General features: G+C 67.6%; 108 protein-coding genes (1 of these 108 running past the window's edge). 75 read left to right on the top strand and 33 right to left on the bottom strand.

All coding sequences use genetic code 11. The annotated features are described in order from the left end of the window. Positions 1-311: the 3' end of a winged helix-turn-helix domain-containing protein gene (locus GOPIP_RS25445; protein ID WP_006372735.1), read on the top strand. The gene continues 376 nt to the left of window position 1, outside the view; only the last 311 of its 687 coding nucleotides appear in the window; the start codon falls outside the window, past its left edge; it ends in the stop codon at positions 309-311. On the opposite strand, the gene GOPIP_RS25440 is transcribed toward GOPIP_RS25445, so the two are convergent. After that, a complete protein-coding gene (locus GOPIP_RS25440) occupies positions 312-1,157 on the bottom strand; it encodes a DUF3109 family protein (RefSeq protein WP_020172282.1) in 846 nt (281 codons plus the stop codon). 114 nt (positions 1,158-1,271) lie between these two features. Between GOPIP_RS25440 and GOPIP_RS25435 the strand changes: the two genes are divergently transcribed. The 12 genes from GOPIP_RS25435 to GOPIP_RS25380 all read left to right on the top strand — a co-directional run bounded on the left by GOPIP_RS25435 (position 1,272) and on the right by GOPIP_RS25380 (position 12,353). Beyond that, a complete protein-coding gene (locus GOPIP_RS25435; protein ID WP_014359006.1) occupies positions 1,272-2,249 on the top strand; it encodes a Ppx/GppA family phosphatase in 978 nt (325 codons plus the stop codon). A 77-nt stretch (positions 2,250-2,326) separates the two neighbouring features. After that, on the top strand, positions 2,327-4,258 hold the full coding sequence (locus GOPIP_RS25430; protein WP_006372732.1) for an Rv0497 family membrane protein: 1,932 nt from the start codon (positions 2,327-2,329) through the stop codon (positions 4,256-4,258). Continuing rightward, a complete protein-coding gene (locus GOPIP_RS25425) occupies positions 4,255-5,166 on the top strand; it encodes a sugar phosphate isomerase/epimerase family protein (RefSeq protein WP_006372731.1) in 912 nt (303 codons plus the stop codon). The genes GOPIP_RS25430 and GOPIP_RS25425 overlap by 4 nt, the downstream gene beginning before the upstream one ends. Before the next feature lies 1 nt (position 5,167). Then, positions 5,168-6,139 (top strand): thioesterase family protein, encoded by a 972-nt coding sequence (locus GOPIP_RS25420; RefSeq protein ID WP_006372730.1) that lies wholly within the window; start codon positions 5,168-5,170, stop codon positions 6,137-6,139. Next, positions 6,136-6,975 carry a pyrroline-5-carboxylate reductase gene (gene proC / locus GOPIP_RS25415; protein WP_006372729.1) on the top strand — a complete coding sequence of 280 codons (840 nt, stop codon included), beginning with the start codon at positions 6,136-6,138 and terminating at the stop codon, positions 6,973-6,975. The genes GOPIP_RS25420 and proC overlap by 4 nt, the downstream gene beginning before the upstream one ends. A 211-nt stretch (positions 6,976-7,186) precedes the next feature. Further along, the gene (locus GOPIP_RS25410) at positions 7,187-7,420 is read left to right on the top strand and encodes a helix-turn-helix domain-containing protein (RefSeq protein ID WP_006372728.1); all 234 of its coding nucleotides are present in this window, start codon (positions 7,187-7,189) and stop codon (positions 7,418-7,420) included. A 226-nt stretch (positions 7,421-7,646) separates the two neighbouring features. Continuing rightward, positions 7,647-7,748, top strand: a complete 102-nt coding sequence (locus GOPIP_RS28515; RefSeq protein WP_003402602.1) for a 30S ribosomal protein bS22 — start codon at positions 7,647-7,649, stop codon at positions 7,746-7,748. 178 nt (positions 7,749-7,926) lie between these two features. Beyond that, complete coding sequence (locus GOPIP_RS25400; RefSeq protein WP_006372726.1) at positions 7,927-8,979, top strand: NAD-dependent epimerase/dehydratase family protein; 1,053 nt, start codon at positions 7,927-7,929, stop codon at positions 8,977-8,979. A 247-nt stretch (positions 8,980-9,226) separates the two neighbouring features. Next, positions 9,227-10,381, top strand: a complete 1,155-nt coding sequence (locus GOPIP_RS25395) for a lysophospholipid acyltransferase family protein (RefSeq protein ID WP_014359011.1) — start codon at positions 9,227-9,229, stop codon at positions 10,379-10,381. A 55-nt stretch (positions 10,382-10,436) separates the two neighbouring features. Continuing rightward, a complete protein-coding gene (locus tag GOPIP_RS25390; protein WP_006372724.1) occupies positions 10,437-10,892 on the top strand; it encodes a hypothetical protein in 456 nt (151 codons plus the stop codon). Position 10,893: 1 nt separating this feature from the next. Further along, positions 10,894-11,190, top strand: a complete 297-nt coding sequence (locus GOPIP_RS25385) for a hypothetical protein (protein WP_006372723.1) — start codon at positions 10,894-10,896, stop codon at positions 11,188-11,190. Next, positions 11,190-12,353 (top strand): zinc-binding dehydrogenase, encoded by a 1,164-nt coding sequence (locus tag GOPIP_RS25380; RefSeq protein WP_006372722.1) that lies wholly within the window; start codon positions 11,190-11,192, stop codon positions 12,351-12,353. Before GOPIP_RS25385 ends, GOPIP_RS25380 begins: the two co-directional genes overlap by 1 nt. Before the next feature lie 52 nt (positions 12,354-12,405). On the opposite strand, the gene GOPIP_RS25375 is transcribed toward GOPIP_RS25380, so the two are convergent. After that, positions 12,406-13,539 (bottom strand): HAD family hydrolase, encoded by a 1,134-nt coding sequence (locus GOPIP_RS25375; protein ID WP_035728847.1) that lies wholly within the window; start codon positions 13,537-13,539, stop codon positions 12,406-12,408. A gap of 166 nt (positions 13,540-13,705) precedes the next feature. Between GOPIP_RS25375 and GOPIP_RS25370 the strand changes: the two genes are divergently transcribed. From GOPIP_RS25370 to hemB, 6 genes are all read left to right on the top strand, one after another. Beyond that, entirely contained in the window at positions 13,706-13,957 is a 252-nt protein-coding gene (locus tag GOPIP_RS25370; RefSeq protein ID WP_006372720.1) for a glutaredoxin family protein, read from the top strand. Positions 13,958-14,084: 127 nt separating this feature from the next. Further along, a complete protein-coding gene (locus GOPIP_RS25365; protein ID WP_006372719.1) occupies positions 14,085-14,783 on the top strand; it encodes a redox-sensing transcriptional repressor Rex in 699 nt (232 codons plus the stop codon). A 22-nt stretch (positions 14,784-14,805) separates the two neighbouring features. Further along, on the top strand, positions 14,806-16,188 hold the full coding sequence (locus GOPIP_RS25360) for a glutamyl-tRNA reductase (protein ID WP_020172274.1): 1,383 nt from the start codon (positions 14,806-14,808) through the stop codon (positions 16,186-16,188). Next, complete coding sequence (gene hemC, locus GOPIP_RS25355; RefSeq protein ID WP_006372717.1) at positions 16,185-17,132, top strand: hydroxymethylbilane synthase; 948 nt, start codon at positions 16,185-16,187, stop codon at positions 17,130-17,132. Before GOPIP_RS25360 ends, hemC begins: the two co-directional genes overlap by 4 nt. Before the next feature lie 54 nt (positions 17,133-17,186). Beyond that, positions 17,187-18,941 carry a bifunctional uroporphyrinogen-III C-methyltransferase/uroporphyrinogen-III synthase gene (locus tag GOPIP_RS25350; RefSeq protein WP_006372716.1) on the top strand — a complete coding sequence of 585 codons (1,755 nt, stop codon included), beginning with the start codon at positions 17,187-17,189 and terminating at the stop codon, positions 18,939-18,941. Between the two features lie 10 nt (positions 18,942-18,951). Then, complete coding sequence (gene hemB, locus GOPIP_RS25345; protein ID WP_006372715.1) at positions 18,952-19,929, top strand: porphobilinogen synthase; 978 nt, start codon at positions 18,952-18,954, stop codon at positions 19,927-19,929. Positions 19,930-19,987: 58 nt separating this feature from the next. Here hemB and GOPIP_RS25340 read toward each other — a convergent pair whose 3' ends face one another. The 5 genes from GOPIP_RS25340 to GOPIP_RS25320 are packed head-to-tail and all read right to left on the bottom strand — an operon-like array spanning position 19,988 to position 24,684. Beyond that, positions 19,988-20,746, bottom strand: a complete 759-nt coding sequence (locus GOPIP_RS25340; RefSeq protein ID WP_006372714.1) for an HpcH/HpaI aldolase family protein — start codon at positions 20,744-20,746, stop codon at positions 19,988-19,990. Continuing rightward, positions 20,743-21,534 carry an SDR family NAD(P)-dependent oxidoreductase gene (locus GOPIP_RS25335; RefSeq protein WP_006372713.1) on the bottom strand — a complete coding sequence of 264 codons (792 nt, stop codon included), beginning with the start codon at positions 21,532-21,534 and terminating at the stop codon, positions 20,743-20,745. Before GOPIP_RS25335 ends, GOPIP_RS25340 begins: the two co-directional genes overlap by 4 nt. Then, positions 21,531-22,850, bottom strand: coding sequence for a histidinol dehydrogenase (gene hisD, locus GOPIP_RS25330; protein WP_006372712.1), 1,320 nt, complete (start codon positions 22,848-22,850; stop codon positions 21,531-21,533). Before hisD (GOPIP_RS25330) ends, GOPIP_RS25335 begins: the two co-directional genes overlap by 4 nt. Continuing rightward, positions 22,850-23,554, bottom strand: coding sequence for an alpha/beta fold hydrolase (locus GOPIP_RS25325; RefSeq protein ID WP_035728845.1), 705 nt, complete (start codon positions 23,552-23,554; stop codon positions 22,850-22,852). The genes hisD (GOPIP_RS25330) and GOPIP_RS25325 overlap by 1 nt, the downstream gene beginning before the upstream one ends. Continuing rightward, on the bottom strand, positions 23,551-24,684 hold the full coding sequence (locus tag GOPIP_RS25320) for a cupin domain-containing protein (protein ID WP_006372710.1): 1,134 nt from the start codon (positions 24,682-24,684) through the stop codon (positions 23,551-23,553). Before GOPIP_RS25320 ends, GOPIP_RS25325 begins: the two co-directional genes overlap by 4 nt. A 314-nt stretch (positions 24,685-24,998) precedes the next feature. Between GOPIP_RS25320 and GOPIP_RS25315 the strand changes: the two genes are divergently transcribed. The 11 genes from GOPIP_RS25315 (at position 24,999) to GOPIP_RS25265 (ending at position 35,344) form a co-directional block, all read left to right on the top strand. After that, positions 24,999-26,006, top strand: coding sequence for a LacI family DNA-binding transcriptional regulator (locus GOPIP_RS25315; RefSeq protein ID WP_006372709.1), 1,008 nt, complete (start codon positions 24,999-25,001; stop codon positions 26,004-26,006). 279 nt (positions 26,007-26,285) lie between these two features. Beyond that, the gene (locus GOPIP_RS25310) at positions 26,286-27,095 is read left to right on the top strand and encodes an ATP-binding cassette domain-containing protein (RefSeq protein WP_006372708.1); all 810 of its coding nucleotides are present in this window, start codon (positions 26,286-26,288) and stop codon (positions 27,093-27,095) included. Next, entirely contained in the window at positions 27,095-28,180 is a 1,086-nt protein-coding gene (locus GOPIP_RS25305; protein ID WP_006372707.1) for an ABC transporter permease, read from the top strand. The genes GOPIP_RS25310 and GOPIP_RS25305 overlap by 1 nt, the downstream gene beginning before the upstream one ends. A 10-nt stretch (positions 28,181-28,190) precedes the next feature. After that, a complete protein-coding gene (locus tag GOPIP_RS25300; protein WP_035728856.1) occupies positions 28,191-29,192 on the top strand; it encodes an ABC transporter substrate-binding protein in 1,002 nt (333 codons plus the stop codon). A gap of 48 nt (positions 29,193-29,240) precedes the next feature. After that, entirely contained in the window at positions 29,241-30,572 is a 1,332-nt protein-coding gene (gene hisD / locus GOPIP_RS25295; RefSeq protein ID WP_006372705.1) for a histidinol dehydrogenase, read from the top strand. Between the two features lie 98 nt (positions 30,573-30,670). Beyond that, positions 30,671-31,783, top strand: a complete 1,113-nt coding sequence (locus GOPIP_RS25290; protein ID WP_240524110.1) for an ester cyclase — start codon at positions 30,671-30,673, stop codon at positions 31,781-31,783. Between the two features lie 14 nt (positions 31,784-31,797). Further along, complete coding sequence (locus GOPIP_RS25285; protein ID WP_240524111.1) at positions 31,798-32,580, top strand: nitrilase-related carbon-nitrogen hydrolase; 783 nt, start codon at positions 31,798-31,800, stop codon at positions 32,578-32,580. A 72-nt stretch (positions 32,581-32,652) separates the two neighbouring features. Continuing rightward, complete coding sequence (locus GOPIP_RS25280) at positions 32,653-33,606, top strand: hypothetical protein (protein ID WP_006372702.1); 954 nt, start codon at positions 32,653-32,655, stop codon at positions 33,604-33,606. Further along, on the top strand, positions 33,593-34,069 hold the full coding sequence (locus GOPIP_RS25275) for a hypothetical protein (RefSeq protein WP_006372701.1): 477 nt from the start codon (positions 33,593-33,595) through the stop codon (positions 34,067-34,069). Before GOPIP_RS25280 ends, GOPIP_RS25275 begins: the two co-directional genes overlap by 14 nt. Continuing rightward, positions 34,066-34,761, top strand: a complete 696-nt coding sequence (mce1N, locus tag GOPIP_RS25270; RefSeq protein WP_006372700.1) for a transport-regulating membrane protein Mce1N — start codon at positions 34,066-34,068, stop codon at positions 34,759-34,761. The genes GOPIP_RS25275 and mce1N overlap by 4 nt, the downstream gene beginning before the upstream one ends. Before the next feature lie 58 nt (positions 34,762-34,819). After that, the gene (locus tag GOPIP_RS25265; protein WP_006372699.1) at positions 34,820-35,344 is read left to right on the top strand and encodes a DUF6328 family protein; all 525 of its coding nucleotides are present in this window, start codon (positions 34,820-34,822) and stop codon (positions 35,342-35,344) included. A 12-nt stretch (positions 35,345-35,356) separates the two neighbouring features. Here the strand turns inward: GOPIP_RS25265 and GOPIP_RS25260 are convergent, their stop codons facing one another. The 3 genes from GOPIP_RS25260 to GOPIP_RS25250 all read right to left on the bottom strand — a co-directional run bounded on the left by GOPIP_RS25260 (position 35,357) and on the right by GOPIP_RS25250 (position 39,976). Beyond that, positions 35,357-37,411: an acyl-CoA dehydrogenase family protein gene (locus tag GOPIP_RS25260; RefSeq protein WP_006372698.1), complete on the bottom strand. Its 2,055-nt coding sequence runs from the start codon at positions 37,409-37,411 to the stop codon at positions 35,357-35,359. A 53-nt stretch (positions 37,412-37,464) separates the two neighbouring features. After that, positions 37,465-38,937, bottom strand: coding sequence for a hypothetical protein (locus GOPIP_RS25255; RefSeq protein ID WP_020172264.1), 1,473 nt, complete (start codon positions 38,935-38,937; stop codon positions 37,465-37,467). Between the two features lie 190 nt (positions 38,938-39,127). Further along, complete coding sequence (locus tag GOPIP_RS25250) at positions 39,128-39,976, bottom strand: LuxR C-terminal-related transcriptional regulator (protein ID WP_006372696.1); 849 nt, start codon at positions 39,974-39,976, stop codon at positions 39,128-39,130. A gap of 189 nt (positions 39,977-40,165) precedes the next feature. Between GOPIP_RS25250 and GOPIP_RS25245 the strand changes: the two genes are divergently transcribed. Then, a complete protein-coding gene (locus GOPIP_RS25245) occupies positions 40,166-41,866 on the top strand; it encodes an AMP-binding protein (protein ID WP_006372695.1) in 1,701 nt (566 codons plus the stop codon). Positions 41,867-41,875: 9 nt separating this feature from the next. Here GOPIP_RS25245 and GOPIP_RS25240 read toward each other — a convergent pair whose 3' ends face one another. Both GOPIP_RS25240 and GOPIP_RS25235 read right to left on the bottom strand, forming a co-directional pair. Then, on the bottom strand, positions 41,876-42,463 hold the full coding sequence (locus GOPIP_RS25240) for a hypothetical protein (protein WP_244421219.1): 588 nt from the start codon (positions 42,461-42,463) through the stop codon (positions 41,876-41,878). 74 nt (positions 42,464-42,537) lie between these two features. Continuing rightward, positions 42,538-43,080 carry a hypothetical protein gene (locus tag GOPIP_RS25235; RefSeq protein WP_006372693.1) on the bottom strand — a complete coding sequence of 181 codons (543 nt, stop codon included), beginning with the start codon at positions 43,078-43,080 and terminating at the stop codon, positions 42,538-42,540. A gap of 80 nt (positions 43,081-43,160) precedes the next feature. On the opposite strand from GOPIP_RS25235, the gene GOPIP_RS25230 reads away from it, so the two are divergent. The 4 genes from GOPIP_RS25230 to GOPIP_RS29945 all read left to right on the top strand — a co-directional run bounded on the left by GOPIP_RS25230 (position 43,161) and on the right by GOPIP_RS29945 (position 46,215). Beyond that, positions 43,161-43,889: a TetR/AcrR family transcriptional regulator gene (locus GOPIP_RS25230; protein ID WP_035728842.1), complete on the top strand. Its 729-nt coding sequence runs from the start codon at positions 43,161-43,163 to the stop codon at positions 43,887-43,889. A 185-nt stretch (positions 43,890-44,074) separates the two neighbouring features. Then, on the top strand, positions 44,075-45,238 hold the full coding sequence (locus tag GOPIP_RS25225) for an acyl-CoA dehydrogenase (RefSeq protein WP_006372691.1): 1,164 nt from the start codon (positions 44,075-44,077) through the stop codon (positions 45,236-45,238). A gap of 274 nt (positions 45,239-45,512) precedes the next feature. Further along, complete coding sequence (locus GOPIP_RS25220; RefSeq protein ID WP_006372690.1) at positions 45,513-46,040, top strand: type IV toxin-antitoxin system AbiEi family antitoxin; 528 nt, start codon at positions 45,513-45,515, stop codon at positions 46,038-46,040. Continuing rightward, positions 46,012-46,215, top strand: coding sequence for an endonuclease domain-containing protein (locus tag GOPIP_RS29945; RefSeq protein WP_081482565.1), 204 nt, complete (start codon positions 46,012-46,014; stop codon positions 46,213-46,215). The genes GOPIP_RS25220 and GOPIP_RS29945 overlap by 29 nt, the downstream gene beginning before the upstream one ends. Positions 46,216-46,300: 85 nt before the next feature. On the opposite strand, the gene GOPIP_RS25210 is transcribed toward GOPIP_RS29945, so the two are convergent. The 4 genes from GOPIP_RS25210 to gabT form a co-directional block, all read right to left on the bottom strand. Further along, complete coding sequence (locus GOPIP_RS25210) at positions 46,301-46,879, bottom strand: YdcF family protein (RefSeq protein WP_035728854.1); 579 nt, start codon at positions 46,877-46,879, stop codon at positions 46,301-46,303. 72 nt (positions 46,880-46,951) lie between these two features. Continuing rightward, entirely contained in the window at positions 46,952-48,421 is a 1,470-nt protein-coding gene (locus GOPIP_RS25205) for an NAD-dependent succinate-semialdehyde dehydrogenase (protein ID WP_035728838.1), read from the bottom strand. Between the two features lie 49 nt (positions 48,422-48,470). Next, on the bottom strand, positions 48,471-50,429 hold the full coding sequence (locus GOPIP_RS25200; RefSeq protein WP_006372687.1) for a primary-amine oxidase: 1,959 nt from the start codon (positions 50,427-50,429) through the stop codon (positions 48,471-48,473). 69 nt (positions 50,430-50,498) lie between these two features. Then, positions 50,499-51,902 carry a 4-aminobutyrate--2-oxoglutarate transaminase gene (gene gabT, locus GOPIP_RS25195; RefSeq protein WP_006372686.1) on the bottom strand — a complete coding sequence of 468 codons (1,404 nt, stop codon included), beginning with the start codon at positions 51,900-51,902 and terminating at the stop codon, positions 50,499-50,501. Between the two features lie 183 nt (positions 51,903-52,085). Between gabT and GOPIP_RS25190 the strand changes: the two genes are divergently transcribed. The 8 genes from GOPIP_RS25190 (at position 52,086) to ccsB (ending at position 60,919) form a co-directional block, all read left to right on the top strand. Further along, positions 52,086-53,612, top strand: a complete 1,527-nt coding sequence (locus GOPIP_RS25190; RefSeq protein ID WP_006372685.1) for a PucR family transcriptional regulator — start codon at positions 52,086-52,088, stop codon at positions 53,610-53,612. After that, the gene (locus GOPIP_RS25185) at positions 53,609-54,505 is read left to right on the top strand and encodes an SGNH/GDSL hydrolase family protein (protein ID WP_006372684.1); all 897 of its coding nucleotides are present in this window, start codon (positions 53,609-53,611) and stop codon (positions 54,503-54,505) included. The genes GOPIP_RS25190 and GOPIP_RS25185 overlap by 4 nt, the downstream gene beginning before the upstream one ends. Positions 54,506-54,574: 69 nt before the next feature. Next, positions 54,575-55,912 carry a glutamate-1-semialdehyde 2,1-aminomutase gene (hemL, locus tag GOPIP_RS25180; RefSeq protein WP_006372683.1) on the top strand — a complete coding sequence of 446 codons (1,338 nt, stop codon included), beginning with the start codon at positions 54,575-54,577 and terminating at the stop codon, positions 55,910-55,912. Further along, positions 55,912-56,538 carry a histidine phosphatase family protein gene (locus tag GOPIP_RS25175; protein WP_006372682.1) on the top strand — a complete coding sequence of 209 codons (627 nt, stop codon included), beginning with the start codon at positions 55,912-55,914 and terminating at the stop codon, positions 56,536-56,538. The genes hemL and GOPIP_RS25175 overlap by 1 nt, the downstream gene beginning before the upstream one ends. A gap of 127 nt (positions 56,539-56,665) precedes the next feature. Beyond that, positions 56,666-57,343: a TlpA family protein disulfide reductase gene (locus GOPIP_RS25170; RefSeq protein ID WP_006372681.1), complete on the top strand. Its 678-nt coding sequence runs from the start codon at positions 56,666-56,668 to the stop codon at positions 57,341-57,343. Continuing rightward, complete coding sequence (locus GOPIP_RS25165; RefSeq protein WP_006372680.1) at positions 57,340-58,128, top strand: cytochrome c biogenesis CcdA family protein; 789 nt, start codon at positions 57,340-57,342, stop codon at positions 58,126-58,128. The genes GOPIP_RS25170 and GOPIP_RS25165 overlap by 4 nt, the downstream gene beginning before the upstream one ends. Next, positions 58,125-59,834, top strand: coding sequence for a cytochrome c biogenesis protein ResB (gene resB, locus GOPIP_RS25160; protein ID WP_006372679.1), 1,710 nt, complete (start codon positions 58,125-58,127; stop codon positions 59,832-59,834). The genes GOPIP_RS25165 and resB overlap by 4 nt, the downstream gene beginning before the upstream one ends. 56 nt (positions 59,835-59,890) lie before the next feature. Then, on the top strand, positions 59,891-60,919 hold the full coding sequence (ccsB, locus tag GOPIP_RS25155) for a c-type cytochrome biogenesis protein CcsB (protein WP_006372678.1): 1,029 nt from the start codon (positions 59,891-59,893) through the stop codon (positions 60,917-60,919). A gap of 123 nt (positions 60,920-61,042) precedes the next feature. On the opposite strand, the gene GOPIP_RS25150 is transcribed toward ccsB, so the two are convergent. Continuing rightward, the gene (locus tag GOPIP_RS25150) at positions 61,043-61,255 is read right to left on the bottom strand and encodes a hypothetical protein (RefSeq protein WP_006372677.1); all 213 of its coding nucleotides are present in this window, start codon (positions 61,253-61,255) and stop codon (positions 61,043-61,045) included. Positions 61,256-61,449: 194 nt separating this feature from the next. Beyond that, positions 61,450-61,671 (bottom strand): BldC family transcriptional regulator, encoded by a 222-nt coding sequence (locus GOPIP_RS25145; RefSeq protein ID WP_006372676.1) that lies wholly within the window; start codon positions 61,669-61,671, stop codon positions 61,450-61,452. Positions 61,672-62,134: 463 nt separating this feature from the next. Here GOPIP_RS25145 and GOPIP_RS29630 point away from each other — a divergent pair, with 463 nt between their 5' ends. The 10 genes from GOPIP_RS29630 to GOPIP_RS25095 all read left to right on the top strand — a co-directional run bounded on the left by GOPIP_RS29630 (position 62,135) and on the right by GOPIP_RS25095 (position 73,422). Then, the gene (locus tag GOPIP_RS29630; protein ID WP_210738916.1) at positions 62,135-62,407 is read left to right on the top strand and encodes a DUF4229 domain-containing protein; all 273 of its coding nucleotides are present in this window, start codon (positions 62,135-62,137) and stop codon (positions 62,405-62,407) included. Between the two features lie 19 nt (positions 62,408-62,426). Then, positions 62,427-63,557 (top strand): L-cysteine desulfhydrase Cds1, encoded by a 1,131-nt coding sequence (cds1, locus tag GOPIP_RS25135; RefSeq protein WP_006372674.1) that lies wholly within the window; start codon positions 62,427-62,429, stop codon positions 63,555-63,557. Between the two features lie 102 nt (positions 63,558-63,659). Next, positions 63,660-64,364, top strand: coding sequence for an ABC transporter ATP-binding protein (locus GOPIP_RS25130; RefSeq protein ID WP_006372673.1), 705 nt, complete (start codon positions 63,660-63,662; stop codon positions 64,362-64,364). Continuing rightward, complete coding sequence (locus GOPIP_RS25125) at positions 64,361-66,925, top strand: FtsX-like permease family protein (protein WP_006372672.1); 2,565 nt, start codon at positions 64,361-64,363, stop codon at positions 66,923-66,925. The genes GOPIP_RS25130 and GOPIP_RS25125 overlap by 4 nt, the downstream gene beginning before the upstream one ends. Positions 66,926-67,032: 107 nt before the next feature. After that, a complete protein-coding gene (locus tag GOPIP_RS25120) occupies positions 67,033-67,275 on the top strand; it encodes a helix-turn-helix domain-containing protein (RefSeq protein WP_006372671.1) in 243 nt (80 codons plus the stop codon). Between the two features lie 31 nt (positions 67,276-67,306). Further along, complete coding sequence (locus GOPIP_RS25115) at positions 67,307-68,254, top strand: Clp protease N-terminal domain-containing protein (protein WP_006372670.1); 948 nt, start codon at positions 67,307-67,309, stop codon at positions 68,252-68,254. Between the two features lie 186 nt (positions 68,255-68,440). Next, a complete protein-coding gene (locus GOPIP_RS25110; protein WP_006372669.1) occupies positions 68,441-70,228 on the top strand; it encodes a siderophore-interacting protein in 1,788 nt (595 codons plus the stop codon). Positions 70,229-70,344: 116 nt separating this feature from the next. Beyond that, a complete protein-coding gene (locus GOPIP_RS25105) occupies positions 70,345-70,977 on the top strand; it encodes a TetR/AcrR family transcriptional regulator (protein ID WP_006372668.1) in 633 nt (210 codons plus the stop codon). A 155-nt stretch (positions 70,978-71,132) separates the two neighbouring features. Then, complete coding sequence (locus GOPIP_RS25100; protein ID WP_006372667.1) at positions 71,133-72,518, top strand: MFS transporter; 1,386 nt, start codon at positions 71,133-71,135, stop codon at positions 72,516-72,518. A 22-nt stretch (positions 72,519-72,540) separates the two neighbouring features. Continuing rightward, positions 72,541-73,422 (top strand): 1,4-dihydroxy-2-naphthoate polyprenyltransferase, encoded by an 882-nt coding sequence (locus GOPIP_RS25095; protein WP_006372666.1) that lies wholly within the window; start codon positions 72,541-72,543, stop codon positions 73,420-73,422. Positions 73,423-73,434: 12 nt separating this feature from the next. Here the strand turns inward: GOPIP_RS25095 and GOPIP_RS25090 are convergent, their stop codons facing one another. The 5 genes from GOPIP_RS25090 to GOPIP_RS25070 form a co-directional block, all read right to left on the bottom strand. Then, positions 73,435-73,833, bottom strand: a complete 399-nt coding sequence (locus tag GOPIP_RS25090) for a hypothetical protein (protein WP_020172240.1) — start codon at positions 73,831-73,833, stop codon at positions 73,435-73,437. A 43-nt stretch (positions 73,834-73,876) separates the two neighbouring features. Next, positions 73,877-74,647 carry a potassium channel family protein gene (locus tag GOPIP_RS25085; protein WP_006372664.1) on the bottom strand — a complete coding sequence of 257 codons (771 nt, stop codon included), beginning with the start codon at positions 74,645-74,647 and terminating at the stop codon, positions 73,877-73,879. A 104-nt stretch (positions 74,648-74,751) separates the two neighbouring features. Next, on the bottom strand, positions 74,752-75,792 hold the full coding sequence (locus tag GOPIP_RS25080) for a cellulase family glycosylhydrolase (protein WP_006372663.1): 1,041 nt from the start codon (positions 75,790-75,792) through the stop codon (positions 74,752-74,754). A 118-nt stretch (positions 75,793-75,910) separates the two neighbouring features. Then, positions 75,911-76,762, bottom strand: a complete 852-nt coding sequence (locus GOPIP_RS25075; RefSeq protein ID WP_006372662.1) for an SGNH/GDSL hydrolase family protein — start codon at positions 76,760-76,762, stop codon at positions 75,911-75,913. 128 nt (positions 76,763-76,890) lie between these two features. Beyond that, complete coding sequence (locus tag GOPIP_RS25070; RefSeq protein ID WP_006372661.1) at positions 76,891-78,054, bottom strand: lipase family protein; 1,164 nt, start codon at positions 78,052-78,054, stop codon at positions 76,891-76,893. A gap of 116 nt (positions 78,055-78,170) precedes the next feature. Here GOPIP_RS25070 and GOPIP_RS25065 point away from each other — a divergent pair, with 116 nt between their 5' ends. From GOPIP_RS25065 to GOPIP_RS25055, 3 genes are read left to right on the top strand one after another with little or no spacing between them, the layout of a single operon-like run. Beyond that, positions 78,171-79,823 carry a glycosyltransferase family 2 protein gene (locus GOPIP_RS25065; protein WP_006372660.1) on the top strand — a complete coding sequence of 551 codons (1,653 nt, stop codon included), beginning with the start codon at positions 78,171-78,173 and terminating at the stop codon, positions 79,821-79,823. Further along, entirely contained in the window at positions 79,820-80,161 is a 342-nt protein-coding gene (locus GOPIP_RS29625; RefSeq protein ID WP_006372659.1) for a hypothetical protein, read from the top strand. The genes GOPIP_RS25065 and GOPIP_RS29625 overlap by 4 nt, the downstream gene beginning before the upstream one ends. Further along, positions 80,158-82,230 carry an acyltransferase family protein gene (locus GOPIP_RS25055; protein WP_006372658.1) on the top strand — a complete coding sequence of 691 codons (2,073 nt, stop codon included), beginning with the start codon at positions 80,158-80,160 and terminating at the stop codon, positions 82,228-82,230. Before GOPIP_RS29625 ends, GOPIP_RS25055 begins: the two co-directional genes overlap by 4 nt. A gap of 27 nt (positions 82,231-82,257) precedes the next feature. Here GOPIP_RS25055 and GOPIP_RS25050 read toward each other — a convergent pair whose 3' ends face one another. Next, positions 82,258-83,247 carry a glycoside hydrolase family 26 protein gene (locus GOPIP_RS25050; protein WP_006372657.1) on the bottom strand — a complete coding sequence of 330 codons (990 nt, stop codon included), beginning with the start codon at positions 83,245-83,247 and terminating at the stop codon, positions 82,258-82,260. Between the two features lie 66 nt (positions 83,248-83,313). Here GOPIP_RS25050 and GOPIP_RS25045 point away from each other — a divergent pair, with 66 nt between their 5' ends. Next, on the top strand, positions 83,314-83,514 hold the full coding sequence (locus tag GOPIP_RS25045) for a hypothetical protein (RefSeq protein ID WP_006372656.1): 201 nt from the start codon (positions 83,314-83,316) through the stop codon (positions 83,512-83,514). On the opposite strand, the gene GOPIP_RS25040 is transcribed toward GOPIP_RS25045, so the two are convergent. Together GOPIP_RS25040 and GOPIP_RS29215 are read right to left on the bottom strand one after the other, a co-directional pair. Then, complete coding sequence (locus GOPIP_RS25040) at positions 83,497-83,781, bottom strand: hypothetical protein (RefSeq protein ID WP_026920320.1); 285 nt, start codon at positions 83,779-83,781, stop codon at positions 83,497-83,499. The genes GOPIP_RS25045 and GOPIP_RS25040 overlap by 18 nt on opposite strands. A gap of 19 nt (positions 83,782-83,800) precedes the next feature. Beyond that, positions 83,801-84,094, bottom strand: a complete 294-nt coding sequence (locus tag GOPIP_RS29215) for a hypothetical protein (protein WP_168436235.1) — start codon at positions 84,092-84,094, stop codon at positions 83,801-83,803. Between the two features lie 324 nt (positions 84,095-84,418). On the opposite strand from GOPIP_RS29215, the gene GOPIP_RS25030 reads away from it, so the two are divergent. Continuing rightward, the gene (locus GOPIP_RS25030; RefSeq protein ID WP_006372653.1) at positions 84,419-85,246 is read left to right on the top strand and encodes a DUF2189 domain-containing protein; all 828 of its coding nucleotides are present in this window, start codon (positions 84,419-84,421) and stop codon (positions 85,244-85,246) included. A 304-nt stretch (positions 85,247-85,550) separates the two neighbouring features. On the opposite strand, the gene GOPIP_RS25025 is transcribed toward GOPIP_RS25030, so the two are convergent. Next, the gene (locus tag GOPIP_RS25025) at positions 85,551-87,104 is read right to left on the bottom strand and encodes a sugar transferase (protein WP_006372652.1); all 1,554 of its coding nucleotides are present in this window, start codon (positions 87,102-87,104) and stop codon (positions 85,551-85,553) included. A 564-nt stretch (positions 87,105-87,668) separates the two neighbouring features. Between GOPIP_RS25025 and GOPIP_RS25020 the strand changes: the two genes are divergently transcribed. Together GOPIP_RS25020 and GOPIP_RS25015 are read left to right on the top strand one after the other, a co-directional pair. After that, entirely contained in the window at positions 87,669-88,685 is a 1,017-nt protein-coding gene (locus tag GOPIP_RS25020) for a hypothetical protein (protein WP_006372650.1), read from the top strand. Between the two features lies 1 nt (position 88,686). Next, complete coding sequence (locus GOPIP_RS25015) at positions 88,687-89,100, top strand: hypothetical protein (RefSeq protein ID WP_006372649.1); 414 nt, start codon at positions 88,687-88,689, stop codon at positions 89,098-89,100. A 33-nt stretch (positions 89,101-89,133) separates the two neighbouring features. Here the strand turns inward: GOPIP_RS25015 and GOPIP_RS25010 are convergent, their stop codons facing one another. The 4 genes from GOPIP_RS25010 to GOPIP_RS24995 form a co-directional block, all read right to left on the bottom strand. Next, on the bottom strand, positions 89,134-90,840 hold the full coding sequence (locus GOPIP_RS25010) for an endo-1,4-beta-xylanase (protein ID WP_006372648.1): 1,707 nt from the start codon (positions 90,838-90,840) through the stop codon (positions 89,134-89,136). A gap of 207 nt (positions 90,841-91,047) precedes the next feature. Next, the gene (locus GOPIP_RS25005) at positions 91,048-92,427 is read right to left on the bottom strand and encodes an alpha/beta hydrolase (protein ID WP_006372647.1); all 1,380 of its coding nucleotides are present in this window, start codon (positions 92,425-92,427) and stop codon (positions 91,048-91,050) included. A gap of 53 nt (positions 92,428-92,480) precedes the next feature. Then, positions 92,481-93,077, bottom strand: a complete 597-nt coding sequence (locus GOPIP_RS25000) for a YdcF family protein (protein WP_006372646.1) — start codon at positions 93,075-93,077, stop codon at positions 92,481-92,483. A gap of 6 nt (positions 93,078-93,083) precedes the next feature. Further along, positions 93,084-94,520, bottom strand: coding sequence for an O-antigen ligase family protein (locus GOPIP_RS24995; RefSeq protein ID WP_244421217.1), 1,437 nt, complete (start codon positions 94,518-94,520; stop codon positions 93,084-93,086). 258 nt (positions 94,521-94,778) lie between these two features. Here GOPIP_RS24995 and GOPIP_RS24990 point away from each other — a divergent pair, with 258 nt between their 5' ends. The 7 genes from GOPIP_RS24990 to GOPIP_RS24960 are packed head-to-tail and all read left to right on the top strand — an operon-like array spanning position 94,779 to position 102,898. After that, complete coding sequence (locus tag GOPIP_RS24990; RefSeq protein WP_006372644.1) at positions 94,779-96,230, top strand: tyrosine-protein kinase domain-containing protein; 1,452 nt, start codon at positions 94,779-94,781, stop codon at positions 96,228-96,230. Positions 96,231-96,283: 53 nt separating this feature from the next. Beyond that, a complete protein-coding gene (locus tag GOPIP_RS24985; protein WP_006372643.1) occupies positions 96,284-97,534 on the top strand; it encodes a lipase family protein in 1,251 nt (416 codons plus the stop codon). Beyond that, positions 97,531-98,223: a YveK family protein gene (locus GOPIP_RS24980; RefSeq protein WP_006372642.1), complete on the top strand. Its 693-nt coding sequence runs from the start codon at positions 97,531-97,533 to the stop codon at positions 98,221-98,223. The genes GOPIP_RS24985 and GOPIP_RS24980 overlap by 4 nt, the downstream gene beginning before the upstream one ends. Then, a complete protein-coding gene (locus GOPIP_RS24975) occupies positions 98,220-99,509 on the top strand; it encodes a lipase family protein (RefSeq protein WP_006372641.1) in 1,290 nt (429 codons plus the stop codon). The genes GOPIP_RS24980 and GOPIP_RS24975 overlap by 4 nt, the downstream gene beginning before the upstream one ends. Beyond that, on the top strand, positions 99,506-100,789 hold the full coding sequence (locus GOPIP_RS24970) for an acyltransferase family protein (RefSeq protein WP_006372640.1): 1,284 nt from the start codon (positions 99,506-99,508) through the stop codon (positions 100,787-100,789). Before GOPIP_RS24975 ends, GOPIP_RS24970 begins: the two co-directional genes overlap by 4 nt. Then, complete coding sequence (locus GOPIP_RS24965) at positions 100,786-102,003, top strand: alpha/beta hydrolase family protein (protein ID WP_006372639.1); 1,218 nt, start codon at positions 100,786-100,788, stop codon at positions 102,001-102,003. Before GOPIP_RS24970 ends, GOPIP_RS24965 begins: the two co-directional genes overlap by 4 nt. Positions 102,004-102,007: 4 nt before the next feature. Next, on the top strand, positions 102,008-102,898 hold the full coding sequence (locus tag GOPIP_RS24960; protein WP_006372638.1) for a sialate O-acetylesterase: 891 nt from the start codon (positions 102,008-102,010) through the stop codon (positions 102,896-102,898). On the opposite strand, the gene GOPIP_RS24955 is transcribed toward GOPIP_RS24960, so the two are convergent. Together GOPIP_RS24955 and GOPIP_RS24950 are read right to left on the bottom strand one after the other, a co-directional pair. Next, positions 102,865-103,875 (bottom strand): GDP-mannose 4,6-dehydratase, encoded by a 1,011-nt coding sequence (locus GOPIP_RS24955; protein WP_006372637.1) that lies wholly within the window; start codon positions 103,873-103,875, stop codon positions 102,865-102,867. The genes GOPIP_RS24960 and GOPIP_RS24955 overlap by 34 nt on opposite strands. Then, positions 103,875-104,870 carry a GDP-mannose 4,6-dehydratase gene (locus tag GOPIP_RS24950; RefSeq protein WP_006372636.1) on the bottom strand — a complete coding sequence of 332 codons (996 nt, stop codon included), beginning with the start codon at positions 104,868-104,870 and terminating at the stop codon, positions 103,875-103,877. The genes GOPIP_RS24955 and GOPIP_RS24950 overlap by 1 nt, the downstream gene beginning before the upstream one ends. Before the next feature lie 213 nt (positions 104,871-105,083). Here GOPIP_RS24950 and GOPIP_RS24945 point away from each other — a divergent pair, with 213 nt between their 5' ends. From GOPIP_RS24945 to GOPIP_RS24910, 8 genes are all read left to right on the top strand, one after another. Continuing rightward, positions 105,084-106,145 (top strand): beta-galactosidase, encoded by a 1,062-nt coding sequence (locus tag GOPIP_RS24945; RefSeq protein ID WP_006372635.1) that lies wholly within the window; start codon positions 105,084-105,086, stop codon positions 106,143-106,145. A 292-nt stretch (positions 106,146-106,437) separates the two neighbouring features. After that, positions 106,438-107,634 carry a glycosyltransferase gene (locus GOPIP_RS24940; protein ID WP_006372634.1) on the top strand — a complete coding sequence of 399 codons (1,197 nt, stop codon included), beginning with the start codon at positions 106,438-106,440 and terminating at the stop codon, positions 107,632-107,634. After that, positions 107,631-108,260, top strand: a complete 630-nt coding sequence (locus GOPIP_RS24935; RefSeq protein ID WP_006372633.1) for an acyltransferase — start codon at positions 107,631-107,633, stop codon at positions 108,258-108,260. Before GOPIP_RS24940 ends, GOPIP_RS24935 begins: the two co-directional genes overlap by 4 nt. A gap of 11 nt (positions 108,261-108,271) precedes the next feature. Continuing rightward, positions 108,272-109,426 (top strand): glycosyltransferase, encoded by a 1,155-nt coding sequence (locus GOPIP_RS24930; RefSeq protein WP_006372632.1) that lies wholly within the window; start codon positions 108,272-108,274, stop codon positions 109,424-109,426. Positions 109,427-109,428: 2 nt separating this feature from the next. Further along, the gene (locus GOPIP_RS24925) at positions 109,429-110,640 is read left to right on the top strand and encodes a lipopolysaccharide biosynthesis protein (protein WP_050955324.1); all 1,212 of its coding nucleotides are present in this window, start codon (positions 109,429-109,431) and stop codon (positions 110,638-110,640) included. Position 110,641: 1 nt separating this feature from the next. Continuing rightward, positions 110,642-111,772 (top strand): glycosyltransferase, encoded by a 1,131-nt coding sequence (locus GOPIP_RS24920; RefSeq protein WP_006372630.1) that lies wholly within the window; start codon positions 110,642-110,644, stop codon positions 111,770-111,772. Positions 111,773-112,317: 545 nt separating this feature from the next. Then, on the top strand, positions 112,318-113,370 hold the full coding sequence (locus tag GOPIP_RS24915) for a hypothetical protein (protein ID WP_006372629.1): 1,053 nt from the start codon (positions 112,318-112,320) through the stop codon (positions 113,368-113,370). A gap of 90 nt (positions 113,371-113,460) precedes the next feature. Next, positions 113,461-115,311 carry an APC family permease gene (locus GOPIP_RS24910; RefSeq protein WP_006372628.1) on the top strand — a complete coding sequence of 617 codons (1,851 nt, stop codon included), beginning with the start codon at positions 113,461-113,463 and terminating at the stop codon, positions 115,309-115,311. The last annotated feature ends 32 nt before the right edge of the window (positions 115,312-115,343 follow it).

The raw sequence follows: 115,343 nt of genomic DNA, 5'->3' as shown, positions 1-115,343 counted from the left end.
ACCTCGCCTTGGCGGTCCTGGAATCCGGACCGGTCCGGATGGACGTCGAACGCCACACCGTCGCGGTCAACGGTGAGTCGATCACGTTGCCGCTCAAGGAGTTCGATCTCCTCGAATACCTACTCCGCAACTCCGGACGGGTACTCACCCGCGGGCAGTTGATCGACCGCGTGTGGGGTGCGGACTACGTCGGGGACACCAAGACCCTCGACGTCCACGTCAAGCGGCTGCGCTCGAAGATCGAACCCGATCCGGCCTCGCCGAAACACCTTGTGACGGTGCGTGGATTGGGCTACAAGTTCGAGCCGTGATCAGCCCGCGGCGTCGGCGTCGGTGTCGAGTAGCTCGTACTTGATGTCGGTGTCGCGGCGGCTGGTCGCGGCCCGGGTCGCCGGGTGGATTGCGATGAGCCCGAGTCCGTTTCGGCGTCGGCACGCATCGGCGAGCGCCTCGTAGGCGGGGCGGCCGATCAGCTCGACCAGTTCGGGCTCGTAGGACTGCCACACCTGGGTCGCCCCGACGTGCGCGTCGGGGGACCCCGAGCAGTACCACTTCAGGTCGTGACCGCCCTCGCCCCAGCCGCGGCGGTCGTACTCGGTGATGGTGGTCTTGAGGATCTGGGTGCCGTCGGGCCGCTCCACCCAGTCCTGCTCGCGACGTACCGGAAGTTGCCAGCACACATCGGGTTTCACGGTCAGCGGTTCGAGACCGCGCCGCAGCGCCATTGCGTGTAGCGCACAGCCGGGACCCCGCTCGAAGTCCGGACGGTTCAAGAAGATGCACGCGCCCTTGTGTTGGCGGGTCTTCAGGGCGGGCTCGTCGTCGAGTTCGTCCTCGACGAGATACCCACGGGGGCCGAGCGGATCCTTGCCCGACCCCTTCTTGTGGAACTGCCAGTCGTCGGCGGTCAGCATCGCCACACCCTTGGCCAGCCGTTTGCGGTCGTCCTTGTCCGACAGATACGCGCCGTGCGTGCAACATCCGTCGGTCTCGCGGCCGTCGACGATGCCCTGGCAGGCGGGCGTGCCGAACACGCACGTCCAGTGCGAACACAACCAGGTGAGGTCGGCGTTGATGACGTGTTCGGGATCGGCCGGATCGGCGAATTCGTACCATTCCCGGGGGAAATCGAGATCGACCTCGGGAGCGGGCGTCATCCGCGGGGCTGCGCTGGGCTTGGGCACATCCCAACGGTAACCGTCACCGCCCGATCGCCGCACCACAGCGACCCGCCGCAGACAACCGAACCCGCGACGCACTACCGTGTATCCGTGCGTTTAGGAGTCCTCGACGTGGGCAGCAACACAGTTCATCTCCTGGTGGTCGATGCCCACCGCGGAGGACATCCGACCCCGATGAGTTCGACGAAGGCGGTGCTGCGGCTCGCCGAGCACATCGATGCCGACGGGCGTCTCACCGCCGGTGCCGCCGAACGGCTCGTCGACTCGATCGAGGAGTTCACCCTCATCGCCAAGAGTTCCGGCTGCGAGCAGATGATGGCGTTCGCGACCTCCGCGGTCCGCGACGCCACCAACTCCGACGGCGTCCTCGCGCGGGTCGCGGCCAAGACCGGCGTCCAGGTGGAGGTTCTGACCGGTCGCGACGAGGCCCGGCTGACGTCGTTGGCCGTGCGCCGCTGGTACGGCTGGAGCGCCGGACGCATCCTGGCGCTCGACATCGGCGGGGGCTCGCTGGAGATGTCGAACGGCGTCGACGAGGAACCCGACGTCGCGCTGTCGCTGCCACTGGGTGCCGGCCGCGTCACCCGCGACTGGCTACCCGACGATCCGCCGGACCGGCGCCGTGTCGGGGTCCTGCGTGATTGGCTCGACGCCGAGATGCGGCCGGCCGCGAAGGAACTCCTCGGACCGGGTAAGCCGGACATCGCGGTCGGCACGTCGAAGACCTTCCGCAGCCTGGCCCGCCTGACCGGCGCCGCCCCGTCGGGGGCCGGTCCCCGCGTCAAGCGGACCCTCACCGCCGGTGGACTGCGGCAGCTCATCGCCTTCATCTCGCGCATGACCCGAGACGACCGGGCCGAACTCGAGGGCGTCAGCGCCGATCGGGCCGGACAGCTCGTCGCCGGGGCACTTGTGGCCGAGGCGGCAATGCGCGGACTCGGGGTCGATACACTGGAAATCTGCCCGTGGGCGTTGCGGGAGGGGGTCATCCTTCGTCGCCTCGATGCGGAGCCGGCCGACACCTCGGATCCGGCTGCATCAGGCATCGGTGCACGCGACGTCCACTGACACGCGAACGACGCGAGTCGCCGTACCGCCACTCCCGGCGGCGCGGCGAGATTGGTGAGGACGGAGAGCGCACTTCGATGGCGAACACACCCGGCGGTAACGAGCCCGGCGGCCGCAACCCCGGTGGCAGCGACCCCGACGGGGCGACCGACTCCCGGCCCATCTCGGTGTCGGAGCTGCTCGCCCGCACGCAGGCCGCCGATGCGGCGGACGCGACAACCGGCTCGCGCCGGGACCGGGGACGTCGGCGCGCGGGGCGTGCCGGTGCCGTCTCGGTGTCCGAGCTGACCGGTGAGATCCCCCGGGTCGAGGGGCCTGCCGCTTCTGACACCCCCGGTACGACTCCCGACACCGCCGGCACCCCAGCTCCGAGCCCTGCTACCCCGAGCCCCGCTACCCCGGCCACCCCCGCCGCGAGTGCGCCCGCACCGAGCGCCCCCACGCCGGACGGCCCGGAGACAGCACCCTGGTCACCGTCACCGACGTCGGGCGCGTTCCCCCGGTCGCAGAATCCCCTCGCCGCACGAGGCCCGGCGACCGGGCCGGTCACCGAGCCCGGCCCGCGGGTCAGTCGTGGCGCGAGTTCGGGAGCGGCGAGTGGCATGCCGAGCTTTGCTCCGCCCCCGACCCGGGACTTCACTTCCGGTGACGTATCGCGTCGATTGCGGGACCAGCCGGCCGATCCCGCCTCGGCCGCCGCCGATACGGCCGCCGCCGGTTCGGACGCCGGTGGCCCCGATCCGACCAGCCACGACCCGGCCACTGCGAACGCGGTCACCGGCATCATCCCGCTCGTCGACGATGCCGACGTGGCCGCCGATGCCGACGCAGCCGCCGACACCGAGGACGCAGCGCCCCGCAGCGGCCGGTTCGAGGAGGTCTTCGACGAGGACTTCGAGGCCTATCGATCGTTCGCCGACGTCGAGCACGCCGAGGAGGAGCCGAAGAAGAAGCGCCGCTGGTTCGGCCGCGGCAAGAAACAGGACACTGCAGCAGCAAGCGCTGCCGCAGCGGGTGCGGCTACCGCGGGTGCGGCCGCGGCAGGTATGGCAGCCGCCGACACCGACGAGTCCGCCGACACCGGGACTCGCGCAGGTATCACCCACCAGCCCGACGACGTCGCCGCCGACGCCGTCACCGGCATCATCCCGATCGTCGACGACAGCGAGGTCGGCGACGATGTGCACATTCTCGACGCCGACGACGTCGAGGGCGCCGACCTGGCCGCGCCCAGCGGGTCATTCGGCGCCGAGCACGGGCCGTTCGATCAGGCCGATCACGAGCCCGCCCCGACCGTCGCCGCGAACGTCCTCGACCCCGACGACGAGCCCGAACCGCACCGCGACGAGTCGCACCACGATGAGTCGCACCACGACGAGTCGCACCGCGATGAGGCGGGCCACGACGACTCGGCTGCCGGCGCCGCAGGCACGGTGGCCGCGGCCGCCGGACTCGGTGGATTGGTCGCCGCGAGCCGTCGGGCCCGGCGCGACACCGACTCCACCGACGAGCCCGCCGAGACCGTCGCCGCGAACGTCCTCGACGATCATGCCGACGCCGACCATGGCAACGCCGACCATGCCGACGCCGACCATGGCAACGCCCACCCCACCGACGCCGACCCCGCCGAGCGTGGACCCGTCGCCGACGCGACCGCCGACCCGGAGACCCGAGATCGCGCCTCGAAGGCGCGCAAGGCGCGAAAAGTCAAGCCCGCCAAGGCTGATGGGCGTGAGTCGTGGGCCGATCGCAAGCCGGTGTTGGCGTGGCTCGCGGTGATCGCCGAGGTCATCGCCGGGCTGGCCATCGGCGTGGGTCTGTTCTGGGGCTTCACCGAGCTGTGGAAGTGGAATCCGTACTTCGCGTTGGTGCTCGCGGTGCTGGTGATCTTCGGCATCGTCACGTTCACCCATCTGGTGCGCCGGACGTCGGATCTGATCACCACCTTGCTCGCGCTCGCCGTCGGGCTGATCGTCACGATCGGCCCGCTCGTGCTGTTGTCGACGTGAGCGAGTCACGCGAAGCCCTCGGTCCCTCGACGGTGGCCGGGGAGATCCCGATCGGACTCTCCACGGCATCGGTCTACCCGCAGAACACCGAGGCGGCCTTCGCCTACGCCGCCGACCTGGGCTTCGACGGGGTGGAGCTGATGGTGTGGGGTGATCCGGTCAGCCAGGACATCCGGCATGTCGAGCACCTCTCCGAGCGGTATCAGGTGCCGGTGCTGTCGATCCACGCGCCGTGCCTGCTCATCACCCAGCGGGTGTGGGGACGCGATCCACTCAAGAAGCTCGCGCGCGCCGCGCACGCCGCCGAGGCGCTCGGTGCCGCCACCGTCGTCGTCCATCCACCGTTTCGCTGGCAGCGTGCCTACGTCGAGGGCTTCGACGATCTGGTGGGGGAGTTGTCGGAATCGGACGTCTCGATCGCGGTCGAGAACATGTTCCCGATGCGCGCCGACCGCGTCTTCGGGGCCGGTGAACGCTCCGCGCGTCGGCTCACCCGCCGCGGCGGTACACCCGGCCCAGCGGTGTCGGCGTTCGGCAAGTCCATCGACCCCACCGACGACGGTTACGACCACTACACCCTCGACCTCTCGCACACCGCGACCGCGGGCACCGACGCAGTCGCCCTGTACGAGCGGATGGGCACCCATCTGACGCACCTGCATCTCGCCGACGGATCCGGGGCGGCCACCGACGAGCACTTGATCCCCGGAGACGGGACCCAGCCGTGTGCGCAGGTGTGTCACCGGATCGCCCGCAGTGATTTCTCCGGCGCGGTGATCCTCGAGGTCACCACCTCCTCGGCGCGGACCAAACCCGAACGGCAGGCGATGCTCGCGCGTTCGTTAGATTTTGCCCGGCAGCACCTCAAGCGTGAGACGAGCCGGACCCGGTGGCTGCCGGAAAGGTGACATGAGCCCGAAGCTGACCGAACTGCTGGACCTCACCGTGACGGGCGGTCCGGTCGCGGCGCCGACGGCCCCGGCGGAACAACAACCGTCGATCACCTACGCCACCTCGATCGATCCGGCGTTCACCATCGGCCCCAAGGTGCACGGCGGCACCATGCAGATGATCATCGCGCGGGCGGCCTCGCGCGCGTTCGACGATCTCGCTCCCAGCAGCCCGGACACCGCGCTGCATGCGGCCGACCTCGTGCCGGTCGCGATCGCCAGCGACTATCTCGCCGCGCCCGATCCGGCGCCGGTGGAGGTCACCGCGACCGTCCGCAAACGCGGCCGCACCGTGACCCTGCTGCACGTCGATCTCGCCCAGAACGGCCTGACCATGGTGTCGTCGTCGGTGACGCTGGCCCGCCCGGACACCGGTCCCTCGCGGCATTCGTCGCCCCACGTGCTCGACGACGTCGCCCCGACACCGGCCGCCGACGCCCTCCGCATCGCGGACTCGCCGATGGCCGACGTCATCCATCTCGGGGCGGCCCTCGACACCGCTCTCGACACGCACAGTTTCCCGGCGGCACGCGGGCAGACCGGCGATCCGGTGGTGCGCGGCTGGTGCCGCCCCAAGGGTGCCGAACCCGACGCGGACTTCGCGGTACTGGTGTGCGACATCTCGCCGCCGGTCGTGATGAACCTCGCGGTGTTCGGATGGGCGCCGACCGTGCAGCTGACCACCTACATCCGTCGCGAGCCCGCCCCGGGTTGGCTGCGTTTCGCCGCGACGAGTCTGGAGGTGGGCCCCGGGATGTTCGAGGAGGACCACCTCGTGGTGGACTCGATGGGTGCGGTCGTGGCCCAGTCACGTCAGCTCGCGCTGATCCCGGCCGGGCGAGTGCCGAAGAGTTCTGACACAGAAGACCCGACCCGCCAGAAGACCCGACCCAGCAGACCCGTGAACGAGAAAGGCGTACCCCACCAGTGACCGAGCGCATCGCGATCGTCGGCGGCGGCAAGATCGGCGAGGCCTTGCTCGCCGGACTGATCGCCGCCGGCAAACAGGCAAAGAACCTCGTCGTCGTCGAACGTGTCCCGGCGCGGGCCACCGAGATCGCCGACGAGTACGGGGTCCTCGTCACCGACGACGTCACCACCGCGGTCAGTTCGGCGCAGTTCGTCTTCCTGGCGGTGAAACCCGACGACGTCGAGGGTGTGCTGCGCAAACTCGCCACCGCCGACGACGACGCCGAGTCCGAACGCGTGACGGTGACCCTCGCCGCGGGCATTCCGCTGGCCCGCTACGAGAAGATGTTGCAGGCGGGTTCGCCGGTCGTGCGCGTCATGCCCAACACCCCGATGCTGGTCAACGAGGCCATGTCGGCGGTCGCGGCCGGACGCCACGTCGACGACGAGCAACTGCGGGCGGTCGTCGAGCTCCTCGAGTCGGTGGGCCGCGTCGCGGTGGTACCCGAGAAGCAGATGGATGCGGTCACCGCGATCTCCGGGTCCGGGCCCGCCTACGTCTTCCTGGTGGCCGAGGCGATGATCGATTCCGCGGTCTCTCTGGGCCTGACCCGTGCACAGGCCACCACCCTGGTGGTGCAGACCATCCGTGGCGCCGGCGTACTGCTCAGCGACTCCGGACTCTCCCCGGTCGATCTCCGTGCGGCGGTCACCTCGCCGGGCGGAACCACCGCCGCAGCCGTGCGCACCCTGGAGACCCAAGGGCTGCGTGGGGCGTTCTACGAGGCGACCGAAGCCGCCGCCGACGCCAGTGCACGCGCTGGACGTCGAGCTGACGTTGAGGGTTCACAACCCTGACACGCCGACCCGTTGGTCCCACGATTAGTGGTTGTTACTCGAGAAACCCCAGTATGTTGTGGTTGAGTACGGCAAAACGGTAATTTCCTGGCCACTCACGTCGCTTTTTTCACATCAGCCACGCTAAGCTCCTTTAAGCACGTGCGTGTCTGGTGTCCGCCGGAGGGGAAGCCGGCGGCCGCGACGCGTGCTCCGGAGGTATGAGAATTTCATGGCACCTGCAGAGACTCCAGGAGACAGGTCGGCATCGGTCGGCAACGCGGCTTCCGGGTCGCAGTTCCTGACCGTCGCCGAGGTCGCATCGCTGATGCGGGTCTCGAAGATGACCGTCTACCGCCTGGTCCACAACGGTGAGCTGCCTGCCGTACGCGTGGGCCGGTCGTTCCGTGTGCACGCCAAGGCCGTGCACGACTACCTGGAGACGTCCTACTTCGACGCGGGCTAGACCCTCGGGCGTGCGGCCCGCTCAACGCCGCGATGGTCGGACTCCGGTGATTTCGGTTTGACGGGGTCCGGCCGGTAAGGTGGGACTTCGGCTACGCCGCACCGGCTCGCCCGTCCGCGTCGGATATCCGTCGGGATTCACCACGACGGCGGTCACGACGCACGGCGACCGTCCCGCAGCACTTGCGGGCTCGATGAACATTGCACGTGAAGTGAGGAAGCACCCCATGGGTTCAGTGATCAAGAAGCGCCGCAAGCGCATGTCGAAGAAGAAGCACCGCAAGCTGCTGCGTCGTACCCGGGTGCAGCGTCGCAAGCTCGGTAAGTGAGCTGATCGCCGGGCCCTCTCGAGGGCTTCGGCGCCGCAACATCCGGCGTGGCCCGGCCACGCACCACAAGAACCCGCCGTCGTGCGGGTTCTTGTCGTTGCGCGACCAGGGTGCCGGCATCGTGCCCGGTGACCTGCTCGCCCGGTGGAGCGGCGCACTCTCGGGTTAGCCTGATGCCATGACCGACGCGACCGATTCGACGCCGCGGACCGTTCTGGTCACCGGCGCCTCGACCTTTCTCGGGGGCTATCTGGTGGCCCGGCTCGCCGCCAACCCCGACATTCGCCGGGTGATCGCCGTCGATTCGCGCGTGCCGCGCAAGGATCTGATGCGACGGATGGGCCGCGCGGAGTTCCTGCGGCTCGATATCCGCAGGCCGGCGATCGCCAAGGCCATCGCCAACTACGACGTCGACACCGTCGTCCATGCCGCGACGTCGATCATGGACACCGCGCCGCACTCGGCCGCGATCAAGGAGTTCAACGTCGTCGGCGCCATGCAGGTGTGCGCGGCGTGCCAGCGCAGCCCGTCGGTCAAGCGTGTGATCCTGCGGTCCACGGCGATGGTCTACGGCGCGAGTGCGAGCGATCCGTCGCACTTCTCCGAGGAGATCCCCGCCAAGCGTGAACCCACCCGCAGCTACGGCCGCGATCTGCTCGACGTCGAGGGATACTTCCGCGGACTCGGGCGCAGGCGCCAGGACATCGAGGTCACCATCATGCGGCTGCAGGCGATGCTGGGGCCGCGGATCAACACCCGGATCAGTTCGTATCTCTCGTTGCCGGTGGTGCCGACGGTCTTCGGGTTCCAGCCGCGGTTGCAGTTCCTGCACGAGGAGGATGCGCTCGCGGCGATGGAACACGCGACCTTGGCGAGCCGGCCGGGCACGTTCAACGTCGCCGGCGACGGCGTGGTCACCCTGACGCAGGCGGTGCGGCGCACCGGGCACCTCGAACTGCCCGTGCCCGGGCGTCTGCTCGCGCCGATCACCGGGGTGCTGCAGGACCTCCGGTCGGCCAAACTCCGTAGCTCACAAACCGAGTTCCTCACCTACGGCCGGGTGCTCGACACCACCCGGATGCGATCGGAACTGGGATTTGCACCGCGCTACACGACCTTGGAGACCCTCGACGACTACATCGCGCGCAGCGGGGTCACCCCGGTCATCAGCGCCGACCGCTGGCGCGGACTCGAACGCAGCGTCGTGCGGACCGCCCTGCAGTTGCGCTGACGCCCGGGTCGGGTTCGCGGCGTACGTGATGGATGTGACGCCGAAAGTCCCGTGTGACAAGCGATGTCCCGGTTCCTTGCGACCCCACCGCGTATGGCATGCAACCCCTCTGCAACCCGAGTACCATGGGTGGTCAGCAGTTCGTCCGGTGTCGAACACGCCGCCCATGGTAGGGCTATCGTTGACGCGTAGACAGTGAAGACAATTTCCGATTGGCACATCGACATCAGGGTTGTGGGGTGAGAGCGTGGCGGGTGGTCCGGTACCTGATACGCGCACCGCGAAGGTCATCCAGCTCTACGCGAGCTCGGCACCCTCGTCCGACCGACAGTCCGGCCTCGACGCCGGCAAGGGCCGTCATCCCAGCCAGCAACCGGGTCCGGTCCGTCCGACCGAGTCGCCCCGTCATGAGCCGCTGGGCCATCCCAACACCGACGGGTTCGGTCGGGAGCCCGCGTCGGTGACACCCATCAGTGACGAGATCACCGTCGACGACAGTCTCGGCGTCGAGCACGGGCGCGTGCGGCCCTCGCCGCTGTTCAGTCTCGGCGGCATCCGCAACGCCGTCGCCGATTCCCTCACCGCCACAGCGGGTTTCATCCGAGAGCGGATGACCGGGGATTATGAGGTCGACGATTTCGGTTTCGATCCGCACTTCACCGAGTCGGTGTGGTTCCCCGCGATCCGGCAGGTCTACGAGAAGTGGTTCCGGGTCGAGGTCACCGGGGTGGAGAACCTGCCCGTCGACGGCGGGGCGTTGCTCGTGGCCAACCACGCCGGGTCGATCCCGATCGACGCGATCATGACCTCGCTGGCCGTCCGCGACAATCATCCGACCGGCCGTTATCTGCGAATCCTGGCCGCCGACATGGCATTCGATTCGCCGGGCGTCAGTGAGGTGGCACGCCGGATCGGCGCCACCCTGGCATGCACCGCCGACGCCGACCGCCTGCTGCGCCAGGGCGAGCTCACCGCGGTGTGGCCGGAGGGGTACAAGGGCATCGGCAAGCTCTACAAGGATCGCTACAAGTTGCAGCGGTTCGGTCGTGGCGGTTTCGTCACCACCGCGCTGCGCAATGCCGCCCCGATCGTCCCGGTGTCGATCGTCGGCTCCGAGGAGATCTACCCGATGATCAGCGACCTCAAGCCGCTCGCACGGGTGCTCGGGTTGCCCTATGTGCCGATCACACCGACCTTTCCGTGGCTCGGCCCGCTGGGCTTGATCCCGCTTCCGTCCAAGTGGCACATCCATTTCGGTCGACCCATCGAGACCGACAGCTACGACGCCTCCTCCGCCGACGACCCGATGGTGGTCTTCGACCTCACCGACCACGTCCGCGAGGAGATCCAACAGACGCTGTTCCGTATGCTCTCGCGGCGCGGCAGCGTCTACTTCGGCTGACGCGGTCCCTCGAAGCCCACATCCGGGCGTATGCGGGCCGGTATAGATTGGGCGCATGTCCTTCGATGCGGAACTGGGTCCGCTCAACTACGTCGTCATCACCTTCGAATCGCTTCCGCTTCCGGCCTCCGGATTCACCTCCCTCGCCGATCTCGCCGACGCCGGACGCATCCGAATCCTCGACGTGGAGTTCGTCCGGCGCGCCGCCGACGGTGCGGTCGCGGTGATCGATGCCGCCGAGGCCGGAATGCCCGACTTTGCCGGTGCCACAACCGGACTCATCGACGCCGACGACGTCGCGACCGCGGCGCAGACCCTGCGACCCGGTGGCGTGGGCGTGGTCGTGGTCTACGAGGACCTGTCCATCGTCGAGCCGGTGCGCCGGTGGGAAGCCGACGGCGGGATCGTCGTCGCCGAGGGTCCCATCGTCGTCGACGAACTCCTCGATGCACTCGACGCCACCGATGCACTCGACGCCACCGAATCGCTCGAGCCCACCGAAGGGAAATGACATGAGTTTGCTCAGGACCGCCGGCCGGGCGGCCGTCGCCAGCTCGGTACACGGCCGCGTGCAGCGCCGCCAGCAGCAGCGTTGGGCTGCCCAGGGAGCCGCAGCTCCGGCCGCGCCGGTACCGGCCGCACCGGCACCCGCACCGGCCGCACCGGCACCCGCACCGGCCGCACCGGCGCCCGCGGAACCGGCCGGCGACGCGCGGTCGGAACTCATGGTGTCGCTGACCGCACTGCGCAACGCCGGGGTCGTCACCGACGCCGAGTTCGCCGCGATCTCCGGAAGGATCTTCGCCTGATGCGCGCCGTCGTCTGTCACCAGGGGCAATTGAGTGTGCAGGATGTGAGTGCGCCCGAACCGGGCGTGGGGGAGGTGTTGCTGCGGGTCCGCCGGGCCGGCATCTGCGGGTCGGATCTCCACGCTCGCTTGCACGGCGACGAGACCGCCGACGTCGCCGCCGCCGTCGGTTACGACGCATTCATGCGGTCCGAGCAGTCGGTGATCATGGGCCACGAGTTCGTCGGCGAGGTCGTCGCCTACGGACCCAAATGCCGCAAGAAGTGGGAGCCGGGTACCGCCGTGGTCTCGTTGCCGATGGTGCGCCACGGCTCTGATCCGCATCTGACGGGCCTGTCCGAACACGCCCCCGGTGCGTACGCCGACTTCGTCATCGTGTCCGAGGACATGACGATGGAGGTCCCCGACAATGTCTCCCTCGACGAGGCGGCCCTGACCGAACCGATGGCCGTCGCCTATCACGCGGTGCGCCGCGGTGAGGTCGGTCGCCGTGACGTCGCGGTTGTGATCGGTTGCGGCCCCATCGGTTTGGCCGTTATCTTGATGCTCAAGGCCACCGGGGTGCGGACCGTCATCGCCAGCGACCTGTCGGCGGGCCGGCGTGATCTCGCGCGACAGGTCGGTGCCGACGTCGTCGTCGACCCGACCGTGGACTCGCCGTGGGACGCCGTCGTCGACAAGGGTCGGTACATGTCGCGGGCGTCGGATCTTTTCGGTGCCGCCTTCGACGGGATGCGCACCCTGCGCCGAATCCCGGTGGTGCCGTGGGCCTCGGTCTTTCATCTCGCCGACAAACTCGGGGCCACCCCGAAGGGACCGGTCGTCTTCGAATGTGTCGGTGTGCCCGGCATGATCGAGCACGTGATGACCGGCGCGCCGCTGCGCTCGCGGATCGTGGTGGTCGGGGTCTGCATGGAATCCGACGCCATCCGCCCGGCGATGGGCATCAACAAGGAACTCGAGCTAAGGTTCGTCTTCGGTTACGACCCGGCCGAGTTCCACGACACGTTGCAGATGATCGCCGGCGGCGACGTCGACGTCACCCCGCTCGTCACCGCGACCATCGGATTGGACGGTGTCGCAGCGGCTTTCGATGCCCTCGGCTCGGCCGAACACCATGCGAAGGTGCTCATCGACCCGGCCAGCGAGGTCGTCACACTCTGACCGCGGGATCGGTGGGCCGGTGGTCGGTCGGTGGGCGCGGGGCCGGGCGAGATCAGCGCCGTCGCCACAGCCGGGTGGCCGCGGCCACCCCACCGCCCGCCGCGCCGAGAGCCAACGCCGTTCCGGCGCCGTACTTCGCGGCCTTGCGGGCGGTGCGGAAGTCGTACATCTCCCAGCCGCGGACCTTGGCGACGTCACGCAGATCGGCATCGGGATTGATGGCGACCGCGGTGCCGACCAGCGAGAGCATCGGGACATCGTTGTGTGAGTCGGAGTAGGCGGTGCACCGTTTGAGATTCAGGCCCTCGCGAATGGCCAACGCGCGCACCGCATGCGCCTTGCCGGGTCCGTGCAGGATGTCGCCGACGAGGCGTCCGGTGAACACCCCGTTGTGGCTCTCGGCGACGGTACCGAGCGCGCCGGTCAGTCCGAGTCGGGTGGCGATGGTCTGGGCGAGTTCGACGGGGGTGGCCGTCACCAGCCACACCTGTTGGCCGGCGTCGAGGTGGCGTTGTGCCAAAGCCTTTGTGCCGGGCCAGATCTTGTCGGCGATGTACTCGTCGTAGATTTCCTCGCCGAGTTCGACGAGTTCGGAGGTGGGGCGCCCGGCGATGAAGCTCAACGCCTTCTCGCGCCCCTCGGCGACGTCGTTGGCGTTCTCCTTGCCGGTGATCCGGAATTTCGCCTGGGTCCAGGCGAAATCGAGGATGTCGCTGTAGGAGAAGTACTTTCGGGCCGCCAGACCGCGTGCGAAATGCACGATGGAGGCGCCCTGTACCAGCGTGTTGTCCACGTCGAAGAATGCGGCCGCGGTGAGATCGCGGGGTGCCTCCGGGCTGCCGTCGGCCGGTGGGCGTGCGCGCAATGAGTCCACGGCGGCCTTCGCGCTGGCCTCGCCGGCGAGTGACTGCCGCAACTCCTGTGCGGTCTGCCGGAAGCGCCCGCCGGCCGCGCTGGCGCGTTCGGTGAGCCACGCGGTGACCCGATGGCTCTCGTCGTCGGCGTCGTGGTCGTCGGGGTCATCGCCGTGATCGTCGTCCTCGGAGTGCACGCCACCGTCGACGAGGTCGGCGTGGGCTTCCCAATCGTCGCCGGAGGGCTCCGCAGGATTTCCCCCGGTACCGGGTACCTCGGCCGGGTTCGTGTCACCGGTTGAATTCGTGTCACCGTCAGAGGTCACACCCACAGTTCACACCTCCGCGACGGCCCGTACGGGCGGTTGGGGCTCGACGGGTACAGCCTAGCGGGGGGTCGAAGTGACCAGACGGCAGACTGGTCCTCATCGACCTCGTCGGGTCGACGAGATGAGGCCGGTCGCCCCTGCGCGGGGCCGGTGTCGAGAGGAGCCCATCATGACGGTCACCCTGCTCAGCCGCGACGGGTGTGCGGCGTGTGCGCGCGCCGCCGACGAACTGGCGCGGATCTGTGCGGAGGAGGGCGTCGATCTCGAGGTCGTCGACGTCGATGCCGCCGCGGCGGACGGCGATGTCGGGTTGCGCGCGGAGTTCGGCGATCGACTGCCGGTGATCCTGCTCGACGGAGAGGAACACGGCTACTGGGAGGTCGACGAGGCCCGGCTGCGTGCCGATCTCGCCCGGCGCTGATCGTGGCCCGGGCGCGGAGATCGGCGGGGTCGTGCCCGGCCGCGACGTGACCCGGGTATACGCTGATCGGCATCGACGCGGGCGACGACGGCCGCCTGCCCGGGTGTGTGGGAGTGGGTGTGCGGCAGTGAGCGTCAGTTCGGAGTCCGGCGACATTCCCGACCCCACCGTCGCCCGTCTCGCGAGTTATCTCTACGTCCTGCGGTCCTTTTCCCGGCGCGGCGTTCTCGTCGCCTCCAGTGGCCAGCTGGCCACCGCTGCGGGCGTGAATCCGGCGATCCTGCGCAAGGATCTGTCGTATGTCGGGGCCAATGGCGTGCGTGGCGTCGGATACGACGTCGGCAAGCTCACCGCCCGCATCTCCATCGCGCTGCACACCGACACCATCGCCACCGTGGTCCTCGCCGGCGCAGGCCGTCTCGGGCGCGCGCTGCTCGCCCACACCGGTGTCGGACGCGGCTTCGTCGTCGCCGCACTGTTCGACGACGACCCCGACACCATCGGACGGCGACTGACCCCCGACACGCCGGTGGTGGCCGCGCTCGACGACATCGAGACCGTGTGCGCCGATCCGTCGCTCGGATCGGTCGACATCGGCGTGGTCGCCACCGCCGATGAGCACGCACAACGCGTCGCCGACGCGTTCGCCGCGGTCGGCGTGCGGCAGCTTCTCAATGTGACGCCGGTCGGGCTCGTCGTCGACTCCGATGTCGTCGTCCGGCAGGTTGATCTAGCCTTGGAATTGCAGGTATTGGCCTTCACGGCGTCGCGCGGCCCGCTCGGTGCCCGCAACGCCGATCAGTTGCGCGCAGTGGCGGACCGGTAGGGGATATGAAAACGGTGACGGCGTGAGTGTCTTGTTGTTCGGTGTTTCGCATCGGAGCGCACCCGTTGAGGTGCTCGAGCGGATCGCGGTCTCCGACCACGACCGGCCCAAACTGGTCGACGAACTGCTCGGTTCGCTGGCCATCTCCGAGGCGATGCTCGTCTCCACCTGCAACCGCGTCGAGATCTACGCCGTCGTCGACGCCTTCCACCCCGCGCTCGAGGCCGTCGGCAAGGTCATCGGCGACCACTCGGGCATGAGCGTCAACGACCTCACCCGCCACGCCTACGTCCGCTATTCCGAGGCCGCCGTCGAGCACCTGTTCACCGTCGCGGCCGGCCTCGACTCGCTCGTCGTCGGCGAACAGCAGATCCTCGGGCAGATTCGTAACGCCTACCTCGACGCCGACGCCAACCGCAGCACCGGCCGCGTGCTGCACGAACTGGCCCAGCAGGCGCTGCGGGTGGGCAAGCGCGTGCACACCGAAACCGGTATCGACCGGGCCGGTGCGTCGGTGGTGTCGGTGGCCCTGCACCGTGCCCAGTCGTTGCTCAACAGCCCCATGACCTCGGCGGTCGTCGTCGGCGCCGGGGCGATGGGCGGACTCGCGACCGCGCAACTCGCCCGCGAGGGCGTCACCCACCTGACCGTGGTGAACCGCACCGTGGCCAATGCCGAGCACCTGGCCGGCAATGTCACCGCCAACCACGGCATCGAGGTGGACGGCGTCGGCTTCGACGATCTGCCCGCGGTGATGGCCGACGCCGATGTCGTCGTCGCCTGTACCGGTTCGGTCGGCTCGGTGATCGGGGTCGGTGACGTGCATTCGGCGCTCGCCGCGCGCGGAGCCGACGCCGACAACCCGCTGGTCATCTGCGATCTGGGACTGCCGCGCAATGTCGATCCGGCCGCCGCGCGTCTGCCCGGCGTGCACGTCGTCGACATCGCCGGGCTCCGCGGGCACGCCGAGGCCAAGGCCGCCGAGGACGACACCCTCGCCGCCCGCTCGATCGTTGCGGGCGAACTCGCCGACTACCTCACCGCACAGCGTCAGGCCGAGGTCACCCCGACCGTTGCGGCGCTGCGGCAGCGGGCCGCCGACGTGGTGGAGGCCGAGATCCTGCGTCTGGAGACCAAACTCCCCGGGCTCGACGATCCGCAGCGCGACGAGGTCGCCAAGGCGGTGCGCCGGGTCGTCGACAAGCTGCTGCACGCGCCGACGGTGCGGGTCAAGCAACTCGCCTCGACGCCCGGTGGCGATCACTACGCCGAGGCGCTGCGTGAGCTGTTCGAGCTCAAACCGGGCTCGGCCGAGGCCGTCAGTGCTCCCGAGACCGGGCTGGGCCAGGCCGGGAGTGCACGTCACACCGGTCTCGATTCCACCCCCGATCAGGGAGAACGTTGAGCGATACGCAGAACCGGGCCGTCATCCGCGTCGGCACCCGGGGGTCGTTGCTGGCCCGCACCCAGACCCAGACCATCATCGACGCCCTCATCGCAGCCGGCCACCCGGCCGAATCGGTGATCATCAAGACCGCGGGCGACGCATCGGCGGCCCCGGTCGCCGAGATCGGCGTCGGCGTGTTCACCACCGCGCTGCGCAACGCCCTGCACGACGGGCGGATCGACGTCGCCGTGCACTCCTACAAGGATCTGCCCACCGCTCCAGATCCGGGGCTGGTCATCGCGGCCGTCCCGCCCCGCGAGGATCCGCGAGATGCCCTGGTCAGCAAGGGTGGACAGGTGCTCGGGGAGCTGCCGCCGGGATCCACGATCGGTACCTCGGCCCCGCGGCGGGCGGCACAGCTTAAAGCATTGGGTCTCGGTTTGGAAATCCGCCCCCTACGAGGCAACCTTGATTCTCGGTTGGGCAAAGTCGCCAGCGGCGAACTCGATGCGGTCGTCGTCGCGCGTGCCGGACTCGTTCGAATCGGAAGGGCCGATGAGGTCACCGAGGCGTTCGACCCGGTGGTCCTGTTGCCGGCACCGGCGCAGGGGGCGCTGGCCGTCGAGTGTCGCTCCGACGATGCCCAACTGGTGAGAACTCTCGCCGAGTTGGACGACGAGTCCACCCGTGCGTCGGTCGACGCCGAACGCGCGGTGCTCGCGGCGCTGGAAGCCGGGTGCACCGCTCCGGTCGGGGCGATCGCCGAGGTGGTCGAGTCGCTCGATGACGACGGGCGCATCTTCGTCGAACTGTCGCTACGGGCGGCGGTGGCGGCCGAGGACGGATCCGATGTGATCCGCGCTTCGGTGGTGGGTCCGGTGGATCGTGCCGACCAACTGGGTAGGGATCTCGCGGCCGAACTGCTGGAACTGGGAGCGGGCGAGCTCGTCGACTCTTCCTAGTTCCGGTGAGGAACACACAGCTCTCAGCGGATGAGGGCAGGAGAGTGCGAACGCATGAGCCGTACGACCAAGAAGGCCAATCCGGGGCGGATCTTTTTCGTGGGATCGGGCCCCGGGGACCCAGACCTGCTGACCGTCCGGGCGCGGAGCGTCATCACCTCCGCGACCACTGCCTACGTCGACCCCGACGTACCGGCCACGGTGGTCGCCATGATCGGTGCCGCGCACCGCGAGGAGCCCGCCGACGACCGGCGTAAACCGGCGAAGCAGACCGCAGAGAAAGCGGGCGCAGAGAAGTCGGGCGCAGAGAAGTCGGGCGCAGAGAAGTCGGGGTCCGACGTGGCCGCCGACGGCGCCGCGACCGAGGCCAAGCCCGCCGACTCCGAGTCGGCCGCCGACCAGCGCGTCGAGGCCGACCACGCCGATACCGATGCCGATCAGGTGGTTCGCCCGGCGCTCGGCGATCCCGGTGAGGTCGCCAAGACCCTCGTCGCGGCCGCCAAGGCCGGTGACGACGTGGTGCGCGTGGTCTCCGGGGACCCACTGACCACCGACTCGGTGCTCACCGAGGTCCATGCCGTGGCGCGCACCTCGGTCACCTTCGAGGTGTTGCCGGGCCTGCCCGCGGCTTCGGTGGTGCCCAGCTACGCCGGTATGCCGCTCGGCTCCAGTCACACCGTGGCCGACGTCCGCGCCGAGGGCGTCGACTGGGCGGCGCTGGCCGCGTCACCGGGACCGCTGGTGCTGCACGCGACGTCGGGGCACCTGGCCGAGACCGCAAGTGCACTGACCGAGCACGGGCTGGCCCCGCAGACACCGGTCGCGATCACCATCAACGGCACCACCTGCGCGCAGCGGACCATCGAGGCCACGCTGGCCACGCTCAACGAGCAGGGCAACGCGCTGACCGGTCCGTTGATCCTCACCGTGGGCAAGGTCGTCAGCCAGCGCGGCAAGCTCTCCTGGTGGGAGTCGCGCGCGCTCTACGGCTGGACGGTTCTGGTGCCGCGCACCAAGGATCAGGCCGCCGACATGAGTGAGCGCCTCGTCGGGCACGGCGCGATCCCGAAGGAAGTACCGACCATCGCGGTCGAGCCGCCGCGCAGTCCGGCTCAGATGGAAAGGGCCGTCAAGGGTTTGGTGGACGGACGCTACCAGTGGGTGGTGTTCACCTCCACCAACGCGGTGCGCGCGGTCTGGGAGAAGTTCGCCGAGTTCGGACTGGATGCGCGAGCGTTCTCCGGGGTCAAGATCGCCTGTGTCGGAGAGGCCACGGCCGAGCGGGTGCGGGCCTTCGGGATCAATCCCGAGCTCGTGCCGTCGGGGGAGCAGTCCTCACTCGGTCTACTCGAGGACTTCCCGCCGTATGACGACGTGTTCGATCCGGTGGACCGAATCCTGTTGCCGCGGGCCGATATCGCCACCGAGACCCTCTCGGAGGGACTGCGTGAGCGTGGCTGGGAGATCGACGACGTCACCGCCTATCGCACGGTGCGTGCGGCCCCGCCGCCCGCCGAGACCCGCGAGATGATCAAGACCGGCGGTTTCGATGCGGTCTGCTTCACCTCGAGCTCGACGGTCCGCAATCTCGTCGGTATCGCCGGAAAGCCGCACGCGCGCACCATCGTTGCGTGCATCGGTCCCAAGACCGCGGAAACGGCAACGGAATTCGGGCTTCGCGTCGACGTGCAGCCGGAGAACGCGTCCATTCCGGACCTCGTGGATGCACTCGCCGAGCACGCCGCCCGACTGCGGGCCGAGGGGGCGTTGCCCCCGCCGCGCAAGAAGTCGCGGCGGTCGCGGTCCTAGGAGGGTGACGATGGCCCCGGTGATCCGTCCCCGCCGACTGCGCACCAGTGCCGCGATGCGTCGTCTCGTCGCCGAGACCACGCTCGCGCCAAGCGATCTCGTGCTGCCGATGTTCGTCGCCGTCGGCATTGACGCCCCGCGTGAGATCACGTCCATGCCGGGCGTGGTCCAACACACCCTCGACTCGCTGCGCAAGGCGGCCGACGAGGCGGTGCGCGCCGGCGTCGGTGGGTTGATGCTGTTCGGGGTGCCCGCGGCCGGTGACAAGGATGCCGTGGGTTCGGGTGCCGACGACCCCGACGGTGTGCTCAACCGCGCGCTGTCGGAGCTGCGGTCGGATCTCGGTGATCGCACCGTGCTGATGGCCGACACGTGTCTCGACGAGTTCACCGACCACGGCCACTGCGGCGTCCTGGACGAGTCGGGTCGGGTCGACAACGACGCCACGCTCGAGCGGTACGTGTCGATGTCGTTGGCGCAGGCCCGATCCGGTGCTCATCTGCTCGGGCCGAGCGGGATGATGGACGGTCAGGTCGCGGCCATCCGTGAGGCGCTCGACGCGGAGGGCTTCACCGACACCGGCATTCTCGCCTACGCCGCCAAGTACGCGTCGGCGTTCTACGGGCCGTTCCGTGAGGCGGTGGGGTCGTCACTGCAGGGTGATCGGCGAACCTATCAGCAGGACGGTGCCAACCGGATCGAGGCGTTGCGCGAGGTGCGACTCGACCTCGACGAGGGCGCCGACATCGTCATGGTGAAGCCGGCGATGAGCTACCTCGACATCGTCCGCGACGTCGCCGAGATATCCGACGTTCCCGTTGCCGCCTACCAGATCTCGGGTGAGTATTCGATGATCACCGCCGCCGCCGAACGCGGCTGGATCGACCGCGATGCCGCGATTCTGGAGTCGCTCACCTCGATCCGACGTGCGGGCGCCAAGATCATCCTGACCTATTGGGCCGCGGAGGTTGCCGCGCGGTTGGGTTGAGCGCGCTCTCCGGTCCTGCCGTGAGTACGCCACGGCAGGACCTGCGGTTCACCCGTGGTTACCGGTCGCGCGGTGCGACGAGGTCGCCGAGTAGAGCCATCAGTGCGTGCGTCAGATTCACCACCACCATGCTTGCGCCTGCTTCCAGTGACGTCCGTACCTGCTCGGCACCGCCGACGATGTCCATCCGCAGACGACCTGCGTCGGCAACCGACCGATGGATCCGGTCGAGTTCAGCGGCGAGCGCCGGATCAGCGCTGGATTCGAGGCCCATCGAGATCGCGAGATCCGCGGGCCCGCAGAGCACACCGTCGATTCCTGCCACCGCCAGGATCTCCGGGGCGCTCGCGCAGCCCGCACGGGATTCGATCATCACGATCGTCAACGTCGTGTCGGCGTCGGCGTGCAGATGCTCGCCTGCGCTGACCGTGCCGAATCGCCCGGCCCGACCGTAGGTGGCGAATCCACGATCACCGACCGGTGGATACCGGGTGGCGGTGACCACCGCGCGCGCGTGCTCCGCCGTGTCGACGTGCGGCACCACCACTCCGGAAGCCCCCAGATCGAGGACGCGTTGGATGAGTGCGGTCTCGTGCTGACCCACCCGGACCAGCACATCGACCCCGTGCACCTGCGCCGCGGTGATGTGGGCTCGCAGCTGTACCTGGTCGGCGGGACCGTGTTCACAATCGATGAGGATGTAATCCATCCCGGCGACAGCAGCCATCTCGACGAGTTCCTCCGAAGGCATGCGGGTGAGCACACCGACGACCTGCTCACCTGCCTGCAGACGACTCTTGAGTGTCGGCCGGCTCATCGGGCCACCATCCCTGCCGACAAATCGATGTCGGCGCCACACAGCCCCGACATCGTGAGCATCGCAATCACCGAAGCGGCGACCTCGTCTTCGGTCACCATGCGCCCCAACGCGGCTCGCGAGACGAAGTTTGCCTGCGCCTCGGCGTAACTCATGCCGGTGCGCTCCGCTTCCCTCGAGAAGTTCCGGTGCATGCGCGGGCCGTCGACGGGACCCGGGGACAGTGAGTTGACGCGGACACCGTAGGGCCCCACCTCCGTGGCCAATGTGCTCGTCAGTCCGATGACCGCCATCTTCGACGCACAGTAGGGGGTGCGTCCGGTCAGGGGTCGCTTCCCCGACACGGATGCGAGATTGATGACGTCCCCATGAGCCCTGGCGATCATCCCCGGCAGGAATTCACGGCACACGAGGTAGGTGCCGCGCACATTCACCGCGAACACCTCGTCCCAGTCGTCGACGGCGACGTCGACGAGATCGGCGACGGGTCCTGCGACGCCGGCGTTGTTGATCAGGATCGACACTTCGGTGTCGGCGAGCTCGGCACCGAGCCGGCTGACCTGCAGTGGATCGGAGACATCGCAGGTCGTGGTGCGCCGGATCAGCGGATGGCGCGTGGTGACCGCATCGAGTGCAGCCGGGTCCCGTCCGGTCACGACGACCTGCGCCCCGTAGGCGGCGAGGGCGCATGCGATGGCCGCCCCGAGGCCGCTCCCGCCGCCGGTGACCAATGCGGTCCGGCCGGCCACCGCGGTCTGCGCCGGCCGATTCTCGGAGGCGACCGTCATCGGGTCGCCGCGCTCAGGGCGTTCGACCAGGGCAGTTCCACGCCGGTGTACTTGGCGGCGCGGACGTCGCCCGAACGAGCATGGCCCTCGAACAGCTCGACGCGCGCCGCGCGCCCGCAGACCTCACCGAGGTGCGCACTCGAGTCGGTGTTGCGCACCTCTGAGTACGTGACGGTCTTGAGGTACTTACCCACCCACAGGCCGCCGGTGTAGCGGGCAGCACCGCGCGTGGGCAGTACGTGATTCGTGCCGATGACTTTGTCGCCGTAAGAGACACACGTCCCCTCGCCGAGGAACAACCCGCCGTAGTTGCGCATGGTTGTCAGGGCCTCGCGCGGTTCGGCGGTGAGTACTTCGACGTGCTCGCTCGCGCGGGCGTCGGCAACGGTGTACGCCTCCGCGAGATCGTCGACGATGATGACCTCGCCGTGGTTGCGCCAGGCGGGCTCGGCGAAGTCCTTGGTGGGCATGTCGACCAATAGCTTGTCGATGTGGTCGACGACCCGGGCACCGAGGTCTGCCGACGTGGTGACGAGTACCGCGGGCGAATCCGGCCCGTGCTCGGCCTGCGACAGCAGATCGACCGCCACGACAAAGGGGTCGGCGGTCTCGTCGGCGATGACGAGGATCTCGGTGGGACCGGCGAACAGGTCGATGCCGATCTCGCCGAACAGCTGGCGCTTTGCCTCGGCCACATAGGCATTGCCCGGTCCGGCGATCAGATCGACCCGCTCGATCGTCTCGGTTCCGGCGGCCAGGGCCCCGACCGCCTGAACTCCACCGAGAAGGTAGATCTCGTCCGCGCCCGCGAGGTGCATCGCTGCTACGGTCGCGGCTGGGATCTCACCACGGATCGGAGGGGTGCATGCGGCGACGCTGGGCACCCCGGCGACCTTGGCGGTGACGATGGTCATGTGCGCCGACGCAGTAAGCGGGTACCGACCGCCGGGAACGTAGGCGCCGACGCGGCCGATGGGGATATGTCGTTGCCCGAGAAACACTCCCGGCAGTGTCTCCATCTCGAACTCGGACATCGACTCGAGCTGCCGCTGGGCAAAGCCGCGGACCTGCGACTGCACGAAACGGATGTCCTCGATCACCTGATCGGGCACCGTGGCGACGATGCGGTCGATGTCGGCGGGCGAGAGCAGAAAGTTCTCCGGGGTCCAGTGATCGAAGGTTGCCGACCATTCACGAACGGCGGCGTCGCCGCGATCACGGATGTCGTCGAGGATCGCGGTGACGCGGCTGCTCACCTCGGTGCGGTCCGCTCGCGGGTTGGGCTGGGCTGTCGGGGATTTCACTATGGTAGGCATCAGATCTCCTGTAGTTCTGGGGAATCGGTGAGGTGACTGCGGATGAGTTGTGCCAGTCGGTCGGGGCGGTCCCAGGTGCACAGATGTCCGGCATCGACGGACGCCAGCCGGGCGCCGGGGATGGCATCGGCGATCCGCTGGTGATACCGCGGAGGGCAGAGCACGTCGTGGGAGGCAGAGATCACCAGGGTGGGACGGTGCACCCTCGTCAGATGTGCGAGTGCGTCGGATCGAGTCGACTGGGCGGCCAGTTGCGCGCGGAACGTTGTCGGTCCGACCCGACGTGCCATCTCGACGAACCGCTCGACCTGTGCACGGCTCGGACGGGCGTCGGCGAACATGGTGGGCGCGATGTCCTCGCGCACGATTGTCTCGAAATCACCTGCGACGGTGCGAGCGGCGTGCGAGCGCCACGCGGACAGTTGGTGGGGTGTCGGTGCGGAGGCGTTGGTGGAGATGGCGCAGAATCCGATGACTCGGTGTGGGGCTCGCCGGAGTATCTCGAATCCGACGATCGCACCGAGGCTCAGCCCAGCGAGGACGAAGGTATTCGGTGCGGTGTCGAGAACCTCGTCTGCCATGCCGGCGATCGTTGGGCGGGTCAGTGGTGGGAGGGAGTGCGCTCCGAGGGCCGGGGCGATGTCGATCCACGTCTCTTCGTCGCACAGCATGCCGGGGATGAGGATGACGGGGGGACCGGTCATGGGGAGGGCACCAGATCTGCCGGAGCCACATACCCATTGGGATCGATGGCCAGTCCCGCGTCCCCGGCGGCCTTGACGACCTCGTCGTCCCACTCGATGCGGACGCGGCCGTCGCCGCTGGTCACCATCAGCAACATGCCGGTGTCCGCACCGACGCTGCGGATCTCCCGAAACGCATTGGGCGGCACCGAGAGCATGTCCCACTCGGCGAGACGAACCGATCGGGTGTCCGGTCCGCGATTGACGGTGACCTCCCATTCGCCGCTGTACACCATCAGGACCGTGCTCTGCGAGTGCCGATGCATCGAGATGCCCTGCCCGCGAACAGCTCTGAGCCATGAAACCGAATGACCGTGAGGATGGACTATTCGCGGAAGCTGATTGCGGTCCTCGGTCATGCCGAATCCGATCACCGATCCCAGTTCGGCGCTGCCACCCGGCAGAGCCGAGTCCAGGAATGCCCGGTTCGACCAGGTGATGTTTTCGGGCGTGGCGATCCGAGCGGCCATCTGATCCACCGAATACTTTGGCAGGGAATCGATCTGGTGCGGGGTCAGCGGGGTGACGAGTTCACTGTCGTCGGGGAGCGGATCGCCTGCGACGGTGTCGACGAGGCGGCCGTCCGCGGTGAGATACAGGCCATGGCCCTTGGCCTCCTCGAGAACCGAGGGGCCCCAGATGATCCCACCGGTGCGGTCCATGCCGAGGACGGTGAACAGAATGCCGTCGTCGGGGCCGATGTTGGTGAAACCCCGGAAGATCCACGTGGGAATCGACGCGATCTGACCTTCGCGGAGGACGAGCTCGCCCTCCGAGCCATCAGCGCCCCATCTCAGGAGGTACTCCCCCCGGAAGCACAGGAAGACCTCGGCGGTGAAGTGCAGGTGCAGATTGTTGGTAACCCCCCGGGGCATGGCGGCCGCGCCGATCTGGAATCCGTGCGGCTCGGTCAGATTCACCACCTGGCCGGCATTCTGGCTCACGCCGCGCCCGATCATCGAGTAGTTGCGCTTCTGGTCGGAGCCGGGAGTGCGGCAGTCGATGAATGCCTGGTTGCAGGAGACGAAATCGGTGCGCAGGATCGTGCGCCGACGCAGCTCCTCGTCACTGACGACGAGTTCGGTGGACATGGTGTGGCTCCCATTCGATCGTGATCGGTTGTGCCCGGAGGTGGACGGAGGCGTCTTGTCGAGCCGGGGGTGAGATTACTCGGCAAGCGATGATTTATACGTATGCATTGTTGCGCTGAGATGGTGCCTGCGTCAACCCCCAAGCCCGGAATCGGTGCGGGGGCGGCCCAAAGAAACTGATGTGCACGAGTTTTGGCTTCGGTCGGAGAAGGGACGGGTCGTAGGCCTGTTGTCGCCGAAGGTGTGGGTAGGCTTGCACCGCATAAGCAATTCATTCGCGTGCACCGACGACAGAGATTGTTTCGAGGAGTGTCATGGCCATCACGAGTCGCGACGTGGCGAGGCTCGCCGGCGTGTCCCAGCCGACGGTGTCACGTGCCCTGCGCGGTGACCCGCGAGTGGCCGAGGCGACCAAGAAGCGGGTGGCCGAGGCGGTCGCGGCCCTGGGATATGTACCCAGTGAAGCGGGTCGGAGTTTGGTCACGCGGACCACGCGACGGATCGGCATCGTCGTCACGGATCTGACCAACCCGTTTTATCCGCAGCTCATCGGACCTCTTCACGACGAACTCGGCGCACTCGGTTATCGCGTCATGGCATTCACCGAGCGGTCCGACAGCTTGTCGGCGGTCGAGCACCTGGTGGATGGGTCGGTCGATGGGGTCGTGTTGCTGACGACGACGATCGGATCACCACTACCGGCCGAGTTGGCCCGACGGGGGGTGCCGTTCGTGTGTTTGAACCGCGAGTCGGGAACGGGTCTCGGTGATGCTGCGGTCGTCGACAATGCCGCAGGTGGCAGGTCTGCCGCGGAGCATCTCGTCACGCTCGGACATCGTCGTATCGCGGGGATCTTCGGGCCGGAGGACACGAGTACCGGTCGCGATCGCGAGCAGGGATTTCGGCTTGCGCTTGCCGATGCAGGCATCGGGATTCCCGCCGGACTCAGTAGTCACGGACCCTTCGATTTCGACACCGGCCATCGGGAGATGCTGCGTCTGCTGTCGATGGAATCGCGGCCCACAGCGGTCTTCTGCGGCAATGATGTGGTCGCCATCGGCGCTCTCAACGCCGCGATCGCGGCGGGGGTCGACGTGCCGGGCGAGATCAGCGTGATCGGCTTCGACGACATCCCGATGGCCTCGTGGGAGGTCTTCGAACTCACGACAATCGGTCATGATCTGGCCGAGATGGCGGCCTCGGCCGCTCGATTGCTCGTCGATCGGCTCACCGCCGACGGACAAGCCGGTCCGCCGCGACGGATTGTGTCGGTGCCAACTCTCGTCGCGCGTCGGACCACCGGGCCTGCTACGCAGCGCTGAGAAGGCAATCTGACACATGCGTATGTGCCTGGCGCACCGCCTGTGAAGGCAAGCCTCTTTCGTTGAGAAGTACAGGTAGATCGCCATTGCTTTGATGTTCGGGGAATTCGTGATCAGCCCTTGCGTGCGTTCGATTCATACGTATACACTCCCTCGTTGAGACGCCCGTCACACCGGCCGTCCGCACTGTGTCCACCGCGGTGCCCGCCGGTTCGCCCACAGTCATCCGGACGTCGGCCGCCGCCTCACGAGGCGCGGCACACTTCGAAAGGTGAGTCCATGATCTCCACACCGCCACCCGCCACACCCCCACCCTCCCCGAGTCCGATCACGAGAACCCCGCTACTCGAGGCCAAGGCCCTCTGCAAGAGCTACGGCCATGTCGAGGTTCTTCGTGGCGTTGACTTCACGGTCTATCCCGGTGAGGTCACCGCGCTGATCGGCGACAACGGCGCCGGTAAGAGCACTCTGGTCAAGACTCTGTCGGGGGTCGTTGCACCCGACAGTGGCGAATTGTTGCTCAACGGTAGGCCGACCACCATCGACTCCCCTTTGCACGCACGGGAACTCGGGATCGAGACGGTTTATCAGGACCTTGCCCTGGCTCCTGAACTCAGTGCCGCGGACAACGCCTTCATCGGACGGGAACTCCTCAAGCCCGGTGTGCTCGGTCGGCTCGGTGTCCTCGACAAGGCCACGATGCGAACGCGTGCCAGGGATGCATTCCGTTCTCTCGGAACCGAACTCAAAGACCTCGACGCACCGATCGCCGCACTGTCGGGTGGGCAGCGTCAATCGGTCGCAATCTGCCGGTCGGCAATGTGGGCGCGGCACTTGGTCTTCATGGACGAACCCACGGCAGCACTGGGCGTTGTGCAGACCCGGAAAGTCTTGCAACTGATCCGACGGGTCGCCGACACCGGGATCGCGGTGGTGTTCATCAGTCACAACATGCCCGAAGTCCTCGAGGTCGCCGACCGCGTACAGGTTCTCCGGCTGGGGCGGCGGGTCGCCGACCTCACCGCGAACGAGTGCAACGTCGATGATCTCGTGGGGGCCATGACCGGCGCACTGGACGGAGTTGCGTGATGAGCACCCAGAACACTGCACCCGCCACGTCGAAGGCCACCACTCCCGCCGGAGTGGGTGAGGCCGTGGTCACCACCGACATCCCGGAGCTCAACGGGACGAACGGCCTTCGCGCACAACGGATTCTCCGGAAACTGAAGACCTCGACGCCCGCGTACATGTTTGGCGTGATGGTACTGCTGTTCATCGCCTTCAGCCTCCTCGCGCCCGATGCCTTCCCGACGTTCATCAACGTGCGCAACATCCTCACCGATGGCTCGACGCTGCTCGTCCTCGCGGTCGGCGTCACCTTCGTCATGGTTGCCGGCGGTATCGACCTGTCCATCGGGTCGGTGTTGGTCTTCGCCAACGTCGCCGCGGCCAAGGTCATGACGGCGATGGGCACCGACAACGCCTTCACGGTGGTCGTGGGAACCGTGGTCGCCCTGGCGTGCGGAATCGGTTGGGGAATCTTCAACGGGTTGTGTATCACCAAACTCCGTGTGCCCGCACTGATCACCACGCTGGGCACCCTCGGGGCCGTCCTGGGGTTGGCCAATCTCCTCGTCGACGGCAACGACATCAGTGATCTTCCGACCTCGATGATCTCGCTGACCACCAGTCGAGTGCTCGGTCTGAGTCCCCTGATCTGGGTTGCGGTCATCGTCGTCGTCCTCGGCGCTGCGGTTCTCGCCTTCACCCGTTTCGGGCGGCACACCTACGTTGTCGGTTCCAATGAGGAGGCTGCTCGCCGCGCCGGTATCCACGTCGATCGGCACCTGATCAAGCTCTATGCGCTGAGCGGGTTGCTCGCCGGTCTCGCCGGGATGCTGTCGCTGATTCGGTTCGACACCACCACCCTGTCCGGCCACACCACCGACTTCCTGGCGGTCATCACCGGTGTCGTCCTCGGCGGTATCAGTCTCTTCGGCGGTATCGGAACGGTCGGCGGCGCAGTCATCGGCATCTTCATCTCGACGATGCTCATCAACGGTTTCACGATCATCAACGTCCAGCCGTTCTGGCAACAGGTCGCGATCGGATTCATCCTCATCGTCGCGGTATACATCGACCAGCTCAAGCGGCGCAGCCGTGAGCGCGGGTAGGGCGATCGGCATGACTCGGCAGACAGCCAGGCGGCGCACGCAGGTCGCCGCTGCGATGATCCTGGCCGGCGCGCTCACCGCTCTGCTCGCCGCCTGCGGGGGTCAGTCCTCGGCAACACCCACCGGTCAGCCCGCAGGCAAACGTGTGGTCTACATCCCCGGCCTGACCGGCAACCCGTTCTACACCAGCGTGTCCTGCGGAGCCGCCCAGCGTGCACAGCAGGTCGGGATCGACTACGCGACCCAAGGGGCAGCAGAATTCTCGGTACCTCTGCAAACCCAGATCGTGGAAGCGGTCTCCGCGAGCAAACCCGCGGCCATCATGATCGCGGTCACGAGTCCGAAGGCCATGATCGCTCCTCTGCTCCAGGCCAAACGCGACGGCATCAAGGTCATCACCATCGACGGAGACCTCACCGACAAGTCGATCGCACTGACCAACATCGAGTCCGACAACTACAAGGGCGGGCAGATGGCCGGCGAGAAGATGGCACAGCTGATCGGCGGTAAGGGCGACGTCGTCGACATCGACAGTGCGTCGGGCTCGGTGGTGGCGGAGGCGCGACGTCAGGGATTCGTCGATGCGATCGCCAAATATCCGGGAATTCACTTCATCGGAGTCCAGTACAGCGAGAACTCACAGGCGAATGCTGCGCAGATCGCAGCGACCCTCGCCAGCTCGAATCCGAATCTCGCAGGCATCTATGCACAATCGACCAACAACACCGCCGGTGCCATCACAGGGCTCCGAGAGGTCGGCAAGACGAACAAGGTCAAGCTCGTCGGATTCGACGTCTCCGATCCCATCATCGACGCCCTGAAAGCCGGTCAGATCGAGGCCACCATCCTGCAGGACCCGATATCGGCCGGACGTCTCGGCATCGATTCGGCTGTGGCCGCGATCGAAGGGCGGCCGGTCCCGCGTGACCAGCGACCGACGTTCGCCGTCGCCACGCCGGACAACCTCACCACGCCGGCCGTCGCCTCCCATTTGTACAAAACCCACTGCTGATCGCCGATCGGCGCTCCCGACCCGACCACCAACGAAGGAACACACCTCATGAAGTTCACTCCGGCCCGCCTCGCCGAACTCGACGGCCGGTTCCGGTTCATCAAGCAACCTGAGCTGGATCGTCCTGCCGCACAGCGTGACCCGAAGGTCATCGAGACCGTCTCGACGATGCTGTCCAGCATCGAGAAGGGAGGAATCGACGCGGTCCGCCGATACGCGGCAGACCTCGACGGTTACGACGCACCCGACTTTCTCGTGTCCGCCGCCGACCTCGCCGCGGCCGGCGAGAGCCTACCGACGGAATTGCGTACCGCGCTCGAGCTGGGCTCGGAACGCACCAAGGCCTTTGCTCGCGAAAGCCGGTCGCATCTGGTCGATTTCGAGATCCAGTTGGCGGAGGGGCTCGTCACCGGGCAGCGATACGTACCGATCTCCCGGGTCGGCGCCTACGTTCCGGCGGGCCGATTCCCGTTGCTGGCCGGCGCCTTCATGACCGTCGGGGTGGCCAAGGTCGCAGACGTGCCGACCGTCGTGGCCTGCACCCCACCACGTCGTGACGGCACCGCCGATCCGGCCGTGCTGTACTCGGCGTATCTGTCCGGTGCCGATCAGGTCTTCGTTCTCGGCGGCGTGCAAGCCCTCGCGGCCATGGCGTTCGGTCTCCTCGGTGATCATCCCGTCGACATGATCGTCGGTGCGGGCAATGCCTATGTCGCCGAGGCAAAGCGACAGTTGTTCGGCACGGTCGCGATCGATCTACTGGCCGGTCCGTCGGAGGTGGCGGTGATCGCCGACGAGACCGCAGACGCGGCGACGGTGGCCGCAGACCTGCTCGGGCAGGCCGAGCACGGCACGGAATCGCCTGCGGCCCTGGTCACCACCTCCGAAGAACTCGCCCACGAGGTGATCGCGCAGGTGCAGGCGCAGCTCGCCGAACTCAAGACAGCCGAGATCGCCGGACCCGCCTGGCGCGATCACGGATCGGTCACCTGGGCGCAGGACCGGGAGACCGCGATTGCGCTGATGGACGATCTTGCCCCCGAACACCTCGAGATCCAGACCGCAGACGACGACTACTACCACGACAATCTACGCAATTACGGGTCGATCTTCCTCGGCCCGTGGAGCACGGTTGCCTACTCCGACAAAGGCATGGCCGGCACCAACCACGTGCTGCCGACCGCGGGCGGAGCCCGTCACAGCGCAGGACTGTCGGTGTCGCGATACCTGAAACCGCTTACTTATCAACGTGTTTCCCGGGAGGCGACCCCGTCCGCTGCAGGTGCTGTGGAGACGATCGCGCACTACGAGGGGATGGCCGCCCACGAGGCCACGGCGACCATCCGACTCAATGCCTGGCGCGGATCGGCGGCCAAGTGAGAATGTCGAAGAACGGAACGAACCCTCTGTCCGACACCGAACAGGACGGCACCACCCTCGTCGAGTCGGCCACGCGACACCTCCCGAAAGGGGACATCATGACCTCGCCGGTCGCCCGGAAGATGCCCGGAGACTTCACCATTGCGCTTCGCCCGGCCAACGGAGCCGACATCGACGGCCATCCGCGCGGAGAGCGCCGACAACCCATGCGGGGTTTCGAGGACACCTATGTCGACATCGTCGACTACATCGTCCGGATCACCCATCGCATCTGGGAGGACCAAGACGTCGGCTACATCTATGACACCTACGCGCCGGGCTGTCGACTGCACACCGACAGCGGCCTGCAGTACGGCGTCGAGGCGCTCGTCGAGGGCACTCTGCACTCGATCAACGCTTTTCCCGATACCCGCCACTACGCCGACGACGTCATCTGGGCCGGAGATGAAGATCAGGGTTTCGTGACCAGCCACCGCGCGATCAACATCGGTCACCACACCGGACCATGGCGGTGGGGCCCGCCGACCGGTCGCAAGGTGCAGACTTGGGTGATTGCGAACTGCTTGGTGCGGGAGAACGAGATCGTCGAGGAGTGGGTGCTCTACAACACGGCCGCACGGTTGGCGGCTTTGGGAATCGACGTCGTGGAAGCCGCCCGGACCTATGCCAACGAGGGCGGACTCGCGCCCCTGAGCGAGCGCGACATCACCGAGGTGGACCGCCTGCGTGGTGGACGTAAGCCGGTGCCCTACCCGAAGCCGAGTGACGATCGTGGCTTCGACGTGGAGCACATGGTCAGGGCACTCTGGCACGACATGTACAACCGGCGTGACCTCAGCGCCGTCGACCGGGCCTACGCGCCAACCGTCTTGTGGAACGGCACAACCAACCGCGTGGGTCGCGGTCGCGGTGATGTCCGCGCCTTCGCGCGCAGCTTGCTGTCGACCTTTCCCGACCTCGGGGTAGCTGTCGACGAGGTGTACTGGATGGGTAACGACGCCGACGGGTACCGGGTGATGCTCCGGTGGGTCGGGGCGGGCACCCATCGCGGGTACGCGTTGTACGGCACGCCGACGGGGCGACGTGCACACCTCTGGGGGATCACACAGCTCTACATCAAGGATCGTCAGATCGTCGAGGAGTGGAACCTCTTCAACGAATTCGACGTTCTGGCCCAACTGGTGCGTGACGATCAGCACGCGGATCTGTGACCCGGATCGTCTGTGTGCCCTTGGCGCCGGACGTCGGGCGGTTCGAGCAGAACTGCGTGCTGATCGAGGACGGGATCGCGACGGCGGTGTCGGCTGGTGCCGACATCGCCGTGCTCCCCGAACTGGCCACATCCGGGTATGTGTTCGAGTCGGGGGACGAGGCCCGAGGCGTTGCCTTGCACGCCGACGCCGACATCCTCACGCGCTGGGCGCTGATGGCCGGCGACACCACCGTGGTGGTCGGGTTCGCCGAAGTGGGAGGCGACGGCTCGCTGCACAACTCGGTCGCGATTCTCGACGGCGGTGAGGTTCGCCGTGTGTACCGCAAGGTGCATCTGTGGAACACCGAGAAGCGGTTTTTCATTGCCGGATCGCTGGCGCCCCCGGTACTCGACACCCGGCACGGCCGGATCGGTGTGATGATCTGCTATGACCTCGAGTTCCCGGAACTGACCCGGAAGACCGTTCTGGCCGGGGCCGATGTGCTGCTGGCTCCGGTGAACTGGCCCTTGGTACAGCGGCCGGTCGGGGAGCGACCGCCCGAGCAGGTGATCGCCATGGCGACCGCCCGCATCAACCGGGTGTTCGTCGCGTGCTGCGATCGGTCGGGTGCCGAGCGCGGCCAGGAGTGGACCGAGGGGACGGTGATCGTGGGCCACGAGGGATGGCCGCTGGCCGGTGGGCGGGGCAGCGAGTTGGTGATCGCCGATGTCGATCTCCGGGAAGCGAGAGACAAGAGGCTGGCCGGTCTGGCGGATGCGCTCGGCGATCGCCGGCCCGACGTCTACGCGACATGATCGGACCCGGCTCTTCTCGGAGTTGATCCTGCGCCACCGCACGGCCCCGAACGGTTAACTACCCTGGTACCCATGTCAGCATCCATCGACCCGGGCCACGGCACCGGGCCGCAGCCCGACTCCCCGGAGGGTGCGAAACCGAAGCTCGTCGAGTCGATCGTGATCGCCTCCGAGCTGTGGCTCGTGGTGATCGTTGCGCACGTCGTCACCGTCATCGCCACCTTCGGGGCCACCCGCGACATGTATCACCAGGTCGCAAAGCAGAGCTACACCCCGGGTTCCGCCGAGTACGACATGATCACCTCCGGCGGTGTGATCGTCGGCGTCGTCGTGGTCACCACGATCATCGAGATCGGCGTCGCGGTGGCGCTGCTGATCCTCACGCGCAAGGGCTACAACTGGGCGCGCTTCATCCTCGGCGCGATCAGCCTGTATCTGGTGATCAGCACGTTCTTCACCCTGTTCGGCGATGTTGCGCCGCGCTGGGCGATGATCCCCAACGTGATCGGTGGCGTGGCCGCCCTGGGTGCTGTGGTGCTGTTGCTGCGTCGCGAGTCCGACACCTACTGCAAGAAGATGGCGCAGTACCGCCGTGCACCCCGGATGGTCGGCACGCCGTATCCACCGGTGCCGGGGTTCGGTCCGTACCCACCGACGCCTGGTTATCCACCCCAGCCGGGCTACCCCCAGCAGGGCTATCCACCGACGCAGGGCTACCCACCGACGCAGGGCTACCCACCGACGCAGGGCTACCCACCGACGCAGGGCTACCCGTCGGGCTGTCCGCCCCCTCAGGGATATGCGCCTCCGGGTTATCCGACGCCGGGCCAGTACCCGCCGTCGAACGGCTGCCCGCCGAACCCCTCGACCCCGAATCCCTCGACCCCGAATCCCTCGCTGCCCGACTCCGCCAAGCGTGGCGTCGATACGCCCGACAACACATCCGACAACCACCGCAACAACGACAACCACCCCGACGACACCGTCTCGCTCGACAAAGGACAGCGCCACCGTGACGAAACCTGATCCCGCCCAACGCCCTCGCGTCGTGGTCTGGGCGTATCGCTGCTGGCTGCTGGCCGGTGCGCTGTTGGTGATCCTGGGCGTCGTCTACGCCGTGCTGGCGGTGATCGTGCCCGGTCCGACTCTGCTGCCGGTCGGTATCGGTGTCCTGATCGCGGCGATCGGCGCCGCCGAGGCATTCATCGGCACCAAGGCCTACACCGGTGACGAGCGCTGGCGCTCGTCGCTGGCCGCGCTGACCCTGGTGGCGGTCATCATGCTGCTCATCCTGAGCTTCCTGGAGTCCCTCCTCGCGTTTGCGCTGCTGGCAGCGGTCATCGGTCTGTTCGGCTCTCTGCTGGCCTACCGCCCCGAAGGCGACGCCTGGTTCACCGGCAAGAACTCGGCCGACATCAAGAAGGGGCAGGCACAGAAAGCTCAGACGTCGAAGTCCGCGGGCAAGAAACGTGGACGGTCGGGACGGTGACCGATCGTTCGCCCGCTCCCGACGACGACCGCGCCGAGACCGAGACCGACGTGCCCGACGCGGGCGCCGATGCACCGGTGGCCGACGCGACCGAGTCGTCCGATGAAGCAGAGTCTCCCGAGCCCGCCACCCCCGAGTCCGAGTCCGCCGAACCCGAGTCCGCCGAACCCGCCGAACCCGATCCCCATCCCATCCCCGAGGATCGCGGCGAGGTGCTCTTCTACGAGCCCGGCGGAAGCTGGTGGGTGGTGGCCATCGGTCCGGTGCTGATCGGGGCGGTCCTCGCGATGGAGATCAGCGGCCCCGGGCAGGTGCACTGGCCGGTGCTGATCATCTTCGGGTTGATCATCATCGGCTTCTCGGTCGTGCAGGTGATCGCCGCGCGCAGGCATGTGTCCGTCGAACTCACCGAACTGACTCTGCGACAAGGTGTTCGGATCATCGCACTCGACGAGATCGATACCATCTACCCCGAGAACAACGGCCCCGACGCCAAGGATTGGGAGAGCGCTCGTGCCCTGGGCGAACTTCACGGTGTCCCTCGTCGTCGGCGCGGTGTCGGACTCAAACTCGCCGACGGTTCGCTCGCCCAGGCGTGGGCGCGGGACGTGCAGAGGTTCCGGCGTGAGCTCACCGAGGCTCACACCGCGGTCGCGCTCGGCCTGCCACCGCGGGGCTCCGCCACGGACTGACCGGCCGCAGGCCGCAATGCAACGCCCGGCCGCAGGCCCCCAATGCGACCATGGATCGGTGAGCCCGCACCCAACCGACGACGAATGGAACCGCGAGCAGCGTTCGGAGACGACGACCGAACGTCTCGACCGCAACTGGTCGGCGCTGCTGCAGGAGTTGCGCGTGGTGCAAACCGGTGTGCAGATCCTCACCGGTTTCCTGCTGACGCTGCCGTTTCAGAGCCGGTTCTCCGAACTCGACGACGGCATGCGGGTTACCTATCTGATCACCGTGTCACTGGCGATGGCGGCCGCGATCGCGTTGGCGGCCCCCGTCGCACTGCACCGGGCGCTGTTCCGCCGCCATCGGCTCGACGTCATCGTCACCAGCGCACATCGCCTGGCCCTGGTCGGTCTCGTCCTGCTCGGACTGGCGTTGGCCGGCGCGATGGTCGTCGTCTTCGGGGCGACCGCCGGTACGGCTCCCGGCATCCTGGCCGGTGCTGCCACCCTGGTGATGTTCGCGTGCCTCTGGCTGGTGTTCCCGTTCGCGCTGCGCGTGCGCGCAGATAACCCCCCATCGGACGCGCGCCACCGACCGTAATGCGCTGCGGTACTACCCGTTCTCGATCATCGGCGCCACCAGGAGGTTCTCCGGGATGCCGAAGGCATCGACGAGAACGTCTGCGTAGGGCCGCAATTCAAGACACAGTTCGTTGACGCCGCGCCGGATCGCCTTGGCGCGCTCCACCGACACGTGCCGGTGCATCAGGAACCATGCCAGGTCGTCCTCGAGCGCCGAGTAGACGAACAGATCGCAGACCTTGCCGAGCAGTTCGGCGGCGGCTTTCGAGTCGCAATCGTTGATCGCCTCGATGAACGATTCGAGCACCACTCGCTCGGTGTGTACCCGGCCGACCTTCAACAGATGATCCTGGGCGTTGTTGAACACCTCGAAGGCGTCGTTGTCGTCGTCGGTGGCCCGCCGTAACCGCTGCGCACAGGTGCGGACGAGGTGGTCCTCACGGTTGCGGAACAAGCGGATCTGCGTGCCGCGATCGGTCAGCGTCGACTTCTCGGTGTCCTCGTCGGAGCTCTCCAACAGGGTTTGGATCACCTGTCGCGCAGCGGTTTTCTCGACGACGACATCGCGCGCCATACCGGCGATGAATCGCACCCACCCGCCGGCCGAGAGACCCTGCACGTCATCGGCGTAGGCGGAGAGCAACTCCTTGGCGACCAGCTGGGTGAGGACGGTGTTGTCACCCTCGAAGGTGGTGAACACGTCGATGTCACCACGCATGATCGAGAGCTGGTTCTCGTCGAGATAGCCTGCGCCGCCACAGGCTTCGCGGCTGACGTTGATCGCGTGCGATGCGTGCCAGGTGCCGTAGGCCTTCAACCCGGCCGCCGAACTCTCGAGCTGGCGCTGACGTCCGGCATCGGAATCGTCGGGTGCGGCCGATTGCACCTCGTGCAGCTCGGCGACCAGCTCGTTCTGTGTGCACGTGATGGCATACGATTTCGCGATGAGCGGCAACAGTTTTCGCTGATGGCCCAGATAGTCGAGCACGGTGATCTCGTCGTCGGCGCCGGGTGCCTCGAACTGTTTGCGGACCGTCCCGTACTTCGTGGCGAGCGCCAGCGCCTTGCGTCCGGCCGCACCTGCGGTCGCCGCCACCGAGACCCGACCTCGGATCAGGGTGCCGAGCATGGTGAAGAACCGCCGATTCGGGTTCTCGATCGGGGAGCGGTAGGTGCCGTCGGCCTCGACGTCGGCATAGCGGTTGAGGAGGTTCTCCGCGGGAATCCGGACGTGGTCGAACAGGATTCGGCCGTTGTCGACGCCGGCCAGTCCGCCCTTGTAACCGCAGTCGCTGGTCGTCACACCCGGCAGGTCATCACCGTTGTCGTCGCGGATCGGCACCACAAAGCAGTGCACCCCATGGCTTTCCGGCTCCTGGCCCGGCCCGGCGGTGATCAGCTGGGCGAAGACCGCGGCCACCCGCGCGTGCCGTGCGGCACCGCCGATGTAGTCCTTGCGCGCCGACGGGGTGGGGGAGTCGATGATGAACTCCTGCGTCTGCGGGTCGTAGGTGGCGGTCGTCTCCAACGCCTGCACGTTCGAGCCGTGGCCGGTCTCGGTCATCGCGAAGCAGCCGAGCAGATCGAGGCTGATGATGTCGGAGACGTACTTGTCGTGGTGGCGCTTGGTGCCGAGGTTCTCCACGGCCCCGCCGAACAGTCCCCATTGCACGCCGGCCTTCACCATCAGCGACAGATCGGCGTAGCCGAGCATCTCGATGGCGGTGATCGACGCGCCCACGTCACCGGTGCCGCCGTGATCACTTGCGAAACCGGCCGCCGCGAATCCCTGCGAGGACAGTTCGCGCATCTCCTCGAGCACGCGGGCACGTGCCTCGTCGAGGGTGCGCGACGGGTCGGGCAGCAGGTCGGAACGGTTGGCGCGTTCGCGCACACTGTCGCGGGTGGCGCGCCAACGGCCGTCGAGCGTGCGTCGCAGGCCATCGACGAGCAACTCGCGGGTCGCCTGATCGAGTTCGGTCGATTCCTCACGGCCCGGGACGTCGACGTCCGTCGACGCCGCGGTGCTGCGACTGCTCGTGGTGTCGTCGGGGTTCGCGGTCGGCGATTGCGTGGGTGTGGACATGGCTCCACGGTACGGACCCCGCGCGGCCGAGATGGGTGGTTTGGTGTGCGATCTCACGCGCCGACGGCGTGCGCCGGTCGCGCGACCGGTTCCGGCATCCGATGCCTGCCGCCTGCGCCACCGGGTGTGGCAGGCGGGCGCAACGCCGCGCGGACGCCGTCGACGACGGTGGTCACCGCCGCCGCGGGCGTCCCGCGGGCGAGGTCGGCGGCCACCTGCCCGGGAATGGTGGCCGGGTCGCTCGCCGCAGGAGTCGGGACAGCCGAAGGCCGGGCGGCGGCCCGGGCGGGTGTGGTCGGGGCACCGGTACCGTGCAGTGCCCGGTCGGCGCTCACCGTGACCTGTGTGGCCGACGTGCGCGCAGGTGGCTGTGGCGCAAACGAATCGGCGATCGAGTCGAGCAGTTGCCGTCCCGACCCCGCGGCCACCGGAAGGGCCTGCTCGAGTCCCTGGATGTTGGCGGCGATGTTCTCCCCGAGCTGGACGCGCACCGCCTGCAGGGTCGCGTCGAACTGCGCGACACTGGCCCGCAACGCCTGCGGAGTGGTGGCCGCGGCGAGGTCGGCACCGATCTGTTGCTGGGACTGTTTGGTCCAGATGTTGTAGGTGACCGCATGATCCGGGCGCGTCGCCTCGTCGTAGTCGGGGCGATTGGTCACCCAGTCGTGCGCGGTGAGCGGCTGCCCGAAGTCGAACAACGTGTAGTACCTGCCGAACAGGTAGATCTTCGGAAGCGAGTCCGGCGCGCCGATCGCGGCGCCGCCGATCTGGCAGGGCAGGCAGTAGGTGCCCGGCACCATCGGGTCGAGCGACTCCCAGGTTGCCGCGCCCAGCGCGGTCAACGCCGTGGCCCATTGGCTACCCGACGGCGCCGCGACGTAGCCGGTCGGGGTCTGGGTGAGGGTCTGCCAGATGGCCTTCCATGGCCCGAACGGATCGAGGCGGTACGTTTTGCCCGACCAGTCCGGTTGGATGTCGACGACCCGGCCGTCTGCGGTCGTGTATGTCTGATCCGTCGGGTCGATGGTGTTGCGGATCGTGGGAAAGGTGTACCCGAGAACCAGCCGCCACGTCGGAACCTGCCCATATTGGGTGAAATAGAAGACGTCCGAGCAGGGGCCCGGAATGCCCGTACAGTCCGGGGTCATCGGCGCGAACGCCGCCAGCGACAGCCACCATTGATCGTAATTCGCCTGTGCCACCAACGGAATCGGCACCATCATCAGGGTCATACCCTTGAGCTTCTCTTTGTCCTGCTCGTCGAATCCGACGACGTTGGTGGGGATGTAGAGCCACCAGTTGCCCGAATCCTCCAGTGCCGCAGTGGTCAGGTTCACGCCCTGATACTCGTAGGCCGCCATGTTGGCGATCGTCTGCGCCAGGTTCGCCGGAATGTTCGCCACCGAATCCGCGGTCAGTCGAATCGCGACGGTCGACGCCTCGGGAGTCGCTTCGGCGGTCGGTGTGGGCGGCGGAACATACGTTGCCGCGGAAGCGATTCCCGCTCCGATCAGTGCTGTCGACACCGCCGCCAGTATGCGCCCGGCCGCCTGCCCCGATCGATCTCCGGCCGCGGATGTGTACCCCACGTGTGCCCCCTCGTGCCTTCCCCGGCCTCCTCGCACCGTAGGCACGTACAGCCGGTTCCGGCCACCCCCGGGGCCACATTGCCAGGAAACCGACAGTCGCCGATGCCGAAGTGCGTCGACGGCTGCCTCAGGGCAGCAAGCCGATTCGCCGCGCCCGCACCACCGCTTCGCGACGATTGTGTACTTCGAGTTTGCGCATCAGATTGCCCACGTACCCCTTGATCGTCTCCGGCCGCAACGACAACCGATCGGCGATCTCGGCATTGCTGCAGCCGAGTGCGAGGTGCGCCAACACGTCGGTCTCGCGGGTCGACAACGAGACCGCCGTGCTCGATTCGGCCCCTGATCCCAGCCCGCGTAGACGCCTCTCGACGCCGCGCAACCGTTCGGCCAGTGCGGGATCGGTGGTGGTGTCCGCGATCTCCCGCAGCGCCAGATAACTTTCGATGATCCCATCGGCCACCGACGCCGGCACCGTCGTCGGATCGCTCTGTGTCTCAATCTGTTTCACGCGACGATCGACGTCGTCACGGACCTCGATCTCGTGTGCGAGTCGGCGAGCGCCCACCGCGACCCGCGCGACGATCCGATCCCCGATGCGCTCGGGTGCGCGCAGCCCGCCGTAGAGAACCGCCCGGGTGCGCCCGCCGACCACCGCGGGAGCGGCCACCAACGATTCGATGCCCTCCCCGGACACCTCGCGGTCGTAGTCGTGGGTGATCTCGGTGGAGTGGAAGTAGTCGGCGACGGCGCCGGGGCGGCGCTCGACGATGGTCCGTCCGCCGAGCCCACGGTCGGAACCGATCAGGAGATCACGCAGCAGCGCGGTGCGGGTCCCGACGAAACCCGACAGCAGCGCGCCCGGACCGTCCACTAGCCCGCCGAACAGCACCGGCAGGCCCGTCGTCCGATGCACCCCGCGCAACTCGGCGCGCACCGCATCGGCGTCGTCGGGACGCCGCGGATCGGTGACCATGGTCCTCTCCTCCTCGCCCCTTGCCTTTGCCACCGGTACGTGTCGGCCCGACATCGCCATCGGGGCCGAAACCACCTACTTTCGGGGGTGGTACCGGCACTAGTGTGATCCATACGCTCGGAGGACGACAAACGTCGCGGCCCTCACCCGTGTTCGCATCGGCCGCGGCACGACGATCTGGAGGAGACGATGTCTGTCTCGGACACCGATACGACCCTTGCCGAGGCCCTGGCGCTCGACGCCGACTTCGGCCGGATCGATTGTGGCAGCGCCAACCGGTCCGAACTGAGTCCGCTGCGATTCCTTGAACGCAGCGCAACGGTGTTCGGCGACCGCACAGCGATCATCTACGGGGATCGTCGCGCGAGTTACGCGGAGTTCGCCGACGAGGTGCAGCGCCTCGCCCGGGTTCTCAAGAGCCGGATCGCGCGCGGTGAGCGGATCGCCTATCTCGCACCCAACATCCCGGAGATGCTCGTCGCGCACTACGCGGTCCCGCTGGCCGGCGGTGTGCTCGTCGCGCTCAACTCCCGCCTGGCCGGACCCGAACTGGTCTACATCCTCAATCACGCGGGCGTCACCACGCTGTTCTTCGACGCCGAATTCCGGCACACCGTTTCGCTCATCGCCGACGAGGTCCCCGAGGTGGCCACCACCGTCGAGATCACCGACCCCGAATTCGGTCCGACGATGGGCGATGTCGGCGCGTCGGGGATCACCGGCCTGCAGACCTATGCCGATTTCCTGGCCCTCGCCGACGGTCCCGACGTCGAGCAGGACCCCATCCCGTGGACCGTCGACGACGAGGACACCGTCATCACCATCAACTACACCTCGGGGACCACCGGAAAACCCAAGGGCGTCATGTACACCCACCGCGGGGCATACCTGAACTCCTTCGGCGAGACCTTCCACAACCAGTTCACCGGCCACAGCCGCTATCTGTGGACGCTGCCGATGTTCCACTGCAACGGCTGGTGCACCCCGTGGGCGGTCACCCAGGCATCGGCGACCCACGTGTGTCTGCGTGCGGTCCGTGCCGACGCCGTGTGGGACGCCATCGACGATCTCGGCATCACCCACCTGTGCGGGGCACCCACGGTGTGTACGACGATCGCGGGATCGCCTCGCGCACATCGCCTCGACCGGCCCCTGCACATCACCACCGCGGGTGCGCCACCGAGCCCGACCGTCATCGGTCAGCTCGAGGCGCTCGGTATCACCGTGGTTCACGTCTACGGCCTCACCGAGGTCTACGGCCCGTACACGATCTGCGAATTCCAGGACGCCTGGGCCGAATTGCCCGCCGATGGGCGCGCGGCCAAACTCTCCCGACAAGGCGTCGGCATGGTGCAGGCCGAGGCGGCGCGCGTCGTCAAACGCGATGTCCTGCCGCTCGTCGACGTACCCGCCGACGGAGAAACCATGGGCGAGATCGTGTTACGCGGCAACAACGTGATGGCCGGCTACTTCCGGGATCCGGCCGCAACCCGGGAGGCGTTCGCCGGCGGCTGGTTTCACACCGGCGATCTCGGGGTGATGCATCCCGACGGGTACATCCAGCTGCGCGATCGAGCCAAGGACATCATCATCTCCGGCGGCGAGAACATCTCCACCATCGAGGTCGAACAGGCTCTGGTGAGCCATGATTCGGTCCTCGACGTCGCCGTCATCGGCGTCCCGGACGAGAAGTGGGGTGAGCGCCCGCGCGCCTACGTCCTGCTCACTCCCGGGGCGCAACTGAGCGCCGAGGAGCTCATCGAGCACGCCCGGACCCTGCTGGCCGGCTACAAGGTGCCGCGCGACATCGTCTTCGCCGACGAGCTACCGCGCACCTCCACCGGCAAGGTCCTCAAGTTCGAGTTGCGTCAGGACGCCCAGCACGACTGAGCATCGGGGTCATCGGCGCCGGAATCCACGTCGCAGGTAACGGGCCCGGTAATCGGCGATCACCTGCGGTGGCACCAGTTCCCGCGGTAACAGCACGACGGTGCGCCGGCCCGTGCAGAGCAGCACCACCCGCGAGTTGATCACGACCCGGTCGAACCGCTCGAGCGGGATCTGCGAGTAGGTCGCTCCCACCCGGTGCCCGATCCTCAACGGGGTGAACTCCGCGCCGACCGGTGTCCCGGCGGGCATGATCCGACGCATCCGGCGTTGGCCCAGCACGATGCCCAGCGTGAGCATCGCGGCCTGGGCGAGCAGGAACAGTCCGAGGACGACGACCACCGTGACCACCGCCGGCGGCCGGGAGTCGGTGGAGGACGCGGCGAGTGCGGCGACGAGCGCGCCGACGGCGGCGGGCACTGATTGCCGCAGCATCCATCCCGGCGTGAGCAGGGCGCCCCGGCACAGTCGGGGGCCGAGGGCGTCGTCGGCGATCAGGTGTGTGCGCAGTACCCCGTCGGGTCCGGCGCCCACGTACGGCGAGGGTGCGGTCGGTGAGAGCGACGGCGAGAACGTCGATGGTGAGAACGGGGAGGACACACCATGATTGGACCGCAATCTGCCCCGAAAAGCCGCCCCGGTCGGCGGTCCGAATGACCCTACCGAGCCCGACCTCACCGAGCGCCGGACGCCCACTGCGCCGCGAGATGCGGCGGCAACAGCTCCACCGGCACGGTCATCCGGAGCCCGCGATCGGTGCGCAGGACCACGACGTCGTAGCGACAGGTGACGCCGCTGATCCGTGTCATGTGCATGCCGTTGATCAGGCCCGCATAGTCCACGAGTATCCGGCTGTGCGTGATCTCCGCCGACAACATGGAGCCGTCGGGAAGCATTCGTCGCCACAACACCCAGGGCTGCAGCGCCACGATGACCACCACGAAGATCGGGACGGGCGCAAGTGCCAGCGGGTTCGAGGTGGACGGGAACACGAGGGCGAGGCCGATCAGCACGATCAGCATCAGGACGGCCAGGCCCGCCAGGAGGTTGCAGTGGGTCCGGGTCAGCAACGTCGCCCGCGTCAAGCGCCGGCGCACCTGGGAGTCCACCGGAATCGTCGCGTGGAAGGTGGGCGGCGCCATGGTCGACGGGTGGGCCGGGGTCGTCGGCGTACCCCAGTGCCCGGGATTCTGTACGACGAACTCAGGATTCGACATGGGAAATATGGTACCGGCGGCTTCCGCTGTCGCAAGCCGTCGACTGTCGCGCGGGCGGCATCGCGCGCCATACTGGACAGATGGCACCGAGTGACACGACGGTCGATCCGGTCGATCTGCGCACCCAGGTCGTCGCGGCATCGATCCGGCTCTTCAGCGAGTACGGGTACGAGTCGACGACCGTCGATCAGATCGCCGCGGACGCCGGGGTCTCGCGACGCACGCTGTTCCGACAGTTCCGCTCCAAGGAAGACATGATCTTCGCCGATCACGAGGCTCTGATCGCCCAGGTTGCCGAACGTCTCGGCGCCGACGAGTTCGCGCCGGACGAATCGGTGGACGGCCCGGACCCGTGGACGGACGTCTGCGACGCCGCCGAGATCGTCTTCACGCACTTCCTCGCCACCCGGGACCTTGCCGTCCGACGGCTTCGCGTGGTCACCCGGGTACCGGCACTGCGCGACCGCGAGCTCGTCACCACCTACCGCTACCAGCGCGTCTTCGAGGAGTTCCTGCGCCGACGCCTTCCCGACGAGTCGCCCGAGCGCATCGTCGCCTTCGCCGCCGCGGTGACCTCGGTGCACAACTACCTGCTGCGGTCGATGATCCGCGGCGACGCCGACGCCACGGTGAACACGCTTCGTACCGAACTCCGACGCATCCGGCTGGCACTGGGTGCCGACGATGGCGGCGACGACGGTGCCGGTACCGCGATCACCGTCGTCACCCACCCGATCGACGCGGGCGCCGATCAGATCGCCCGTGCGGTCGCCGAGGAGATCCGGGCCCAGCGATCTCGCCGGACCTGACGGCGCGCTACCGACGCCGGTGTGCCCACACGGGTGGCACGTAGTGTCGACATCTGCACCACCGACGGAGTATCCTGGCACTCAGTGTCGTCGTCTGTGGTGCCCGCATCCGTCGCACGACCGGTACCCCGACGAGCATCGATCACCGCCGCGCAGCACTCCGCGCGCATCGAGGAGGAGCCCCCATGGCCTTTGGAAACCCCGGATTCAACGTCTTCGAATTGCCCGAGGAGCACGTCGCGCTCCGCGAGGCGATCCGTGCGCTCGCCGAGAAGGAGATCGAACCGCACGCCGCCGACGTCGACGAGAACGCGCGCTTCCCGCAGGAAGCCCTCGACGCGCTCGTCGCCAGCGGATTCAACGCGATCCACGTTCCCGAGGAGTACGACGGACAGGGTGCCGACTCGGTCGCCGCCTGCATCGTGATCGAAGAGGTTGCGCGCGTGTGTGCGTCGTCGTCGCTGATCCCGGCCGTCAACAAGCTCGGCACCATGGGTCTGATCCTCAACGGTTCCGACGAACTCAAGGCCAAGGTGTTGCCGTCGATCGCCGCCGGTGAGGCGATGGCGTCCTACGCCCTCTCCGAGCGTGAGGCCGGTTCGGATGCGGCGTCGATGAAGACCCGCGCCCGCAAGGACGGCAGCAACTGGGTGCTCAACGGCTCCAAGTGCTGGATCACCAACGGCGGCAAGTCATCCTGGTACACCGTCATGGCGGTCACCGACCCCGAGAAGAAGGCCAACGGCATCTCGGCGTTCATGGTCCACGAGGACGACCCGGGCTTCACCGTCGGCCCGCTGGAGAAGAAGCTCGGCATCAAGGGATCACCCACTGCCGAACTGTATTTCGAGGACTGCACCATTCCCGAGGATCGGATCATCGGTGACGAGGGCACCGGCTTCAAGACCGCGCTGCAGACCCTCGACCACACCCGCCCGACCATCGGTGCGCAGGCCGTCGGCATCGCGCAGGGTGCGCTCGACAAGGCCATCGCCTATGTCAAGGACCGCAAGCAGTTCGGCAAGCCGATCAGCTCGTTCCAGGGTGTGGAGTTCATGATCGCCGACATGGCGATGAAGGTCGAGGCCGCCCGGCTGATGGTCTACACCTCCGCCGCTCGCGCCGAGCGTGGCGAGAAGAACCTCGGCTTCATCAGCTCGGCGTCGAAGTGCTTTGCCTCCGACGTCGCCATGGAGGTCACCACCGACGCCGTGCAGCTCTTCGGAGGTGCCGGCTACACCCGTGACTTCCCGGTCGAGCGGATGATGCGCGACGCCAAGATCACCCAGATCTACGAGGGCACCAACCAGATTCAGCGCGTCGTGATGAGTCGCGCACTGCTGCGCTGAGCCCTTCCCGGCCGAAACGGCGCCCCATCGACTCGTCGATCGGGCGCCGTTTTGCGTCGATCGTGCGCTCAAACCCGTCGATCGTGCGCTCAATCGCGTCGACCGTGCGCTCAAATTCGTCGATCGGGCGTTTCCCCGAACCACTCGTCCGCGCATGTGCCGATGTCGACGGAACCGACGAGGCGAGCGCTGCGTCCAATCTCCCATGACCATCGATGAACCCTTAGCGACACCCGAACTCGTTTTTCGACGCGACGCCCTCTCGGAACCGGGAATGTCGCCCGAACGATTCGCCGCGGAGTTCAGGCTCCTCCGCGGCGAAGCGCACATCGGGCGCGGCGAAATGCTCACTGCACGTCAGCGGGTGATCGCGATCGCGTCTGCGGCGCAGGGAGATCCCGTGGTCGGCGGTCAGGCCGCCATGGTCATGCACGGTTCCTGGTGGTTCGATTCGGATTTCCCGATATTACTCATCCGAGGCGCCAGCGCCTCCGGCCGCGCGGCGCGGGGCTCCGTCCCCCGTAGGGTGGATCTGCCGCCCGAACACATCGAGGTCATCGATGGCATCGCGGTCACCTCGCCGATCCGGACCGCCTTCGACGTCGGGAGGATTCAGCCGAGAATGCGCGCGATCGGCCATCTCGACGCGCTCGCCGCGGCCACCGCATACGACCTCGGTGAACTCGCCGACTACGTCGAGACTCAGAAGGGCGTCCGATACGTACGGCAGTTGAAAGGTCCTTGTTGCCCGCCACGACTGGGCCTACCCCGAGCTGAAGATCGGCATCGAGTACGACGGTGAGGAATACCATTCCAGTCCCGAACAACGAGCGAGCGATGCCGCACGCGACGCGGAGTCGGCGCGGCTCGGCTGGAAGGTCATCCGTGCGGACAAACATCGGATGAGAACCAATCCCATGGGCGTGGTGAACGAGATCGCCGAGGCCATCCGCACACGCGGCGGCTACTACTCGTGAGCGCCCGGTCGACGGGTTCGAGCGCCCGGTCGACGAAAACGAGCGCCCAGTGGACGAAAACAGGCGCCCGGTCGGCGAAAGACGATCATGCGTAGCTCGGCTGGAACTGCAGAGCGGCGTGCTGTTTGGCCGCGGCCGCCCGGAAATCGCCCATGGCCCTGGGCATGTGGAACGCGTTGGTGACGATGAGAGCCCCGGTGGCGCCCATGGCCTTGAGCATGGCGACGGTGTAGGTGGCGTTCTCCACGGTGTCGGTGGAGCGGCCCTCGTTGACCATCTGCCACATCGGCACACCGCGCCTCATCAGCCCGAGATTCATGAACTGCGCCTCCGACACCGGCAGCCACCAGGTATCGCCGCCGGAGACGATGACCCGATTGAACGGATGCGACCGGGCCAAGGCCGCGCCGGTGTCGAGGCGCTCATTCAGGATCGTCGGCGTCTGACCGAAGGTTCCCATCTTGGCGCCCAGGACGACGATGTAACGCGTCGGCGGACTCTGCCACAAGAACAGGCTGGTGGGGGAGAGCAGATCCGAGCTGCCCAGACCCGAGCTGCCCCAATCCGACGAACCGTTGTCCGCGCGGGCCGGCGACGACACCAGGCCGCCGACGGTCACCGCGAGAACCACTACCACGATTGATGCCACCACCCGAAGCCGCATGCGATGTAGCATAGCGCAGACTATTAGCTGTACTAATTGTCTCGTTGGCCTCGAATGGTCACTTCGCGCGGATCAGGTGAAGGCGATGTACTTGACCGTCAGGTACTCCTCGATGCCCTCCGAGCCGCCTTCGCGGCCGATACCGGACTCCTTGACGCCGCCGAACGGTGCGGCGACGTCGGAGATCACTCCGCGATTCACACCCACCATCCCGGAGTCCAGCGCCGTCGACACGCGCAGCGCCCGATCCAGGTCTCGGGTGAAGAAGTATGCGGCCAAACCGAATTCGGTGGAGTTGGCGGCCTTGATCGCCTCGTCCTCGGAGTCGAAGGAACTGATCACGGCCACCGGGCCGAAGATCTCGCCGCGGGTGACCGGTGCGTACGCGTCGACGTTGTCGATGACGGTGGCCGGGTAGAAGAAGCCCTTTCCGCCGGGGGCCTTGCCGCCCAGGCGAACCCGGCCGCCGTGCGCGACGGCGGTCTCCACGGCCTCGGCGACCTTGTCGCGCTGCGCCGCGCTGACCAGCGGACCGAGGGTCACGCCGTCGTCGTACCCCGGTCCGATCCGAACCGCCGACATCTTCTCGACGAGTTTCTCGGTGAACTCCTCGACCACACCGGACTGCACCAGAAAGCGATTGGCCGCGGTGCACGCTTCGCCGCCGTTGCGCATCTTGGCCAGGAAGGCGCCCTCGACGGCCTTGTCGACGTCGGCGTCATCGAATACGACGAACGGCGCGTTGCCGCCGAGTTCCATCGACGTGCGCTGCACCCGCTCGGCGGCCTGGCCGAGCAGGTTCTTGCCGACCGGGGTCGAGCCGGTGAAGCTGATCTTGCGAATCCGGTCGTCGCCGATGATCGCCGATGCCACCTCCCGCGCCCGCATCGTCGGGAGCACCGACAGCACGCCCGCGGGAAGTCCGGCCTCGGCGAAGATCTCGGCGAGCGCCAGCATCGTCAACGGCGTCTCGTGGGCCGGCTTGACCAGCATCACGTTGCCCGCGGCCAGCGCGGGACCGATCTTGCGCGTGCCCATGGCCAGCGGGAAATTCCACGGTGTGATCGCCAGGCACGGGCCGACCGGGGCGTGGGTCACGACGATCCGGCCGGTCCCCGCCGGAGACTGGGTGAACCTGCCGTCGATGCGTACCGCCTCCTCGGCGAACCACCGCAGGAACTCGTTGCCGTAGCGCGCCTCGGCCAGGCTGTCGGGCAGGGCGCGTCCGAGTTCGAGGGTCATCAGCATCGCGAGATCGTCGGTGCGGTCGGCGACGAGACCGAAAGCGCGACGCAGGATCTCACCGCGCTCGCGGGCCGGGGTCGCCGCCCAGTCATCGGCGACCGAGGTTGCGACGTCCAGGGCGCGACGCGCGTCCTCGACGGTGGCGTCGGCAACCTGGGTCAACGGTTGCTCCGTTGCCGGATCGTAGACGGTGAACGTACCCGCGTCCGACGCGTCGACCGACTCGCCGCCGATCCACAAACCGGTGGGTACGCCGTCGAGAACGGCCTGGGTGTCGATGATCTCGGTGGTGCTCATGAAAGGTCCTCTCGCTGCGATGCTCGGTGGTTCGGTGTTGTTCGCCGATTCAGTGGTGCTCGGCGTTCGATGCGTGACAGTGCGCCGACGGTGACGGTTCGACGTCGAGTGCCGGGTTGCGGTCGAAGAATCCGAAAGGCTTGAGCCAGAACGAGACCACGTCGGCAGGCATGACCGGCCAGTCCTCGGGACGGGTGATGTGGTGGATGCCGAACACATACCACAGGACGACGTCGGTGTTCTCGATCGACCGGTTGTTCTTGGTCCACTCCGCCAAACCCGTGTCGCGCTCGGACTGGTTGACGAATTCACCTGCAGGCCAACGCTCGTCGGCATTGTTCGGTGTCACCCAGAGGGTGTGGCCGATGACGGTGGCGCGCTGGAAGACCGGCGAGGCGGGGTCGAACATCGCCGGGAACGCGCCGGTCGGGGACAGCTTGTAGGCCGGATGGTGACCGAGCTCGGTGGTGCGGTTGGTGTTGACGATTTTCCAGCTCTTCTGCGTCGCGAAGTCCGGGTCCTGCATGCCCTCGCTCTCGGTGCGCAGTGCCGTATTGCGTTGCGTCAGCGACAGTCCGAGCGGATTTCCCGGACCCATCGGCTCGGCGACGGTCTCCGAGGCGAACACGGTGTTGTCGGGGCCATCGATGTCGAGGTCGAGCCGCGCGACGAGGAAGTGCTGGTGGAATGGTGCATACGTGCGATCGTCGATGACGGTGCCGTGCGGATTGCTGGTCACCCCGGGCGGCATCGGTGTGGTCACCATGATGCCGGTGGCGCGGACCTCGCACTCGATGTTGCCGTCCTGATAGAACCGCCAGTACACCAGGTATTCGTAATTGGCCACGGTCACATGGAAACTGACCGTGAGTCGCCGCATACGCCGGACCTCGGCCCCGGCATCGTGATCGACATGCTTCCAGAGGACGGCGTTGTCCTCCTCGTGGATGCAGATGGCGTTGGTGATGGTGTAGGGCTCACCGGCGCTGTTGTGCAGCACCGCATCGAGGTAACGGATCTCGCCGAGGCAGTCGCAGCCGAGTTCCAGCGAGGTCGTCATGAAGCCCAGACCCCACTCGCCGATGTCGAAAGCGGTACGGCGGTAATGGTCCTCGCAGTGGTCGCGGTAGGGCACCACCATCTCGGCGAACGACATGCGATGCGCCACCGACCGCTCGCGCCCGGCATCGTTGTAGGTCACCGAATGCAGGGTCATGCCCTCCCGGTAGTTGAAACCCACTCGCAGCGACCAGTTCTGCCACGTCAGCCGGTTGCCCTCGAGAGTGAACGACGGACCCTCGGGCTGGGTGATCTCCAGAGGCTTGAGTGGCGGGCGCTTGAAGGTGTCGCGGATGCGTTGCGGGATATGGCGCGGCACATACTCGCCCATCACCTGCGGACGCTCGAAGCCACCCGAGCCATCTGCCCCACTCCCGGCGGCCGTATCTTCTATGCGCAGCAACTCCATCGTGTTCACGTCGATCACACAGTGCAGCCCCGACACGGGATTCGCGTACGGATTGGCGCCCTCGGCGTTCTTCACCCAGGTGTCCGACCAGCCCAGACGCCGCCCCTTGAACTCCTCGGGGATCAGCGCGCCGCCGTAGGTCCAGGTGTCCATGAAGACCAGGTCGAGGTCGGTGATCCCGCGTCGCGCGAGAGCCGCCTGCACCTCCGGGTGTGCCCGCAACACCCGATCGCATTCCTCGAACTCGTCGACGGTGAAGTTCGCCTGCACGTCCGGGACCAGATCGAACGATTCGACGGTCTCATCGGTGAGGCGTACCACCGACTTGTAGGTCAGGTTCTCGGAACTGTTGAGACAGATGACGATCGCCCGTCGTGCGGGGACGGTGCCGTCGGCCTCGTACGCGGCGAGCTCGGCCTTACCCGGCTCGGCGAGTTCGATGGAGGCGTACCGCCATCCGTCGCCGACTCCCTGCTCGCGCGAGAGAACCGCGGAGACGGCCCGGAATTCGTCGGCGGAGAGTGGATCGAGCGGGTGCATACGGTGTCCTTTGTCTCGCAGCGGTTTTCGGAAGTGGACGGTTGGAGCGGGGTCGATCAGGCGCGGCGATCAGACGAGGGACTTGATGGCGTCGCTCAGTACGCCGAGGCCCTCACGGAGCAGGTCGTCGCCGATCACCAGCGGCGGCAGAAGCCGGATCACGTTGCCGTAGGTGCCGCAGGTCAGGACGATGACGCCCTGGGCGTGACATGCCGCGGCGACCGCCTTGGTGAGGGCCAGGTCTGCTTCCGGGCCGCCGGGAGCGGAGCGAGCGGGGCCCATGTTGCCGCCGCCGGGCCGTACTATTTCGATTGCCATCATGGCGCCCCGCCCGCGGATCTCGCCGATCACCGGCTTGCCCTGTGCGGCAAGTTCATCGGCCGTTTCGGAGAGGACGGAGGTGATGACCTCGCCGATGTGGCGGGCGCGCCCGGCCAGATCGAGGGTCTCCATCTGTTCGATCGCGGCGAGAGCCGCGGCGCACGCGACCGGGTTTCCGCCGTAGGTGCCGCCGAGTCCGCTGGCGTGTACGGCGTCGAGCAGTTCGGCGCGGCCGGTCACCGCCGAGAGCGGCATGCCGCCGGCGATGCCCTTGGCCATGGTGATCAGATCGGGGACGACGCCCTCCTCCTCACACGCGAACCACGTTCCGGTGCGGGCGAATCCGGCCTGCACCTCGTCGGCGATGAAGACGACGCCGTTCTCGCGGCACCACTGCGCCAGGGTGGTCAGGAATCCCGGTGCGGGGACGATGAATCCGCCCTCGCCCTGGATGGGTTCGATGATGATGGCGGCGAGCGAGTCGGCGCCGATCTGTGTCGTCATCGCCGAGATCGCATGTTCGGCTGCGGCTTTGCCGTCCACGCCGAACTGGTCCCGGAACGGGTAGCTCATCGGCATCCGGTACACCTCGGGGGTGAACGGACCGAAGTGCGCCTTGTACGGCATGCTCTTCGCGGTCAACGCCATCGTCAGATTGGTGCGGCCGTGATAGGCGTGGTCGAAAGCGACCACCGCGTCCCGCCCGGTCGCCAGCCGCGCGATCTTCACCGCATTCTCGACGGCCTCGGCGCCCGAGTTGAACAGGGCGGTGCGCTTGTCGTGATCACCGGGGGTGAGCGCGTTGAGCTTCTCGGCCACCGCGACGTAGCTGTCGTAGGGCGCCACCATGAAGCAGGTGTGGATGAGATGGGCGGCCTGGTCACCGACGGCCGCGGCCACCGCGGGGTTGGCCGATCCGACCGAGGTCACCGCGATACCCGAGCCGAGGTCGATCAGCGAGTTCCCGTCGACGTCGACGAGGACGCCGCCGTCACCGTCGGCGGCGTAGGACGGCAGGATCGAACTGACCCCGGCGGCCACCGCGGCGGATCGGCGAGCACCCAGCTCGATCGACCGTGGGCCCGGCAGGTCGGTCACCAGCCGTCGCTCCTGGGGCAGGCGGTAGACGATTTCGGTGGCGGAAGCGGTCATCGGGTGTCACCTCGTGCTCGATGTGTGGGGGCCTGTTGTTGTGTGGGGCCTGGAGTGCGCGGCCGCACTGGGCGCTGCTGGTCATCAGTGTTCGCCCAGTGACCCGGTTCACGCGCCTGACAATGTGTACACCGATTTCTCGGTGACACTCCACGATGTCCAGTCCGGGCGTACGGTGAACGGGTGTCGACGTCCGTTCGCTGGCTGATCGCCCAACGCAGCCTCGAATTGGTGCTGCATGCCGGCGGTGCGGGCCTCGAACGCCCCATCGACAGCGCGGTCAGTTCCGAGCTGCTCACCGCCGCCGAGTGGATGGTGGGCGGCGAGGTGCTGCTCACCACCGGACTCCGACTCACCGACGACCTCGCCGAGCAGCAACGCTACGTCCGCTCCCTCGATGAGGTCGGGGTCGCCGCCCTCGGTTTCGGGGTGGGCCTGGGCTTCGACGCCATACCGCAGGCGATGATCAGTGCCGCCGACGAGGCGGGCCTTCCGTTGTTCGAGGTTCCGCTGCACATCCCGTTCTCGGCGATCACCCGCGCCCTGCTCGACCAGATCGCCGCCGGCCGCTCGGCCCGCCTGGTGTCGGCGACCCGCGCGCAACCCCGCATGACACGTGCCGCGGTGGCCCGTGGTCCGGCCGCGGTGGTCGGCGAACTCGCCGACGCGATCGAACGTCGCGTGCTGCTCCTCGACGCCAACCATGCCGAGGTGGCGTCCTCGCCCGCTCCGCCCGACCCCGATGATCTCGCCCGGGTCCGCGCCCTCGTCGCCCGCGATCCCGCGTCGGCGGGCGCGGTGTTCGTCGCCGACGACGTCACCTTCATGGTCACCCGGATCGGCTCGGCCACAAGGACATTCGGATTCCTCGGCGTTGTCGGAGCACCTCTCGACGAGGTCAACCGGATGCTCGTCGGCCACGCCACCTCGCTGCTGGCCATCGAATACGCCAAACCGCAGGAGGTGCGTCGGGAGATGGCCCTGCTGCAAACCGACGTGCTCGGATCGGCACTCGACGGAGTAGTCGGGCCCACCGCGCTGCGGGTGTTGCGGCGCGCCGCCAGCCCCGACGACGCGGTGCGGGCGGTGGTGTTCACCTTCGCCGGCGACGCCGATGCCGAGCGGGGGCAGGCACGCCTGACCGACGAACTCGAACGCCGGTGGCGCCCGGTGTTCGTGCACCGGGCCGGAACCGAGGTGGCGACCCTGCTACGCGGCGACGACCCCGTCGACGTGGCGATCGGCCTGCTGAGCGTGCTCGCGACCGCTGCGACGGTGCGCGGCGGGATCGGCCCGCCGGTCCGCCTGGCCGACGCGGCGGAGACGCCCGACGCCGCGGCCGTCGCCACATCGGTGACGCAGGCCCGCCTGGCCTGTCGCTCGGCCGCGGTGGGGCAACTCGTCGACCTCGACGACGCACAGTCGCTGCTGGCGGTCGACCCGGTGCGACAAGCGTTGGCCGACAACCACGATCGGCGTCTCGCGCCGATCCTCGACCACGATCGCCTCCAGGGCACCGCGCTGCACCGGAGTCTGCTGGCGTATCTGGAGGCCAATGGCAACTGGGGGAGTGCGGCCACCGCACTCGGCGTGCACCGGCACACCCTGCGCAGCCGGATCGAGAGGGTCGAGGACATGCTCGCCATCGACCTCGCCGATGCCCGCACCCGCGCCGAACTGCTGCTGATGATGCTCGGGGCCGACGCATGAGGCGCGGGGCGCTCGCCACGATGCTGGCGGCGCTGCTGATCCTCGTGGTCGGCTGCGGCGCCGACGACGGATCTCCCGCGCCGTCGTCGTCGGCCCCGAGTTCGACCGGCACCGCTCCGGCCGCGACCGCATATGTCAATCTCGGCGACAGTTACGCCGCGGGCGCCGGAGTCCTTCCGGTGCAATCGGATTCGCCGTTCCTGTGTCAGCGGTCGGCGATCAACTTCGCCCACCTCGTCGCCGCGCAACGTCGGCTGCCGCTCACCGACGTGAGTTGCTCGGGCGCCGACACCGCCGACCTCACCACCAGCCAATACTTCGGCATACCACCACAACTCGACGCGCTCGGACCACAGACACGGCTGGTGACGCTGATGCTCGGCGGCAACGACGAGAACACCTTCGGCGGGGCGATCAGCAAATGCGGCGACGCGATCGCCGACAGCCCCGGAGTCCCCACCGGTTCGCCGTGCCGGGATCGTTACGGCTCGGAGTTGACCGCACCCATCGACGCCGAGATCTATCCGGCCCTCGTCGACGGCCTCACCCGGATTCGCGCCCACGCCCCGAATGCCCGCGTCGTCATCGTGGGCTATCCGTGGATTCTGCCCGCCACGCAGGGCTGCTACCCGGCGATGCGCGTCGCGCCCGGTGACGTGCCGTATCTGCGTGGACTGCAGGCCGACCTCAACGACGCCGTGCGCCGCGCCGCCGAGAAGACCGGCGTCACCTTCGTCGACATGTCGCAGGTGTCGCAGGGCCACGACGCGTGCGCGGGTGCGGCGCGCTGGATCGAACCGCAGCAGGGCACCACGGCGCGGATCACGGTGCATCCCAACGCCCGCGGCCACGAGGCCATCGCGGCGCAGATCGAGGCTGCGCTGGGGCGGTGAGCACGCCCCGGCAGTGCCCTGACCAGGCCGAATTTCTCTCACTCGGTGCCATTTGGAACACTGGAGGCCGTGAGCAGATCCGCCGACGTCGCCGTGAAGTCCAGTGAGCTGTTCGAACGGGCGCAACATGCGATCCCCGGTGGGGTCAACTCACCGGTGCGTGCGTTCTCCGCCGTCGGCGGCGATCCCCGGTTCATCGCCTCGGCCACCGGCTGCACTCTGACCGACGTCGACGGCAACGACTACGTCGACCTGGTGTCGTCGTGGGGGCCGATGATCCTCGGTCATGCCCATCCCGCCGTCGTCGAGGCCGTGCAGCGTGCCGCCGCGGGTGGACTGTCGTTCGGCGCGCCCACCGAATCCGAGGTCGAGCTGGCCGAGGAGATCATCGACCGCGTCGACCCGGTGCAGCGGGTGCGGTTGGTCAACTCCGGCACCGAGGCGACCATGTCGGCGATCCGGCTGGCCCGCGGCTTCACCGGCCGCCCCAAGATCATCAAGTTCTCCGGCTGCTACCACGGCCACGTCGACGCACTGCTCGCCGACGCCGGCTCTGGTGTGGCCACCCTCGGCCTGCCGACCAGCCCCGGTGTCACCGGCGCCGCCGCCCACGACACCCTCGTGTTGCCCTACAACGACCTCGATGCCGTCGCGAAGGCCTTCGAGGAATTCGGTGACGACATCGCCGCGGTGATCACCGAGGCCGCCGCGGGCAACATGGGTGCGATCGCGCCCATCGACGGTTTCAATGCCGGTCTGCGTGACCTCACCCGCCGGCACGGCGCCCTGCTGATCATCGACGAGGTGATGACCGGATTCCGGGTCAGCCCGGCCGGCTGGTTCGGGCTCGAGGGTGTCGGCGCCGACCTCTACACCTTCGGCAAGGTGATGAGCGGCGGCCTGCCCGCCGCGGCCTTCGGCGGTCGCGCCGACGTCATGGAGCGCCTCGCGCCGACCGGTCCCGTCTATCAGGCGGGCACGTTGTCGGGTAATCCGGTGGCCGTCGCCGCCGGCCTGGCGACGCTGCGGACCGCCGACGCGGCGGTCTACTCGGCCCTCGACGCCAACGCCGACCGCCTCGCCGGCCTGCTCACCGACGCCCTGCACACCGCCGGGGTGGCACACCGCGTGCAGAAGGCCGGCAACCTGCTCAGTGTGTTCTTCACCACAGACGGCGCCGCCGACACCCGCATCGTCGACTACGCGGGCGTGAAGGCAACCCAGACCTGGCGTTTCGCGCCGTTCTTCCACGCGCTACTGGACGCCGGTGTGTACCCGCCGCCCAGCGCGTTCGAGGCCTGGTTTGTCTCGGCGGCGCTCGACGAGGATGCTTTCACTCGAATTGCCGACGCGTTGCCGGCCGCTGCGCGGGCCGCGGCAACCGCGCCCACTCCCGGGGAGAGCTGATGCACACGATCGTTCACATGATGCGCCATGGTGAGGTGCACAATCCCGACGCCATCCTCTACGGACGGCTGCCCGGCTTCCATCTCTCCGACACCGGTCGCGCTCAGGCCCGCAAGGTCGCCGACGCGCTGGCCGACCACGACATCACCGCCGTGTTCGCCTCCCCGCTGCAGCGCGCACAGGAGACCGCCGGACCGATTGCCGCCGCGCACGACCTGCCGATCCTCACCAACGACGAGCTCATCGAGGCCGACAACATCTTCGAGGGACTCAAGGTCTCGGTCGGCGACGGCGCGCTGCGCAAGCCGCGGCACTGGCCCAAGCTGCGCGACCCGTTCACCCCGTCCTGGGGCGAGCCGTACATCCAGCTCGCGCACCGGATGCTGGCCGCGGCCAACAAGGCCCGCGACGCCGCCCGCGGCCACGAGGCCGTCTGCGTGAGTCATCAGCTGCCGGTGTACACGTTGCGCCGCTTCCTCGAGGGCCAGCGGCTCTGGCACGACCCGCGTCGTCGCCAGTGCTCGCTCGCGTCGTTGACCAGCCTCATCTACGACGACGACGCCCTCGTCGACATCATCTATTCCGAGCCGGCCGGTGCGTCGGATCCACTCGTGACCGGGGCTTGAGCAGGAGAGTGTTGAACGCGTGAGGGTGCGAGATCGTGGTGGTCGTGACGTGTGTCCGACGCCGTCGGAACGAGGCCACCGGCACCCCTCGCGACCCCGCGTCCGACTTGTCGTAAACGCACGAGTGATGAGAATCATTGCCGCACTGCTGGTCTCGCTCGCGCTCGGCGTGGCGTTGACCGCGTGCGGTACCGGTGACGACGCGGTCTCGCAGGGCGACACCTTCCAGTTCGTCTCGCCCGGTGGGCAGACCGTCATCACCTACGACCAGGCCGACCGCAAACACATCGCCGATGTCTCCGGCGAGAACCTGACGACCGGAAAACCGTTGTCGCTCAGTGATCCCGAGTTCGCCGACAAAGCCGTCGTGATCAATGTGTGGGGCTCGTGGTGCGGCCCGTGCCGCGGTGAGGCCGCCGCCCTCGAGCAGGTCTACGAGCAATACCAGGGCCAGGGCGTCAACTTCCTCGGCATCAATCTGCGTGACAATCGGCAATCGGCACAGGATTTCGTGGACGACCGCCACGTCGGGTATCCGTCGATCTACGACTTCGCCGGGGCCTCGCTGGCCGCGCTGACCACCCCGACGTCGGTGGTGCCGACGACGATCGTGCTCGACCGGCAGCATCGTCCGGCCGCGGTGTTCCTGCGCGCGGTCAGCGCCGACGAACTCGGCGCGATGGTCGGCAAGGTGATCGCCGAGGACCCGGCACCCGGTGGTTCCGCGGCGTCAAGCACTTCCACGGCGCCCGCGTCGTCCACCCCTGCGTCTGCCGCTCCGTCGTCTGCCGAGGTGCCCCAGTGAGCGGTATCGGACAGACCTTCGCCGACACGGTGTCCTCCGGGCCGCTGCTGCTCGGGGTGGCCGCGGCGGCGGTCGCCGGGATGGTGTCGTTCGCCTCACCGTGTGTGGTGCCGCTGGTCCCGGGTTATCTGTCGTATCTCGCCGGACTCGTCGGTGCCGAGGCCCCCGCGGTCACCGTCGGCGAACCCGCCAAACGCGGTCGCTCTCGCGTGGCGATGGCCGCCCTGCTGTTCGTCCTCGGGTTCACCGTCGTCTTCGTCGCCGCCACCGCGACGGTGATCGGTTTCACCAGCACCGTCATCGTCAATCACGAACTGCTGCAACGCATCGGCGGGGTGGTCACCATCGTGATGGGGTTGGTCTTCATCGGCCTGATCCCGATGATGCAGCACGAGGTGCGACTGGCCCCGCGGATGGTGTCCAACATCGTCGGTGCCCCGTTGCTCGGTGCGGTCTTCGCGCTCGGCTGGACGCCGTGTCTCGGGCCGACGCTGGCCGCGGTCATCGCCACCGCGTCGGGCACCGAGGGGGCGACCGCCGCCAAGGGCGTCACCCTGATCATCGCGTACTGCCTGGGACTGGGTATCCCGTTCGTGGTGCTCGCGTTCTCCTCGGCGTGGGCGTTGCGCAGCCTCGCCTGGCTGCGCAATCATGCACGCGCCATCCAGGTCTTCGGAGGTGTCATGTTGATCCTCGTCGGTATTGCGCTGGTCACCGGACTGTGGGATCAGTTCATCGTCTGGGTGCGCGACGCCTTCATCACCGATCAGGTGTTGCCGGTATGACCCGCGCCGACACCGCGCTCGCCGACCGCCCGGCCCAGCCCACCCCGCCCCGCCGCCCGCATTGGGTGCTGCGTCGGGTGCTGTGGCCGCTGCGCAACCTGTGGCGGTCGCTGACCTCGATGCGCACCGCGCTGGTGCTGCTGTTCCTGCTCGCGCTCGCCGCGATCCCCGGCGCTCTGCTCCCACAGCGCGAGCTCAACGAGCAGAAGACGCTCAAGTACATCTCCGACCACGGCACCCTGGGCACGTGGATGGACAAGCTGCAGCTGTTCGACGTGTTCTCCAGCGCCTGGTTCACCGCGATCTATGTGCTGCTGTTCGTCTCGCTGGTGGGATGCCTGACCCCGCGGCTGATCGAGCACGCCAAGAGTCTGCGCGCCAAACCGGTTGCCGCGCCCCGCAATCTGAGTCGCCTGCCGCGCCACCTCACCACCACCGTCGACGGTGATCCCGAGGAGATCGCCGAGCGGGTCTCGACGAACCTGCGGGGTTGGCGACGCAACATCGTCGTCCGTAACGACGCAGCAACAGGCGACGACGCGGCAACAGGCAAGGTCGTCGAGGTCTCCGCGGAGAAGGGGTATCTGCGCGAATTCGGCAACCTGGTCTTCCATTTCGCCCTACTCGCCCTGTTGGTGTCGATCGCGCTCGGCAAGCTCTACGGCTACGAGGGCACCCGAAGTCTCGTCGCCGACGGCGAGGGACTGTGCAACACCTCGACCGCGGTGTACGACTCGTTCCGGGCCGGCGCGATGGTCGACGGCACCGACCTCAATCACTTCTGTTTCAAGGTCGACGCGTTCTCGGCGACCTTCCTGCCCAACGGTCAGCCCGACATGTACGACGCGACGATGTCCTACACCAAGGGCGCCGGCACCTCCGCCGGTGACTGGCATCAGACGTCGGTGAAGGTCAACGACCCGCTGCGGGTCGCCGGCGACCGCGTCTACGTCCTCGGCAACGGATTCGCCCCGACGTTCACCGTCACCTTCCCCAACGGGGAGAAGCGCACCCAGACCGCCCTGTTCATCCCCGACGAGTTGCAGACGATGCTCTCCTCCGGCGCGGTGCGGTTCGACACCCCGGCGGGCCTCTACCCCGACGAGGACGTGCGCCGCAAGAACCAGATCGCCATCGAGGGACTGTTCGCCCCGACCGCGGATTACCAAGGGACCCTGCTGAGTTCGTCGTCGCCCGTGCCGCACGACCCGCAGGTCGCAATCCGCATCTACAAGGGCGACACCGGACTCGACACCGGTCTCCCGCAGAACGCCTATTCGCTCGATCAGAGCCTCATCAACCAGGGCAGGCTGCAACGACAGGCCCAGGTGAACCTCGCCAAGGGCGCCAGCACGACCCTGGCCGACGGCACCGTCGTCAGCTTCGACGGCTACCAGCGGTGGGTGTCGGTGCAGGTCTCGCACGACCCGGCCCAGGACTGGGTGCTGGTGTCGGCGGTGGCGATGCTGATCGGTCTGCTGGTGTCGCTGCTGGTGCGCCGACGCCGGATCTGGGTGCGGCTGGTGCCGGCCGATCCGGACCGGACGGGCATCGCCGACGGCAAACGACGTACGGTAGTAGAAATCGGCGGCCTCGCCCGGACCGATCAGGCCGGTTGGGGCGAGGGTTTCGAGGAGCAGGCGGCCGGGTTGGTGGAGCCCGGCGGTGGCTCGGCGAAACGCATGTCGAGATGGCGCAAACTCTGAGACGGGCGCACCCACGGCGGCCGCACGTTCTTCCGCAGGACTGATGAGGTGAATCGATGAACACTGGTACAGAGCACGTCGACGAGACGCTCGCCCGGTACTCCGACCTGCTGTTCGGAACCGCCATCACCGTGTACGTGCTGGCGATGCTGTTGTTCCTCGCGGCCCTCGCCGGCGCGAGGACCAGGCGCCTGGCGTCGAAGGAACTCGTCGGGGCGGCCGTCGGGTCGAGCGCCACCGGAGCCGGTGCCTCCGGGGACCGTACCCCCGGCAAGATCGCCGACACCGCGAGCCGTCGGACCTTCTCCGAGACCCTCGGCGCCATGGCCTATCCGGTGGTCTTCGTCGGCCTGGCCGCGCACATCGCGTCCATCGTCTGCCGCGGGATGGCCGTCGATCGTGCGCCCTGGGGCAACATGTACGAGTTCATCTCGCTGACCTGTGCGGCCGGCGTCGTCGCCGGCGTCGTCGTGCTCCGTAAACCCGCGAACCGGCCGCTGCTGTCGTTCGTGCTGGTCCCGGTCGCGCTGCTGATGTTCATCGCCGGCACCGAGCTCTACACCCAGGCCGCCCCGGTGGTGCCCGCGCTCAAGTCGTACTGGCTGGCCATCCATGTCTCGATCATCTCGGTGAGCTCCGGCGTCCTGCTGGTGTCGGGGGTGTCGAGCATGCTCTACCTCGTCAAGATGGCGTGGGGCGAGAAGGCCGAGTCCCTCGAGCGCACCGAGACCGGCGCCAAGGGTGCGGTGATGCGTCTGGTCGCGCACATCCCGGGCGCCGACGCCCTCGATCGTCTCGCCTACAAATGCGTGGTCTTCGGCTTCCCGCTGTTCGGTCTGGGCGTCATCTGCGGCGCCATCTGGGCCGAATCCGCGTGGGGACGCTTCTGGGGCTGGGACCCCAAGGAGACCGTCTCGTTCATCGCCTGGGTGATCTACGCGGCCTACCTGCACGCACGTGCCACGGCCGGCTGGCGCAACACCGCGGCTGCCTGGATCAACGTCGCAGGCTTCGTCGCGATGCTATTCAACCTGTTCATCATCAACCTGGTGGTCTCCGGCCTGCACTCCTATGCAGGACTGTGAGTAGCGCGGGACTCTGATCCGCAAAGGACCGAGCAGCCCCACACCGACACGAACGCGCCCCCGGAGCGGAGAACTCCGGGGGCGCGTTCGTTGTGGTATCGGGACGAGGTCGGTCAGTGGTCGTCAGTGCTGGTGATCGTCCGGGTCGGACCCGTTGGTACCGCGGCTGCGACGGTCGAGGTCCATCAGGAACTCGGGATCGTCGTCGGGACCGACCGGGCCGCGTTTGGCGGCCGGTACGCGTGCGCCGTCGTCATCGATCAGGCTGGAACCGAAAACGCGCCACAACAGAAAACCGACGGCCATGATGCCGACCAACGTGAGCAGAAATGCCATGGCAACCTCCCACTCACCACATTACGCGACGGTAGACGGGGGATGCGTCGTCCAACCGACGTCAAAACAGCAGGTGTCGGGCGGCGTCGGCACTGAGGTAGTGGGGCGTGTGCTCATTGCATCCACCTCATGGCGCGGCTCGGTCGGCGTCGTGTGGACGGCGACACGGCCGAGCCGGCCGCTGCGGCGGCGTCTCAGGGCACGCGACGGTTCAGCAGGGCGACGACGTCTTCTTCGCGGAAGCGACGATGCCCGCCCGGCGTACGGATGGAGCCGAGGATTCCCGAGCTGGCCCACCGCGCGACGGTCTTGGGGTTCACATTGAACATTGCCGCCACCTGTCCGGGGGTCAGCGTGTGCTGGCTCGCCATGCCCGGGGTGATCATCGACAGCGGGTTGGAGTGAATTGCGGTCATGGGAGGACTCCCTCGTGTGTCCGTGCCGAGAACCTGACGCTCTCGGACCCTTTGCGCGCAGTCGCGCGCTGACTCAATGAATACACGCAAAACGCCCAGGTACTCGAACCGTCAGCGGTAGGTAAAGAGAGTGCAAAGAAGCCTGTGACCTGCGCACACGTCCGACCAGTGCCTTTTACGTCCCCTTTGCCGACCCCGGTGACACCCTTGGTACAAAGTGGGCCCTCGACCGCTCCTCGACGTGCACGCCGACCGGGCGTGGTTTTGCGTCGATCGGGTGCCCATTTCCTCCCATCGGGCGTCCGATTTCGTCGACCGTGCGCTCAATCCCGTCGACTGTGCGTCGATCCGCGTCCATCGGGCGCTCGCCCCTCACCGACCGGGGCAGACCGGGGCGGGCCGCCGGGCCGCGCCACAACGTACGCTGGTCGCCGTGAGTGAAGAGCGTAAACCGCAGGTCGGTATGGGCAGCCTCCTGGCGTCCATCGGCCTGTACACCCTGGCCCGTCTCGTGTTGGTGGTCGTGGTCGCCGCGATCATCATCGGCATCGGCAAGCTCGCGGGTGTCAACGTGCCGCTGCTGGTGGCCGCGGTGTTCGGGGTCCTGATCGCGCTGCCGCTGGGCATGGTCGTGTTCAAATCGCTGCGCACCCGCGTCAACACCCAGATCTCCGCCGTCGACGAGCAGCGCCGCAAGCGCCACGACGAGCTGCAGTCGAAGCTGCGTGGCAGCTGACCCGAGCCGACCCGAGACGATGAGCCCCGCACGCACCATCGACATCGATCGTCGCGCCGACCGCTCCTGGGCCGACAACGCGGTCCGGCTGATCGAGGCCGACGCGCGCCGTAGCGCCGACACCCATCTGCTGCGGGTGGAGCTACCCGAGTGGTCGCGCTGGACCGACGCCGACGGCACACCGGGCGGCGTCGACCTCTATCTCAAGGACGAGAGCACCCACCCGACCGGCTCGCTCAAGCATCGCCTGGCGCGATCGCTGTTCCTGTATGCGATCTGCAACGGCTGGATCACCGAAGGCACCACCGTCATCGAGGCGTCGTCGGGATCGACCGCGGTCAGCGAAGCCTATTTCGCGCATCTGATCGGCGTGCCGTTCCTCGCGGTGATGACGTCGTCGACCTCGCCCGCCAAGACCTCCCTGATCGAACGAGAGGGCGGCCGTTGCCATTTCGTCGAACGGCCGGCGCAGGTGTACGCCGAGGCGTTGCGTCTCGAGGCCGAACTCGGCGGACATTTCATCGACCAGTTCACGATGGCCGAGCGTGCCACCGACTGGCGTGGCAACAACAACATCGCCGAGTCGATCTTCGCGCAGATGGCCGACGAGGAGTACCCGATCCCGACGTGGATCGTGGTCGGCGCGGGCACCGGCGGCACGTCGGCGACCCTGGGCCGCTACCTGCGCTACCGCCGTCACCCCACCTGGCTGGCCGTCGTCGACCCGGAGAACTCGGTGTTCCTGCCCGCCTACGAGAGCGGCGACGGCACCCTGACCTCCGAGATCGGTTCGCGCATCGAGGGAATCGGCCGCCCGCGCGTCGAGCCCTCCTTCGTCTCCCAGGTCATCGACCGCATGATCGGCGTCCCCGACACCGCCTCCATCGCCACCGCCCGCTGCGTCAGCGAACGACTGGGCCGCCGCGTGGGCGGGTCCACCGGCACCAACATGTGGGGCGCACTGAAACTGGTCTCGGAGATGGTCGGCGGACGACAGTCCGGCAGCGTTGTCACGCTGCTGTGTGACCCCGGAGAGCGGTACAGCACAACATATTTCGACGACGACTGGCTTGCCGCCCAACAGCTCGACCTCACCGCGCCGACAACGGTCCTCGACGAGTTCTTCGCCACCGGCCGATTCACCGGCTGATCCGGGAACGCCGGCCACCGACGCCGGGAGCGCAGCGAGCGGGTCGAATGTCACCGCGACGTACGCCGACGGCCGCACCTGCGCGCTCGCTACCATCGACCCATGGCCGTGGGGGAGCGCAACCTCGTCGAGGCAGTCGACGTCGTCCGGGAATACCAGTTGGGACAGGAGCGGGTACGCGCCCTCGACGGGGTGAACCTGACCCTGCCGGGCGGGCAGTTCGTGTCGATCGTCGGCCCCTCGGGAGCCGGCAAATCGACGCTGCTGCACGTGATGGGCGCACTCGACACCCCCACCTCGGGGTCCATCCGCGTCGACGGCGTCGATCTCGGTGCCCTCGACGACAACGCCGCCTCCGAGTTCCGGCGCCATCGCGTCGGCTTCATCTTCCAGTTCTTCAATCTCGTCCCGACGATGTCGGCGTGGGAAAACGTTGCGCTGCCCCAACTTCTCGACTCCAAGTCGCTGCGCCGGGCCAAACCGCGCGCCGTCGAGCTGTTGGAGCGGGTCGGTCTCGGTGACCGCATCAACCACCGGCCATCGGAGCTGTCGGGCGGGCAGATGCAGCGCGTGGCGATCGCCCGCTCGCTCATCATGGAACCGTCGATCCTGCTCGCCGACGAGCCGACCGGCAATCTCGACTCCACCACCGGACAGTCTGTGCTGCAACTGCTCTCCGACGTCGCCCACGGTTCCGGCGCTCATGACGAGCACGGCGGTCGGCTGGTCGTCATGGTGACCCACGACGAGCACGCCGCGGCGGTCGCCGACACCACGATCACCGTCCGGGACGGAAAGATCGCGTGAGCGCAGGCGCCGGTGGTCTCGTCGCCGGGTTCCTCGCCGGCTTCACCCGCATCCGGGTGCTCAATCTGCGCGAGATCCGGACCCACCGGATGCGCGTGTTCACCTCGCTCAGTGTGGTCGTGGTGTCGTCGGCACTGCTGGTCGCGGTATTGGGCACCTACGGTTCGTTCACCGCGTCGGTGCGGGCCTTCAACTCGGCGATCTCCGGTGCCGCCGACCTCGAGGTCGCCGCCATCGCCGACTCCGGTGTCGACGCGGGCCTGGCCGCCGAACTGCGTCGTGACCTGCCCGACGCCAAGGCCGTGGTCCCGCTGATCCGCGGGTCGATCACCGTGGGCGGCACGCAGATCCCGTTGCTGGGATCGGACTTTCGGGTCACGGCGTTGTCGGGGGATCTCGCCGCCGCGCAGGGCGGGGTGTCGATCTCACCGGCCGACCTGGAGGACGGGATCATCGCCGGACCCGCCACCGGACTACGTGAGGGACAACAACTCACGATCGGTGACGACGAGGTGCGCGTCGCCCGGGTGGTCTCCGGGCCCGACGCCGACAAGCTCAACGAGGGTAGGTACGTGTTCGCGTATCTGCCGCTGGCGCAACGTCTCACCGACCTGGCCGGCCCGGCGGGCACTGCGGGGCGGGTGACGTCGATCCTCCTCGTCGCCAAGCCGGGAGCCGACGTCGGACATCTGCGCGCGGAGGCCACTCGCGTCGTCGACGGTCGAGCTGTCGTGGTGAACCCCGACTTCCGGGCCAAGCAAGCGGAATTGGCGAGCTCGGTGACCCGCGACTCGACGCTGCTGGTGGCGTTGGTGTCGCTGGTCATTGCTGCCTTCCTGGTGTTCAACACGATGAACATGGCGGTGGCCGCCCGGCGCCGATCCCTGGCGATGGTGCGCGCGTTGGGTGCCCGCCGCACCCACCTCGTCGGTGACATGCTCGGCGAGGCAGCGTTGTTCGGCATCGTCGGCGGTGCGATCGGGGTACCCGTCGGAGTTCTCGCCGGACGCTGGGCGGTCTCCCAAGTCCCGGAGACCACCCGGGACGGGGTGACCATCGCGATCACGTACCACTTGCCTGCGTATGTACCGGTCGTCGCGATCCTCGCCTGCGTCGTCTCCTGCGTCGGTGCGACGAGTCTGGCTGCGCGATCGGTGTTCTCGGTGTCCCCGGTGGAGGCGATGAGTCCCGGCGAGGTCGCCGACGGCGTGCCCCGTCGTGGTGTGGCGGTGTGGGTGGCGGGACTCGTCGGCGTCGCCGCGGTGATCGGCGCCTGGATCATCGTGTTCACCGTCCCCGGTAGGCCGGCCATCGTCGCCGGCGCCGTCTACGCCATCGGTGCGTTGCTGATCTGCTTCGCGTTCACCCGACCACTGGTCACCGCAGTCGTGCTGTTGGCCAGGGCATTCCGCGGCCCGGGCCGCCTGGCGTCGGTGAACAACGGGCGCGCCCCGCGTCGTGCGTGGGCCACCCTGATGACGGTGGCCGTGGCGATCGCCGTCGGTATGGGAACCTCCGGTGCCCTGGACAATCTCGTCTCGTCGATCTCCACATCCCTCGACGGTCTCGGCGATCCGGACTACTACGTGTCCTCCTCCACCTCGGACGAGGTGCCACTGGGCCCTGTCCTGCCGCCGCGGATCGCCACCGAGGTCGCCGCCGTGCCCGGGGTGAGTGCGGTGATCGGCGGCCAGTGGGCCAACGTCAACATCGGTGAGGACCGTGCCCTCGTCCAGGGACTGGTGCCCGGCTCACGCGCCCCGTTCATGCGCAAGGCGAGTCCCGACGCGGTCCGTCAGGTCCTCGCCGGCAACGGGATCATCCTGTCGAATGTGCTCGCCCGTGCCCTCGGCGTCCACACCGGCGACGTCCTGCGCATCGCCACGCCGACGGGCTACCAGCAGACGGTGGTCCGCGACACCGTCGACTACGTCGCCATCGACTCCGGCACCGCCGCGGTCTCGAGCGCCCTGCTCGGCCGCTGGTTCAACCGGCCCGGCGACACCTATCTGCAGGTGATCACCGTGCCCGGCGCCGACAAGACCCAGGTGCGCGCGGCCCTCGATCGCATCGCTGCGCAGATCCAGCTCGACGGCGGACTGCACGCCCACGTCTACACCGGGGCCGAGGCGCTGGCCGCCACCCAACGCCAAGCCCAGCAGGCCGGCGGCTTCACCGTCGCCATCCAGTGGATCGTGTCGGTGGCGGCCGCCGTGGCGCTGCTCAACACCCTGTTGTTGTCGGTGATCGAACGCCGACGCGAACTCGGCGTCCTGCGCGCCATGGGCGCCTCCCGACGATTCCTGTCCCAGATGGTGCTCGCCGAAGCCGGGGCGGTCGCCGTCGTCGGCGCACTCCTCGGACTCGTCATCGGCGTTGTCCTGCACCTGCTGAGCGACGAGATACTCAGTGCCACCACCTCATTGGACATCGTGTACTCGCCCCGGCCGATCACGCTGGTGTTCGTCGGGGTGTCGGTGGTGCTCTGTCTCGTCGGCGCGCTCGTGCCCGCCCGCCGGGCCGCGCGCATGAACATCACCGAGTCCATCGCCAACGAGTAGCGCCCCACTCTCGCGACAGCGCCCTCCCCATCGCCGACGGCGCCCACCCGTCAAGCTTCTCGTCAATAATTCTTGACAATGCCTCGACGTCAACATAACCTGACACCATGCACGACGAACAGACCAACGAACCCACCGAGGCCGACCGCCTCGCCGGGGCCGCCGCGAGCGACGACCCTTCTCGAGGTCTGGCCGCGGTACGCGCCCTGCGCACCCTGGCCGACCGCCTCGAGGAAGTTCAGGTCGCCAACGCCCGTGACCAGGGCTGGAGCTGGCAGGCGATTGCAGATGTTCTGCAGATCAGCCGGCAGGCCGTGCACCAGAAGCACTCACAACGCGATGCCCAGTGATGGGCCGCACGACTTCGTAAGGAGAACCATCATGTTCGGTCGATTCACTCGAGACGACAAGATGCTGCTGGCATTCGCCACGCAAGAAGCCGCCGACCTGGAACACCACCGGCTCGGCAACGACCACCTCATCCTCGGGATGCTGTGCAACGCACGGACGCCGCTGTACGGCGTGCTCACCGAGGCGGGGTTGAACCTGATCGACGCGCGAGACGCCTCCCGCGCCTATCACGACGAGAACGACACCGACGACGACGCTGCCGAGCAGAGCGCCGCCGACCGCTACGAGGAAGACCGAGAAGCGTTGCGCTCCATCGGAATCGACCTCGACAAGGTACGTGCCGCGGTCCGCGACCGCTTCGGCGACGACCTCGCCGACGGCTGGGCCGAGCGCCCGAACCGGGGCCGCGGACGCGGACGCGGGGACTGCGGCCCCCGAGGCGGACGGGGCCGCGGACATGGCCACGGTCGTGGTCGCGGACGCGGCGGCTACGGACCGCAGGCCTGGGGCCCTCAACCGTGGGGACCGCAAGCCTGGGGACCCCAGGGTTACGGGCCACAGGGTTACGGACCCCAGGGTTACGGACCACAGGGCTGGGGCCCGGCGCCCTGGGCACCGCAGGATGCCGACGCCGAGGACGGACATTCCGAGGGCTGGGGCCCCGACCGCCGCGGACGCGGCTGGGACGGACCTGGATTCGGCCCCGGCGGACCCTTCGAACCCGGACGCGGCCGACGCGGGCCGCGCGGTCGTGGCATGCGTCCGCGTTTCGCCCCCGAGACGCGTCAGGCGCTCGAGGCTGCGGTCCGCATCGCCCGTGAACGCAACGACCGCGGGCTCCGCGCCGAGTACCTGCTGCTCGGCATCATCGAGGTCGCCGACCCCGCGTCGGTGGCCGTGATCATCTCGGCGACCACGCCGGACGATCTCAAGGCCGCGATCCTCGCGAGCCTGCCGGAGGCGCCGGCCGGGGTCTGACACCTCGCCGCGCCGACGAGAAAGCCGGTCGTACGCACCACGCGTACGGCCGGCTTTCGGTGTCCGCTGAGCCGGAACCGGGCGTATCGGACGCCCGCACGCGCGGGTACGGTGATGGGCGCACGGACCCGTCGGTCACGCCGACGCCCGATCAGACGACCCCACACCAGGAGATGAGCACCACCGATGAGCCGGTCCCGATATCGCGCCCACCCGCTCGTCCTGCGATGCGTCCAGGTGCGCGCGGTCACCGACGTCACGCCGCGCATGCGGCGCGTCACCGTCGGCGGTGAGCAACTCGGCGCCTTCACCCGCGACGGAATGTCGTTCCCCGCCTTCGCCGCTCCCGCGTTCGACGACCACATCAAGCTCATCTTCGCCCCCGGTGCCGACATCACCGACGCGCTGCCCCGCCAACAGGAGAACGGCATCGACTGGTTGCCGTCGGAGCACCGGGTGACGCGCGATTACACTCCGCACCACCACGATCCGCGGGCGCTCGAGATGCAACTGGACTTCGTCGTCCACACCGACGGCGACGCGTCGGGCCCGGCCGAACAGTGGGTGCGTTCGGCGCAACCGGGCGACGACCTCTGGTTCGCCGGACCCAAGGCCTCCACCGTGATCCCCGACGACGTCGCCGAGTTGCTGCTCGTCGGCGACGAGACGGCGATTCCCGCGATCGCCCGCTTCTTCGCCGAGCGTCCGCTCGATGTGCCGACCCGGGCGATCCTCGTCGTCGCCTCGCAGAATGCGATGCAGGACATCGCGATCGGTGACGGCGACCGACTCGACTGGGTCATCGGTACACCCGGCGACCGTGACGAGTTGCTGGCGGCGGTTACCGATGCTGCGCCTGTCCGTCGTCCCGCCTATGTGTGGGCGTCGGCGGAGAGCCGGGCGCTGCTCCCGCTGCGCCGACTCGTGACACGCGATTGGGGTATTCCCAAGTCCCACACCGACATCACCGGATACTGGCACATTCGTGACGAACCCGCCGATGTTGCAGCAGACGGCGAATCACACACTGCGGGTGTACCCGTCATGCCGATCGGGTCGCCGGTGGCGTGGATGGCCACCCGCGCGGCCCTGCGGCTCGGGGTGATCGACGCACTCGCCGGCGGAGGTCGCTCCCGCGGAGAGGTCGCCACGGCCACCACAATCCCTGTGGCAAGCCTGGATTCGCTGCTGGGTGTTCTTGTCCCCTGCGGTGTGCTCGGTGTTCGCGGCGACGAGATCGTCCTCGGCCCGGTGGGGGAGCGGTTCCTCGACGACGAGCACGCGCGTGAGGAATTCGACGGTCTCTACGCCGAGCAGGTGCTCGCCCTCGGTGGACTCGCCGACGCGTTGCAGGCCGGGCGACCGGCCTGGTCGGAGCGCACGGGTGACACCTTGCGGACACATGTGGCCACGTCGGCGGAGAACTATGCCGAACTGGTCGAGGAGGCCGAGGGGCTCGTCTTCCTGATGCCCGCGCTTGCCGCACTTCCCCTGTGGTCCAGGTACTCTCGAATCGCCATCGGCGGCCCGGCCGCGCTCGTCGTCGCCGACGGACTGCGCACCGGCGGGGTGCGCGCGGCACTGACCGTGGTGGAGGAGCCGGCCCCGCTGGCCGCGTTGCGCAGCGACGACCCGCCGCCCGGCGTCGACTTCGCCGAAGACTGGGGGACCGCTGACGCCGTCGTGCTCGCGGGTGCGGTCGAGCATCGCACCGACGACGAGATCATCGAGTATCTCGACCGGGTCCATGCCGCCACCGACATCGTGTTGCTGGTCGAGTCGACCGAAGCCGACGCCCTGAACGCCCGGGCCGCCGAGATGGCGGTGGTCGCGCTCGGAGCCGTCGGGGCGCCGCCGCGCACCGGTGCCGACCTCAAACGCCTCGCACACGCCGCCGGCTGGTCCGTCGCCTCGGCCACTGCCCTCGGCTGGGGAGTCGAGTGCCTGGAGTTGTCGCCGACCCAGCCCGGCTGACACCACCTCGCCGACAGCGCCCTCCCTGACGCCGACAGCGCCCACCCTGATGCCGACAGCGCCCGTCTCACCATCGACGGCGCTCGCTTCGGCGGCGGCTGGTAGAACTGGTCATCATGCCGCCCGCCCCGTCCCTGCAGCGCGACGACATCGTCGACGCCGCGATCCGACTCATCGAACGTGATGGTGTCGAGGGCCTGAGCATGCGGCGGCTCGCGGGCGAACTCGGGTCCAAACCGATGACGCTCTACAACTACGTCGACAACAAATCCGAACTGCTGCAACTCGTCCTCACCGAGGTCGCCGCGCGCATCCCGTGGACCCGACCCGAAGGGCCTCCACGCGAGCGGATGATCACCGTCGCCGTCGACATGTACAACGAGCTCGCCGCGATCTCCTGGATCGTCCCCATCCTGCGTGAGGGCACCACCGTCGGCGCGCCTGCGCTCGTCCTCGCCGATACCTTCGTCTCTGCCGCAATCGAACTCGGCGTCGACGAGGTGACCGCGATGTCGACGTGGCGCTCGGTCTGGTACATCGTCGCCTCCGAGCTGCAGTGGCAGGACACCTTGGCCCGACGTCGGCCGGGTGAGAAGTCGTGGCACCAGACGATCGACCCCGACCTCCTTACCGACGTGCCCACCATCGCGCGACTGCTGCCGCATCTGATCGAGTACTCGCGCGAGTTCCGGGTTCGCGACGCGGTGGCGGCGCAGATCGACGGCGTGCTGTCCCATCTGAACGACTGATCCGACCGTCCGGATCTCCGGGCGCTGTCGGCGCCAACCAGAGCGCCGTCGGCGACAACCCGAGCGCCCTCGACACCCATCCCAACTTAGGCTAGCCTTCGGTACGCGTACGTAAACGTACGCGTACCGAATCCATCCGAGAGGCCTCACCGTCAATGACCCTCACGCCGCCGACGACGACTCCCACCCATCACCGCGCCCTGGTCGCAACCGTCTTCACCCTGCAATTCCTGGTCGCGCTCGACATGTCGCTGGTCAACATCGCCTTGCCTGCCATGCGCGCCGACCTCGGGTTCACCGCCTCGGGACTGCAGTGGGTCGTCAACGCCTACCTGCTGACGTTCGCCGGGTTCATGCTCCTCGGCGGCCGGCTCGGCGATCTCTGGGGCCGCCGGACCGTCATCCTCACCGGGCTCACGGTGTTCGCCGTCGCGAGCATGATCGGCGGATTCGCCACCAACCCAACCATTCTCGTTGCCGCCCGAGCGATTCAGGGGGTCGCGGCCGCCCTGCTCGCCCCCGCATCACTGGCGCTCGCCTCGAGCGCCGACCCGGCCGTCCGCAAGACCGCGATGGCCTTCTGGGGCGGCGCCGGAGCTGCCGGCGGCGCCGTCGGCGTGGTACTCAGCGGGCTGCTCACCGACTGGTGGTCTTGGCGTGCTGTGCTTTTCGTCAACGTACCGATCGTCGTCATCGCACTCCTCGCCGCACTGCGCGGTGTCGACGCCGGGCATCGGCGCAGCGTCGGGCGTCTCGACGTGCCGGGTGCGGTCCTCGTCACCGCAGGCGTCGCCTCGCTCGTGTTCGCGGTCGCTGCTGCAGGTGACCACGGGTGGTCCTCGGCGCGCGCCCTGATCGGCTTCGCCGCCGCGGCAGTACTGCTCACCGGATTCGCCGTCGTCGAGCGCACCGCCGACCATCCACTCATGCCGCCCCGGCTACTCATGACCCGAAGCATCATGGGGGCGAACATCTTCGGATTCATGCTCGCCGCCGGCCAGCTCGCCGCCTTCTACTTCGCCTCGCTCTACGTGCAGACCGTGTGGGACGTCGACTCCGACGTCGCCGGGTTGCTGTTCCTCCCGTTCTGCGCCGGAGTTGTTCTCGGGATAGTTCTTTCGGGAAAGCTGTCGCCGAAGATCGGTGCCCGCAACAGTATCGGTGTCCTCGGTCTCCTCGGCGCCGCCGGACTCGGATTGTTCGCAGTGATGCCCGACGAGTTCGATTTCTGGCGTGGCATCCTGGCGCCGTCGCTCATCGCGGCGATCGGCATCGGCGGATCGATGGTCCTCGTCGGCGCGGTGGGCACGAGCGGCGTCGACTCCGCAGAGGTCGGTGTCGCCTCCGGCGTGCTCAACAGTTCGCGGCAACTCGGCGGCACGATCGGGCTCGCGGTGCTCGTGACGATCGCGGCGAGTCAGAGCGTCCCGGCCGACGGCTACCATCTCGGATTCGCTGTCGGGGCTGTCTTCCTTCTCGTCGGCAGCGTCATCGCCTGGGCGGTCCTGCCGCGCCACGAGGTCGCAGGCACCGCGCCGTGATCCGCATGGCACGATCGAGTGCGTGGCAACCGCAACGCAGTGGATAGCAGGCGCCCGACCGCGCACCCTCCCCAACGCGATCGCCCCGGTGGTTGCCGGGGTCGGTGCCGCGCTCTTTGCCGGCGGTAACTCCTCCGACGTCGTCTGGTGGAAGGCCGCGTTGGCGCTCGTCGTCGCGATCGCGCTCATCATCGGCGTGAACTTCGCCAACGACTACTCCGACGGCATCCGCGGCACCGACGACGAGCGGGTCGGCCCGATGCGGCTCGTCGGGTCGGGAGCGGCCCAGCCGTCGGCGGTCAAGGCCGCCGCATTCCTGTGCTTCGGGGTCGGCGCGATCGCCGGACTGGTCCTCGCGGTGACGACGGCCTGGTGGCTGGTTGTCCTCGGCGCGATCTGCATCGCCGGGGCGTGGTTCTACACCGGCGGGTCCAAACCGTACGGTTACTACGGCCTCGGTGAGATCGCCGTGTTCACCTTCTTCGGTCTGGTTGCGGTACTCGGCACGCAGTACGTCACGTCGGGCCGGGTCGACTGGGTCGGTCTGGTGTGCGCGATCGCGGTGGGCTCGATCTCGACGGCGGTGCTCGTCGTCAACAATCTGCGCGACATCCCCAGCGACACCGAGTCGGGCAAGATCACCCTCGCCGTGCGTCTCGGGGATCGACGTACCCGTGGCCTCTACGTCGGCCTGCTGGCGGTACCCCTCATCGCGAGTTGCGTTCTTGCCCTGGCAACCCCGTGGTCACTGATCGGTCTCGCCGTCGCGCCCGTCATCTGGCTCGCTGCCCGCCCGGTCCTGCGAAAGGCGGTGGGCCCGGGTCTCATTCCCTCCCTGGGTGCCACCGGTATCGCGATGCTCGTGTGGTCGATCCTCGCTGCGATCGCGTTGGCCATCGGCTGAATCAGATATGCCTCAGCGGCATCTCGTGCTGATCGCGACGGTACTGCCGTAGAAGTCGCGCGGGGCGGTGTAGCCGTTGTGGGCGACGCTCTGCACATATCCGGCGTCCTCTCGCACCGCGGCATCCGGGAACGTGTAGGCGAGGTGTGCCAGATGACGCAGCGCTGGACCGATCGCGGCACGATCCGCACCGCCGTTCTCGACGGTTACGGCCGCCGCGGCGTCATACGCCCGGCACAGGTCGGCCACCGACGTCGTCGCCAGCGGGTCGCGCTGGGGTGCCAGCACGATCTCGGTGACCGGGGCAGCGGATGTCGTTGTCCCGAGCACGGATTCGTCGTCGGAGGCGCATGCGCCGGCGCCGAGCGCGACGGTGATCAGGGCGATCACCAGGCCGATCCTCCGATACATCCGCCCAGCATAGGAGCCCGACTCGGACGGTACACTCGGCCGATCAGGTGAATTCTGTCGTTGGGTCAGTGCGTCCGGCCACCCCGCCGTCGGTGAGAGCATCTCGCAGCGAACGGATCTCGTCCCGCAGCTCCCGGATCTCGGCGGCGGTCGCCGCGCGTTCGGCGTCGTCCTCCTCGGCGACCCGCTGCACGATCCAGGAGGCGATGGTGGCGGTGATGACACCGATGAGGCTGATCCCGCCGAGCATCAACAGCACGGCCACGATTCGGCCGGTGATGCTCACCGGCGCGAAATCGCCATAGCCGACGGTCGTGACCGTGACGAACGACCACCACACCGCATCGCCGAACGAGGTGATCGTCGCACCGGCGTGCCCCCGCTCGGCGTCGTAAACCGCAAGGGAGGCAACATAGATCAGCAACACCGAGCTCGCCGCGGTGTAGACGATCACCTTCCCGCGGATGGCGCCGCCGATCGCCTTCTGCAACGCGCCGACCAGAACGACGAGACTGATCAGTCGCAGCGGCCGCAGCATCGGCAGGACGACCACCGCGAGGTCGAACAGGTGCCGGACAAACCAGCGCCCTCGTTCGGGAGCGATCACCAGGCGCACCGCGTAGTCCACGGCGAAGGCCAACCACGACGCCACCAGCACGACGCGCAGCACCGCGATCCAGACGCTGTCGGGGTGTCCGAGGATCTGAAAGGAGTACGCAACCAAGAAGATTGTCGCAATGATCGCCAGGGGCCACTCGGCGCGGTGCTCCCATCCGGCGAGCAGATCGACGCGGTGGTCTCGGGATGTGGTCATCTCGCCTCATTCGCTCTCGGTACGCCCACGGTTCGCGCCGTGTCTGCCGAGAATCATCACCCGAGCACATCGCCGAACGCAGCAATTGGCCGACGCGCGGGTCCCTAGTGCGCGGCCGCCACCTCGGGGGTCGGACCGTCGACGACGGTGCCGTGGCGTGCTGCGGTGTCGCCCGGATCGTCGCCGGGCTGGCCGTCGGGTGGATCGCTGTCGGGTGTAACGGTTTGTGTCGCAGGGGAATTCGTCGCCGGTGACGTCGCCGTCGGTGTCTGTGAGGTCTCACTCGGCGTCGCGGTGGCCGTCGTGCTTGTCGCGCCACCACCGGCATCGCCACCACCGGCATCGCCACCACCGGCGCCATCACCACCGCCCGGTGTTTGCGTGGCATCGGTGTCCGGTGTGGTCTCCGGGGCGGGCGCCGCGGGGGCAGCCGACGGCACCACGGGCGCGCTCGACGGCATCGGCACGACCGTTTGTACGACGTCGGGAACCGGCGCCGACGGCGTCGGCAACAGCAGACTGAGCACCTGCTGGGTTCGGACCAGCGCACCTGGGTCGGCGGCCTGGATCGCGGCACTGGCCGCGTCGAGCAGATCCTGCAGGACGTCGGCCGGCACGAACGCGCTGATCGTCGTGCCCACCTCGTTCCAGACCTCGTACCCGGCGACCTTGCCGCGATATCGGCTGGCCAGCAGTTTCGCGAAGTTGGCGAATTCTGCGGGCGACGACGCCGCCGGTCCGGAGGACGGCGTCCACGGGGAGTTCAGCGACGCCACGATCACCACGGTCATCCCACGCGCGCGTGCCCCGTCGACGATGGCATCGAGCCGCGCCCACCCGTCGCCGTCCTGATGGAGGAAACTCAGCGGGGCCCCGACCCTCAGGTCGGTGACGCCGAGGGCTTGCAGATCGTCGAGCGTGGCGTTGAGCTGGGCGTCGGACATGCGATAGATCTGGTCGTCGGTGACGCCCAGTTGGGTCGGTTCCTCGGCCACCGAGGACAGCGCGACCTGCAGGTTGGTGGTGGTCGCCGGTTCGGCACTGGGCAGTGACCACATCGTCGCCCCGACCATCGTCCCGGCGATGCCGACCGCCAACACACCCGCGCCGATCCGGCGCGCAAGAGGTGTGGCGAGCGCGTGCATGACAGGACTTTCTCAGGTTCGATATGGACGTTCCTCAGAATTGTTCCGTAAAAGCGCGCGACACGGAAGTGACAGGGTGTCCTTCGGCCGGGTGAAAAGCGTGTCCCGGGAGATTCCCTCAGGTGGGGGTGGGGAGACCGAACGCCGCGAGTACCGACTTGGCCCACAATTTCTGGCCCGCCGCGTTGGGGGTGACCCCGTCGGACATCAGCGACGCCCGAGCAGCCGGATCGGCGGGAAACGCCGAATACACGTCGATCACCTGAATACCCTGCGCATCCATCGCCGACGCATACCCCGACACCTGATCGCTGTTGTCGGAGTCGCGTGGTGGGTTCTGCTTGATGACGGCGATACCGGCGTCGGGGAACTTCTTCTGCAATGCCGCGATCAGCGGCTGCACCTTCGTGGCCAACGGCGCGTTCGCGTCCTCGGTGAGCCCGAAGTTCACCAGGATCAGGTCCGGGGTGATCGCCGCACCGCTCGGCGAGGTGGTCAGCGCGGTCAGGTTGTCGACCGCATACTGCACGTTCTTACCCGCGGCCGAGCCGTTCCAATATCCGACGGCGCCGTTGGGGCCCGAACCGAGTCCGACGGGAGCCCCGTATTTGGCGGTCTGGGTGTTCCAGTACGCGGTCGCCACGGGCCGGTCGAGCGATGTGCTGATCGCCTGCCCGAGCTGCGGCGCCCATCCGTTGGGGGAGGCGCCCGTCGAATCACCGAGGAGCAGCAGCGTCTTCGGTTGCTTCTGGTCCGCCTTGGCGGAGTCGATGAACTCGACGGTCGCCGGGGTGCCGGCCGGTTCGGTGGCGCTCGGCACCGATGGGGTGCTGGCAGCGTTCGACGACGCCGGTGCCGTGCGATTCGAGGAGATCACCAGACCGACCACCAACACGATCACGCACACGACCATCACGATCCACGCCCACAACGGTGCAGAGTCGTAAATTCGCTTCACCAGGTTTTTCATCCGCGCATGACTCCACTCACACCCACAACTCCCGACAAGTGGTCATCACGATAGCGGCCACCGCCGCCGCTCGCGCGTCGCGGATCGGCGCACCGGTGTCGCTGTCGTCCGGTCGGACGAATTCTTTCTCAGCAATTCCCCGCCGCCGGACGATTCGCGAAGCGGTCGGCGATCCACTCGCCCAGCAGTGGACCGGGGTCCAGGGAATGGCCGGCGCCCTCGCGCCGGACGCGCTGCACGGAGTCGCCGAGCGCGCAGCCTTTGCGCAACGTCGCCTCCATGCGGTCGACCGGGATGATCTCGTCGACGCTGCCGTACATCGCCAGGATGGGTATGTCAGTGTGGCTGCGGGGCAACGACATCGACTCGAGGACGCCACGTAGCTCCGCGGCCGCGGCGGTGCTCGGGGTGAAGGCGGAGGTGTCGGCGGCCTGGATTCGCGCCGTCAACGCCGACGTGTTCGCCGCACACGACACCAGCGTGGCCTCCCGCTCGGCGGCCACGCCGTGCAGGTAGTCGTCGGGATCGATCTGCGGATTCGCCTGTGCCACACCCTCGATGAGGATCGGATACAACCAGCGCTGAGCCGGGGTCAGTTCCCCCGATTGCGCGCGTTCGACGAGGTAGCTCGCATCGAGCAACGGGACCGAGGCCACCGCGCCGAGCATCGCTCCACTGCCCCGTCCGTACCCGGCGAACTGTTCGGCACTCGCCCACGCCGCCGCACCGCCCTGCGACGCGCCGACGGCCACCCAGCGCGCACCGATCGTCGGTTCCTTGGACCGGGCGGCGCGGACGGCGTCGATCACGTTGTAGGCCGCGGTCCGCGGCTCGAGGTAGGGATGCGGTGCCGTGGTGGTCCGCAGCCCGAGCCCCTGGTAGTCGGTGGTCGCCACCGCATAGCCCGAGTTGAGGAATGCCGCAACCGCTTTGAGATCGCCGAGCATGTCGGGCCGGTCGGAGGGCCCGCAGTCGCGGGTGATCCCGGTCGTGCCGTGCGCGTACGCGATCAACGGCCAGCCGCCGGCCGGGCGGGTCCCGTCGGGCACGAACACCGCCCCGGAGACCGTCGTGCTCGTCCCGTCGACACCCGACACCGACCGATAGACGATACGGCTCGCCCGCGTTCCCGACGGAAGACTCATCACCCACTCGTCCGGCGCCTCGGTGGTGCTCACGAGCTGCCCGCGGACCGCGAGCGCGTCGGCGCTCGGCGCGGGCGAGGAGTACGCCGCCGACGAGACGGTCGTCGCGGTGGGCGTGCACGCACCGAGCGCCGGAGCGCACAGCACGGCGACGACGCCGAGGATCGCTCGGCGTCGAAATCGGGGAGAGGGCCACACCACACGAGAACGGTAGCGCCCGGAGGCGTCCCGGATTGCATTGGTGTTGCCGGTAACCGATTCTGTTGGGCGTGGGACTCACACTCGGGGGCACAGACGTCGACGCCGCGACGCTCGATGCCGCCGCGAGCGCGGCCGGCCGCCGCCGCGCCGGCGCGCCACCCGAGCCCGCGCCGCCGCACGCGGTCACCCCGCCCGCCGACAACGAGGTCTATGAGTACCTCGGCCCGCAGATGCGCTGGATTCACCTCCTCATGCTCGTCGCGTTCGGGTTGGCGGCGTGGTCGCTGACCGCGTTCGCCACGGCCCATCCCGTGCTGTGGCCGGCGCTGATCGTCCTCGCCGTCAACGTCGTCGGCACCGTGGCGTCCCTGGCCACCGGACTCGGCACCCGACGTGTGACCTGGCGCACACACCAACGGCTCGCTGCCACATGGGTTCCCGACGGCGGCCGGTTCGTCTCCGTCGATGTGTTCCTGCCGACCTGCGGCGAGAGCCTCGACATCCTGCGCAACACCTACACCCACGTCCGTCGTCTCGGGTGGCCGGGCGCCCTGGCCGTCCACGTCCTCGACGACGCCGACCGTCCTCAGGTCGCCGGTCTCGCGGCCGAATTCGGTTTCGGCTACCACGTGCGCGGCGACCGCGGGCATCTCCGCAAGGCGGGCAATCTGCGGCACGCGTTCGACCGCACCGACGGTGACGTCGTGGTCATCTTCGACGCCGACTTCTGTCCGCGCCGAGACTTTCTCGCACATCTGATGCCCTACCTCGACGACCCGCAGGTCGCCGTCGTGCAGAGCCCGCAGAGCTTCGCCACCACCGAACGGATGGGATGGATCCAACGGACCGCCGGCGCCACCCAGGAGTTCTTCTATCGGTGGGTGCTGCCGTCGCGTGATCGTCTCGACGCCGCCAACTGCGTGGGCACCTCGGCGCTCTATCGACGCTCGGCGCTGCAGCGTATCGGCGGCTTCGCGCCCATCGAACACAGCGAAGACCTGCACACCGGCCGACACCTGCAACAGGCGGGATTCCGGATTCGCTATGTGCCGGTGGTGCTTTCGCGCGGGCTCTGTCCCACCGATCTCGCCGGCTTCCTGAACCAGCAGTATCGCTGGTGTATGGGATCACTGTCGCGGATCGCCAATCCGGCTCTGGCGCAGGATCGTCGGCGAATGACGCTCGGCCAGTCGATGGCCCACTGGGCCGGTGTCTTCTACTATCTGACGACGGCGCTGAACGTCTTCTTGTTCTTCGTGCCGGGCATCATCATGCTGGCGGCATTCCCCGAGGACATCCGGCCGGCCCAACTCGTTCCCTTCCTCGCCGGCTTCTGGGTATATGTGGTGGTGTTCCCGCTGGTGTCGCGGACACGCTGGCGCCTGGAGGTGCTGCGCATCCAGATGGCCTACAGTTTCGCGCATGCGGTGGCCATCGTGCACAAGCTCATCGGACGCGAAATCGGTTGGGTACCCACCGGTGCCGTCGGTGTGAGCAACACCCTCGCACGCAGCATCAGCGCGCTCGGCGCGGTGTCGTTGAGCGCCTCGCTCATCGGGTTCTGGGTATTCGCGATCATCGACGTCGCCGACCGCGGACTGCCGATGTTCTGGATGATGATCGGGTTCGCCGGCGTCTACAGCTATCTGGCGGTGCCGCTGCTCGTCGAATTCCTGCGGGTGCTCATCGCACGCGACCGAAGGACCCTCGCATGACAGGGGAGTGGACCGCTCCGGAGGATCTCGACGGCCCTGATCCCAGCGCCCCTGACCCCAGTGCCCCTGACCCCAGTGCCCCTGACCCCAGTGCGCCGGAGCCCGGCGATCACGCATCCGGCCACCCGGATCCCGGCCCTGCGAGCGGTCCCACCACCGACCGCCTGCCCGTTGCGGACGGCCTGCCGCGGCCGCCGATCACCGAACGCCGCCCGAGCGCACCCAATTGGAACCGGATCACCGCGTGGGAGGTCGTCGGTTACACCGTGGCCATCGTCTTCCTCGCCGCCGTGGCGCTCGGGGTCTTCGACATCATGCTGCCGTGGACCGCCTCGTGACCCGACCCCAGACCTCGGCGTTCTTCACCGACATCGCCGGATTGCGGGGTGTGGCGGTACTTCTCGTCGTCGTCTTCCACTCCCGGGTACCCGGCTTCGGCGGCGGCTTCGTCGGCGTCGACGTGTTCTTCGTCATCTCGGGCTTCCTCATCACCGGACTGCTCATCCGCGAGTTCGAACGATCGGGGACGTTGTCGTTCAAGGGGTTCTACGCACGCCGCGCCCGACGGATCATTCCCGCCGCGGCGCTGGTGATCGTGGTGTCGTTGATCGGTGCGGCGCTGACGATGCCGCTGCTCCGGGTGTTCAAACAGTCCATCGATCTGCTTGCTGCGGCAGCGAATCTGGCCAACTGGCACTTCATCGCCCAGAATGCCGACTATCTCGCCGGCGCGATCGACGGCAGCCTGGCCACCCACTTCTGGTCCCTGGCGATCGAGGAGCAACTCTACTTCGTCTGGCCGCTGACCATCTTCGGTGCCGCGGTCCTCATTGCGAGAACCCCACTGCGCAAACATGTCTCGATCCGCTGGTCGATCCTGCTGGTGGTCGGGGCGGTCACCGTCGGCTCACTCGTCTGGGCCATCCGGCTCACCCCGGTCGACCCGGCGACCGCCTACATGGCCACCTACACCCGCGCCTGGCAATTCGGGGTCGGCGGCCTACTCGCCGTGGCCGAGCCGCTGCTGATCGGTGCGGCCCGACGTGCCCGGCCCACGAGGTGGCTGGCGGCCGCGCTGGGCTGGGCGGGTCTCGCGGGCATCGTCGCCTCGGTGGTGACGATCAGCGCGAGCACCCCGTACCCGGGCACCGCCGCTCTGCTCCCGACCGTGTCGACGGCCCTGATCATCGCGTCCGGACAGGTGATTCCGGCCGACATCGGCGCCCGCGCCGGCAACATGTTCACCCCGGGATTCCTGCTGTCGCTGGCGCCGATCCGTTTCCTCGGACGCGTCTCCTACGCGTGGTATCTGTGGCATTGGCCGGCGTTGGTGTTGTTCGAGACACAGACCGGCATGACGTCGTGGCCGGCGCTGCTGGCTGTCGGCGGGGTGTCACTGGCGATCGCCACCGCCTCGACGCTCTTCTTCGAAGAACCGATCATCGCCAACACCGAACTGCGACGCAATCATTCGGCGTCGCTGTCGGTCGGGCTCACCGGGCTCGTCGTCGGCCTCGCGGTCGCGATGACCGCCGGCGTGATCACCGTGAAGGTGGCCAGTCGCGACACCGTCAGCAACGCCGCGCTGAGCTATCAGTCGGTGTTCGGGCAGGAGAATGCCGCCACCTCAGGGCCCGTGGTGCCGAACCCGTTCCAGGCCTACGACGATCGCCCCGAGCCCAACGACTGTCTGGTCCGCGTCGGTGAGTACGGCCCCGGACGCGAATATGCCTTCGGTCCCGGCGACGGTATCCCCGTCGTCCTCTTCGGCGATTCACACGCCGAACAATGGTCGGAAACCGTGCGCGACATCGGCAATGCGCACGGCTGGCGGATCTACCAGTTCACCAAGGCGGCGTGTCCGGCGCAGGATCTCCGGCCCCGACCCGGTCGCCCTGACCCGTTCAACGCCGAGGACTGTGTTCGTTGGCGAGACGATGCCCTGCACCAGATCGCCGCGCTCGCACCGAAGATCATCATCTTCTCGTCACTGTCGACCTACGTTCCCGACTACGGCGAATCGGCACGAGCGTGGGACGACACCCTCGCCGCATTGCGCGCCACGGGTGCCCGACTGGTCTACATCGCCGACACCCCGTACCCGAACTTCCAGATCGCCGACTGCATGTCCGGTGCCCTCGACGACTGGGCGCGTTGCGATTTCCGCCTCGACGACGTCACCCGTCACGAACCGATCCTCACCGAACAAGCCCGCGGCCGCGACAAGGACATCATCACCCTGTCGGTCAACAACCTGCTCTGCGAGAACGACACCTGCGTCCCGGCCCGCAACAAGATCCTGCTGTACCGTGACGAATCTCATCTGACCGCCACCGCCGCACACGTTCTCGAACCCGCCCTCACCCGTCAACTGGACAAACGCCGCTTCGACTACAACGCCCGCTGAGCGGTGTCCGCAGGATGAGCAGGCCCCTCACCAGCCCGCCACCCCCGCCCGAAACGCCGCCGTACTCGCGGTGGTGGAGTTGAACCGCCAGTCCCGTTCCTTGTCCATCTGGAACCAGACGAAACCCTCGACGCGCGATTGGTTGTCGACGATGGAGAAGAAGTCCCGGATCCACGACGCCTTGTCCTGCGCGGTGAGTCCGTCAGCACATCCGACCTCGGTGAGCAGGATGGGGTGCGTCGCATCGAGCGCCCGTAACGTTTCGAGACTCGGCACGAACAGGTCGGCGGCCGGCTGCCAGTGATGGCCGGGTGCCTCACCCCAGTTGTAGCCGTCCAGACCCAGCACGTCGATCTGGTCGCGGCCGGGATAGCATTCCCCAAAAGGGTTGGTGCCCAGCGTGAGTGCATTCGGTGCCCACACGAAACGTACGTTGTCGGAATGTCGGTCGGTGATCACCGAGCGCATCCTCGCCCACGCAGCGCGATAGTCGGCGGCGGTGTTGCCGTTCACCCCGACCGCCCACGGGTACCAGGTGCCGTTCATCTCCTGCGCGAACCGCACCAGCATCGGCTTTCCCCACGACGCGAGTTGTGTTCCCCATCGCGCGAATTCGGTGTCGAAGTCACCGGAGGCGATGCGCGACAACGCGAACTCGGGTTGTCCGGTTCCGCCGTCGGGCTTCCATGGCTCCAGCGTCAGCAGGGGGGTGGCGCCGAAGGCGACGACGGCGTCGAGGTCGCCGACAGGCACCGGATCACCGAGCGCACAGAAGCGGTGGACGTACCTCGGTGCCGTGCCCGCGAGATTCGTCAGTTGTTGCAGCGGAGTTCGTGTCGCGCCCTGTGCCGGTGTCACCGATGGGATGAACGCGCCCCACCGCCGCTCATCCGGCGACACCGACGACGGGGACGGCATCGTCACAGGTCCGGTCGACGCGCACGCGCTCATCGCGCCGGCCGACCCGAGCAGCGCCAGCCGCATCACGTCGCGTCGCGAGAGCGCCGGAAGGGTCACCCGGTCATGCTAAGCCGAACCCGCCGATCCTCACGGCGTGTGCTGGACCGGCGAACCCGGCAATGAGTGGGCCACCACGAGCAACAGCAGGCCACCCAGATCGTCGACGTGTTGCGCGCCGCCGCCGACGCCCGCTACTGCGGTCCCGCGTTCATCTACTCGGTGCGCGACTGGGGGACCTCGGCCACCAACCGCGAGGACAACTTCGGCGCACTGCTCACCCACGACTGGAAACCCAAGATCACCGCCTCAATCCTCGCCAGATAGCGGTGCTCGCTTGCGCGAACGCACGAGAGCCCAGACCGCGATCCCGACCGCGACGAATGACAACAGATCCGATTCGGTGATGCCGTGCCTGCCGGTGAGGCTGATCAGCGTGGCCCCCTCCAGGGGCTTGTTCCAGTAGAGCCAGGCCGCGCCGACCACCACCAACGCCACCGCCGCCCGCACAGTCGGGCGCAGCAGAGTCCACAGCCCGCAGGCGAAAAGCAGGTTGAGCAGGACGAGGGCGTGGAAAAGATCGGGTGAACGCATCGTGAACAAGTATGTCGATTCACCTCCATGAACGCACCATTCGGCCATCTGACGTGTCGTGACGACCGCCACGTAAGACGGTCACGGTGTATGCCTCTGCCTCCACAACGCCGAGCAGTTCGGTCCCGGCCACGGCCGCGGCTCCGCCGAGCACGGTCGAGACGGGTACCACCGCTGTGGCCCCGAATCCCGCTCCACCCCAGACGCAGACGCCGACGACGACTGCGGCGCCGACCATCGGCCAGTCATGCATCGGCGCCGACATCGGCCGCACCGCCACCGACCCCAACGGCACAGCGATCGTGTGTGACAACTACCAATGGGTGCCCAACACCGGTCAGACACCCCAACATCCGTGGGCTGACGATCAACGCGAGTGGACCGAGTGCATTCAGACGCACACCACTGATGAGTGCCGCGAAATACTCGGTACCGGTTAGTGCGAATTCTGCTCCCACCCCGTCATTTCTTAGGTGTGCGAACGAGATTCGTTGTCGCCGAGGCAAGGCGCCAGGGTCTGCCAACTGTGGCGCATTCTTGATTATTTCGTCATGGGCATTTCTCGCCGATGCCATTGCTTTCTCGCCGGGGCCGTGTCACTGTCGCTGACAGTCACTGATCAAACGCGAGGAGTGTCATGACCAGTACGCCAGGCGGACCCGACCAGCCCCCGTACCCGGGGGAGGACCCGCAGAATCAGGGCTACACACCTCCTCCGGGTGGATACGAAGCGCCGCAAGGCGGCTCCTATCCGCCACCCGGGCCAGGGGCATACCCGCCGCCGGCCGGTCAGTACCCGCCAGGTGGCGTACCCGGTTACGCGCCGGCGCCTGCCCAGCTCGACCTCGGCGCCGCTCTGAGCTACGGCTGGAACAAGTACAAGGCCAACGCGCTCAACTGGATTCTGTTCGCCATCGTCACATTCGTGGTCGTCGGCCTGATCGACAGCGCGGCGCGCGGATTTCACTACGACACGTCGGTGCTCAACGCGCAGGGGATCATCGGGTCGCTCGTGTCCGGCATCCTCAGCGTCCTCGTGCAGGCGGCGTTCACCCGAGGTGCGCTCAACGAACTCGATGGAAACAAGCCGTCCTTCGCGGACTTCTTCACCTGGAACAATCTGGCTCAGGTGTTCATCGCCGCGATTCTCGTCTGGGTCATCACGACCATCGGCTTCATCCTCATCATCATCCCGGGACTCATTGCCACGTTCTTGCTCTGGTACACCCTTGCTTTCGCGATCGACCGCAATCTGTCGGCGACCGACGCGATCAAGGGCAGTTTCGAACTGACGTCGAAGAACGTCGGCAGTCTGCTGTTGTTGGCCATCGTGGTGATCGTCCTGAACCTCGTCGGCGCCCTCCTGTGCCTCGTCGGGCTCCTGGTGACCGGTCCGGTCACCCTCATCGCCTCGACCTACGCCTACCGCGTGTTGTCCGGCGGGCAGGTGAGCCCGGCGCAGTGACCATTCGCCTGTTTTCAGTCATTTCCCGAGTAGCCTGACGGAAAAACCCCAGGTCGCGGGTCGGGTGCTACATCGCGAATGACTGAAAACAGGCGAGGCATGAGCCGCGGGCCTCGGCGCCTGGCGAGTACGAATACAGCTTCCACCGAATCAGGCTGAAAACCGCGATTTTCGGGGTCGGGGGCCCGCTCCGGTGTCATCTGTATTCGTAGTCGGCGGTTCCTTCCCCGGTCGTCGAGGTGTGACGAACCGCCAGGCGAGGAGCCTCGAGACGTGGTGCGCCGGTGCTGGTGCCGGGACCCGGTCAGTACGCCCCGTCCTTGCGGGCCACCGCCCAGACGGTGCGCCACAGGATGGTGAGATCTTGCATGATGGACCAGTTCTCGACGTAGGAGAGGTCCAGCCGCACCGACTCCTCCCACGAGAGGTCCGAGCGCCCCGACACCTGCCACAGTCCGGTGATCCCCGGTTTGACGAGCATTCGCCGTGCGACGCGGCCGTCGTAGCGCTCCACCTCGTCGGGTAATGGGGGTCGGGGGCCGACCAGGCTCATCGACCCGCCGACCACATTGAACAGCTGCGGGAGTTCGTCGAGACTGTAGCGCCGAATGAACTTGCCGACCCGGGTGACCCGCGGATCATCACGCACCTTGAACAACACACCGGCGCCCTCGTTCAAGGCGGCGATCTGCGGTCGCAAGGCGTCGGCGTCGGTGACCATCGATCGGAACTTCCACATCTGGAACGGCGTATTGTTCAGTCCGATTCGGGTGGCGCGATAGAAGATCGGCCCGCGTGAATCCAGCTTGACGGCAATCGCGATCACCACCATCACGGGCAGCAACATCAGCAGCGCCGACAACGCTCCGACCCGGTCGAGAGCTGCCTTCCGAAAGCGGTTCGCCCCTTCATATCTCGGCTTGTCGATGTGGAGCAGCGGAAGCCCGGCGACCGGTCGCACCATCATTCGCGGCCCGGCCACGTCGGTGACGCCGGGCGCGACCAGCATCTCGACGTCACGTCCCTCGAGGTCCCACGACAACTCCTGCATCGCCTCGTGACCGAGAGCTTCCGCGGAGGTCACCGCGACCGCGGTCGCGCCACATTCGTCCACGGCGGCGGCCACGTCGTCGAAGTCACCCCACCGGGGAACCTCGTGGTCGTCCACACGCACCGATGTCCCGACGCCCGGCTGTCCCAGCCGACTGCTGTCCGGGGAGCACACTCCGACGACCGTGTACCCCAACGCGGGATTGCGCATCAGGCGGGCGATGAGTGCTGTCGCCGAAGGGATCTCACCGATCACCAGGAGCCGGTCGAGGTAGGCGCGCGCTGCGTCGGGGTCGGCTTTGCGTGCCGAGACCAGGCGCCGTCGCCACAACCAGCGGGACAGCACCAGGGCGGCCGTCCCGACAGGCAGGGCGACGGCCACATATCCGCGGGCGACGCTGAGGCGAAACAGGAGATCGACGATCGCGAGTGTGCCGAACACCGTCAGGCATGCGGTGACCACCCGGCTGTACTCCTGCGCCCCCGCACCCAGAATCCGACGGTCCAGGGTCTGGAACACCCGAAGCGCCACGACCCACGCGACGATGAGAAGCAGTGACACGGCGTCGGCGGTGAGCTTGACCCCGTTGAGTACCGGGCCGCTGCCCCAACCGAATCGGGCTGCCTGGGCTCCGACCACCGTGGCGCAGACGATGAGAACGTCGGAGACGGTGAGCAGTCGCTGGTAACGATGAACCCACGACCGTGAGGTCTCTCGCTTGCGCATGCCGAACCGAATCCGACGAGCCACGTCCTCGCGCGAGGACCGGTCGGGTGCCGGCCACTCGAGAGCGGGATCACCAGCCATGACGACCTCCGGAAGTGAGTCATTTCCCGACATGTCGCCACCAGGCGCCTCGGTGCAGGTGGAGTCGTGCGGGAGAAACGGATGCGGCGTCACCCCGCGACGTCCGCCGTACGAGTGAAGATTACGAGGGCAACGTGGTTTCCTCAACCGCTGGGAGACCGGTCGGAAAAGGCCGACAATGAATTCTCGGTAATGCGACCGCAGTGCCGACGAATATGATGTTCGATTGCCGATCGGCGACCCCTGCGAAATGGAAACATGGTCGGATGCCGAACCCGCGATGCCGCTCTCTGTACAGGAGAAACCGGCCATACCGGAGAAGCGGGGCGGGCACCGACCGCCTTCGCGCGGGCCATTCGTCGGCGGGGGTCCGAACGTTACGGAAATGGCCGCGGAAATCCAGTGAGATAGGTCTCGGCGATATCGGTCTGGTACCGCCGTCTCGACGCGCCGAAACACCCCATCGCCGATACACTGTCCGGCGTGCCACACCTCAGAGGATCGTGTCGACCGCGTCATGCGTCGAGAACCCGGAGAATCGCTGCCCCGTTGATGATCTGTGCCATGGTCCTGGCGATCGTGGCCGGCATGGTCTCCGGAGCACCACGCGCGCAGGCCTCGGTCCTCGCCCCCGCCGCCGGATACGGCTTCGCGCAGGGCAGTTCGCCGCTGACTCAGTCTGCAGCGACCATCAACCGGGAGTTGGACGCGGTGTCGCGGACCGGTGCCGGTTGGCTGCGGGTGATGGTCGATTGGTCCACCATCGAACGCGTTCGTGGACAGTATGACTGGAGCGTCCCCGACCGCGTCATCGGCGCCGCCCGCCGACACCATCTGCGGGTGCTCTCCAACGTGCTGACCACTCCGCAGTGGGCTCGTGGTTCCGCTCCGCTCGGTATCTATGCCCCGCCCGCCGATCCGGCCGCCCTGGGCAGGTTCATGAAGGCATTCATCGGCCGATACCCCGACGTCACCGACCACGAGATCTGGAACGAGCCGAACCTTCCGTTGTTCTGGGGTGCACAGGCACCCGATCCCGTGCGGTACACCGCGCTCCTGCGGGCAGCATATGTCGCCATCAAAGCGGTGCAACCGAATTCGACGGTCGTCGCGGCCGGGCTGAGCCCCGGTGCCGGCGCGACGGGATTCGTCGCGGCCATGTATGCCGCCGGTGCACAACGCTTCTTCGACGCGCTCGCCATGCACCCTTATGTGTTCCCGGGCGGTATCACCGCCACCCCCAACGGGTGGACCGAGGTCGGCGGAATCCGCGCGGTGATGATGCGCCACGGCGACGCCCGTAAGAAGATCTGGCTCACCGAGATCGGCGCGCCCACCCTGCCCGCCGGGGGTACCGCACCGATCGGATTCGGCGTCACCGACATGGTGACCCAGCGTGCGCAGGCCCGCCAGATCACCGACGTCCTGGCTGCCGCTGCCCGGGCCGGTTACTGCGGACCGGCTTTCATCTACTCGGTGCGCGACGCGGGCACCTCCCCGGCCAATCGTGAAGACCACTTCGGTGCCCTGCTGACGATCGACTGGAAGCCCAAGTATGCCGCGACGGTGTTGCGGCGCTGACATGCCGCGACACACCGTGCCCGGCACCGCAGCGTGGGCCGTCACCGCACTGACCGCGGCGGCCGTGACGCTGGCCGTGGCGTCGTGTGGTGCACCGACCAAGGCCGACAATGCCTCCGACACAGCGATATCCACGATCGCGGTCGGGACGCCGACGACCTGCAACCCGCTCCACGGCGATCCGGCAGGGCATGTGGTCGTCGCGGACGGTGTCACGTGCGCCGAGGCCAATCGAGTGATGGACGAGGTCTTTGCGGCCGCACTTCGCGGCGACGGCGACCATCGACACAAGTCGGGTTCGTGGCTGTGTTTCAGCGGTCCGATCCACGGCACCGCGAATCAGCGGACGATGACCTCGGCACTGTGCACCAACAGCGAACCGTCGGCGATCGTGACGGTGACCTCCGCGCGCTGAACCGGTCTCGCCGCCTACGGCGCGTTCGACCGACTACGACGCACTCGACGCGGTGGGCACGGTCGCCGAACCACCCGCGGGGGAGGCCGTTTCGCTTGTGGCGGAGGACTTGTCGGCGGCTGAGGGGGTCGCGTCGGCAGTGGGGGCGGAGGTGGCACTCGACGCAGTGGCCGAGCTGTCCGGCGCCGAGGTCTCGGGAACAGTCGTCTCGGGAACAGTGGTCACCGGAACAGTGGTCTCCGGAGCAGCGGTCTCCGGAGCAGCGGTCCCGGTCGTCGTTGCCGACGAAGAACTCGACGCGGTGGGCGCCGCCGAGGTCGTCGACGCCGCAGCCGTCGTGGTGGGCACAGAACTCTCGGTCGTCGTCGAGGTCGTCGACGCCGCAGCAGATGTCGAAGCAGCAGATGTCGTGGCAACAGGTGTCACAGCGGCCGACGTCGCCGCAGTGGCTCCGGCCGCGGTGCTCAGCGCCGCGGCCGTGGCCACCGTCTGGGTCGTGGTCGTCGCGGAGGCACCGAACATCGATTGCAGTGCACTTGCCAGGTCCTGCCAGAGCTGCTGGATCGCGGCGAGTTGCGACTGCGCGAGCTGGGTGACCCACTGTTGCAGCGCGGTCGCCAGTGCTTGCCCGAGATCGTGGGTGGCCGAGCCGCTTCCGGAGTATTGGGCGATCAGATCGGCGAGGACCTGGGCGGCGGGTTTGGGGGTCCAGTCGGTCTCGTACAGACCGAAGTTGTCCTCGATGTTCGACGATCCGGTATCGGTGTCACGCGTGGTGTAGATGTAGATCGGTCCCGCACCGGTCTGGTTCTGCCACGCCTCGATGAAGTCCTGGATGAACGCCGCCTGCTGCGCTTGGGTGTAGCTCCCGGTGGTCGGCTCGCCGTACTCGGTGATCCAGATCTTCTTCGCCGCATCCCCGTACTGGGCCATCAGCGCCTGGATGGCGGTCACCTGGCTGGCCGGGGAGTCCGCGTGATCGTTCTCGCTGTACTCCTCGGAGAACTGGTACGGGTGAAACGACAACGCGTCGAAGTAGCCCGCGGCCCCGGCGGCATACATTTCCTGGACGAAGGTCACGGGATCGAGGGCGGCGCCGGTGGTGGTCGTCGCCCCGAGGACTCCCGCGATCACGAGGGCGTTCGGGTCGGCGGCTTTGATCGCGGTGTAGGCGTCTTTGAGGAATGCGGTATACGACGTCGGGTCGATCGGATTGTAGAACAGTGCGGCATTCGGTTCGTTCCAGATCTCGTAGCCGCTGATCTCATTCTTGTACCGGGTGGCCACCGCACTGACGAAATCGGCGTACTCGTCGGGATCGAAATGGCCATTGATGATATTTCCCGCCCACGCCGGCGTTCCGGTGAGGGTGGCGACGATGCTGATTCCGCGCGATTGTGCCGCCGATACGAGCGCATCGAGTTGCGTCCAGTCGTAGGTCCCTTCCCTGGCCTCCACGCTCATCCACGGGATCGCCACCCGGACACTGGTCACCCCGAGTGAGGCGATGTGGTCCAGCGTGGTGTCCAGCGTGGCCGAGTCGAGGCCGTACAGCGAGGAATCGGCGATGCCGATGGTCGTCGAACTCTGATCGATCACGGCCACCAGGCGAATCGGTACCGGCGACGCCTGGCTGATCACCGACGCGACGGGCGGGATGGTGAGGAAGGGGGCGCTCGACACCGTCCCGAATCCGAGAATTGCGGTGGCACACAATGCGGCGACCCGTGTGGACGACATGACTGGACTACGATTCCGCATGGACTGTCCTCAAATGAATGGACCGTACGTGGACTGCCGGTCCGCCTCTGATGTCAATTGATATCAAATGGCGTGAGAATGCGCCACACGGAATGCTGTGAATTGGCGCGCGCTATCGAGAGCCGCCCATTTCCGTTGTTTTTCGTGAACAGAGAATGAATGCCGGTGCGAAGTACCCGCCGAGGTTCAGTGAGCCGTCGAAGCGGTGGGCACCGACGCGGAGTCGGTACCGGGCGCGAGGATCGGGTCAGCGGACGGTACCGAGGGCGTCGTCGATGTCTGCCTCACCGTGCTCGACACGGCCGACTCCGACTCCGCCGACGCCGACGCCACGACCGGGCCGGCGTCGCCGGACGACGCACTGCTCCCCGTGGCTGTTGTCCCCGCAGAGCTCACTGCCGCACTCGTCTGCACGGGGGGCGTGGTGGTCACGACCGCCGTGGTACTCACGATCGCTGCGGCACTGGCGGTCGACGTACGGGGCGCTGTGCTCGATGTCGTCGGCGAATCCGCTGCCGCGAGAGCGGACTCCACCGCCGCCGCATTGGCCCCGGCATTCGCCGACCATTGCGTCCAGCTGTGCAATCCGACGGTGTAGGAGAAATCGACGGGCAACCCGTAGAGGACGGCCTGGGCGTTGAGGGCCAGCGTGGAGGCGAGCGCCCCGAGTTCGATCGCCACGCCGCTGACGAAGGCCACGGGGTTGCCGGTGATGGCCATGATCAGAAAGTCCTGCGGCAGTGGCACTCCGATGCCGGTGGTGATGAGTATGCGTTGACCCGAGGCGGTGATCTCGCCGATTCGGGCCGAGACATCGTGCGCCGACCACGTGCTCGTCGGGCCGAGCGGATCTCCCCACATCGCGGTGTTGCCGTTGGCGATGCCGGTGACGTAACTCTGGATGGCCGGGATCACGAACCATCCGACGGGATTATTGGTTTGGTAGAAACCGGAAAGTGACTGCGCGACAGTGAAGATCTCGGGGTGATCGAGTGCGATGGTGAGTGCGGGCCCACCCGACATCGACAGGCCGACGATCGCGTTGCCGCCGGGCTCGACGGAGAAGTCGTCGGCGAGGTAGGCGGGTAACTCGGTCGACAGGAAGGTCTCCCACTCGGCCGACGCCCCCGGGGTGCCGGTCGCGCCGGCCGGTGTGGACTGCCAGTCGGTCATCCACGTTCCGGCCCCACCCGCGGGCATCACCAGGTTGTACGAGTTGCTGTAGGCGGCCAGGGCGCCGCTGTCGGCGTCGGCCCAGGTGCTGCGGGTATCGGGGACGCTGATGCCGTCGAGCAGGTAGACGGCGTGCTCGGCGGACCCGGCCGCCAACGTCGACGGCCGGATCTGCACCAGGACGATCCGGTTCATCGCTGCCGAGTACACCGCGCAGGTCTGCACAGCGGCTGCCTCGTCGGCCTCGCTCGCCCAGGTGCAGTTGGGGCGCAACTGATCCGGGCTGAGCGCCGCGGCGGGCGGTGCGGCCACGAACGCCGCGGCAGCGCACACCGCGACGGCGGTGGCGGCCTGGACCGCTCGGCGGGACACGCTGGAAATGCGTCGTCGCATGACTGATCCCCTTGCTCGTAGTCTCACTGCTCGTGATCTCGCTGCTCGTGATCTCACCGATCGCACCCGACGACCGCGGCCTTCGCCAGACCCGCGTACTGGTACGCGAAGTTGGCGCCCCAGTACAGGACCGACGACGGATAGTCGCGGGGCACCGCCCGCATCACCACACCGTCGGCACCGCATTGATCGAAGATCATCCGGGCACGCACGAGGTGGAAGCGCCAGCTGATGACGATCATCGAATGCCACCGGTGTTCGCGTGCCATCCTGGTCGCGAACATCGCCTCACCGACCGTGGTGCCCGGCTCCGGGACGAAGCAGATCACCTGCACCGCAGCAGTACTCGCGGCGCACGCGCGATCCATCACCGGGTCAGGGACCTTCCCCTCGAAGCGGTTGTACGGGTCCGAGAGCAGCACCACCGGCGCGTAGCCGCGTCGGGCGAGGTCGATCCCGTACTGTTCCCGCCCGTCGTGTTCGCCGCCGAGGACCACGATGGCGTCGGCGCGGCGCAGGGTGTCCTCGTGGGACCGGTAGAACAGGAAATACCCGACGACCCAGAACGCCGAACCGAGCAGGAGCGCGGTCACCACACCGACGATCAACGCCCGACGCAGGGTGCGATGCCGCCGTAGGTACGCGCGCATTCGGCCCTAACCGGCGCCGACCGATGTCGCCCGGGCCGTCGCGCGGGCCGAGACGGACTCGTCGGACGTCGAAAACCGCTGGGCGAACGCGAGAAACGCGATCATCACCGACAGATCGGTCACCGACACGGGGATGGTGACGGTACTGAAGTCCAGTTGCATGCCCAGGACGAAGAACCCGATGAAACACCCGCCGAAGAAAGCCGGCTCCCAGCGGGCGTGTCGCAGGCATCGATACGCCAGCCAGCAGCAGTACAGCATGACCACGGTGAACGCGATCCCGACGAACAGACCACCACGATAAATCGCAAGCAATGGTGCGTTGGCGACGTAGTTGATGGTGAACGCCAGCGAGGGATCCTTGAACTCCGGTATGCCCCAGCCATGCCCGAGAAGCCAGTGGCCGGCCATGTTCGCCGGATAGTCGCGTAACGCGTCACCGCGCGCCGACGAGCCGGTGTCGCCGGAACCGAACGACGAGAAGATCCGGTGTCGCGACGCCGGGACCGCGGCGAGGACCACCATTCCCGCGACCATCGATCCGGCGATGTATCCGCGAGCGCGTCCGGACATGGTGTGGAACACCAGCATCAGGATGACGCCGAGGACCACCGAGAACAACGCCGCACGGCTGAGGGTGCCGGCGATGCACGCCAGCAGGAACAGGCCCAGCAGCCAGCGGGTGCGTCCGCGGAACACCAGTGGGCAGATCATCAGTGCCGCGAGCAGACCGATGCCCGCGGCGTTCGGGTCGATGAATGTCCCCGACAGACGCGGGATCGCGGTGGCGCCGGTGTAGACGAATCGTCCCGCCGATGCCGGGGTGTACCCGAACGGCGAGAGCAGGCTGAAGGTCTTGCCGCCGGTGTCGACGGTCAGCATGATGAGGCCGATCAGGCCGGACACCGCGGTGGCGCCGACGAACACCCGCCCGAAGGTGGCCAGCTGCGATCCGGGAAGGCGACGCAGGGCGACGATCAACAACACCGCCGTCGCCCATTTCGCGTATTCGACGATGTCGGCGAGTCCGGTCATCGTCAACACCACCGACGGAATCGCGATCAGCGCGAACAGGATCAGCAACCGGTCCAACGGCTGCAGCTCGATGCGAGACCGTGCAGTGGGGGACCCGGCAGTGGACCACCAGGTAGTGGACGACCAGGTAGTGGACGACCCGGCTGGGGGATGAATGACGGTGGCGAGCAACACCGCCGAGGTCATCGCGAAGATGAGCGGCAGATGCACGCCGGGCACATATCCGGCGGGCAGGCAGGCGAGCACGGCGGCCAGCGCCCACAACAACCAGGTGGGATGCGCCAGTCCGATGTAGGTACCCACGATGACGATGGCAAGCAGCATCACCAGTTGGGTCGGCGTCGGCCCGGCGATGACGGCGGCAAAAGTGATCGCCGACACCGCGCCCACGATTGTCGCTGCGCGCACTGTTCCCACGGTGAGCATCCTTACATGATCGAGCCGCGATCACATGCCGAAGAATGCCGGACCAATGGCGCCCGACGTATTGGTGAGGGTGTTTTCTTGGGCGTTCAACTCTCCGAGTGCGTTGTCGGCGGTTGTGGACTATGGTCTGCGAAAGTGCCATCCGGGTCGGCGAATGTCTGAATTCGCCGGTTGGACCCGAAAAGGTCACTGCGGCTGAGGCTTAGAGGTGGGTCCGGCCGACTGAAAGGAGCTTGCCCGGTGGCTGTTCGGGAATACGTTCACATTCTCGTGAAGTTCTGGTGGGTGCTGATTGCCGGAATGGTGATTCTCGCCACTGCCGGATTTGTTTACGGAATGTTCATCCAGCCTGTCAAATATGTGTCGACGGCAAAGCTGTTCGTCTCCGCGGAGGGCGGCACATCGGTTGGGGAGTCGTACCAGAACAACCTTTTCGCCGAGGCTCGGGTCAATTCCTATGCCCAGGTCGCCACCAGCGACCAGGTCGCCGAACGTGCCTCACGTGCCCTCAACGGCCAGGTGAGTGCCGCCGACCTGAAGGCGTCGACGACGGCCACCCCGATCGACAAGACCGTCATCCTCGACATCTCGGTGAGTGCCGCCTCCGCCGCCCGCGCCCAGTCGGAGGCCGCGGCGGTCACCCGGGAGACGGTCGCCGTCGTCCAGGAACTCGAGACCTCCCGGCGCGGTGGTGAACCCGCGGCCACCGCCATCGTCTACGACGAGGCATCGCTGCCCGGTGCGCCCGCCGGGCCGGCGTGGTGGTTGCTGACCGCCCTCGGCGCCGTGGTGGGTCTACTCCTCGGTCTCGTCGTCGCGCTCCTGCTCGGCCTGCGGGCCCGCCGACGCGTCAACGACCCACTCGCACTTGCCGATACCGCAGACCTTCCGGTCCTCGCGGTGATCGCCGATGAACCGGCCCGCGCCGAGGCCCCACTCATCACCGACCTCGCGCACGATCCCCAGGGCGACGCCTACCGCGACCTGCGCACCAACGTCAGGTTCATCGGCGCAAAACGCACTCCCGACGGCGCGGCACCACGAGTTCTCGCGGTCGTCGGCTCCGGCCCCGACGTCGGCACGTCGAGTGTCGCGGCCAATCTCGCCGCCGAGATCGGCGGGTCGGGTCAATCGGTGGTGCTCATCGACGGCGATCTGCGCGACCCGTCCCTCACGGCGCACCTCGCCGCCGGGGCGAATGCCGGCCTGTCGACTATCCTGACCGGAGAGTCCGACCTGCTCGGGCAGGTCCGCACCACCACCACGCCGGCCTTCCTGCCGGCCGGTCCCGTGCCCCCGTCGCCAGGGGAACTCCTGGGTTCGCACCGACTGGAAACGGTTCTCGCACAGGCACGTCAGCACTTCGATGTGGTGGTCGTCGACGCCGGGGCGGTCGGCCCGGACGCACGCGCCATCGCAGGGCTGGCCGACGGTGTCGTCGTCGTCGCCCGTCGCGGCCGCACCACCCGCTCTGCGCTGCGTGCCGCTGTGGAGTCCGTTGCCACCGTCGGCACGGTGATCGGCACGGTACTGACCTTCGGTGCACCGGCTCGCCGTGCATCATCGGCGGACGCCGGCACCCCGGCGAGGACCGACGCCGGCCAACCGTCCGCGGACTCCCCGGAGCCGACTCCCGAACCCACGGCCACCGGGTCGACACGGCCCGAGCCCGCACTGCGTGAGTCGCGGTGAACCAGCACCGGCTTCACAGCACCCCGGGTGGGCCGCGTCGGCGATGGAGGACGGTGATCGTCCTGGCGGCCACCATGATTCTCGGTGCGTCGGCGTGTGCCGCCCATGACGACCAACCCGGGGCGATCGCCCTGGCCCCCGACGTCTCCGGGTCACCATTGGTGACGCCGGAGCCTGCGCCGAGCGTCGATCGTGCCGCCGGCGGATCGGCGCCGGGTTCGGTGCTGACCGTGGGGATGGCGGGTTCCGAGGACATCGCGCCGATCACCGAACTGGGTGCGGTCGTGCATCGTGTCGAATACCGATCCACCTCCGGGATCACCGGCCAACCGACCGTCGTGTCCGGGGTCGTCGCGGTTCCCGGCGGCCGACCCCCCGCCGGTGGATGGGTGACCGTCGCACTGGGCCACGGCAACTCCGGCGTCCGCCACAAGTGCGGTCCCTCGCTCTACACCAATCTGTTGGGCAACGACGTGATCATCGCGGCGTTGTTGTACAACGGTTTCGCCGTCGCCATGACCGATTATCAGGGCCTCGGTATGGACGACGCCGACAACCCGTTCCTCGATGCGCGCACCTATGGGTACAACATGATCGACGCGGTTCGCGCCGCCCGCGCCACCTACCCGTCGCTGTCGGACAAGTGGATCTCCTACGGGGTGTCACTCGGTGGGATGGCCGCCTGGGCCGCAGGCGATCTCGCCGACTCCTACGGCGGTGGTCTGGACCTGTTGGGTACGGTCGGGTTGGTTCCGGTGTCGAACATGCGGGATCTGGTCACCAAGGCCGAGGCGGGGACCCTCACCCGGGATCAGTACCCGCTGCTCGCGTATCTCATCGACGCGTTGTCGCGGGTGCTGCCCGATCAGTTCAACGCCGACGACTACCGGTCGTCCTATGCGAAGTCGGTGTGGGAAGAGGTGCTGAATTGCATCCCCGCAGGCAATTTCGCGGGTCAGTTGCGTGCCACGGCGTCGCTGGGGCCACAAGATCTGCGACCCAGGACCGCTGCCGCCGGGCAGCGCCTCTACGACTGGCTCGATCGCACCGGTCTCCCGCTGGGTACCGGGAACTTCGGTGGCAAACCGTTTTTCATCATGTACGGCTCCGACGACCCGCTGATCGACTGGCCGTGGACCGCCCGCGTGATCGCGCAGTCCTGTCGGCAGGGCGGTCACATACAGGCCATCAAACGTATCGGTGAAACCCACGCCACACTCGATTCCAGCCAGTCGGTCGCCTGGATGCGCAGCCTCGTCAACGGCGGACCCACCCCACCGGCGAATTGTGGTGACCTGCCATGAGATCCCCCAGCGACCGCACACCCGCCGACTACGCCGCACTGTGGGTCCGTGGTCTGCCGGTGATCGCCGCCGCGACCCTCGGGGCGGTGGTGGCCGGACTCGTGGCCTTCATCTTCCTGCCGCACTCCTACGAGTCGCAGGCACGGCTGCTGGTCACCGCGACCGGACCGGCGACGGTCTCGGCGGCACAGGCCTCCGATCTGGCAGGGCGACTGCGTATCTCGAGCTACAGCGACCTCGCCGTCTCCGATCAGGTCCTCGGTCGGACCCGGCTCGCCGACGCCACCGGCGCCCTCGGCGGCGCCGACATCGCCACGCTGCGCAGCCGGATCACGGTGCTGCCCTACGGCGACGGAGCCGTGCTCACCGTCGTCGCGAAGGGCCCGACCGCCGACGCCGCGCAGACGTTGGCCCGCGGGGTCGGCACGAACCTTGCCGGGTTGGTCACCGAACTCGAATGGAGCCGCACCGACGGCATGCCGCAATACGACGCCGAGGTGATCGACGCCGGCTCGTCCGCTACGTCGGTGTCACCCGGGATTTCGACGACGCTGCTGACCGCGCTGGTCCTCGGGGTGGTGCTCTCGAGCGTGTGCGTCCTGGGCGTCGGGATCTCCCGCGACGTCATCGAGGCACCGCGGGAAGCAGTTGTCCGCGTGCGTGAACCGGCGATGGGGGCCGACCGATGACAGACATTCGCGAGCCGTCCGGCCAAACAGCGGTCGGCGCCGCACCATCGCGCCGTCTCGCGGGATGGTGGCTGGCGATCCTGGTGATCGTCGCCGTCGTCGCCACCGGATGCTCGTCGAACCCCGACCCCGCTCCCACCGACTCCGGCGACCCCGGTGTGGCCTACGACGTCAACACCAGTGGGACCGGACCGGGCGCGCTGCGCGCCGCGCAGACCATGCCGTACCTCGACCGCCGCGTGACCGCGCAGGCGAGCACCGCGCTGCGAATCCGGTACGCGTCCACCGACGGTCGCACCGGAGCCCCGACGACGGTGTGGGGTGCGGTGTTCGTCCCGTCCTCGGCGCGTCCCGCCGATGGGTGGGACACCGTCGTCCTCGCCCACGGCACCACCGGACTTCTCGGCGAATGCGGCGTGACCCTCGACCCCACTCTCGGCGATCTCGCCGCCACCGCCGCGGCGTGGCTCGAGCAGGGCTATGTGGTGGTCGTGCCGGAGTATCAGGGCCTCGGTTACCCCGGCAGCAGCGATCCCACCCACCCCTACCTCGACGCGCGCACCGAGGGGATGAACGTCATCGACGGTGTCCGGGCCGCCCGGGCGCTGGTGCCCGGCGTCTCCACCCGGTGGGCCGCGCTCGGCGGTTCCCAAGGCGGACAAGCGGTGTGGGCGGCCAACACGCTGGCCGGCACATACGGAGCGGGACTCGATCTGCGGGGGACGGCGAGCCTGTCGCCGGCCGCGCAGTTCTCCGGTCTGGTCGATCTGGCCACCCGGCGGCAACTGACCCTCGACCAGTACGGCCTCTACACCTGGTTGATCCTCGCCGTGCAACAGGAGAACCCCGGATTCGACCTCGGCAAGTACGTGCGCGGTGCGGCCAAGAGCCATTGGGATGAACTCGCCCAATGCCTTCCGGTGCACGCACAGGCGCGGGCGAGCATCCTGCGATCGTTGAGTCCCGACGATCTGACGCCGGACTCACCGGCCGACGCCGCCGCCCTCACCGCATTGCTGGCCCGGCGCGCGGTGCCCGACCAGCGCCCGGCCGCACCGATGCTGGTGCTCTACGGCGGGCGCGACCAGTTGATCGACTCGCGGTGGACCGCCGCCGCGATCGGGTCGGCATGCGCCAACGGCGCCACGCTGCAATCGCAATTCCAACCGGACGCCGACCACGGCGGCGTCGCCGGCGACAGTGTTGTCGGCTGGATTCTCAACAGGTTCGACGACGAGCCGGCCTTCTCCACATGCGGCACCGCCCCCGGGAGTGAGCAACGATGACCGAAGAACTCGCCGACCGACGGCAGCCACCCGTCACGCCCGCCGCGCCGTCCGCGGACCCCGTGAGCCCTCCGACCTACAAGGCCGGCCGCATCCGCGGACTCGACGGACCGCGCGGTGTGGCGTGCTGGGCGGTCCTCATCGTGCACGTGGCCAATCAGTGTTCCCCGGACACGATGGCCAAGGGCGGTCTGGCGATGCTCGGGCAGGCACTGATCTTCTTCTTCGCGCTGTCGGGTTTCCTGCTGTATCTGCCGTATGTGCGAGCCCTGCTGCAGCACAAGCAGACCCAGCCCGACACCCGCGCCTACGTCATCCATCGGCTGCTGCGGGTGTTCCCGGGCTATCTCGTCATCTTCCTCATCGTGAACTTCGCGCTGCAGGCCTCGTTCCTGCACAACGAGTGGGCGTCGAGCCACACCGGCACGGACGCGGGCACCGGCATGATCACCGACCCCGGACTGCTCGCCACCAACCTGACCCTGCTGCAGTCCTACTTCCCGCACTATCTGCAGACCGGCATCAGCCCGTCCTGGTCGCTGACCCTCGAACTCGTCTTCTACGCCTGCCTTCCGGTGTTCGGCGCGGCAATGTGGTTCCTGCGGCGACGATTCGGCACCAACCTCGCCGTGCTCGTCCTCGCACCACCGGCGATCCTCATCGTGCTCGGGATCGCCGGGAAGATCCTGGCCGCCTGGCTCACCGACCGCGCGGGCATCACCACCACCATCGAGGCCAACTGGGGACCCAACTGGGCGGCCGTCGTACTGCGCAGCTTCCTGGCCTCCAGCGACAACTTCGCCTTCGGGATGCTGGCGACGGTGGTGTTCGTGGCCGTCGGCGTCGGAATGATCGACGCCCGCCGGGTACGTCCGATCCGGATCGCGGCGATCGTCGCCATCGTGCCGAGCCTGCTGATCATGCTGGTACTCATCGCCGCCGGCTCCAACTTCCAGTCCACCTTCACCGCACTCGCCTCCGGTCTGCTCATCCTGATCATCGTGTTGCCGATGGCGGCGGGCGGCGACAGCGTCTTCGCTCGCGCCCTGGACTGGCGGCCCCTGGAATATCTTGGGCGGATCTCGCTGAGCATCTACCTGTGGCATTTCCCGGTGATCATCGTGCTGATCAGGCTCGGTGTGCTGCAGGGGGATTCCTGGGCCGGGTTGGCGGTCAACATCGTGGCATGCAGCGCGGTGAGCTTCGCGCTGGCCGGCGTGACCTTCCATCTCGTGGAGAAGCCGGCCATGACCTATGCGCGTCGGTTCAAGGTGCGATGACGGGAGTCATCCGTAGACACCGGGTGTTGTTCGGTCTGCTCGCAGTCGCGGTGATCGTGCTCCTCGTTCTGGTGGTGGTGATCTCGGTGCGACTCGCCTCGATCCTCGTCGTCGGCAAGGAGTCGGTGGGATTCCGGCCCGGTCAGGGCCCGGGATCGGTGGTGACGGCGGAGACGTTCAACGGGCTGCCGATCTCGACGAAACTCGCCGGGGTCAAAGCCTTTCGCGTGACCTATCGGTCCACCGACGCCACCACGAACACACCCACGGTGGTCAGCGCCGTCGTCGTGGCCGGTACCGGTGACCCACCGCGCGGTGGCCGGCCGGTGATCGCCTTCGCCCACGGCACCACCGGGATCAACACGCCATGTGCGCCGTCGGTCACCAAGGGCATGTACGGTCTCGGGGCGCTCGCCGGCAACCTCGCCCGACAAGGATATGTGGTGACGCTGCCCGACTATCAGGGACTCGGCGCACCCGGGATACACCCGTATCTCGACGCCCCCACCGCCGGATTCAACGTCATCGACAGTGTGCGCGCCGCGCGTGCGGTGCTCGCCGACACCTCACCGCGGTTCGTCGCCTACGGTGGCTCCCAGGGCGGCGGGGCTGTGGTCGCCGCCGCCACCGAATTCCCCACCTACGGTGCGGGACTCGAGATGCTCGGTGCCGCCGCGCTCGCCCCGGCCGCCGACGTCGTCGGTGTGGCCGCGAAGGCACGCGCCGGCATCGCCACCCCCGATCAGCGACTGATGCTGCAATGGGTGATCGAATCGTGGGCACGTGGCGATCACACCGTTGCCCTCGACGATTACCGCGCCGGCGCCGCCGTGGCGGGCTGGGATGCGTTGTCGCAGTGCGCACCGTCGGCCGGTGCCCGACGCGAGGCCGTCGCCACACAACTGCGCCCCACCGACATCGGGCCACGCACCATCGACGCACAGAACCGGCTGGCCGCCCGACTGATGCGATCCCGCGCGCCCGTCACCCACACACCGGTGCCGCTGCTCATCGCCTACGGCGGCAAGGACACCTTCATCGATCCGGACTGGACTCGCGCCTACATCGGTGAACTGTGTGCGGCCGGCACCGTCGTCGACGCCGACTTCCAGCCGGACAAGGGACACGGCGACCTCAACGGGGATGCCGTCCTCGGATGGATCGGCCAGAGATTCACGGGCGCAACCGCTCCCGACACCTGCGCAGGAGGATGACCCCATGACCGATCAGACCGATCAGACCCCGACGGCCGCCGACCTGCGGCTTCACGGCGACGCCGCGAAGGCCGCACAGTGGCGTACCCGCGCGAAGGACACCGTCAAACGGGCACTGGCCTCGGGCACACCGGTCACGCCGACACCGCCCTATCAGGTCGTTGCCGTCCTCGGCCAGTCCAACGCCCATGGTGCGGGCCGGCTCCTCGATCCCTCGGCCGCACCGGTCACCGATCCGCGGGTGCATCAATGGCCCGGGTGCGGACGCCGCCGCGGACAGATCCTGCTCGCCGAGGATCCGCTGTTGCACGGAACCCCCGGTGCAGGCGTCGGATTCGGGACCACCTTCGGCCGGCTGCTCGCCGAGGACATCGACGGCTCCGTGTTGCTCGTTCCCGCGGCCCGCGGCGACACCAGTTTCCACCCGAAGAACGGATTCAGCTGGGACCCCGACCAGAGATCGGTGCGCGTCAATCTGTTCGACCGGGCCGTCGCCCAGATCGCCGGCGCGCTCCGGGCCGCCGGTCCCGAGTCCGAACTCGTTGCGGTGCTGTGGCATCAGGGGGAGAGCGACGTACCGCTGACGGCACCGGAGACCTATCGGGACCGGCTCGACACACTCATCCGGCGGCTGCGTGACCGCTTCGGCACCGTGCCGTTCGTCCTCGGGCAGATGGTGCCCGAGGAGATCACCACCGGCCACGACCGTTACCCCGGAATCGATGCCGTACACCGAGATACACCGGCGCGCCATGCGATGTGTGTCTTCGTCGAGGGCCCCGAGGGGATGCACAACCCCGGTGAGGCCATCCACTACAACGCGGCCGGAGCCCAGGTGTTGGGGGAGCGGATGTTCCGTGCCTACGCCACGGTCCGGCCCGACCCGGCGGGCTGAGCCGCGGCGTCGGCATGCTCGACCGACGTCATGTCATGCTCGACCATCGCCGCCACCACCTCACTGAAGGTCTTGGTGGGGCGCCAGCCCAGCGTGGTCCGCAGCCGAGTGCTGTCGCCCACCAGGTCGATGCTGTCGGCGGGCCGGAACAACGACTTGTCGGTGCGGACGTGACGATGCCAGTCGGCGATGCCCGCGGCCGCGAACGCCGCCCCGGCGAAGTCGGCGACGCTGTGGGAGACGCCGGTGGCGACCACGAAGTCGTCGTCGGCCCGCTCGGTGGCCATCGAGATCATCGCCTCGACATAGTCCGGCGCCCAACCCCAGTCCCGTCGGGCGGCGAGATTGCCCAGCGCGAGTTCGGATCTCGTTCCGGCAGCGATCTCGGCGACCGCCCGGGTGATCTTGCGGGTGACGAAGTGCGGAGCCCGCAGCGGCGACTCGTGCGGATAGAGAATCGCGTTCGACACGCCCACCCCCTGCGCGCGGAACGCCGCGGCAAGCAGATGACCATAGGCCTTCGACACCCCATACGGTGACGTCGGGCAGATCGGGGTCGACTCGTTCTGCGGCGCACTGTGTGTGCCGGCGAAGATCTCTCCGCTGGAGGCGTTGACCACGTGCACCGGATGGCCGTCACGCACCAGATCCCGGGCCGCGGTGAGCAATGCGGCCGTCGCCTGGGCGTTGACCTGACCGGTGTGTACCGGGTCCTGCCAGCTCTGACCGACCGACGACACCGCGGCGAGATGGAAGATGACGTCGGGCCGCACCATCTCGACCACCGACGCGCATGCGTCGACGTCGCCGAGATCGACCGCCACGCACTCGGCGTCTCCGGGCGCGGCGATGTCGAGTTCCCGATGACGGCTCGGACCGACCACTCCGGTGGTCGTCCATCCGCGTTCGGTGAGTGCCGCGAGGAGCAGCCGGCCGTCCTGGCCGCTCGCGCCGGTGATCAGCGCGCGGTGGGGCATCACGCCACTTCGCGTGTCACGGAGCCGGATTCGGCCGCGACGTCCGAACGCACCATCATCCGGACGAGAGCGTCGAAGTCGACCTCCGGCTTCCAGCCGAGTTGCGCACGCGCCTTGCTGGAGTCACCGATCAGCAGGTCCACCTCGGCCGGACGGAAGAAGCGCGGATCGATGTGCACATAGCGCTCCCAGTCGCTGATGCCCACCTCGTCGAAGGCCACGTCGAGGAGTTCGCGGATGGAGTGGGTCTCGCCGGTGGAGATCACATAGTCGTCGGCCTCGGGTTGCTGCAGCATCAGCCACATCGCTCGCACGTAGTCGCCGGCGAAACCCCAATCGCGTTTGGCGTCGAGGTTGCCCAGCGCCAGCGACTCCTGGAGGCCGAGGTGGATGCGTGCGACCGCACGGCTGACCTTGCGTGTCACGAATTCCGGTCCGCGACGCGGAGACTCGTGATTGAACAGAACACCCGAACTGGCATGCATGCCGTAGGACTCGCGGTAGTTGATGGTCATGTAGTGACCGAAGACCTTGGCCACCCCGTATGGCGAGCGCGGCCACAGCAGCGTCGATTCGCGTTGCGGAACTTCCTGCACCTTGCCGAACATTTCCGAGCTGGAGGCCTGGTAGAAACGGATCTGCTTGCCGGTGGTGTCCTGGTGCAGGCGCACGGCTTCGAGCACATTGAGTACGCCCGTACCGGTCACGTCGCTGGTCAGGCGGGCGTTCTGCCACGAGTACGCGACAAACGAGACCGCACCGAGGTTGTAGACCTCGTCGGGATCGGCGAAGGCCATCGCCCGCATCAGGCTCGACAGGTCGAGCAGATTCCCGGAGACGATCTCCACGAAGGGATGGGACGCGGCCAGGCCGTCGGCCTTCGGATTGTTCTGCCCCCGAACCAGTCCCACGACCCGATAGCCCTTGGAATGCAGCAATTCGGACAGATAGAGGCCGTCCTGACCGGTGATCCCGGTGATGAGCGCGGTTTTCATGCCAACCCCGATTTCTGATGTGTGTGGATGCCGTGGACGCAGCATCGTCGGCGAGCCCGTGCCTCGGGTCCGACAAAGAGATGTTCGCATGCGGCGCGAGAATTGGCGCGCCGAGTTACCGGAATTGGACAGCATTCGGGCGATTGTCACGCAATTCACATGTATTTCATCTCTGATGAAGAATGTGTCAGAAGCTCTGGTTACGATGCGTGCATGAAACATGTCATGTCTCGCGCGGTGCGCCGTTTGCGGTTTTTCTCAATCGTTCTCGTCGTGATCGCCGTCCTCGGTGCGGGAATGGTCGGCGCCGAGCCGGGCCGCGCGAGCGCGGAGGTGTCCATTCCGCCGGACGGGTACGGGTTCGCCGGCGGCAGCGACATGTTGTGGTTGTCGCAGGCCGACCTGAACCGCGAACTCGACGGCGTCACCAAGACCAAGGCGAGTTGGCTGCGAGTGGTCATCGATTGGAACACCATCGAGCCGACCCAGGGCACCTACAACTGGGCGACGCCCGACCGACTGATCAACTCCGCCCGCGCGCACGGACTGAAAGTGCTGGCCACGGTGGTGTCGTCGCCGGCCTGGTCACGTCCGGCGGGCAGCTTCTTCACCGCTCCGCCCACCGACAACGGTGACCTCTCGACCTTCCTGCGTGCCCTGATCGCACGGTACAAGGCCAACGTGTCGAACTATCAGATCTGGAACGAGGTGAATCTGCCGCTGTTCTTCGGCGGTAGCGTCGACGCCGCCCGCTACACCTCGCTGCTCAAGTCCGCCTACACGGCGGTCAAGGCGGCCCAACCCGGCGCGACGGTCATCAGTGCCGGTCTGGCGCGTTCGGTTGGTCCGTATTCTCCGCTCTCGTACTACACCGCGATGTACAACAACGGCGTGCAAGGCTACTTCGACGCGGCCGCAATGCATCCGTACGTCTTTCCCGGCGGAATCACGACCAACCCGGAGAATGTCATCAGCGACACCGTCGGCCTGCGCAACCTGATGATCGCGCGGGGTGACGGCGCCAAGAAGATCTGGTTCACCGAGATCGGTGCACCCACCGCCGCCGATTCGCCCGACGGGGTGAGTCAGGTCGAGCAGGCCAAGCAGATCACCGACATGCTCTGGTACGCCGCCAACTGCGGGTTCGCCGGTCCGACGCTGATCTACACGATCCGCGACTCGGGGACCAGCACCACCGACCGCGAGCAGAACTTCGGGGCGCTGTTCACCAACGATTGGACACCGAAATACGCCGCGTCCGTTCTCGCGGGGTGATCGCCGGATTCTTCGGAATCCGAATGTGAAACAAAGAATGGTTTTCGTACCGCGTGTAAGTGGCGTTACAGAATGCGCGAGAGATGCCGGTCACAATGCATTCGAGATGCCGATCATCCGAAGCGGTGTTAGCGTTTCCCCTGTCCCAGGGATGCGGTGGCATTCCCAGCACGCACTGACCGATTCCGTGGTTCGAATTGTGCATGCGCCCGTAGGTGGCGGTCGTGTGCATCTGCCTTGGCCTGCCACGGCGATCGGTGTTGCTGCGTACTCACAGAGAATGGATGGACCCGTGGTTACTGATGACGCTCCTCGTCCAAGGATCGCCATAGCGCACGACTATCTGACCCAGCGCGGGGGAGCGGAGAAGGTGGTGCTGTCGCTGAGCCGGGCCTTCCCGGACGCGGTGATCCACACGCTGCTCTTCGAACCCGATCAGACCTATCCGGAGTTCGCCGACAAGACCGTCGTGACCTCGCCGGTGAACCGAATCGGATTCCTGCGCAAGAATCATCGGGCTGCGTTGCCGCTCTTGCCGTTTGCCGCATCACGAATGGTCATCGACGCCGACATCGTGCTCACCAGCACCAGCGGGTGGGCGCACGGCTTCTCCACGACCGGAACCAAGATCGTCTACTGCTATTCGCCTGCGCGCTGGCTGTATCAGACCGACGTGTACCTCGGGGAGACGCCGAGCACACTCAAACGGTTCGCCATGTCGGCGATGGGACCGGGACTCAAACGGTGGGACCGTCGCGCCGCCTACAGCTGCGATCGCTACCTGGCGATCTCCAATGCGGTCCGTGACCGCATCCGCACCACCTATGGACTCAGCTCGACCGTGGTCTCCGCGCCGGTCACCGCGCCCGCCCCGGTCGAGGGTGCGGTATCGCCCGACGCGTCGCTGACCGACGCCCCCTTCTTCCTGTGTATCTCGCGGCTGCTGTCCTACAAGAACGTCGACAAGGTCATCGAGGCCTTCCGGGGCAGCGGGCGTCGCCTCGTCGTCGTTGGACGAGGTCCGGAAAAAGATGCACTGCAAGCGATCTGCCCCGACAATGTGACCATGCTGCAAGACCTCACCGACGCCGAGATGGCGTGGCTGTATCAGCACTGCGCCGCGGTCGTCGCGGCGAGTTACGAGGATTACGGGCTGACCCCACTCGAGGGCGGGATGTACGGCAAGCCGTGTGTGGTGTTGCGATGGGGTGGATTCCTCGACACCGTCGTCGAGGGCATCAACGGTGAATTCTTCGACGAGCCCGAACCAGAGCAGATCCGTGACGCGGTGGACCGGGTGGTGGCGATGGACTGGGATACCGACGTCATCCGCCATCACGTGCACAAGTTCGACGAGAGCGCCTTCATCAGTGAGATCCGACGGGTGATCGACGAGAGCACTCCCGGCCCCAAACCTGCAGAGCCCGGAGCGACAGAACTCCGCCCGACCGACCTCGGACCGGCAGCATCGGCAAAGGAGATGGTGTGAGCGACAACGAGACCGTGGCCGCCCCGGCGAGCGTCACCGTCCCCGAACGGGACGATTTCACGCCGAGATACTCGTTCAACGACATCTCCACGATCGCCAAGGCGCGCAATCGCGTCGGAATCCTGCTGTACAACAACCTCATCACCTTCATCCCGTCGCACACCATCCGGCAGGCCTTCCTGCGGCTGTTCGGCGCCAAGATCGGCAAGGACACCTCGATCCTGCGTGGCTGCCAGGTCTTCGACATCGATCAGATCCGGATCGGCGAGGCCTGCTCCATCGGATTCCGGGTGCTCTTCGACGCCCGGTCGGGGATCTGCATCGGCGACAACGTGGTGATCGCCAGCGACACCCAGATCATCGCCGGCAAACACGACCCGGCCAGCCCGGAGTTCGTGCCCGTCATCGAGCCGGTCTACATCGGTGACTACGTGTGGATCGCCAGTCGTGCAACCATTGTCAGCGGTGTGAGCATCGGTCGCGGTGCGGTGGTCGCGGCGTGCGCCATGGTCGGCAAGGATGTCGCCGATCTCGACATCGTCGGTGGGGTGCCCGCCCGCGTCATCTCCAAACGTCCCGAGACCGCGCTCCGATACCGGCCCAAGTACCGGCCGCTGTTCTACTGACGCCGACTGTGATGGCAGAGTTGGCGGATCTACGGGTGATCCACGTGGGCCCGCGCGCCGAATGCGGTGGGGTGGGCTCCTATTCGGTGCGATTTGCCGAGACGTTACGTGGCCACGTTGCCGAGGTGATCGAGGTCCGACACGGGAGCCCGGGGTCCGACACCGTGGCCGACCTGCGTCGTCGGCGTCGACACCTGACCGAGTTGATCGCGGCGTCCGACCGGCCGACCGTACTGCATGCCGAGTTCTCCGGCGGGTCGGTGGAATCCTTCTGGCCTACAGCTGGTTTCGTGGCGTCGGCCAAGCTGGCGATCTCCGCGACGGTGCACGACCCGCCCGGACTGGTGTGGTGGCCTGCGCGCACCCGATTCCTTCAGCGCCGGCGACTGCTCAACCATGGCCTGCACTTCCCGATGCGGGCGGTGTCACGTCGTGTCGAGCGAGGTGTGTTCGGTGATCGGATTCTGTTCGGCACCAGCGTGATCGGTGCACAATCGCTGCGGGAGCGGTATCCGGACGCCACGGTGCACGTCGCACCCCTGACGGTGCGCGCCATGCCGGAGATGCCAGCCGCACCCGGCCGTCCGCGCGCCGTCGGGCTTTTCGGACTCGTGTACCGGGGCAAGGGATTCGAGCACGTCGAACGACTGCGCGACGAATTGCCCGACGACATCGCGATCCGGATCGCCGGCCGCGGGACCGAAAACCTGCCACGCCGTGACGGCATCGAGATCCTCGGCGGGCTGGCCGAGGAGGAGATGGCCGGCTACTTCGCGTCCATCCGGGCGCTGGTGGTGCCGTACGGCGATCGCAGCCCGTACGGCACCGCGTATCCGTCGTCGGGTGTCGTCGCCGACGCCATCAGTCACCTGACGCCGATCGTCACCACCGGTCACGGTGCGCTGCGAGAGTTGGGGGCCGAGGGTGGGGCTGTGGCGATCGACGAGGGCGTCACGGCTGAGCAGACACCCGCAGCGCTCGCCGGCAAGATCGTCGAGATCATCGACGACACCGAGCGTTTGGCGGTGATGGCCGCGAGCGTGGAAGGTATGCGCAAGCTGCGTGAACCCGACACCGTGATCGGGGGCTATGTCTCGGTGTGGTCGTCGGTGCTCGAAAAGTCATCGGCGTCAGAGAGTTCACCGAAGCCTGCGGGGTCGCGGTGACGGTGACCGACGCCCCTGCTCCCGTTGATGGTCGCCGCAACGTGATCAAGGCGGTGGTCGCCGCCGGGTGGGCCTACGGTGGCCGTGCCTCCGGGTTGCTGTGGACCATTGTGGTCGTCGCCCACCTCGGTGTCGGATCGTACGGACAGTACGCGATGGGTTTCGCTTTGGGCGCGATCATCGCCGCGCCACTGGACAATCCGTTCAACGTCCGCGCGATCCGCGAGTCCAAGGAACGTTTCCTCACCGAACGCGCCTCCCGGGCACTGCTCGGCATCGGATTGATGATTGCCGGCGCGGCATGCTCGCCGTTCTCCTATCTCGCGTGGTTCGCGCTGGTCGTCGGTGGCGGCGAGATCGTGTTCAACGCGGTCAAGAGCGCCCCGCTGCGCGACGGACACCCCGATCGGGTGATGCGGATGGACACCATCCGCCAGTTCTCCAGCATCGTTCTCGGCGCCGGATACCTTCTGGTGGCACCGCATCCGAACCTGACGGCCGCCAGCATGCTCTACGCCCTGCCGTACGTGGTGGTCGCCGCGCGTGGGCTGATGCTGGTGCCGGGCAACCGCCCCGGCATTCCCGGCCATCCGCGGCTGATCGCAGTGCTGTTCGCCGAGCACCTGGCCAACGCCGCGTACATGCAGGGCGACATCCTGCTGCTCGGTGCCCTCACCGATTCCGACATCGCCGGGTACTACGCGATCGCCAGCACCGTCGGTTGGGCTGCAGCCCAACTCGGCATGGCGTTGGGCAACACCTATCACGAGCCGCTACGCGCGGCCGGAGGTGCGCTGAGCGCCGGTCCACCCACGAAACACATTGCCGCCGTGGCGGTGGCGACATCCGGATCGGTGATTGCCGCAGGCCTGGTCATGTTGGCCACACCGTTCTCGACACAGCTGGCGTGGTCGCTGGTGATCATCGGGGTGTTCGTCGCGATGCGGGTGGTCAACTTCGTCCTGATGACGGTGTTGTACGTGCAACGACGCGACATCGTCCGCAGCGTTGCCGCCGGCGTGCTCGCCCCGATCAAGCTGCTGCTCGTGTTCGCGTTGGCGCACTGGGGATCGATCGGTGCATGTATTGCGTCGGTGGTGACCGATGCGCTACTGCTGGCCATCTACCTCGCCGCAGTGCGCCGTCCGATTCCCGCGGTGGAAGCCGAGCAGGCTGTGGCAGTGCCGGAACAGACTGTCAGAGAGGGTGAATGAGATGACGTCGGTGACCTTTCTGTTGTCGAAGGACCCCGAGCACGAGCACGGCGGAGACATCGCGCTGTCGCGGGTCGTGATGGACATCGCCCGGGAGAACTTCGATGTGCGTGCGGTGTGTCTGTCGGGCAAGGGGATTGGACCGAACGCCGACGGCAGTATCGTCCGGGTGCCCAAACCGGCGGTGAAGGGCCCGTCCTTGGCGTGGCAGAGCGTGACGACGCGCCGCAGTCTGTGCCACGTCCGCTACGACGTCGACGAGTTGGTTGATGCTCTCGACGCCACCTGCAGCGACGTCTATTTCGCCGAGCACTCGTACATGGCGGAAGCGTTTCTGCGTTCGCGCCACAGTGTCTCGGCACCGTTCGTCATCAGCACCGTCAATCCGGAGTCGTCGGTGTGGAAGCTGACCCGCGGGACCATCGGTCGGCTCGAGGCGCCGCGCATCACCGCCGACGAGTTGCGGGTCGCCCGCAAGGCCGACGCACTCGGTGGCTACGACCTCGACGAAGCGCAGTACTACCGCGACAACGGTGTTCCGAACGCACGATGGATCGATCTCACCCTGCCGCCCGGGGTTCCTGCCCATCGCGACATCGCGCCCCCGCGACTGGCATTCATGGGTACTCGGGGATGGCCGCCGAACCAGGAAGCCTTCCTCGAGGCACTGCGTCTGTGGCCGGAGATCTCGAAGGGCATCGACGGAGCTGAACTCTGCGTCATCGGCGCCCCGAAAGCCGGCGCCAAACAACCGACCCTGCCGGACGGCGTCCGCGACCTCGGCTTTGTCGACGACATCACCGCCTTCCTGAGCACCTGTCGTGCACTTATCGCCCCCGTGCGCACCGGCGGTGGGGTGCGCGTGAAACTCCTCGATTCCGCGAGCATCGGTCTGCCCGTCGTCGGGACCTCGGCCGCCATCGGCTCCCTGGGTCCGGTTTTCGGCCTCACCCCGTACGACGACGACGCCGAATTCGTGGCCCGCTGCCGCGAATACCTCCTCGACGCCGAGATGGCCCGCAAGGAAGGCGAGCGACTCTACGACACCAACGCCGCCCGGTGGCACGACCGCGTCCCTCACGAGGCCGTCGAATCCCTCATCCTGCGTCGCCCCCCGACCCCCGGTCACTGACGCCCGCCCCCTATAGTCGGTGGTCGAGGTGTGAGGCGCGCCAGCGCCGAGCCTCGAGACCTCCTGTGCTGCTGCTGGTTCCGTACTTCCGCTGTCGCGCCGTATGGTACCGCGCCTTCCTCCCGCTGGTCGAGGTGTGAGGCGCGCCAGCGCCGAGCCTCGAGACCTCCTGCGCCACTGCTGGTGCCGCACCACCGACGTCATTCGATCGTCCGACATTGGCCAACCCGCCGGGCTCTTCCTCCCGCTGGTCGAGGTGTGAGGCGCGCCAGCGCCGAGCCTCGAGACCTCCTGCGCCACTGCTGGTGCCGCACCACCGACGTCATTCGATCGTCCGACATTGGCCAACCCGCCGGTCCCTTCCTCCCGGTGGTCGAGGTGTGAGGCGCGCTAGCGCCGATCCTCGAGACCTGTTGTGTCAGAGCTGGTTCCAACCCCTTCTGTCGTTCGGAGAGATCGACGAACGACGCGCGAGAAGGCAGATCGAGAATACGTCCGCGAAAGCACGATACTGTGACCACAAGCGTCGACGAAAGGGAGGCCTCGTGCTCCGGCGACTCTGTGTATCGGCGGTGATGCTCGGTGTGCTCGTGGTGACGGCGGGCTGCCACAGCTCGCAACAGGCCGCGCCATCAACGATCACTCACACTGCGACGGCAACCGCCACCGCATCGTCGAGCACGTCGTGTGCACCCACACCGAGCTGGCTGGCCGGCGGCGTGGTGCCCACCGGCGGACCGTCTCCGGACACGTGGGCTCATCTCGACACTCATCCGAAGGCCACCAACTTCGACGCCTGCCAAAAGGGATTGGGTTACGCCATCCTCGCCGGCCAGAACGGTGACCGGGACCGCCCCGCAGGTACCGGCTCGAGTCTGTTCGAGGCACTCGCGATCTTCGTCGACGGCAAACTGTCGGCGATCCGCCCGTACGAGTTCCGCGAGATCCGGATCTCGTCGGCCACCCCTGATCGCATCGTCGCGTCGGTCGACACCCGATCCAGCGGTGTCGAGCAACCCGCGTGGAAGAACGTCACGTTCACCGTCTCGGACGGAACCGTCACGCCCACTCCGGATCTCGACGTCATCGCCGACGGCAGGCTCTGGCTGGAACTGAGCCCACAGACATCAACCACCACGACGACCACCGCGGCCGATCCGGTGATCGATCGAGGCAGCTACCGAATGCTGCCCGCCTCCCAGTTCGCCGACGGCGGTCCGGGTTCGACGTTCGGCTTCGCCCTGCCATCGGGAAACGTCATCTGCTCCGGCACGTCGACGAGTCTGCTGTGCGAGACCAAGTTCAGCGTGCCGGTACCCCTCGAAGACACCTGTGGTGTGTACGACCGACAGGACGAGACGAACGCGACGATGTTCGGCTGGGCGGACTTCGACAAGCCGGTGTGCGCGTCGCTGGTGCAGGGCGCCTACCGCCAGGTCGGAGCGACGTTGAACTACGGCACCGCCGTCACCTGGAATCCCCGCCCCGACCTGACGATCATCTGCTACTCGCGCTCGGCCGGTCTCGCCTGCGAGAACCCGCATGGCTACGGCTTCACTCTGGCCCGGCAAGGCTTCACACGGTATCGGGTGGGCTGAGCGTCATGCTGCCGTGAACGATGACCGGCGCAGCGTCAAAAGATCGTATGGAACGCGGTATCGCCCGCTTGGCGGACGTAGAACGGCACAGTGCTGAACATCGCCACCCGTACCGCCCCGACGGATTCCGGATCGACACCGCAGACCCCGGAGCCGCCCGACCCCGCCGAGAAACGTCGTCTGACCGCGACCACCGGACTCGCCGCACTGTCGCTGGATGCGATGGCGTCGGTGGCCTACGGCCCTGAGGCGATCGTGGTGGTTCTGGCCGCCGCGGGTAGCCACGCCCTCGGGCTGACGCTGCCGGTCAGCGCGGCCATCGTCGCCCTGCTCGCCATCCTGATCGCGTCGTATCGGCAGCTGATCGCGGTCTTCCCCGACGGGGGAGGGGCGTATGCGTCGTCGAAGCGCTATCTCGGACGGCGCCCGGCGCTGGTGGCGGCGGCGTCCCTGGTCATCGACTACGTGCTCAACGTCGCGGTGTCGGTGGCGGCCGGGACCGCGGCGCTGACGTCGGCGATCCCCGCGGCTCGGCCGTACACCGTGTGGATCGGTCTGGGTGTTCTGGTGCTCATCACCGCGGTGAACCTCCGCGGCATCGTCAGCAGCGCAATGGTGTTCATGGCGCCCACGGTGATCTTCATCGTGTCGATCCTCTCGCTCATCGTCGTCGGACTGATCACCGGCGGGCACCCGACCCACTCCTCGGTCGAACACACCACCGGCACCCTCACCACCGTCGGACTCCTGTTGGTGCTCAAGGCATTCGCCAACGGATGCGCCGCATTGACCGGTGTCGAGGCCATCGCCAACGCCACCCCGCAGTTCCGGCAGAATCGGGTTCGACGTGCCCAGCACGCCGAGGTGGCACTCGGTGTGCTGCTGGGCGTCATGATGCTCGGGGTGGCCGCGCTGGTGGAGGTCCTGCACATCGAACCGCGCGACGGGGTGACCGTGCTCTCGCAGATCACCGAGGGCGTATTCGGGCGTGGTGCACTGTATTACGTCATTCAGGCGGCGACGGTCATCCTGCTTGCGTTGGCCGCCAACACCAGCTTCGGTGGACTGCCGCAGCTGATGAAGGTGGTCGCCGCCGACGACTATCTGCCGCATCGGCTCACCCGCGCCACCCACGGTGTCTACCGCGAAGGCGTGCTCGTACTCGCTGTTGCCGCCGGCATCCTGATCGCGGTGACCGAGGGCAACGTCAATCTGCTCGTGCCGTTGTTCGCGATCTGTGTGTTCATCGGATTCACGCTGGCCCAACTGGGTTTGGTGCGGCACTGGTGGACAGCGCGCACTCGCGGGTGGCGATGGCGTTTGGCGCTCAACGCGATCGGCGCCACAGCGACCGGCCTGGCCACAGTGGTGGTGACCGTGATGAAGGCCGACGAGGGATCGTTGTGGGTCATCGTGGTGCTCGTCGTGCTGGTTGCGTCGATGTCGGCGGTCTCGCATGCATACCGTAAGCGTCGGGTCGCCGCGGCCGCCGCCGACCATCACGCCGATCTCGTACGAAAGACGCTCACCCACCGCTCCTTTGCCGGACAGGGGATCGCCGTGGTGCCGGTATCACAGCCGTGCACCGCGGTCGACGACGCGCTGCGCCGGGCCCGATCCTTCGGGCGGGAGGTCCGGGTGGTGCACGTCGAGGTCGCGGTGTCCCCTGATGGAGGTTTCGCGACGTGCTGGCGCGAGCGACATCCGATGGTGCCACTGGAAACCCTGTACGCCGTTGACGAAGACTCGATCGTCGATGCCATCACCGACTACGTCGACGGCCTCACCGCCACCGACGACGTGCTCGTCGTGATCCCCGACCCCGACGCCACCGCCCGCTCACGTCTGCTCTCCGCCGGACGCGCCGATGATCTCGAAGAGGTATTGCGGCGCGACACCGCAGCGCTGGTCACGCGGGTGTGTGCTCGGCCGGTGGCCTGAAACCAGCTTTGGCACAGGCGGTTCCCCCGGAT

It is taken from the genome of Gordonia polyisoprenivorans NBRC 16320 = JCM 10675 (genome assembly GCF_000241325.1).
In the GTDB taxonomy this organism is placed as follows: Bacteria; Actinomycetota; Actinomycetes; order Mycobacteriales; family Mycobacteriaceae; genus Gordonia; species Gordonia polyisoprenivorans.
Note: the sequence above shows the minus strand (reverse complement) of the source record. Positions and strands in the feature narration are given on the sequence as shown.

Bases quoted from the DNA above. Each gene is read 5' to 3' on its own strand.
- GOPIP_RS25440 (WP_020172282.1), bottom strand. From the start codon at position 1,157: ATGACGCCCGCTCCCGAGGTCGATCTCGATTTCCCCCGGGAATGGTAC.
- GOPIP_RS25430 (WP_006372732.1), top strand. From the start codon at position 2,327: ATGGCGAACACACCCGGCGGTAACGAGCCCGGCGGCCGCAACCCCGGT.
- GOPIP_RS25420 (WP_006372730.1), top strand. From the start codon at position 5,168: ATGAGCCCGAAGCTGACCGAACTGCTGGACCTCACCGTGACGGGCGGT.
- GOPIP_RS25410 (WP_006372728.1), top strand. From the start codon at position 7,187: ATGGCACCTGCAGAGACTCCAGGAGACAGGTCGGCATCGGTCGGCAAC.
- GOPIP_RS28515 (WP_003402602.1), top strand. From the start codon at position 7,647: ATGGGTTCAGTGATCAAGAAGCGCCGCAAGCGCATGTCGAAGAAGAAG.
- GOPIP_RS25400 (WP_006372726.1), top strand. From the start codon at position 7,927: ATGACCGACGCGACCGATTCGACGCCGCGGACCGTTCTGGTCACCGGC.
- GOPIP_RS25390 (WP_006372724.1), top strand. From the start codon at position 10,437: ATGTCCTTCGATGCGGAACTGGGTCCGCTCAACTACGTCGTCATCACC.
- GOPIP_RS25385 (WP_006372723.1), top strand. From the start codon at position 10,894: ATGAGTTTGCTCAGGACCGCCGGCCGGGCGGCCGTCGCCAGCTCGGTA.
- GOPIP_RS25380 (WP_006372722.1), top strand. From the start codon at position 11,190: ATGCGCGCCGTCGTCTGTCACCAGGGGCAATTGAGTGTGCAGGATGTG.
- GOPIP_RS25370 (WP_006372720.1), top strand. From the start codon at position 13,706: ATGACGGTCACCCTGCTCAGCCGCGACGGGTGTGCGGCGTGTGCGCGC.
- GOPIP_RS25350 (WP_006372716.1), top strand. From the start codon at position 17,187: ATGAGCCGTACGACCAAGAAGGCCAATCCGGGGCGGATCTTTTTCGTG.
- hemB (WP_006372715.1), top strand. From the start codon at position 18,952: ATGGCCCCGGTGATCCGTCCCCGCCGACTGCGCACCAGTGCCGCGATG.
- GOPIP_RS25340 (WP_006372714.1), bottom strand. From the start codon at position 20,746: ATGAGCCGGCCGACACTCAAGAGTCGTCTGCAGGCAGGTGAGCAGGTC.
- GOPIP_RS25335 (WP_006372713.1), bottom strand. From the start codon at position 21,534: ATGACGGTCGCCTCCGAGAATCGGCCGGCGCAGACCGCGGTGGCCGGC.
- hisD (WP_006372712.1), bottom strand. From the start codon at position 22,850: ATGCCTACCATAGTGAAATCCCCGACAGCCCAGCCCAACCCGCGAGCG.
- GOPIP_RS25325 (WP_035728845.1), bottom strand. From the start codon at position 23,554: ATGACCGGTCCCCCCGTCATCCTCATCCCCGGCATGCTGTGCGACGAA.
- GOPIP_RS25320 (WP_006372710.1), bottom strand. From the start codon at position 24,684: ATGTCCACCGAACTCGTCGTCAGTGACGAGGAGCTGCGTCGGCGCACG.
- GOPIP_RS25315 (WP_006372709.1), top strand. From the start codon at position 24,999: ATGGCCATCACGAGTCGCGACGTGGCGAGGCTCGCCGGCGTGTCCCAG.
- GOPIP_RS25310 (WP_006372708.1), top strand. From the start codon at position 26,286: ATGATCTCCACACCGCCACCCGCCACACCCCCACCCTCCCCGAGTCCG.
- GOPIP_RS25305 (WP_006372707.1), top strand. From the start codon at position 27,095: ATGAGCACCCAGAACACTGCACCCGCCACGTCGAAGGCCACCACTCCC.
- GOPIP_RS25300 (WP_035728856.1), top strand. From the start codon at position 28,191: ATGACTCGGCAGACAGCCAGGCGGCGCACGCAGGTCGCCGCTGCGATG.
- hisD (WP_006372705.1), top strand. From the start codon at position 29,241: ATGAAGTTCACTCCGGCCCGCCTCGCCGAACTCGACGGCCGGTTCCGG.
- GOPIP_RS25290 (WP_240524110.1), top strand. From the start codon at position 30,671: ATGACCTCGCCGGTCGCCCGGAAGATGCCCGGAGACTTCACCATTGCG.
- GOPIP_RS25280 (WP_006372702.1), top strand. From the start codon at position 32,653: ATGTCAGCATCCATCGACCCGGGCCACGGCACCGGGCCGCAGCCCGAC.
- GOPIP_RS25260 (WP_006372698.1), bottom strand. From the start codon at position 37,411: ATGTCCACACCCACGCAATCGCCGACCGCGAACCCCGACGACACCACG.
- GOPIP_RS25250 (WP_006372696.1), bottom strand. From the start codon at position 39,976: ATGGTCACCGATCCGCGGCGTCCCGACGACGCCGATGCGGTGCGCGCC.
- GOPIP_RS25245 (WP_006372695.1), top strand. From the start codon at position 40,166: ATGTCTGTCTCGGACACCGATACGACCCTTGCCGAGGCCCTGGCGCTC.
- GOPIP_RS25235 (WP_006372693.1), bottom strand. From the start codon at position 43,080: ATGTCGAATCCTGAGTTCGTCGTACAGAATCCCGGGCACTGGGGTACG.
- GOPIP_RS25230 (WP_035728842.1), top strand. From the start codon at position 43,161: ATGGCACCGAGTGACACGACGGTCGATCCGGTCGATCTGCGCACCCAG.
- GOPIP_RS25225 (WP_006372691.1), top strand. From the start codon at position 44,075: ATGGCCTTTGGAAACCCCGGATTCAACGTCTTCGAATTGCCCGAGGAG.
- GOPIP_RS25220 (WP_006372690.1), top strand. From the start codon at position 45,513: ATGTCGCCCGAACGATTCGCCGCGGAGTTCAGGCTCCTCCGCGGCGAA.
- GOPIP_RS25210 (WP_035728854.1), bottom strand. From the start codon at position 46,879: ATGCGGCTTCGGGTGGTGGCATCAATCGTGGTAGTGGTTCTCGCGGTG.
- GOPIP_RS25205 (WP_035728838.1), bottom strand. From the start codon at position 48,421: ATGAGCACCACCGAGATCATCGACACCCAGGCCGTTCTCGACGGCGTA.
- GOPIP_RS25200 (WP_006372687.1), bottom strand. From the start codon at position 50,429: ATGCACCCGCTCGATCCACTCTCCGCCGACGAATTCCGGGCCGTCTCC.
- gabT (WP_006372686.1), bottom strand. From the start codon at position 51,902: ATGACCGCTTCCGCCACCGAAATCGTCTACCGCCTGCCCCAGGAGCGA.
- GOPIP_RS25185 (WP_006372684.1), top strand. From the start codon at position 53,609: ATGAGGCGCGGGGCGCTCGCCACGATGCTGGCGGCGCTGCTGATCCTC.
- GOPIP_RS25175 (WP_006372682.1), top strand. From the start codon at position 55,912: ATGCACACGATCGTTCACATGATGCGCCATGGTGAGGTGCACAATCCC.
- GOPIP_RS25170 (WP_006372681.1), top strand. From the start codon at position 56,666: ATGAGAATCATTGCCGCACTGCTGGTCTCGCTCGCGCTCGGCGTGGCG.
- resB (WP_006372679.1), top strand. From the start codon at position 58,125: ATGACCCGCGCCGACACCGCGCTCGCCGACCGCCCGGCCCAGCCCACC.
- ccsB (WP_006372678.1), top strand. From the start codon at position 59,891: ATGAACACTGGTACAGAGCACGTCGACGAGACGCTCGCCCGGTACTCC.
- GOPIP_RS25150 (WP_006372677.1), bottom strand. From the start codon at position 61,255: ATGGCATTTCTGCTCACGTTGGTCGGCATCATGGCCGTCGGTTTTCTG.
- GOPIP_RS25145 (WP_006372676.1), bottom strand. From the start codon at position 61,671: ATGACCGCAATTCACTCCAACCCGCTGTCGATGATCACCCCGGGCATG.
- GOPIP_RS29630 (WP_210738916.1), top strand. From the start codon at position 62,135: ATGGGCAGCCTCCTGGCGTCCATCGGCCTGTACACCCTGGCCCGTCTC.
- cds1 (WP_006372674.1), top strand. From the start codon at position 62,427: ATGAGCCCCGCACGCACCATCGACATCGATCGTCGCGCCGACCGCTCC.
- GOPIP_RS25130 (WP_006372673.1), top strand. From the start codon at position 63,660: ATGGCCGTGGGGGAGCGCAACCTCGTCGAGGCAGTCGACGTCGTCCGG.
- GOPIP_RS25120 (WP_006372671.1), top strand. From the start codon at position 67,033: ATGCACGACGAACAGACCAACGAACCCACCGAGGCCGACCGCCTCGCC.
- GOPIP_RS25115 (WP_006372670.1), top strand. From the start codon at position 67,307: ATGTTCGGTCGATTCACTCGAGACGACAAGATGCTGCTGGCATTCGCC.
- GOPIP_RS25110 (WP_006372669.1), top strand. From the start codon at position 68,441: ATGAGCCGGTCCCGATATCGCGCCCACCCGCTCGTCCTGCGATGCGTC.
- GOPIP_RS25105 (WP_006372668.1), top strand. From the start codon at position 70,345: ATGCCGCCCGCCCCGTCCCTGCAGCGCGACGACATCGTCGACGCCGCG.
- GOPIP_RS25100 (WP_006372667.1), top strand. From the start codon at position 71,133: ATGACCCTCACGCCGCCGACGACGACTCCCACCCATCACCGCGCCCTG.
- GOPIP_RS25090 (WP_020172240.1), bottom strand. From the start codon at position 73,833: ATGTATCGGAGGATCGGCCTGGTGATCGCCCTGATCACCGTCGCGCTC.
- GOPIP_RS25085 (WP_006372664.1), bottom strand. From the start codon at position 74,647: ATGACCACATCCCGAGACCACCGCGTCGATCTGCTCGCCGGATGGGAG.
- GOPIP_RS25080 (WP_006372663.1), bottom strand. From the start codon at position 75,792: ATGCACGCGCTCGCCACACCTCTTGCGCGCCGGATCGGCGCGGGTGTG.
- GOPIP_RS25075 (WP_006372662.1), bottom strand. From the start codon at position 76,762: ATGAAAAACCTGGTGAAGCGAATTTACGACTCTGCACCGTTGTGGGCG.
- GOPIP_RS29625 (WP_006372659.1), top strand. From the start codon at position 79,820: ATGACAGGGGAGTGGACCGCTCCGGAGGATCTCGACGGCCCTGATCCC.
- GOPIP_RS25040 (WP_026920320.1), bottom strand. From the start codon at position 83,781: ATGCGTTCACCCGATCTTTTCCACGCCCTCGTCCTGCTCAACCTGCTT.
- GOPIP_RS25030 (WP_006372653.1), top strand. From the start codon at position 84,419: ATGACCAGTACGCCAGGCGGACCCGACCAGCCCCCGTACCCGGGGGAG.
- GOPIP_RS25025 (WP_006372652.1), bottom strand. From the start codon at position 87,104: ATGGCTGGTGATCCCGCTCTCGAGTGGCCGGCACCCGACCGGTCCTCG.
- GOPIP_RS25020 (WP_006372650.1), top strand. From the start codon at position 87,669: ATGGTCCTGGCGATCGTGGCCGGCATGGTCTCCGGAGCACCACGCGCG.
- GOPIP_RS25015 (WP_006372649.1), top strand. From the start codon at position 88,687: ATGCCGCGACACACCGTGCCCGGCACCGCAGCGTGGGCCGTCACCGCA.
- GOPIP_RS25010 (WP_006372648.1), bottom strand. From the start codon at position 90,840: ATGTCGTCCACACGGGTCGCCGCATTGTGTGCCACCGCAATTCTCGGA.
- GOPIP_RS25005 (WP_006372647.1), bottom strand. From the start codon at position 92,427: ATGCGACGACGCATTTCCAGCGTGTCCCGCCGAGCGGTCCAGGCCGCC.
- GOPIP_RS25000 (WP_006372646.1), bottom strand. From the start codon at position 93,077: ATGCGCGCGTACCTACGGCGGCATCGCACCCTGCGTCGGGCGTTGATC.
- GOPIP_RS24980 (WP_006372642.1), top strand. From the start codon at position 97,531: ATGAGATCCCCCAGCGACCGCACACCCGCCGACTACGCCGCACTGTGG.
- GOPIP_RS24975 (WP_006372641.1), top strand. From the start codon at position 98,220: ATGACAGACATTCGCGAGCCGTCCGGCCAAACAGCGGTCGGCGCCGCA.
- GOPIP_RS24970 (WP_006372640.1), top strand. From the start codon at position 99,506: ATGACCGAAGAACTCGCCGACCGACGGCAGCCACCCGTCACGCCCGCC.
- GOPIP_RS24965 (WP_006372639.1), top strand. From the start codon at position 100,786: ATGACGGGAGTCATCCGTAGACACCGGGTGTTGTTCGGTCTGCTCGCA.
- GOPIP_RS24960 (WP_006372638.1), top strand. From the start codon at position 102,008: ATGACCGATCAGACCGATCAGACCCCGACGGCCGCCGACCTGCGGCTT.
- GOPIP_RS24955 (WP_006372637.1), bottom strand. From the start codon at position 103,875: ATGCCCCACCGCGCGCTGATCACCGGCGCGAGCGGCCAGGACGGCCGG.
- GOPIP_RS24950 (WP_006372636.1), bottom strand. From the start codon at position 104,870: ATGAAAACCGCGCTCATCACCGGGATCACCGGTCAGGACGGCCTCTAT.
- GOPIP_RS24945 (WP_006372635.1), top strand. From the start codon at position 105,084: ATGAAACATGTCATGTCTCGCGCGGTGCGCCGTTTGCGGTTTTTCTCA.
- GOPIP_RS24930 (WP_006372632.1), top strand. From the start codon at position 108,272: ATGGCAGAGTTGGCGGATCTACGGGTGATCCACGTGGGCCCGCGCGCC.
- GOPIP_RS24920 (WP_006372630.1), top strand. From the start codon at position 110,642: ATGACGTCGGTGACCTTTCTGTTGTCGAAGGACCCCGAGCACGAGCAC.